General features: G+C 68.8%; 104 protein-coding genes and 10 pseudogenes (1 of these 114 cut by a window edge). 57 read left to right on the forward strand and 57 right to left on the reverse strand.

The annotated features are described in order from the left end of the window. The coding region (locus ACP99_RS10830; RefSeq protein WP_049986732.1) for a M48 family metalloprotease at positions 1–607 on the reverse strand (607 nt) is incomplete at its 3' end. 467 nt (positions 608–1,074) lie between these two features. Here ACP99_RS10830 and tgtA point away from each other — a divergent pair. Continuing rightward, positions 1,075–2,559: a tRNA guanosine(15) transglycosylase TgtA gene (tgtA, locus tag ACP99_RS10835; RefSeq protein WP_049986629.1), complete on the forward strand. Its 1,485-nt coding sequence runs from the start codon at positions 1,075–1,077 to the stop codon at positions 2,557–2,559. A gap of 36 nt (positions 2,560–2,595) precedes the next feature. Here the strand turns inward: tgtA and ACP99_RS10840 are convergent, their stop codons facing one another. Further along, positions 2,596–3,102, reverse strand: a complete 507-nt coding sequence (locus tag ACP99_RS10840; RefSeq protein ID WP_049986630.1) for a pyridoxamine 5'-phosphate oxidase — start codon at positions 3,100–3,102, stop codon at positions 2,596–2,598. A gap of 130 nt (positions 3,103–3,232) precedes the next feature. Here ACP99_RS10840 and arcS point away from each other — a divergent pair, with 130 nt between their 5' ends. Then, positions 3,233–5,059 carry an archaeosine synthase subunit alpha gene (gene arcS, locus ACP99_RS10845; protein ID WP_049986631.1) on the forward strand — a complete coding sequence of 609 codons (1,827 nt, stop codon included), beginning with the start codon at positions 3,233–3,235 and terminating at the stop codon, positions 5,057–5,059. Positions 5,060–5,080: 21 nt separating this feature from the next. On the opposite strand, the gene ACP99_RS10850 is transcribed toward arcS, so the two are convergent. After that, complete coding sequence (locus ACP99_RS10850) at positions 5,081–5,344, reverse strand: hypothetical protein (protein WP_049986632.1); 264 nt, start codon at positions 5,342–5,344, stop codon at positions 5,081–5,083. A gap of 157 nt (positions 5,345–5,501) precedes the next feature. Here ACP99_RS10850 and ACP99_RS10855 point away from each other — a divergent pair, with 157 nt between their 5' ends. The 5 genes and pseudogenes from ACP99_RS10855 to ACP99_RS10875 all read left to right on the forward strand — a co-directional run bounded on the left by ACP99_RS10855 (position 5,502) and on the right by ACP99_RS10875 (position 7,909). Further along, positions 5,502–6,266, forward strand: coding sequence for a carbon-nitrogen hydrolase family protein (locus ACP99_RS10855; protein ID WP_049986633.1), 765 nt, complete (start codon positions 5,502–5,504; stop codon positions 6,264–6,266). 86 nt (positions 6,267–6,352) lie between these two features. Then, a complete protein-coding gene (locus tag ACP99_RS10860; protein WP_049986634.1) occupies positions 6,353–6,763 on the forward strand; it encodes a hypothetical protein in 411 nt (136 codons plus the stop codon). A 93-nt stretch (positions 6,764–6,856) separates the two neighbouring features. After that, positions 6,857–7,129 (forward strand): annotated as a pseudogene (locus ACP99_RS10865) (ubiquitin-like small modifier protein 1); the annotation flags it as partial. An 80-nt stretch (positions 7,130–7,209) separates the two neighbouring features. Next, positions 7,210–7,479 (forward strand): hypothetical protein, encoded by a 270-nt coding sequence (locus ACP99_RS10870; protein WP_049986635.1) that lies wholly within the window; start codon positions 7,210–7,212, stop codon positions 7,477–7,479. A gap of 1 nt (position 7,480) precedes the next feature. After that, the gene (locus ACP99_RS10875; RefSeq protein WP_231554279.1) at positions 7,481–7,909 is read left to right on the forward strand and encodes a hypothetical protein; all 429 of its coding nucleotides are present in this window, start codon (positions 7,481–7,483) and stop codon (positions 7,907–7,909) included. A 164-nt stretch (positions 7,910–8,073) separates the two neighbouring features. On the opposite strand, the pseudogene ACP99_RS21420 reads toward ACP99_RS10875, so the two are convergent. Continuing rightward, positions 8,074–8,286, reverse strand: a pseudogene (locus ACP99_RS21420) (DUF7562 family protein); the annotation flags it as partial. Between the two features lie 101 nt (positions 8,287–8,387). Here ACP99_RS21420 and ACP99_RS10885 point away from each other — a divergent pair. The 5 genes from ACP99_RS10885 (at position 8,388) to ACP99_RS10905 (ending at position 14,586) form a co-directional block, all read left to right on the forward strand. Next, on the forward strand, positions 8,388–8,867 hold the full coding sequence (locus ACP99_RS10885; RefSeq protein WP_049986636.1) for an RNA-binding protein: 480 nt from the start codon (positions 8,388–8,390) through the stop codon (positions 8,865–8,867). 91 nt (positions 8,868–8,958) lie between these two features. Then, entirely contained in the window at positions 8,959–9,312 is a 354-nt protein-coding gene (locus ACP99_RS10890; protein ID WP_049986637.1) for a cell division protein SepF, read from the forward strand. 74 nt (positions 9,313–9,386) lie between these two features. Further along, positions 9,387–12,335: an excinuclease ABC subunit UvrA gene (gene uvrA, locus ACP99_RS10895; protein ID WP_049986638.1), complete on the forward strand. Its 2,949-nt coding sequence runs from the start codon at positions 9,387–9,389 to the stop codon at positions 12,333–12,335. A 67-nt stretch (positions 12,336–12,402) separates the two neighbouring features. Continuing rightward, on the forward strand, positions 12,403–13,440 hold the full coding sequence (locus tag ACP99_RS10900) for a WD40/YVTN/BNR-like repeat-containing protein (RefSeq protein ID WP_231554281.1): 1,038 nt from the start codon (positions 12,403–12,405) through the stop codon (positions 13,438–13,440). Positions 13,441–13,503: 63 nt separating this feature from the next. Then, positions 13,504–14,586, forward strand: coding sequence for a geranylgeranyl reductase family protein (locus ACP99_RS10905; protein ID WP_049986639.1), 1,083 nt, complete (start codon positions 13,504–13,506; stop codon positions 14,584–14,586). A 65-nt stretch (positions 14,587–14,651) separates the two neighbouring features. Here the strand turns inward: ACP99_RS10905 and ACP99_RS10910 are convergent, their stop codons facing one another. The 4 genes from ACP99_RS10910 to ACP99_RS10925 form a co-directional block, all read right to left on the reverse strand. Beyond that, the gene (locus ACP99_RS10910) at positions 14,652–16,457 is read right to left on the reverse strand and encodes a PAS domain S-box protein (RefSeq protein ID WP_049986640.1); all 1,806 of its coding nucleotides are present in this window, start codon (positions 16,455–16,457) and stop codon (positions 14,652–14,654) included. Next, positions 16,454–17,998 carry an ATPase domain-containing protein gene (locus tag ACP99_RS10915; RefSeq protein WP_081927428.1) on the reverse strand — a complete coding sequence of 515 codons (1,545 nt, stop codon included), beginning with the start codon at positions 17,996–17,998 and terminating at the stop codon, positions 16,454–16,456. The genes ACP99_RS10910 and ACP99_RS10915 overlap by 4 nt, the downstream gene beginning before the upstream one ends. 74 nt (positions 17,999–18,072) lie before the next feature. Further along, positions 18,073–19,251 (reverse strand): CAF17-like 4Fe-4S cluster assembly/insertion protein YgfZ, encoded by a 1,179-nt coding sequence (gene ygfZ / locus ACP99_RS10920; RefSeq protein WP_049986641.1) that lies wholly within the window; start codon positions 19,249–19,251, stop codon positions 18,073–18,075. Between the two features lie 317 nt (positions 19,252–19,568). Then, the gene (locus tag ACP99_RS10925) at positions 19,569–19,871 is read right to left on the reverse strand and encodes a DUF6432 family protein (RefSeq protein ID WP_049986642.1); all 303 of its coding nucleotides are present in this window, start codon (positions 19,869–19,871) and stop codon (positions 19,569–19,571) included. Between the two features lie 140 nt (positions 19,872–20,011). Here ACP99_RS10925 and ACP99_RS10930 point away from each other — a divergent pair, with 140 nt between their 5' ends. From ACP99_RS10930 to ACP99_RS10965, 8 genes are all read left to right on the forward strand, one after another. After that, complete coding sequence (locus ACP99_RS10930) at positions 20,012–21,175, forward strand: DUF7093 family protein (RefSeq protein ID WP_049986643.1); 1,164 nt, start codon at positions 20,012–20,014, stop codon at positions 21,173–21,175. Positions 21,176–21,274: 99 nt separating this feature from the next. Further along, the gene (locus ACP99_RS10935; protein ID WP_049986644.1) at positions 21,275–21,655 is read left to right on the forward strand and encodes a DUF5611 family protein; all 381 of its coding nucleotides are present in this window, start codon (positions 21,275–21,277) and stop codon (positions 21,653–21,655) included. Positions 21,656–21,789: 134 nt separating this feature from the next. Further along, positions 21,790–22,248: a universal stress protein gene (locus ACP99_RS10940; protein WP_049986645.1), complete on the forward strand. Its 459-nt coding sequence runs from the start codon at positions 21,790–21,792 to the stop codon at positions 22,246–22,248. Positions 22,249–22,299: 51 nt separating this feature from the next. Then, on the forward strand, positions 22,300–23,268 hold the full coding sequence (locus ACP99_RS10945) for an ROK family protein (RefSeq protein ID WP_049986646.1): 969 nt from the start codon (positions 22,300–22,302) through the stop codon (positions 23,266–23,268). Between the two features lie 17 nt (positions 23,269–23,285). After that, positions 23,286–24,884 (forward strand): LVIVD repeat-containing protein, encoded by a 1,599-nt coding sequence (locus ACP99_RS10950; RefSeq protein ID WP_049986647.1) that lies wholly within the window; start codon positions 23,286–23,288, stop codon positions 24,882–24,884. 95 nt (positions 24,885–24,979) lie between these two features. Continuing rightward, on the forward strand, positions 24,980–25,312 hold the full coding sequence (locus tag ACP99_RS10955; RefSeq protein WP_049986648.1) for a NifU family protein: 333 nt from the start codon (positions 24,980–24,982) through the stop codon (positions 25,310–25,312). A 110-nt stretch (positions 25,313–25,422) separates the two neighbouring features. Further along, positions 25,423–26,403, forward strand: coding sequence for a DUF5787 family protein (locus ACP99_RS10960; protein ID WP_049986649.1), 981 nt, complete (start codon positions 25,423–25,425; stop codon positions 26,401–26,403). A gap of 115 nt (positions 26,404–26,518) precedes the next feature. Then, on the forward strand, positions 26,519–27,049 hold the full coding sequence (locus ACP99_RS10965) for a TQO small subunit DoxD (protein WP_049986650.1): 531 nt from the start codon (positions 26,519–26,521) through the stop codon (positions 27,047–27,049). 112 nt (positions 27,050–27,161) lie between these two features. Here the strand turns inward: ACP99_RS10965 and ACP99_RS10970 are convergent, their stop codons facing one another. Next, positions 27,162–28,007, reverse strand: coding sequence for an MBL fold metallo-hydrolase (locus tag ACP99_RS10970; protein ID WP_197052436.1), 846 nt, complete (start codon positions 28,005–28,007; stop codon positions 27,162–27,164). A gap of 162 nt (positions 28,008–28,169) precedes the next feature. Between ACP99_RS10970 and ACP99_RS10975 the strand changes: the two genes are divergently transcribed. The 3 genes from ACP99_RS10975 (at position 28,170) to ACP99_RS10985 (ending at position 32,332) form a co-directional block, all read left to right on the forward strand. Further along, entirely contained in the window at positions 28,170–28,955 is a 786-nt protein-coding gene (locus ACP99_RS10975) for an IclR family transcriptional regulator (protein ID WP_049986651.1), read from the forward strand. Positions 28,956–29,212: 257 nt separating this feature from the next. Further along, positions 29,213–30,337 (forward strand): TAXI family TRAP transporter solute-binding subunit, encoded by a 1,125-nt coding sequence (locus ACP99_RS10980; protein WP_156105685.1) that lies wholly within the window; start codon positions 29,213–29,215, stop codon positions 30,335–30,337. Positions 30,338–30,358: 21 nt separating this feature from the next. After that, positions 30,359–32,332: a TRAP transporter permease gene (locus ACP99_RS10985; protein WP_081927431.1), complete on the forward strand. Its 1,974-nt coding sequence runs from the start codon at positions 30,359–30,361 to the stop codon at positions 32,330–32,332. Between the two features lie 71 nt (positions 32,333–32,403). Here ACP99_RS10985 and ACP99_RS10990 read toward each other — a convergent pair. Together ACP99_RS10990 and ACP99_RS10995 are read right to left on the reverse strand one after the other, a co-directional pair. Next, a pseudogene (locus ACP99_RS10990) lies at positions 32,404–33,227 on the reverse strand (MBL fold metallo-hydrolase). A 76-nt stretch (positions 33,228–33,303) separates the two neighbouring features. Further along, positions 33,304–34,683: an ATP-binding protein gene (locus ACP99_RS10995; RefSeq protein WP_049986654.1), complete on the reverse strand. Its 1,380-nt coding sequence runs from the start codon at positions 34,681–34,683 to the stop codon at positions 33,304–33,306. A 135-nt stretch (positions 34,684–34,818) separates the two neighbouring features. On the opposite strand from ACP99_RS10995, the gene ACP99_RS11000 reads away from it, so the two are divergent. Further along, a complete protein-coding gene (locus tag ACP99_RS11000; RefSeq protein WP_049986655.1) occupies positions 34,819–35,952 on the forward strand; it encodes a thiolase family protein in 1,134 nt (377 codons plus the stop codon). Between the two features lie 12 nt (positions 35,953–35,964). On the opposite strand, the pseudogene ACP99_RS11005 reads toward ACP99_RS11000, so the two are convergent. From ACP99_RS11005 to ACP99_RS11020, 4 genes and pseudogenes are all read right to left on the reverse strand, one after another. After that, a pseudogene (locus ACP99_RS11005) lies at positions 35,965–37,832 on the reverse strand (cation:proton antiporter domain-containing protein). A 122-nt stretch (positions 37,833–37,954) separates the two neighbouring features. Further along, positions 37,955–39,910, reverse strand: coding sequence for an AMP-dependent synthetase/ligase (locus tag ACP99_RS11010; RefSeq protein ID WP_049986656.1), 1,956 nt, complete (start codon positions 39,908–39,910; stop codon positions 37,955–37,957). A gap of 137 nt (positions 39,911–40,047) precedes the next feature. Then, a complete protein-coding gene (locus tag ACP99_RS11015; RefSeq protein WP_049986657.1) occupies positions 40,048–40,383 on the reverse strand; it encodes an AzlD domain-containing protein in 336 nt (111 codons plus the stop codon). Next, complete coding sequence (locus ACP99_RS11020) at positions 40,383–41,126, reverse strand: AzlC family ABC transporter permease (RefSeq protein ID WP_049986658.1); 744 nt, start codon at positions 41,124–41,126, stop codon at positions 40,383–40,385. The genes ACP99_RS11015 and ACP99_RS11020 overlap by 1 nt, the downstream gene beginning before the upstream one ends. Before the next feature lie 208 nt (positions 41,127–41,334). Between ACP99_RS11020 and ACP99_RS11025 the strand changes: the two are divergent. Next, positions 41,335–42,671, forward strand: a pseudogene (locus tag ACP99_RS11025) (RNB domain-containing ribonuclease). A 77-nt stretch (positions 42,672–42,748) separates the two neighbouring features. On the opposite strand, the gene ACP99_RS11030 reads toward ACP99_RS11025, so the two are convergent. After that, positions 42,749–42,982, reverse strand: coding sequence for a DUF7385 family protein (locus ACP99_RS11030; protein WP_049986659.1), 234 nt, complete (start codon positions 42,980–42,982; stop codon positions 42,749–42,751). Positions 42,983–43,014: 32 nt separating this feature from the next. Further along, positions 43,015–43,713 (reverse strand): rhomboid family intramembrane serine protease, encoded by a 699-nt coding sequence (locus ACP99_RS11035; protein ID WP_156105687.1) that lies wholly within the window; start codon positions 43,711–43,713, stop codon positions 43,015–43,017. Between the two features lie 271 nt (positions 43,714–43,984). On the opposite strand from ACP99_RS11035, the gene ACP99_RS11040 reads away from it, so the two are divergent. Both ACP99_RS11040 and ACP99_RS11045 read left to right on the forward strand, forming a co-directional pair. Further along, positions 43,985–45,304 (forward strand): TIGR00341 family protein, encoded by a 1,320-nt coding sequence (locus ACP99_RS11040; RefSeq protein ID WP_197052437.1) that lies wholly within the window; start codon positions 43,985–43,987, stop codon positions 45,302–45,304. A 104-nt stretch (positions 45,305–45,408) separates the two neighbouring features. Next, complete coding sequence (locus ACP99_RS11045) at positions 45,409–46,149, forward strand: SIMPL domain-containing protein (protein WP_049986662.1); 741 nt, start codon at positions 45,409–45,411, stop codon at positions 46,147–46,149. 33 nt (positions 46,150–46,182) lie between these two features. Here the strand turns inward: ACP99_RS11045 and ACP99_RS11050 are convergent, their stop codons facing one another. Next, on the reverse strand, positions 46,183–47,157 hold the full coding sequence (locus tag ACP99_RS11050; RefSeq protein WP_049986663.1) for an NOG1 family protein: 975 nt from the start codon (positions 47,155–47,157) through the stop codon (positions 46,183–46,185). A 113-nt stretch (positions 47,158–47,270) separates the two neighbouring features. Between ACP99_RS11050 and ACP99_RS11055 the strand changes: the two genes are divergently transcribed. Continuing rightward, positions 47,271–47,633 (forward strand): DUF5518 domain-containing protein, encoded by a 363-nt coding sequence (locus ACP99_RS11055; RefSeq protein ID WP_049986664.1) that lies wholly within the window; start codon positions 47,271–47,273, stop codon positions 47,631–47,633. A gap of 7 nt (positions 47,634–47,640) precedes the next feature. Here ACP99_RS11055 and ACP99_RS11060 read toward each other — a convergent pair whose 3' ends face one another. From ACP99_RS11060 to serS, 3 genes are all read right to left on the reverse strand, one after another. Beyond that, entirely contained in the window at positions 47,641–48,138 is a 498-nt protein-coding gene (locus ACP99_RS11060) for a DUF367 family protein (protein ID WP_049986736.1), read from the reverse strand. 128 nt (positions 48,139–48,266) lie between these two features. Next, positions 48,267–48,548, reverse strand: a complete 282-nt coding sequence (locus ACP99_RS11065) for a HalOD1 output domain-containing protein (RefSeq protein WP_156105689.1) — start codon at positions 48,546–48,548, stop codon at positions 48,267–48,269. A 233-nt stretch (positions 48,549–48,781) separates the two neighbouring features. Further along, positions 48,782–50,164, reverse strand: coding sequence for a serine--tRNA ligase (serS, locus tag ACP99_RS11070; protein ID WP_049986666.1), 1,383 nt, complete (start codon positions 50,162–50,164; stop codon positions 48,782–48,784). Between the two features lie 117 nt (positions 50,165–50,281). On the opposite strand from serS, the pseudogene uppS reads away from it, so the two are divergent. Then, a pseudogene (uppS, locus tag ACP99_RS11075) lies at positions 50,282–51,222 on the forward strand (polyprenyl diphosphate synthase). Positions 51,223–51,312: 90 nt separating this feature from the next. Here the strand turns inward: uppS and ACP99_RS11080 are convergent. Continuing rightward, positions 51,313–51,921, reverse strand: a complete 609-nt coding sequence (locus tag ACP99_RS11080; RefSeq protein WP_049986667.1) for an undecaprenyl diphosphate synthase family protein — start codon at positions 51,919–51,921, stop codon at positions 51,313–51,315. A 233-nt stretch (positions 51,922–52,154) separates the two neighbouring features. Between ACP99_RS11080 and ACP99_RS11085 the strand changes: the two genes are divergently transcribed. From ACP99_RS11085 to ACP99_RS11095, 3 genes are all read left to right on the forward strand, one after another. Continuing rightward, on the forward strand, positions 52,155–52,907 hold the full coding sequence (locus tag ACP99_RS11085) for a potassium channel family protein (RefSeq protein WP_049986737.1): 753 nt from the start codon (positions 52,155–52,157) through the stop codon (positions 52,905–52,907). Between the two features lie 66 nt (positions 52,908–52,973). Further along, positions 52,974–54,278 carry a DUF92 domain-containing protein gene (locus ACP99_RS11090; RefSeq protein WP_049986668.1) on the forward strand — a complete coding sequence of 435 codons (1,305 nt, stop codon included), beginning with the start codon at positions 52,974–52,976 and terminating at the stop codon, positions 54,276–54,278. Between the two features lie 34 nt (positions 54,279–54,312). Next, on the forward strand, positions 54,313–54,792 hold the full coding sequence (locus ACP99_RS11095; RefSeq protein ID WP_081927432.1) for a GNAT family N-acetyltransferase: 480 nt from the start codon (positions 54,313–54,315) through the stop codon (positions 54,790–54,792). A gap of 47 nt (positions 54,793–54,839) precedes the next feature. Here the strand turns inward: ACP99_RS11095 and dnaG are convergent, their stop codons facing one another. Next, the gene (gene dnaG / locus ACP99_RS11100; protein ID WP_049986669.1) at positions 54,840–56,486 is read right to left on the reverse strand and encodes a DNA primase DnaG; all 1,647 of its coding nucleotides are present in this window, start codon (positions 56,484–56,486) and stop codon (positions 54,840–54,842) included. 299 nt (positions 56,487–56,785) lie between these two features. Between dnaG and ACP99_RS11105 the strand changes: the two genes are divergently transcribed. The 5 genes from ACP99_RS11105 to ACP99_RS11125 all read left to right on the forward strand — a co-directional run bounded on the left by ACP99_RS11105 (position 56,786) and on the right by ACP99_RS11125 (position 60,967). After that, positions 56,786–57,019 carry a DUF3311 domain-containing protein gene (locus ACP99_RS11105; RefSeq protein ID WP_049986670.1) on the forward strand — a complete coding sequence of 78 codons (234 nt, stop codon included), beginning with the start codon at positions 56,786–56,788 and terminating at the stop codon, positions 57,017–57,019. Next, positions 57,012–58,514: a sodium:solute symporter family protein gene (locus ACP99_RS11110; protein WP_049986671.1), complete on the forward strand. Its 1,503-nt coding sequence runs from the start codon at positions 57,012–57,014 to the stop codon at positions 58,512–58,514. The genes ACP99_RS11105 and ACP99_RS11110 overlap by 8 nt, the downstream gene beginning before the upstream one ends. A 79-nt stretch (positions 58,515–58,593) precedes the next feature. Continuing rightward, entirely contained in the window at positions 58,594–59,409 is an 816-nt protein-coding gene (locus ACP99_RS11115; RefSeq protein ID WP_049986672.1) for a YqcI/YcgG family protein, read from the forward strand. A 2-nt stretch (positions 59,410–59,411) separates the two neighbouring features. Beyond that, positions 59,412–59,990 carry a cysteine hydrolase family protein gene (locus tag ACP99_RS11120; RefSeq protein ID WP_049986673.1) on the forward strand — a complete coding sequence of 193 codons (579 nt, stop codon included), beginning with the start codon at positions 59,412–59,414 and terminating at the stop codon, positions 59,988–59,990. Between the two features lie 65 nt (positions 59,991–60,055). Continuing rightward, complete coding sequence (locus ACP99_RS11125) at positions 60,056–60,967, forward strand: HFX_2341 family transcriptional regulator (RefSeq protein WP_049986674.1); 912 nt, start codon at positions 60,056–60,058, stop codon at positions 60,965–60,967. 57 nt (positions 60,968–61,024) lie between these two features. On the opposite strand, the gene lrp is transcribed toward ACP99_RS11125, so the two are convergent. Next, positions 61,025–61,483: an HTH-type transcriptional regulator Lrp gene (gene lrp / locus ACP99_RS11130; RefSeq protein WP_049986675.1), complete on the reverse strand. Its 459-nt coding sequence runs from the start codon at positions 61,481–61,483 to the stop codon at positions 61,025–61,027. A gap of 126 nt (positions 61,484–61,609) precedes the next feature. Between lrp and glnA the strand changes: the two genes are divergently transcribed. After that, a complete protein-coding gene (gene glnA / locus ACP99_RS11135) occupies positions 61,610–62,983 on the forward strand; it encodes a type I glutamate--ammonia ligase (protein WP_049986676.1) in 1,374 nt (457 codons plus the stop codon). Between the two features lie 45 nt (positions 62,984–63,028). Here glnA and ACP99_RS11140 read toward each other — a convergent pair whose 3' ends face one another. The 4 genes and pseudogenes from ACP99_RS11140 to ACP99_RS11150 all read right to left on the reverse strand — a co-directional run bounded on the left by ACP99_RS11140 (position 63,029) and on the right by ACP99_RS11150 (position 66,784). Further along, positions 63,029–63,928: a phosphatase PAP2 family protein gene (locus ACP99_RS11140; RefSeq protein WP_049986677.1), complete on the reverse strand. Its 900-nt coding sequence runs from the start codon at positions 63,926–63,928 to the stop codon at positions 63,029–63,031. A 67-nt stretch (positions 63,929–63,995) separates the two neighbouring features. Further along, on the reverse strand, positions 63,996–64,163 hold the full coding sequence (locus ACP99_RS20030; RefSeq protein ID WP_156105691.1) for a hypothetical protein: 168 nt from the start codon (positions 64,161–64,163) through the stop codon (positions 63,996–63,998). Positions 64,164–64,246: 83 nt separating this feature from the next. After that, a complete protein-coding gene (locus ACP99_RS11145) occupies positions 64,247–65,578 on the reverse strand; it encodes a YihY/virulence factor BrkB family protein (protein WP_049986738.1) in 1,332 nt (443 codons plus the stop codon). A 91-nt stretch (positions 65,579–65,669) separates the two neighbouring features. Continuing rightward, a pseudogene (locus tag ACP99_RS11150) lies at positions 65,670–66,784 on the reverse strand (tRNA (guanine(26)-N(2))-dimethyltransferase). 236 nt (positions 66,785–67,020) lie between these two features. On the opposite strand from ACP99_RS11150, the gene ACP99_RS11155 reads away from it, so the two are divergent. The 6 genes from ACP99_RS11155 to ACP99_RS11180 all read left to right on the forward strand — a co-directional run bounded on the left by ACP99_RS11155 (position 67,021) and on the right by ACP99_RS11180 (position 71,456). Next, positions 67,021–67,338 (forward strand): hypothetical protein, encoded by a 318-nt coding sequence (locus tag ACP99_RS11155; RefSeq protein WP_049986739.1) that lies wholly within the window; start codon positions 67,021–67,023, stop codon positions 67,336–67,338. A gap of 69 nt (positions 67,339–67,407) precedes the next feature. Next, a complete protein-coding gene (locus ACP99_RS11160; RefSeq protein ID WP_049986678.1) occupies positions 67,408–68,286 on the forward strand; it encodes an HVO_0234 family beta-propeller protein in 879 nt (292 codons plus the stop codon). A 90-nt stretch (positions 68,287–68,376) separates the two neighbouring features. After that, positions 68,377–69,243 carry a ribose-phosphate diphosphokinase gene (locus ACP99_RS11165; RefSeq protein WP_049986679.1) on the forward strand — a complete coding sequence of 289 codons (867 nt, stop codon included), beginning with the start codon at positions 68,377–68,379 and terminating at the stop codon, positions 69,241–69,243. 15 nt (positions 69,244–69,258) lie between these two features. Then, positions 69,259–69,897 (forward strand): uracil-DNA glycosylase, encoded by a 639-nt coding sequence (locus ACP99_RS11170; protein WP_049986680.1) that lies wholly within the window; start codon positions 69,259–69,261, stop codon positions 69,895–69,897. 269 nt (positions 69,898–70,166) lie between these two features. Next, positions 70,167–70,592 (forward strand): HIT family protein, encoded by a 426-nt coding sequence (locus ACP99_RS11175; protein ID WP_049986681.1) that lies wholly within the window; start codon positions 70,167–70,169, stop codon positions 70,590–70,592. Positions 70,593–70,697: 105 nt separating this feature from the next. Beyond that, the gene (locus tag ACP99_RS11180) at positions 70,698–71,456 is read left to right on the forward strand and encodes an AAA family ATPase (protein WP_049986682.1); all 759 of its coding nucleotides are present in this window, start codon (positions 70,698–70,700) and stop codon (positions 71,454–71,456) included. A gap of 27 nt (positions 71,457–71,483) precedes the next feature. Here ACP99_RS11180 and ACP99_RS11185 read toward each other — a convergent pair whose 3' ends face one another. Continuing rightward, positions 71,484–72,005, reverse strand: coding sequence for a DUF7858 family protein (locus tag ACP99_RS11185; RefSeq protein ID WP_049986683.1), 522 nt, complete (start codon positions 72,003–72,005; stop codon positions 71,484–71,486). 163 nt (positions 72,006–72,168) lie between these two features. Between ACP99_RS11185 and ACP99_RS11190 the strand changes: the two are divergent. Beyond that, positions 72,169–73,058: pseudogene (locus tag ACP99_RS11190) on the forward strand (transcription initiation factor IIB). A gap of 125 nt (positions 73,059–73,183) precedes the next feature. Here the strand turns inward: ACP99_RS11190 and ACP99_RS11195 are convergent. The 7 genes from ACP99_RS11195 to ACP99_RS11225 all read right to left on the reverse strand — a co-directional run bounded on the left by ACP99_RS11195 (position 73,184) and on the right by ACP99_RS11225 (position 80,975). Then, the gene (locus tag ACP99_RS11195; protein WP_049986684.1) at positions 73,184–73,852 is read right to left on the reverse strand and encodes a MinD/ParA family ATP-binding protein; all 669 of its coding nucleotides are present in this window, start codon (positions 73,850–73,852) and stop codon (positions 73,184–73,186) included. Beyond that, positions 73,849–74,760: a DUF7857 domain-containing protein gene (locus tag ACP99_RS11200; protein ID WP_049986685.1), complete on the reverse strand. Its 912-nt coding sequence runs from the start codon at positions 74,758–74,760 to the stop codon at positions 73,849–73,851. Before ACP99_RS11200 ends, ACP99_RS11195 begins: the two co-directional genes overlap by 4 nt. Positions 74,761–74,842: 82 nt before the next feature. Beyond that, entirely contained in the window at positions 74,843–75,799 is a 957-nt protein-coding gene (locus tag ACP99_RS11205; protein WP_049986686.1) for a DUF7856 family protein, read from the reverse strand. Next, the gene (locus ACP99_RS11210) at positions 75,796–76,134 is read right to left on the reverse strand and encodes a DUF7855 family protein (protein WP_049986687.1); all 339 of its coding nucleotides are present in this window, start codon (positions 76,132–76,134) and stop codon (positions 75,796–75,798) included. Before ACP99_RS11210 ends, ACP99_RS11205 begins: the two co-directional genes overlap by 4 nt. 57 nt (positions 76,135–76,191) lie before the next feature. After that, the gene (locus ACP99_RS11215) at positions 76,192–76,476 is read right to left on the reverse strand and encodes a DUF7854 family protein (protein WP_049986688.1); all 285 of its coding nucleotides are present in this window, start codon (positions 76,474–76,476) and stop codon (positions 76,192–76,194) included. After that, a complete protein-coding gene (locus ACP99_RS11220) occupies positions 76,476–80,159 on the reverse strand; it encodes an intein-containing Cdc46/Mcm family DNA replicative helicase (RefSeq protein ID WP_049986689.1) in 3,684 nt (1,227 codons plus the stop codon). The genes ACP99_RS11215 and ACP99_RS11220 overlap by 1 nt, the downstream gene beginning before the upstream one ends. A 93-nt stretch (positions 80,160–80,252) precedes the next feature. After that, complete coding sequence (locus tag ACP99_RS11225; protein WP_049986690.1) at positions 80,253–80,975, reverse strand: hypothetical protein; 723 nt, start codon at positions 80,973–80,975, stop codon at positions 80,253–80,255. Positions 80,976–81,059: 84 nt separating this feature from the next. On the opposite strand from ACP99_RS11225, the gene ACP99_RS11230 reads away from it, so the two are divergent. From ACP99_RS11230 to ACP99_RS11240, 3 genes are read left to right on the forward strand one after another with little or no spacing between them, the layout of a single operon-like run. Continuing rightward, complete coding sequence (locus tag ACP99_RS11230; protein WP_049986691.1) at positions 81,060–81,641, forward strand: biotin transporter BioY; 582 nt, start codon at positions 81,060–81,062, stop codon at positions 81,639–81,641. A gap of 33 nt (positions 81,642–81,674) precedes the next feature. Beyond that, positions 81,675–82,448 (forward strand): energy-coupling factor ABC transporter ATP-binding protein, encoded by a 774-nt coding sequence (locus tag ACP99_RS11235; protein WP_081927433.1) that lies wholly within the window; start codon positions 81,675–81,677, stop codon positions 82,446–82,448. Further along, positions 82,442–83,158 (forward strand): energy-coupling factor transporter transmembrane component T family protein, encoded by a 717-nt coding sequence (locus tag ACP99_RS11240; RefSeq protein WP_049986692.1) that lies wholly within the window; start codon positions 82,442–82,444, stop codon positions 83,156–83,158. The genes ACP99_RS11235 and ACP99_RS11240 overlap by 7 nt, the downstream gene beginning before the upstream one ends. A gap of 39 nt (positions 83,159–83,197) precedes the next feature. Here the strand turns inward: ACP99_RS11240 and ACP99_RS11245 are convergent, their stop codons facing one another. Together ACP99_RS11245 and ACP99_RS11250 are read right to left on the reverse strand one after the other, a co-directional pair. Continuing rightward, complete coding sequence (locus tag ACP99_RS11245; RefSeq protein ID WP_049986693.1) at positions 83,198–83,650, reverse strand: DUF892 family protein; 453 nt, start codon at positions 83,648–83,650, stop codon at positions 83,198–83,200. Between the two features lie 152 nt (positions 83,651–83,802). Further along, the gene (locus ACP99_RS11250; RefSeq protein ID WP_049986694.1) at positions 83,803–84,123 is read right to left on the reverse strand and encodes a 4Fe-4S dicluster domain-containing protein; all 321 of its coding nucleotides are present in this window, start codon (positions 84,121–84,123) and stop codon (positions 83,803–83,805) included. Positions 84,124–84,258: 135 nt separating this feature from the next. Between ACP99_RS11250 and ACP99_RS11255 the strand changes: the two genes are divergently transcribed. Then, entirely contained in the window at positions 84,259–84,744 is a 486-nt protein-coding gene (locus ACP99_RS11255) for a cupin domain-containing protein (protein WP_049986695.1), read from the forward strand. A gap of 58 nt (positions 84,745–84,802) precedes the next feature. On the opposite strand, the gene ACP99_RS11260 is transcribed toward ACP99_RS11255, so the two are convergent. The 5 genes and pseudogenes from ACP99_RS11260 to ACP99_RS11280 form a co-directional block, all read right to left on the reverse strand. Then, positions 84,803–85,531: a type 1 glutamine amidotransferase gene (locus ACP99_RS11260; RefSeq protein WP_049986696.1), complete on the reverse strand. Its 729-nt coding sequence runs from the start codon at positions 85,529–85,531 to the stop codon at positions 84,803–84,805. An 89-nt stretch (positions 85,532–85,620) separates the two neighbouring features. Then, a complete protein-coding gene (locus ACP99_RS11265) occupies positions 85,621–86,400 on the reverse strand; it encodes an alpha/beta fold hydrolase (RefSeq protein WP_049986697.1) in 780 nt (259 codons plus the stop codon). Between the two features lie 99 nt (positions 86,401–86,499). Further along, positions 86,500–87,102, reverse strand: coding sequence for a DUF7504 family protein (locus ACP99_RS11270; protein WP_049986698.1), 603 nt, complete (start codon positions 87,100–87,102; stop codon positions 86,500–86,502). A 108-nt stretch (positions 87,103–87,210) separates the two neighbouring features. Next, a pseudogene (gene alaS / locus ACP99_RS11275) lies at positions 87,211–89,978 on the reverse strand (alanine--tRNA ligase). A gap of 122 nt (positions 89,979–90,100) precedes the next feature. Next, a complete protein-coding gene (locus ACP99_RS11280; protein WP_049986699.1) occupies positions 90,101–91,081 on the reverse strand; it encodes a replication factor C small subunit in 981 nt (326 codons plus the stop codon). Positions 91,082–91,217: 136 nt separating this feature from the next. On the opposite strand from ACP99_RS11280, the gene samp2 reads away from it, so the two are divergent. Both samp2 and ACP99_RS11290 read left to right on the forward strand, forming a co-directional pair. Next, positions 91,218–91,430: a ubiquitin-like small modifier protein SAMP2 gene (samp2, locus tag ACP99_RS11285; protein WP_049986700.1), complete on the forward strand. Its 213-nt coding sequence runs from the start codon at positions 91,218–91,220 to the stop codon at positions 91,428–91,430. Between the two features lie 10 nt (positions 91,431–91,440). Next, complete coding sequence (locus ACP99_RS11290; protein WP_331280771.1) at positions 91,441–91,905, forward strand: GNAT family N-acetyltransferase; 465 nt, start codon at positions 91,441–91,443, stop codon at positions 91,903–91,905. Here ACP99_RS11290 and ACP99_RS11295 read toward each other — a convergent pair. Next, positions 91,898–93,271 (reverse strand): phosphoglucomutase/phosphomannomutase family protein, encoded by a 1,374-nt coding sequence (locus ACP99_RS11295; protein WP_049986702.1) that lies wholly within the window; start codon positions 93,269–93,271, stop codon positions 91,898–91,900. The two genes, ACP99_RS11290 and ACP99_RS11295, sit on opposite strands and share 8 nt — an antisense overlap. A gap of 325 nt (positions 93,272–93,596) precedes the next feature. Here ACP99_RS11295 and ACP99_RS11300 point away from each other — a divergent pair, with 325 nt between their 5' ends. After that, complete coding sequence (locus ACP99_RS11300; protein ID WP_049986703.1) at positions 93,597–94,133, forward strand: NADPH-dependent FMN reductase; 537 nt, start codon at positions 93,597–93,599, stop codon at positions 94,131–94,133. A gap of 30 nt (positions 94,134–94,163) precedes the next feature. On the opposite strand, the gene ACP99_RS20035 is transcribed toward ACP99_RS11300, so the two are convergent. The 3 genes from ACP99_RS20035 to ACP99_RS11315 are packed head-to-tail and all read right to left on the reverse strand — an operon-like array spanning position 94,164 to position 97,342. After that, complete coding sequence (locus ACP99_RS20035) at positions 94,164–94,997, reverse strand: ABC transporter ATP-binding protein (RefSeq protein WP_197052438.1); 834 nt, start codon at positions 94,995–94,997, stop codon at positions 94,164–94,166. Next, positions 94,994–96,160 carry a FecCD family ABC transporter permease gene (locus ACP99_RS11310; protein ID WP_081927434.1) on the reverse strand — a complete coding sequence of 389 codons (1,167 nt, stop codon included), beginning with the start codon at positions 96,158–96,160 and terminating at the stop codon, positions 94,994–94,996. Before ACP99_RS11310 ends, ACP99_RS20035 begins: the two co-directional genes overlap by 4 nt. 9 nt (positions 96,161–96,169) lie before the next feature. After that, complete coding sequence (locus ACP99_RS11315; protein WP_049986705.1) at positions 96,170–97,342, reverse strand: ABC transporter substrate-binding protein; 1,173 nt, start codon at positions 97,340–97,342, stop codon at positions 96,170–96,172. Between the two features lie 50 nt (positions 97,343–97,392). On the opposite strand from ACP99_RS11315, the gene ACP99_RS11320 reads away from it, so the two are divergent. After that, entirely contained in the window at positions 97,393–98,139 is a 747-nt protein-coding gene (locus tag ACP99_RS11320; RefSeq protein WP_049986706.1) for a hypothetical protein, read from the forward strand. A gap of 67 nt (positions 98,140–98,206) precedes the next feature. On the opposite strand, the pseudogene ACP99_RS19265 reads toward ACP99_RS11320, so the two are convergent. The 4 genes and pseudogenes from ACP99_RS19265 to larB form a co-directional block, all read right to left on the reverse strand. Continuing rightward, positions 98,207–98,472, reverse strand: a pseudogene (locus tag ACP99_RS19265) (GIY-YIG nuclease family protein). Positions 98,473–98,480: 8 nt separating this feature from the next. Beyond that, the gene (gene surE / locus ACP99_RS11325) at positions 98,481–99,362 is read right to left on the reverse strand and encodes a 5'/3'-nucleotidase SurE (RefSeq protein ID WP_049986707.1); all 882 of its coding nucleotides are present in this window, start codon (positions 99,360–99,362) and stop codon (positions 98,481–98,483) included. A 129-nt stretch (positions 99,363–99,491) separates the two neighbouring features. Beyond that, a complete protein-coding gene (locus ACP99_RS21620) occupies positions 99,492–99,641 on the reverse strand; it encodes a DUF7563 family protein (RefSeq protein WP_449271591.1) in 150 nt (49 codons plus the stop codon). 85 nt (positions 99,642–99,726) lie between these two features. Beyond that, positions 99,727–100,536 carry a nickel pincer cofactor biosynthesis protein LarB gene (gene larB, locus ACP99_RS11330; protein WP_049986708.1) on the reverse strand — a complete coding sequence of 270 codons (810 nt, stop codon included), beginning with the start codon at positions 100,534–100,536 and terminating at the stop codon, positions 99,727–99,729. Positions 100,537–100,829: 293 nt separating this feature from the next. Between larB and ACP99_RS11335 the strand changes: the two genes are divergently transcribed. Next, positions 100,830–100,997 carry a DUF1931 family protein gene (locus ACP99_RS11335; protein ID WP_049986709.1) on the forward strand — a complete coding sequence of 56 codons (168 nt, stop codon included), beginning with the start codon at positions 100,830–100,832 and terminating at the stop codon, positions 100,995–100,997. 96 nt (positions 100,998–101,093) lie between these two features. Here the strand turns inward: ACP99_RS11335 and rpiA are convergent, their stop codons facing one another. The 5 genes from rpiA to ACP99_RS11360 all read right to left on the reverse strand — a co-directional run bounded on the left by rpiA (position 101,094) and on the right by ACP99_RS11360 (position 106,085). Beyond that, positions 101,094–101,786 (reverse strand): ribose-5-phosphate isomerase RpiA, encoded by a 693-nt coding sequence (gene rpiA / locus ACP99_RS11340; protein WP_049986741.1) that lies wholly within the window; start codon positions 101,784–101,786, stop codon positions 101,094–101,096. A 67-nt stretch (positions 101,787–101,853) separates the two neighbouring features. Next, positions 101,854–102,978 (reverse strand): ORC1-type DNA replication protein, encoded by a 1,125-nt coding sequence (locus tag ACP99_RS11345; RefSeq protein ID WP_049986710.1) that lies wholly within the window; start codon positions 102,976–102,978, stop codon positions 101,854–101,856. 68 nt (positions 102,979–103,046) lie between these two features. Further along, the gene (locus ACP99_RS11350) at positions 103,047–103,442 is read right to left on the reverse strand and encodes a hypothetical protein (protein WP_049986711.1); all 396 of its coding nucleotides are present in this window, start codon (positions 103,440–103,442) and stop codon (positions 103,047–103,049) included. Between the two features lie 42 nt (positions 103,443–103,484). After that, positions 103,485–104,003 (reverse strand): cytochrome b N-terminal domain-containing protein, encoded by a 519-nt coding sequence (locus ACP99_RS11355; protein ID WP_049986712.1) that lies wholly within the window; start codon positions 104,001–104,003, stop codon positions 103,485–103,487. Between the two features lie 63 nt (positions 104,004–104,066). Further along, positions 104,067–106,085, reverse strand: a complete 2,019-nt coding sequence (locus ACP99_RS11360; protein WP_049986713.1) for a MutS-related protein — start codon at positions 106,083–106,085, stop codon at positions 104,067–104,069. A gap of 156 nt (positions 106,086–106,241) precedes the next feature. Here ACP99_RS11360 and larE point away from each other — a divergent pair, with 156 nt between their 5' ends. Next, positions 106,242–107,138, forward strand: coding sequence for an ATP-dependent sacrificial sulfur transferase LarE (larE, locus tag ACP99_RS11365; protein WP_049986714.1), 897 nt, complete (start codon positions 106,242–106,244; stop codon positions 107,136–107,138). 160 nt (positions 107,139–107,298) lie between these two features. On the opposite strand, the gene ACP99_RS11370 is transcribed toward larE, so the two are convergent. Continuing rightward, positions 107,299–109,182, reverse strand: coding sequence for a twin-arginine translocase subunit TatC (locus ACP99_RS11370; protein WP_081927435.1), 1,884 nt, complete (start codon positions 109,180–109,182; stop codon positions 107,299–107,301). 111 nt (positions 109,183–109,293) lie between these two features. Here ACP99_RS11370 and tatC point away from each other — a divergent pair, with 111 nt between their 5' ends. Both tatC and ACP99_RS11380 read left to right on the forward strand, forming a co-directional pair. Next, entirely contained in the window at positions 109,294–111,513 is a 2,220-nt protein-coding gene (gene tatC, locus ACP99_RS11375; RefSeq protein ID WP_049986715.1) for a twin-arginine translocase subunit TatC, read from the forward strand. Positions 111,514–111,616: 103 nt separating this feature from the next. Then, on the forward strand, positions 111,617–112,693 hold the 5' portion of the coding sequence (locus ACP99_RS11380; RefSeq protein WP_049986716.1) for a GNAT family N-acetyltransferase. The gene runs 24 nt beyond the window's last position; 1,077 of the gene's 1,101 nt are visible here — the first part of the coding sequence; it begins with the start codon at positions 111,617–111,619; the stop codon falls past the right edge of the window.

The following is a 112,693-nucleotide window of genomic DNA, read 5'->3' on the forward strand; positions in this document are numbered from 1 at the left end:
CGCGGTACCGAGAGATGGCGAAGACGAACAGCATCACCAGCATCTGGGTGATCTGGCCGACGACGATCGCGAGGAAGAAATCGGCGATGTCGTTGTCGCCGGTCAGGAGCACGACCCACTGGGCGACGATGGCGACGATGGAGGCGACGCCCTGCCCGAGCACCATCATCACCACGTCGCGGTTGCGGATGTGCGCGAGTTCGTGCGCGAGCACGCCCTCGACCTCGTCGGCGTCGAGCCGCGAGATGAGTTCCTCGCTGACGACGACGGTTCCCGCGCCCTTCCGACCGACGGCGAAGGCGTTCGGCACGCCCATCCGCGCGATCATCAGCCGGGGCTTGTCGATCCCCATCGACTCCGAGAGCGACTCGACGCGGCGGTGGATCTCCGCGTACCGATCCTTCGGTATGTCCTCCGCGCCGACGCTCCGTAACGCCATCCACTTGCCGACCTTGTACTGGACGCCGACGAAGGCGACGCTCCCAACGAGCACGAGCGGGAGCGGCCAGCCGAAGACGCCCATCACGACCACGGCCGCGACGGCGTAGAACGCGAACAGGATCGATCCGACGATCGCCATCCGCGCTTTCAGTCCGAGGTGTCGCATACGGCGATTTCGTTGTCCGTCCGGACACAAATACTCGGTGGTTCCCTCCGCGGCGATTGTTTATATACGATGACGGGGCCACTCCCGCCGTGACCTGAGTACAGCCCCGCGTCGTGCAGCGGTTGCTCGGCACAGCGGCGCGGGGGTGCGGACGACAGCGACGGTGTTTGTGGGGCCACCGTCGCGAGTCACAAGCGGGTGCCGACTGTTCGCCCAAATCGACCGGCCACTGGTTTACGGCGGATTGGTCAACCGCCTTGGGACGGCCCGCGCAGTCGGGAGGAGCGCAGTCGGGAGGAGGCGGCTGACGCGTCTGTCGGCGAGCGATAGCTATCAAAACAGTCTCCGGTGGGACTGGAAGGAGCGCGGGGGCCTCCAAAGTCGGCTGCGACAGTGATGGTTAGGTCACTGTCACACCCGTGCAGTAAAAGCGACGGTACTTACCGAGTCGCCGCCGACACCCGTGTATGCGCGATCACTTCGAACTCCGCGACGGGGACGCCGCCGGGCGGATCGGCGAACTCACGGTTCCCCGCGCGGGGGTGACAGTCGAGACCCCGGCGCTGATGCCGGTGATCAATCCGAACATCCGAACGGTGGCCCCCGCTCGCCTCCGGTCGGAGTTCGGCGCGGAGATCCTGATCACCAACTCCTACATCATCAACTCGAACGAGGACCTCCGCGAGCGGGCGCTCGACGTCGGCCTCCACGAGCTGCTGGACTTCGACGGCGCTATCGTCACCGACTCGGGGTCGTTCCAGCTCGCGGAGTACGGCGATATCGACGTGACGACCCGCGAGATCCTGCAGTTCCAGCACGACATCGGCTCCGACGTCGGCACGCCGGTCGACATCCCGACGCCGCCGGACGTCCCCAGAGAACAGGCCGAGCGGGAGCTGGCGACGACGGAGGAGGCGCTCGCGGACGCCGAGGACGTCGATACCGGCGAGATGCTCGTGAACGCGCCCGTGCAGGGGTCGACCTATCCGGACCTCCGCGAGGAGGCCGGACGACACGCCGACGGGACGGAGCTCGACGTGTTCCCCGTCGGCGCGGTCGTGCCGCTGATGAACAGCTACCGCTACGCGGATATGATCGACGTCGTCGCGGGCGCGAAGCGCGGACTCGGCCGCGACGCCCCCGTCCACCTGTTCGGCGCGGGCCACCCGATGATGTTCGCGCTGGCGGTCGCCGCCGGCTGCGACCTGTTCGATTCGGCGGCCTACGCCATCTACGCGCGCGACGACCGCTACATGACGGTCCGCGGCACCGAGCACCTCGAAGACATCGAGTACTTCCCCTGCTCGTGTGCTGTCTGTTCGGCGCACGGCCCCGACGAACTCCGCGAGTTCGACGACGAGGAGCGCGAGCGCCTGCTGGCCGAGCACAACCTCCACGTCTCCTTCGCGGAGATCCGCCGGATCAAGCAGGCGATCCGCTCGGGCAACCTCCTCGAACTGGTGGAGTCGCGGGCGCGCTCGCACCCCGCGATGCTCGACGGCTACCGGGCGCTCTTGGACCACGCCGACCAACTGGAGCGCGAGGACCCCGTCTCGAAGGGGTCGTTCTTCTACCTCTCGAACGAGTCGGCGCGGCGTCCCGAGGTCCGGCGACACCACGAGCGCGTCGGTCGCATCGACGCCGACTCGCGGGTGTTGCTCACGCAGGGCGGGAAACCCTCCGGCGACGCGTTCGACGCCGTCTGGCGCGTGGTGCCGCCCTTCGGCCCGTTCCCGCGGGCGCTCTCGGAGACGTACCCGCTCACCGCGGAGGTTCCCGAGCGCACCGACCGCGAGGCCTGCGAGGCGGCCGCCGAGGGCGTCGCGCGGGTGGCCGCGGCGAACCCCGACTCGTCGTTCGTGCTCGCCCACGACGGCTGGCCGGACTCGGCGCTGGAGCGAGTTCCAGAGGGCGTCGAGATCGAGACGGTCGGCAGCGACGAGCGCGAGTAGCGCGACGAGTCGCTAGGATCCGTCACTCTCCGTGGATCATTCGTCGCTCGCCAGCGAGAGATCGGACATCCGCTCGGAGAAGTCCCACGAGTGCAGCCGCTCGGGCTCGATGCGGATTCTGACTTCCTCGCGGTCCGGATCGAGCAGGAAGTCCGCGAGGCCGTTGTCGGTGTCGCCGAGGTAGCGCTCGAAGAGCGTCCGCAGGAGAATCTTGTCGGCGTCGGGTTCGATCGTCGCCGTGCCGCGCCCGCGGACGCCCCGGTACGGCGGCTCGTTGGTCGAAACCTCGAAAGCGACTTCGGGATCGTTCCGGAGATATCTGACGACGTCGGCGCTCGCGCTCGTTGCACAGCGAAGCTCCGGCGTCGCCTCGGAAGGGGCGTCGACACCGGAGGCCGCGGCGTCGCCGTCGGTCCACAGGTACCACAGCGAGAGCATCCAGAGGTGTCCGCTGGGCGTGTGGCACGCCAGCCGAACCGGGACCCGCGCCGCGTCGAGAAACCCCGTGAGTTCGGGTCGGGACCACGCGCCGGTAATCTCCATAGGCGCTCTTCGCGCGCAACTCGCAAAAGCGCGCGGGCCGATTGCCGCGGTCGGGTCGCGTAGCGGCGTACGCCCGAGACCCGGAGCGTGAACAGACAGATAATTCACGGATGACGGCACATACCGGTGTATGACCGATTACTTCGAGATCCACGGGCGCGACGGGGCCGCCCGTCTCGGGGAACTCCGCCTCTCGGATCCGCTGACGACGCCCGCGCTCGTCGACGACAGCATCGACGACGCCGGGAGCCGCTGGACCGACGAGCGCGACGTTCCGAAGGGGTACAGAGAGATTCTGACGGTGCTCCCGCACCGGGCGTTCCCCGCGGGCACCGACGAGCGCGTTCAAGACGCGTTCGCCGTCGACTACCCCGACGTCGACTACCCGAGCGCCGCCGTCGTCACCGCCGAGACCGCCGCCGACTACGGTGCCGACGCCTACATCCTCTCGGACGCGCCGGGGTTCGTCGGCCACGCCTCGGCGTTCCGCGAGCAACTCATCGCCGCGCGCGAGGCGCTGCCCGCCGACACCGCGCTGTATCTCTCCGGCGTCGCGACCCCGCGGAACGCCGCGACGCTCGTCTACGCCGGCGTCGACCTCCTCGACGCGAAGAAGGCCCGCGTCCGCGGACTGGAGGGATTCTACCTCACCAGCGAGGGCGAGTACTTCCTCGAAGACCTCGACGAACTGCCGTGTAACTGCCCGGCGTGTCAGGGTAAGCGCCTCGACATCGACCCCGAGGAGGCCGAGACCAACGCCGCCCGCGCCGCCGCCTTCGACCGGCAGGACTGCGCCGACCACAACGAGTACGCCCTGAAATCCGAACTCGCGACGGTCCGCCGGCGCATCCGCGACGGCCGCCTGCGCGACTACATCGAGGGACAGGCTCGTCACGACCAGTGGCTCACCGCGGCGTTCCGCGAGTTCGACCAGCAGTACGGATACGTCGAGGAGCGAGCGCCGGTCATCCGCGACACCGAACTCGCCGCGGCGACGGAGGACACCCTCCGCCGGGTCGAGATTCAACGCTTCGCAGAGCGCGTCACCGAGCGGTATCGCAACCGCTTCGAGAACCCGCTGGTCCTCGTGCCCTGCTCGGCGACGAAACCCTACAGCGAGTCGCAGAGCCACGCGCAGTTCCACGACGCGATCCAGTACCGCGCCCACCAGGCATCGATGACCTCGCCGATCGGCGTCGTCCCGATGGAGTTAGAGCTCACCTACCCCGCACAGCACTACGACTCGGTCGTGACGGGCCGGTGGTCCGAAGACGAGAAGTCGTTCGTCGCGCGCGTCCTCCGGCGCTACCTCGAACGCAACGAGTACCCGCGGGTGATCGCGCACGTCCCCGACGGCGGCTACCGCGACATCGTCGAACGAGTCGAGGCAGACGTCGACGTCGAGTTCGAGTACACCGTCGAGGAGCACCCGACGACGACGGAGTCGATCGCGAACCTGATGTCGGCGCTCGACGGGGAGTTGAAGTACGGCAAGCGGAAGCGACAGCACAACACGGTCAAGGCGATCGCCGACTACCAGTTCGGCCCCGGAGCGGGAGACGAACTGTTCGCGGACGTGGACCTGCGAACGACGAGCCGGTACCCCAAACTGCAGGTCCGCGACGGGAACGGCGAGGGTGACGACGGCGGTGACGGCGCGCAACTCGCGACGATGGTCCCCCAGTACGGCGTGCTCTCGTTCACCCTCGACGGCGCGCGCGTCTGGGACGACTCCGACGCCCCGACGAAGCGCGTCGAGATCGACGGATTCGTCCCGCACGGAAGCGTGCTCGCGCCGGGCGTCGTCGACGCCGACGAGGACATCCGCGTGGGCGACGAGGTCGTCGTCGAGGGGCCGAAGGCCTTCGCCGTCGGCCGCGCGCAGATGTTCGGCACCGAAATGACCGAGTCGACGCGCGGCGAGGCGGTGCAGGTGCGACACGTCGAGGAGAAGTAGCCCTAGCGGCTCTAGCCTCGGTCACGACTCGCGTTCACGGAGGAGGTCGTCGAGGACGTAGAGGCCGAACGGGACCGTTCCGCAGACGATCGCGAAGAGCGCGACTTCGAGGCCGGCCTCGCCGAACCTGTCGATGTAGATGGACAGGTTGCCGTCGAAGACGTAGGCGATCAGGACGACGCTGCCCAAGAGCAGCGTCGAGAACCCGCCGAGGATGACCGTGTACCACGCGACGAACCGGCGGAATCGATCGTGGGTCGAAATGGGAGGGGAATCGGGGAGCATCGCGGAGACCTGACACCGTCACGGGACGGCGTCGGCGTATTTCGTTAGGCGGCGGCACACCGGGATCGACGCCGGGTAGCGTCCCACAAACGCCTGGCGGTGCGTGCGCCGCGACCCGCTCCCGGGGAATTTTAGCCCCGGTGTCGATAGAGGCGGTATGGCGACCGTCGCTGCCTGCCAACTCGCGATCGACGATCTCGACGTCGAGGCCAACCTCGCCGCGGTGACGACGCGCGTTCACGGACTCCCCGCGGACGTCGACGTCGCGGTCTTCCCCGAGCACGCCCTCACGGGCTTTGTCGCCGACGGCCGGATGGCCGAGGCCGCGCTCCGGCGGGGCGGAGCAGTCCTCGAACGGATCGAACGACTCGCCGACGAGGCGGAAACGGCGCTGCTCGTCGGGTTCGTCGAGCGGGCCGAGGGGGCGCTGTACAACGCGACCGCGTACGTGCCGCCGGACAGTCAGCCAGCATTCTACCGGAAGCGACACCTCTGGGCGGGCGAGCGCGAGGTCCTCGAACCCGGAAGCGAGCGGGTCGTCGTCGACACGCCCGCCGGGCGGACGGGACTGCTCACCTGCTACGACCTCAACTTCGTCGAGGAGAGCGCGGCGTTCGCCCGCGAGCGGGTCGACGCGCTGTTCGTCCCCGGCGCGTGGCCCGCGACCTACAGCGAGAACTGGACGCTGCTGCTCCGCGCTCGGGCGCTCGACGGCGTCCGCTGGGTCGTCGGTTCGGGGCGAACGGGCCGCCGCGACCTCCCGGACGCCGAGACGGTCGAATACGCCGGCCGATCGCTCGTCGCCCGGCCCGACGGGGGCGTTCGCGCGGCGCTGGACCGACGCGAGACCGACCTCGTCGCCGACCTGAACCCCGAGACGCTCGCCGCACAGCGGGACCTCGTCGGGATCTACGGGGAGTGACTCTCGGAGCCGTCACCCGATGCCGTCCCGCCCCGGCGCGCCTCGCCGACGGCGACTTTTTCACCCCGTGGACCCTCGGTGTCGGTATGACAGACAAGGCGACCGAAACGGACCGCGAGTTCTCTCTCGGCGTCCCGAAAGGGGTTCTCGAATCGCTGCCCGCGGACGGCGACAACGCCGCTGCGGACATGAAGACGGCCGTCGCGGGGCTGGAGGGGAGCCTCGAAGACGCGTTCGAGTCGGCCGACTCCGACGCCGAGGCGGCGGGGTACGCCGTCGACGCCGTCGAGCACCTCGAAGACCGGATGGAGACGTACGACGCGTTCATCCCCGAACTCCGCGCGTGGGGGCAGTCGCCGATCTACGCCATCGCGTGGCGGAACCTCTACGCGGAGCTCATCGCGCAGATCTACGAGCACGAGTGGCTCGCCGCCCACATCGATCGGGAGCGCAACTACCGGCTCGTCGAGGACGGCATCCGGTTCGGCGATCGGTAGCCCCCTCGGTGGCGGTACCCCACCCACCGCAGCGGCGGTAGCGACGCCGCACAGGCGCGCACCTTTTTTGCCCGCTGCGTCCCAGCTACGAGTATGCCCTTTCAACTGCGGTTCTTCGCCACGTTTCGCGAGGCGGTGGGGACGAAGACGATCACCCGCGAGTACGACGCCGAGACCGTCGGCGACGTCCTCGTCGCGCTCGAAGACGAGTTCGAGGGACTGGCCGGTGAGATCCTCGAAGACGGCGGCGTCAGACCGCAAGTGAACGTCCTCCTGAACGGCCGCGACGTCGAGCACGAACAGGGCATCGACACGCCGATCGAGCCGGACGACACGCTGAGCGTCTTCCCGCCCGTCGCGGGCGGGTCGTCCGCGAGCCGTTCGACCGTGCTCGACTCCGGGAAGTCGACAGTGGCGGGCGAACCGGAGACGGGCGGGAGCGCGTCGTGACCGACGCGAGCGCGGTCAGAGAGAAGTCCTATCGCGGGATCTCTCTCAGGTTAGCCCGCCACTACCTCGAAAAGCTCGGCGGCGAGGTCGTCGACGACGAGCGCGTCGAGGGCGACGCGTGGACGGCCTCGCTGTCGGACGAGAAAGTGTCGATCGGCCCGACGCTGAAGCTCACGGAGGTGACAGTCGTCTTCGAGGGCGACCCGGAGGCCCTAGAGGAGCTGATCGACCGGTTCTCGCAGAAGGCGATGCGCGCCGGTGGGTGAGGTGGCGAGCGACCGCCCCGGCGCGCGCGGCGACGCCGCCGACGTCGAAATCCCGCTCGACGGGCCCGCCATTATGTACACGGGCGCGACCGCCAGCGTCGCCCCCGAGCGGCTCGCGCCGCTGCTCCGGGAGGTACAGGCGCACCTCGGTCCGCGACTCGACCGGTACCGCCGGTCCTACGAGCGGGCGTTCGCGGACGACGGCCGGGACGTGTTTCTCGTCCCGGCGGGTCACTGGGCCGACGTCGCCGCCGAACTCGGCCTTCCCGACCGCGAGGCCGACGCGCTCCGGCGGGCGCACGGCCAGCAGCTCCGCCGACTCGGCAGGAGCGCGGGGCGGCGCGAGGAGTTCGAGACCGCGTTAGAGATCCGCGAGGCGGTCGCGATCGGTCACTCGGAGTCCCGTTCGGACTCCTCGACCGACCCGTAGCGCGCCTCGACGGCCCGGACGTACGTCGAGAGGAACGCCGCCTGCGAGTCGGACCCGTCGGAACGAGCACCGGACGCGGAGCCGGTCTCCGCGTCCCTGCGCGCCTCGGCGTCGTCCTCGGAGACCGTCTGTCGGTCGGCGGAGCGCTCGGCGCGAAGTTCGTCCTCGACGTCGAGTAAGAGCGCTTCGAGCTCGCCGCGCGGCTGGTGACAGAGGTCGCGGTAGCACGCCTTACAGAGGTGCTCGAAGGACTTGCCGTGTCGCTCCCAGCGGTTTCCGTGCTTGTCGTACTCGCGCGCGTCGGCGCGCGGGAGCGACGTCCCGCAGGCGATACAGACCACCGTCGTCCCGTCCCGCTCGTTCCGGGAGCGCCACATACAGAGACCCAAGCGCCACCGTCACTTAGCGTTTGTCGGCGAGACGTGCCCGCGTGGTTCGTGTCGCGCCTTTTATCGGCTGCCGCGCCGTGCGGTCGGGTATGCAGGTCAAATCCCGTCACCACCTCCGCGCCGACGAGATCGACGAACTGGAGGCCGCCATCGAGTCGAAGACCGGCGTCGCCCTCGGCGGCGACACCTACGAGATGGTCGAACTCGCCGACGAGCCCTTCGACGTCGTCCTCGTCGACGGCGAGCCCGACGTCGTCCAGTTCGAGGAGGAGGCGTTCCTGACCGTGCAGGGCGCGAACCGACACGGCCCGAGCGAGGGCATCGTGACCGTCGACGCCGGGGCCATCTCCTTCGTCAGCGACGGCGCGGACGTGATGCGGCCGGGGATCGTCGAGGCCGACGCGGGAATCGGCGCGGGGGACCTCGTCACGATCGCCGAGGAGACCCACGGCAAAGTGCTCGCGATCGGCCGCGCGCTCGTCGACGGCGAGGAGATGACCGGCGACTCGGGGAAAGTCGTCGAGTCGGTCCACCACGTCGGCGACGAGCTGTTCGAGTTTTCAGTCTGAGTTCGGGTGCGCCGGTCGATCCCGACGGTCGCCGCGCGTCAGACGATCGTCTGACGTAAGAACTAACGTGGTACTGCCGTTTGAAGGAGGTATGGGGATTATGAGCAAACTCATCAGCGGGGACGGACAGCATTCGACCGACGAGTACCTCGACCTCGACGTCGAGGGCGTCGAGTCCGCCCGCGGTGAGGCCGGAATGAGCGTCAAGATCGCGACGATCGGGGGCCAGCAGGACGTCATCGCCATCAAGGACGCCGTGTACGACGGCGATCTCGTCATCGCAGACATCACGCGACACACGACGAGCGACAGCACGATGGAACACATCGTCGACGACCTCCGACAGGTGGCCCAAGAGGTCGACGGCGACATCGCCCAGAAGGGAGACGACCAGATCATCATCGCGCCCACGGGCGTCGGCGTCTCCCGAGAGAAACTGAACTGACTCCGTCGGCGGGAACGCGCGGTGACCGCCGGAACCGACGAACTTTCCTCTCCGCTCTCCGTACGCGGCCGTAGATGAGCAAGGACTTCATCGAGGTTCGCGGTGCCGAAGAGCACAATCTGAAGGACCTCGACGTCCGGATTCCGCGCGAGACGTTCACCGTCGTCACCGGTCTCTCGGGATCGGGGAAATCGTCGCTGGCGTTCGAGACGGTCTACGCCGAGGGGCAGCGGCGCTACATCGAGTCGCTGTCGGCGTACGCCCGCAACTTCCTCGGGCAGATGGACAAACCGCAGGTCGAGTCCGTCGAGGGGCTCTCGCCGGCGATCTCCATCGACCAGAAGAACGCCGCCAACAACCCCCGATCGACCGTCGGGACGGTGACCGAACTGCACGACTACCTCCGCCTCCTGTACGCCCGCGTCGGGACGCAGTACGACCCGATCACGGGCGAGGAGGTCGGAGAGCAGTCGGCTCAGGAGATGGTGAGCCAACTGCTCGAACTCCCCGAGGGGACGCGCGCGAAGATCGCCGCGCCCGTCGCCCGCGACCAGAAGGGCGCGTTCGAGGACCTGTTCGAGGACCTCGTCAGCGAGGGGTACGCCCGCGTCGAAGTCGACGGCGAGGAGTTCGACCTCACGCTCGATACTCCCGACCTCGACAAGAACTACGACCACACCATCGACGTGATCGTCGACCGCGTGAAGATCGACCCGGCGAGTCGCTCGCGGCTGGCCGACTCCGTCGAGACGGCGCTCGAAGAGGCCGACGGCGTCCTGAAGGTGATCGTCCCCGACCCGCCCGAAGACGTCCCGTTCGCCTCGAACACCCGATCGACGGGCGCGCTCGCGGGCGAGGGCGACGACCGGCTCGTCGTCGAGTTCTCCGAGGAACTCGGCAATCCCAACTCGGACTTCCAGTTCTCGGAGATCGAGACGCGCTCGTTCTCGTTCAACAGCCCGCACGGGGCCTGTCCGGCGTGTGAGGGGCTCGGCCAGACGAAGGAGGTCGACGAGGATCTCGTCGTCCGCGACCCCTCGAAGCCGATCAAGCACGTCTTCGAGGCGTGGTCGTACAACCGCTCGTACTACCGGACGCGGCTGGACTCCGTCGCGGAGCACTTCGGCGTCAGCGTCGACACGCCGTTCGAGGACCTCGACGAGGACGTCAGGCGGCAGTTCCTCTACGGCACCGACGAGGAGGTCGTCTTCGAGCGCCAGACGAGAAACGGCACCCGCCGGAAGACCAAGCGCTTCGAGGGCGTCATCCCGAACCTCGAACGGCGGCACGTCGAGACGGACTCGGAGTCGACCAGAGAGCACATCGAGGACTACATGGCCGTCACGACGTGCCCCGACTGCGAGGGCACGCGCCTGAAAGAGCAGTCCCGACACGTCCTCGTCGCGGGCACGTCGATCACCGAGGTCAACCGAATGAGCATCGGCGACGCCCTGGCGCACTTCGAGGGACTGGAAGCGGAACTCACCGAGCGGGAGCGGACGATCGCCACGGAGATCCTCAAGGAGATCCGCGCGCGCCTCGGCTTTATGGAGGAAGTCGGACTGGAGTACCTCACGCTCGACCGCGAGGCGTCGACGCTCTCCGGCGGCGAGAGCCAGCGGATCCGACTCGCCACGCAGGTCGGTTCCGGCCTCGTCGGCGTGCTCTACGTGCTGGACGAGCCGTCGATCGGGCTGCACCAGCGCGACAACGACCGCCTGCTCGACACGCTCGAAGGCCTGCGCGACCTCGGCAACACGCTGCTCGTCGTCGAGCACGACGAGGAGACGATGCGCCGCGCGGACAACGTCATCGACATGGGGCCCGGCCCGGGCAAGCGCGGCGGCGAGATCGTCGCCCACGGCGACTTCGACGAGATCGTCGAGAGCGAGGCGTCCGTCACCGGCGACTACCTCGCGGGCCGAAAGGAGATCCCCGTCCCCGAGGACCGCCGCGAGTCCGACTCGGCGCTCCGTATCCGCGGCGCGCGCCAGCACAACCTGAAGGACCTCGACGTCTCGATCCCGATCGGGCAGTTCACCGCGATCACCGGCGTCTCCGGCTCCGGCAAGTCGACGCTGATGCACGAGATCCTCTACAAGGGGCTGGCTCGTGAGATGAACGACAACACATCCGTCGACCCCGGCGACCACGACGCCATCGAGGGGATCGACGAGATCGAGACCGTCCGGCTGATCGACCAGTCGCCGATCGGGCGGACGCCCCGCTCGAACCCCGCGACGTACACGGGCGTCTTCGACCACGTCCGCGAGCTGTTCGCGGAGACGAAGCTCTCGAAGCAGCGCGGCTACGAGAAGGGCCGCTTCTCGTTCAACGTGAAGGGCGGCCGCTGTGAGGCCTGCGGCGGGCAGGGGACGGTCAAGATCGAGATGAACTTCCTCTCGGACGTCTACGTGCCCTGCGAGGAGTGCGACGGCGCGCGCTACAACGACGAGACGCTCGACGTGGAGTACAAAGGCGAGACGATCGCCGACGTCCTCGACATGGAGGTCTCGGAGGCGCTCGAGTTCTTCGAGGCCAACACGCAACTCCGCCGTCGCCTCCAGTTGCTGGAGGACGTCGGCCTCGGCTACATGACGCTCGGCCAGCCGTCGACGACCCTCTCGGGAGGGGAGGCCCAGCGCGTCAAGCTCGCCGAGGAACTGGGCAAGAAGCAGACCGGCGACACGCTCTACCTGCTGGACGAGCCGACGACCGGACTGCACAAGGAGGACGAGCGGAAGCTGATCGAGGTGCTCCAGCGGCTCACCGACAACGGCAACACCGTCGTCGTCGTCGAGCACGAACTCGACCTGGTGAAGAACGCGGACAACATCGTCGACCTCGGTCCCGAAGGCGGCGAGGGCGGCGGTCAGATCGTCGCGTCCGGAACGCCCGAGGAGGTCGCGCGCACGGAGGCGTCGCACACGGGCCGATACCTGCGCGACCTCCTGCCTGCGATCGAGGCCGAGGGGCCGCGCTCGGACCGGCGCAAGCCGGCCGCGCCGATGGACGACGACTGAACGCCCGCGTTCGATCCCGGTTTTCTCCCGCCGCGATGCCCAAGTCACTGCGTCGCATAGAAGCGGTATGGTCACCTGCTACGCCGCCTCCAGCGCGGGCGTGCTCGTCGTCCGAGAGACCGCCACGGCGAGCCCCGCAGCCGAGTACACGTTCGACCGCGACGACGTCGAGTGCCTCGACGCCTCTCGCGACGCCTCCGAGCGGGTCTTCTGCGGGACGTTCGAGTCGGGGCTGCACCGCTCGGTCGACGGCGGCGATCGGTGGGAGCGCGTCGGCGAGGCGACGCTCGAACCCGCCGTGACCAGCGTGAGCGTCTCACCGCACGACCCCGACGTCGTCTACGCCGGGACCGAACCGAGCGCCGTCTACCGGTCGACCGACGGCGGCGACACGTGGAGAGAGCTTCCGGGACTGACCGATCTGCCCTCCGCGTCGACGTGGGCGTTCCCGCCGCGGCCGCACACCCACCACGTGCGATGGATCGAGGTCGACCCCGCCGACCCCGAGCACCTGTTCGTCGCGGTCGAGGCCGGGGCGCTGATCCAGAGCCACGACGGCGGTGAGACGTGGGAGGAGCGCGCGCCGTCGACCCGGCGAGACACGCACTCGATGGCGATCCACCCCGACGCGCCCGACGTCGTCCGCGCGGCCGCGGGCGACGGCTACGCCGAGAGCCGAGACGGCGGCGCGTCGTGGTCGTTCCCGCAAGCGGGACTCGACCACCGCTACTGCTGGAGCGTCGCGGTCGACCCCGGCGACCCCGGGCGCGTGCTCCTCTCGGCGGCGGCGGGAGCGCGGCGGGCGCACAGTTCCGGTTCGGCGGCGTCGTATCTGTACCGGCGCGAGGGCGATTCGGGGGCTGACGGGGACGGAGAGTCCGCTTCGCCGACGTGGGAACGCCTCGACGACGCGGGCGTGCCGACCGGCGAGGGACTGCTGCGGCCGACGCTCGCCGCCGGCGTCGACGACGGCGAACTGTTCGCCCTGACGGATCGCGGCCTGTTCCGCACGGTAGACGCCGGCGGCAGCTTCGAGCGCCTCGGTGTCGAGTGGCCCGAGGCGTTCCGCGGGGTGACGACGAGCGGGCTCGCGGTCGTCGAGTAGCGAGCGGGGGCGGGACCGAAGAAGCGGGAAAGTATATGCCGCCGGATCGGATACGGGAGACAAATGTACGATTTCGCGGTCGTCGGCGTCGGTCCCGCTGGCGCGCGCTTCGCCCGGCGCGCCGCCGAGTCGGGCCACGACGTCGTCGCCTTCGAGCAGGGGACCGTCGGGACGCCGCTGGCGTGCTCGGGCCACGTCAGCACCGACATCTGGGAGTACGTTCCCGACGAGGCGAAGACCGAGCTCCTCCAGAACCGGGTCTACGGCGCGCGCTTCCACGTCGGCGGGCCCGACTCCGACGCCTACCCGTTCTACAAGCGCGAGGAGATCTCGAACGTGATCGACCGGGTCGAACTCGACCGCACGCTCGCCGAGTGCGCGCGGGAGGCGGGCGCTGACGTCCGCGAGGAGCACACCGTCGTCGACGTCGACGAGCGCCACGACGGCGTCGAACTCACGGTCTCGAACGCGGGCGAGACCGAGACCGTGAGCGCGAAGATGGTCGCCGGCTGCGACGGTCCGACCTCGCGGGTCCGCCGCCAGTGCGGCCTCCCCGAACCCGACGAGATCCTCCACGGCGTGCTCGCGTTCGATCCCGACCCCGACGACGGCGACTTCGTCGACGTCCACCTCACCGCCCCGCGGTTCTTCGCGTGGCGGATCCCCCGCGGCGACGCGGGCGTCGAGTACGGCCTCGCCGCGCCGCCGGGGCGCTCGGTCAACGAACTGTTCGAGCGGTTGACCGACGCCTACGACGTGGAGACCGAACACTTCTGCTCGGGCGCGATCCCGATCGGGCCGCCCGAGCGGGTGCACGGTCGGCGCGTCTTCCTCGTCGGCGACGCCGCCGCGCAGACGAAGCCGTTCACCGGCGGCGGGATCCTCTACGGGATGACCGCCGCCGACTGCGCCGCCGAGGCGATCGACCCCGGCGATCCGGCGACGCTCCGCGAGTACGATTCGGCGTGGCGCGCGGAGCTCTCGAACGAGATCGCGCTCGGCCACTGGCTGCGCCGGGCGTACTCGCTGCCGGAGCCGGTCCAGCACCTCGGCCTCCGGGCGCTGTCTGGGGAGATCGGCGTCCACATGGACCGGCCGACCTCGTTCTTTTCCCGCGAGCACCTGCGGAAGCTCGTGGGGCGATAGCGGCCGCGACGAGGTCAGGACAGCGTTCGATCACGACCGGATCGAACCGGTCTCGACCGCATCGCTCACAGCTCGTCGAATTCGACTGGGGTGGGGCCGTCCTCGGCCGTCGAGAAGTACACCGTGATGGTCGCGCCGTCCCGGTCGGAGTAGTCGACGCGGCCGCCGACCCGCTCGACTGTCCAGCGGACGAGCCAGAGTCCGAGCCCCGCGGCGTGCCGGGTCGGGTGCTCGTCGGTGTCGTCGAAGACGGTCCGTTCGGACTGGGGGATTCCCTCGCCCCCGTCCGACACCGAGAGCACCGTCTCGTCGGGGCCGGCTTCGACCTCGATGACGATCGGGGGCGCGCCGTGCTCGGCGGCGTTCTCGACGAGTTCGACGACGGCGAGGGAGATGCCCTCGTCGCCTTGGATCAGCGCTTCTTCGGGGAGGGACGTGACGATCTCGGTTTCCGGATAGCCCGCCGTGACCTCCTCGACCGCGTCGACGACGTCGGCGACGAGATCGCGGCTGCCGACCGTCGCGAGATCGTTGCTGACGGCGTGTCGGAACTGCCGGGCGGTCTCGCTTCGCTGGAGCAGGTCGTCGCCGGCGGCCAAGATTCGTTCGGCGGCCGATCGGACGGCCGCGTCCTCGTGTGTCAGTAACTGCTCGGCGTACCCGGTCACGACGTTCATCCGGTTGCGGACGTTGTGCCGCAGCACCCGATCCAGCACCGAGAGCCGGCGGCGGTTCCGCACCCACTCGGTGACGTCCCGCTGGAAGCCGAGAAAGTGCGTCAGCTCGCCGGATTCATCGCGCACGGGCATCACGTCCAAGGCGTTGTAGAACAGTTCGCCGTCCTTCCGGTAGTTCACGAGCACTTGGCTCACCGATCGACCCTCGTCGATCGCGCGGCGGATCTGTGCGACCGACTGTCGGTCGGTGCGCTCTCCCTGCAGGATCCGGCAGTTCCGACCGAGCGCCTCCTCGCGGTCGTAGCCCGTCATTCGGACGAACTGATCGTTGACGTAGATCATCGGGTTGTCCGGCAGCGTCGGGTCCGTGATCGTGATCCCGACGCTCGCCTCGTCCATCGCGCGGCGGTAGAGCTCCAGCTGCTGCTCGCGCTCGACGCGCTCGGTGATGTCCTGGACCAAGACGAGCCGCTCGTCGCCCTCGCCGGTCCGGACGGCGGCGACCTCGCAGATCGCGCGCCGCTCGTCGATCTCGAACGAGACCAAGCGGAAGCGCGGACCCGCGGGGTCGATGTCCATCGGCGCGGCGTCGAGCACCGCCGCGAGCGTCTCGCGGTCCTCCTCGGCGACGAACGCCTCGAGTGCACTCCCTTCGAGCGCGTCCGGACTACTCCCCAGAAAGCGCGCCGCGGCGCGGTTCGCCGCCCGGATCTCGGCATCGTCGAGGAGGAACTTCGCGTTCGGTGCCAGCTCGAACAGCCGCCGGTAGCGCTCCTCGGTGCTCTGGAGCTCCTGGGAGAGCCGGCGTCGACGCGCGAGCGTGTCGATTCGGAATCGGAGCAGTCCGGGGTCCAGCGGCGCGGCCGCGACGTCGTCGACGAGGTCGCGGAGCGACGGGTCGAGCGAGTCGAGTTCTGCGCCGCGCTCGTCGATCAGGACGCACGGGAGGAACGCCTGTTCGCGCGAGCGCGACTCCCGGAGGTCGGCGGCGAACTGTCCGAGCGCCCCCCGGTCGGCCAGACAGACGTCGAACTCCGGCAGCGAGCCGTCGGAGGCCGTGTCCCCGACCGTGGGGTCCGAGAACTCGTACCCGGACGTGTCGCGAATCCAGTCGACGAGGACCCGGCGGTTCCCGCGGTTCGAGACGAGCACGAGAACGCTTGTTTCGGGGTCCGTCGACTGCGCCCCGGTCATTCCGGCGGGTCCGAGTCGGTGGCGTGCCCGCTCGGGTCGCTGTCTGCGCCGTCGACTGCGGCGTCGGTGTTGGCGGTGTCCTGTGGCCCGAACACGGGGTCGTCACCCCACTCCGGCGTGCCCGTCAGGACTCCGCGGAGCCCCGTCAGCGGTTCGCCGACGTGGATGCCGTCGCCGCGGATCTCGAACTCCCGGAGCGTCCGCTCGAAGTCGCCGGTCCGCTTTTTCAACACGCCGATAGCCTTCCGGAGTTCGCCGTAGGCCTCGAGGTACCTGAGAAACAGGAGGTTGTCCGCGAGGTAGCTGAGGTTCGAACTCGTCGGTTCGAAGTCGCCGGTGACGTTCTTTTGATCGTCGATAAAGACGGCCGTGACGCCCATCCGCTTGAGGTAGCGACCGAGCGCGTGCAGCTCTCGGATCAACTCGTCGCCCTCGCCACGGATCGAGAGACGGTACCCGGAGATGCCGTCGATGACGACGAACCCCGCGTCCCGCTCTTCGACTTCGCGCCGGACACGGTTCGCGAACTGGTCCGGGGAGATGCGCAGCGGTTCGACTTCCTCGACCGTGAGCGCCCCCGACGCTTCGAGTTCCTCGACGGGGATGTCGACGCTCTCGGAGCGGTGGACGAAGGTGTCGCGGGTCTCCTCGAAGAGGTAGACCGCGGCGCGGGTGCCGCCGCCCGCGGCGTCGGCGGCGAACTGCGTCGCGGTCGTGGTCTTGCCGACGCCGCTGGGGCCGCTCACGACCGTCACCGTCGAGCTCTCGATCCCGCCGTGGAGCAGTCGGTCGAGCTCCTCGACGCCGGATGAGAGCGTCCCTCGCGGGCGGTCGCGACCGTGGGTGTCCGGAGAGAGCTTGGTGAAGACGTCGATTCCCTCCCCCGAGATCTGGAGGGTGTGCGCCCCCGACAGGAAGTCCGAGCCCCGGAACTTCCGCACTTCGATCGTCCGTCCCTTCCTCGCGTGGGCGAGTTCGACGTTCCCGTCGCAGAGGTACTCGAGCGTCCGGCGGTCGCCCTCGACGGCCGCCTGCGAACTGAACAGGACGGTCGCGTCCCGTTCGGTCAGGTACTGGACGAGGCCGGCGACCTCCTGGCGGTACTGGTACTCGTTGGGCGAGAGGTACTGGAGGTACGTCAGGGGGTCGATGAACACCCGGTCGGGATCGGTCCGCTCGACGGCCTCGACGAGTCGGTCGGCGACGTCGGAGCCCTCGACCACGTCGGGGTCGAAGACGTCGTACTGCTCGCCGGTGACGAACGACTCGGCGTCCGGCGAGAGGTCGAGGAAGTCGATCTCGTCGGTATCGAATCCGAGACCTTCGGCGTTCGATCTGAGGTCTTCGGGATCCTCCTCGAAGGCGACGAACAGCGCGTTCTCACCGTCTTCGATCCCGCGCGTGAGAAAGTGAAGGCCGACGATCGTCTTCCCCGTCCCGGCACCGCCGGTGATCATGTACGCTCGCTCGGGGACGAGCCCCCCGAACAGGATCTCGTCGAGCCCGGAGATCCCCGTCGCAAGTCGATCGCGGCCACTCATAAAACAGATCGAGAACTCCCGTATATTGATTGTTGGGATATCGTGTGTTTATCTTGAAAATTCGAACGTTCTGATTACGGCATCCGATAATCGGGCCGCCGCGCCGAGACCGCACTCCCCTCGACGAAGGGTAACCCGACGACGTCGGCGTCGACGTATTCGTCCGTCGTCTCCGACCCGGACGCGACGCGGAGCGTCGCGGCGTCGTCGTCGGACGCGAGCGTCCCGGCGAGTTCGTAGTCGACGAGCGCGAGCGCCACCGACGCGTCCGACGAGGGACTGTACTCGGCGCGCGTGACCTCGCCGACCCGTTCCCCGTCGGCGTCGACGACGGCAGCGCCCGAATCGGGGAGGCCAGTTCCCACGGAGCCGTCGCCGTCGTCGCCTGAACCGTCGACGGTGTTCGCGAACCGCAATCCGATCAGCCGCTGACTCGGCCGCCCGCGGTTCTCGACCTTCGAGACGACCTCCTGGCCGACGAAGCAGCCCTTCTCGAAGTCGAGGGCGTTGCGGAGGCCGAGCACGTTCGGGATCCGACCCTCCAGTTCGGTCTCGAAGAGCGGCGTTCCGGCCTCGATCGTCAGCGTCTCCCACGTCCGGTACCCGAACGGGACGGCGTTCATCCCGAACGTCAGGAGCGTCTCGAAGACCCGCTCGGCGGCGTCGGCGGCGCAGACGACCTCGTAGCCCTCCTCGCCGGTGAGCCCGTCGCCCGCGATCACGGTGACGCCCTCGTCGCCCATCGAGCCGCGGACGAACGAGAGTTCGGGCTCGGGCGACCCCGGTCCGGTGAGGACGCTCGCGACCTTCTCGGTCGACTTCGGGCCGTGGACGCCGAACACCGCGAAGTCCGTCGACGCCTCGCGGATCTCGACGTCCTGAATGAACACCTTCTCCGACCAGTCGTCGACGAGGGGCTCCGCGCGCGCCGGCGGCGTGAAACAGAGCAGGCGCTCGCCCGCGTTGTAGACGTACAGGTCCGTCTCGATTCGGCCGTTCGGGTCCAAGAGCAGGGCGTAGACCCCCTCGCCGTCGGCTCGCGGGACGCGGTTCGACACCGTGTCGTCGACGAACTCGATCCGGTCCTCGCCCTCGACGACGACGACGCCGTAGCCCATCTCGATCACGCCCGCGCCGTTTCTGACCGCGCGGTGGGTCCGCTCCGGACGGCCGTAGTCGGTGACGACTCGGCGGCCGCCCCGCTCTTCGAACGTCGCGCCGTGTTCCTCGTGCACTTCCGTGACGACCGTCATTGTCCCCCTCTCCGCGCCCGAGGGGGAAAACCGCAGCGTCATCGGACGGGCGGGGCGGTCGATGGCACAGGAATGAACGGACGGGGGGTCGGCGGCGAGCGTTTATGTACGAACGGGCGGCCACAGCCCCCGTGACGTAGACGCGACCCCGCGTCGGGCCGCGGTTGTCTGGCACGTCGACGCGGGTGAACACGGGCGGTTCCTCTCGCCGCCGCACGGAAGTGCTCTCGCGGGTGCCAGCTGTTCGCCACGGTTCGACGACGCGCTCGTCTGAGCAGCGCCCAGCGAGTCCACCCATCGTCCGGCGTGTCAGTCACTCACAGTCCCAACCGGTCTCGGATCGCGTCGACGAGCCCCGGCTCGTCGGTCTCGCCGGCCGTCGGGTCCGGGACGACGCGGTCGTCGACGAGGATGACGACGCGGTCGTCGTCGCCGTTCTCGACGGAGAGCAGGTCGTCCTCCTTGAGCGACGCCAATGCCTCCTCGATCTCGTCGATGTCGGCGTCGACCGCCGCGCGCACTTCGAACACGGTCATTCCCTCCTCGGAGCGATCGACGAGCGCGTCGAGCACCGCTACCTCGACGTCGCGTCGGTCTCTGAACTCCCGCCGCGCTCTCATACCTCCTCGTTCGCTCCCGTCCGGTTTACGCTTACCGCCGAAGGGAGCCACGCGCGGGATCGGACGTCGGGAGCGACGCGTCAGCCGCTCGTCTGACGCAGGAGGTACACTTTTTGCCCTGACTGTCCGAACGTCGGTTAATGGGACTCAAGTGCCGTCTTCTCGGGCATACGTACGGGGAAACCGAGGTCCAACGGACCCGGGAAGAACAGGGGGACGAGGTCGTCGTTACGATTCGCGAGCTGAAGGTGTGTGAGCGGTGCGGCGCCGAACAGACAGTCAGCCAGAACAAGGAGGTGACGGCGATCAGAACGCCCGGCGAGGTCGGGCTCGGGGGACCCGACGCCGACGGAGCCGCGCAGTCGGCCGAACCCGACGCACGGTCGTCGGCACCGGCGAGTTCGGACTCCGAACAGTCGGCCGTCGAGAGCACGTCGTCTGGCGATTCCGAGGCCGCAACCGAACCCGTCGACGCCGACGTGATCGAGGACGGCGACGCGAGCGACTCCCCGCCCGCCGCGAGCGCGGAGGGCGCTCCGACCGCCGCTGACGAAGGCGTCGCGGGCGAGGCCGACGCGGACGAGGCCCCGATCGAGGAGGCCGAATCGACGTCCGACGGGTGGGAGACCGGCAGCGACGACTTCGAGGACGTCGAGGCCGACCCCGACGGCGACGACGCGGTGATTCTCGAGGGGACCGAGAGCGAGCGGGACGAGACGCAGTGGCCCGAGGAGACCGAAACGGATCCCGCGAGCGCCGCCGAGCAGTCGCAGGCCGCCGAGAACGGTGAACTCCCCGACGACGAACCGGACGCCGAGGTGACCAACGACGCCGAGATCATCGACGGCGACGAGGAGGAACCGCCGCGAGAGCGCGGCCACGGCGAGTGGCCCGAGCGCGAGGACGGCCCCGAACCGGACGGGTGGCCCGATCACGAGGGCGAAGACGAGGGGTTCGACGCGGCGACGAACGTCGACGACGAGGACGTGGAACTCGGCGGCAGCGGCCTCACCCCGGAGGTGAACGGCCGCGCCGACCTCGACGCCGACGACTCGGTGCAGGGCGTGGCCGCCGAGGGCGATGCGGGCGCGTCGAGCGCGACGCAGTCGGGACAGTCCGCCGGGGACGAGGGGTTCGCCCGAGCGCGGTCGTCGACGACGCTGGAGTCCGACGTCCCCGACGACCGCGTGGAGTTCTACTGCCCCAACTGCGGCTACGTCCGGGAGGCCGGCGTGTCGTCGATGCGTGCCGGCGACATCTGTCCGGAGTGCCGAAAGGGGTACATCGCAGAGCGTGAGCGGTGAGCGGTCGGGGTCCCGGCAGCGGTCTGCGGTGGCCTGCGGCGGCCGCCCGGCCCGGTCGGTGACGAAACAGGTAAACCACCACCTATCGAATCGGGGGCTATGAAGGAGTACAAAATGCGTCGCGGGGAGACGCTCGAGGATCGAATCCCGGATATGGAGTCGACCGTCGAGGAGTACTTCGGCCCGATCACGGGGACGACGGAGTACAAGGGCAGCGACCTCTACGTCGTCGAGGAGCCGGACAATCCGGTCTTCCAGCGCGTCGTCGCCGGTGCGGTGTCCTACAGCGGCAAGAAGGACAGACTCGGCGTCGAATTCGAAGAGCGCGACCCGACCGAACTGTCACCGGACGAGCTGGAGGCCGCCGGCGAGGCGGTCGACGCCAAAAACGAGTTCCTGCTGGAGGCGACCGGCCGGGACGCGAAGTCGCGCCGCGACTCGATGAAGCGGGACGTCGAAGACGACGCGCCCGACTACTGAACGGTCAGACGTAGCTGAACGGCCGGACCCAGCCGTCAGGGACGCTACCGCGGCGAATCGACCGACGTCGGGGACGGGTGCCGCACAGGGAGACGTAATTTTAAATTGTGAGGGACTGTAGTCCGGGCCGACAGATGACAATCGACACGATGGTGTTGGCGGTCGGCCCGAAGGACAGAGACCAACTCGATCGGCTCACCGAGGAGACGCTCGACGTGGCGGGCCCGACCGGAGCGACGGTCGTGGTCGGACACGTATTCACCGACGAGGAGTACGGGGAGGCCCTCGAGAAGCTCGAGTTCGACCGCGACGCCGACGAGGTCTCTCCCGACGACGTCGCCCGGCGGCACGCGAGCGTTCGAGAGATCAGAGAGGAACTCGACGCGGCCGACGTCGACACCGAGGTCCGGGGCGGCGTCGGCGAGCACGCGGGGGCGATCGTCACGCTGGCCGAGTCGGCCGACGCCGACCGCGTCGTCATCGGCGGGCGACGGCGGTCGCCGACGGGCAAAGCGGTCTTCGGAAGCACCGCACAGGAGGTACTGCTGGACTCGCCGTGCCCGGTCACGTTCGTCCGCGCCGGGACGAAGTAACAGTGAGTCGAACCCGCTGAGTTAAGTGCGGCGACCCCCCGTAACGACACGATGGCCTACTACGTGGGCGTCGACCTCGGGGCGACGAACGTCCGAGCCGTCGTCGCCGACGACGACGGCACGATCGTGGGGCGAAGCGACGCCAACACGCCGCGCGCGCCGACGGGGATCGCCGTCACCGAGTCGGTTCTCCGCGTCGCCCGCGACGCGTGCGACGACGCCGGGATCGACGCCGAACGGGTGAACGCGGCGGGCATCGGCGCGATCGGTCCCCTGGACCTCGCCGACGGCTCCGTCGAGAACCCGGCGAACCTCCCGGACACGATCGACCGGATCCCGCTCACGGGACCGCTCTCGAAGCTCTTCGAAACCGATCGCGTGTACCTCCACAACGACACGAACGCGGGCGTCATCGGCGAGCGGTTCTACTCCGAGCGGAACCCCGACGATATGGTGTATCTCACCATCTCCTCGGGCATCGGCGCGGGCGTCTGCGTCGACGGCAACGTCCTCTCGGGGTGGGACGGCAACGCCGGCGAGGTCGGACACATGACGTTGGACCCGCAGGGACACCTCACCTGCGGGTGCGGCCACGACGGCCACTGGGAGGCGTACTGCTCGGGGAACAACATCCCGCGGTACGCGCGGTTCCTCTACGAAGAGGACGCCGTCGAGACCGCGCTGCCGATCGAGGACCCCGAGTTCTCCGCCGTCGACGTCTTCGAACACGCCGGCAGCGACGCGTTCGCGACGCACGTGGTCGACCAACTCGGTCACTGGAACGCGATGGGCGTCGCGAACATCGTCCACGCGTACGCGCCGCTCGTCATCTACGTCGGCGGCGCGGTCGCGCTCAACAACCCGGAACAGACCCTCGATCCGATCCGCGAGCGGATGGACGAGATGGTGATGTCGAACGTCCCGCAGATCCAACTGACGACGCTCGGCGACGACGTCGTCGTGATGGGCGCGCTCGCCAGCGCGATGACCGGCGGGACGGGCGACCGCTCGCGACTGTGACGCCCGGAGCGCCGTCGATGCGCCGACGCGAACTCCTCCGCCGGGGCGGCGCGCTCGTCGGGGCGAGCGTCGCGTTCGGCGTCGGGGGCGGTGCGACGGCCACCCAGTCGGTCCGGGCGCACCCGGGACCCTACGAGCCGTACGGCTCGATCGACGTCGAGGGCGCGAAGGAGGCGGTCGTCGACTCCGACTCGGACGTCACGTACCTCGCGACCACGAGCGGCTACGCCGCCGTCGACGTCGCCGCGCCCGATCGGCCCCAACTCCTCGCGGACGTTCGCGAACCGCTGGCGGATCGGGACGGGGGACCGCTCCGAGGCATCTTCGACGTGAAACTCGACGCGGCGGACCCGACGACGCTCCTCGTCGTCGGCCCGGCGAACCCGATACGCGGCGCGATTTCGGGCGCGTTGGTCGTCGACGTGAGCGACCCGGGAGAACCCGAGGAACAGGCGTTCCACGAGACGGCGTACCCGGTTCACAACTGCTTCGTCCGCGACGGCGTCGCCTTCCTGACCGGCAACGACGGCGACCGGAACCCGCTCGTCGCCGTCGACGTGGAGACGGGCGAGGAACTCGGCCGCTGGGCGCTCGCCGACGTCGACGAGGCGTGGAACGACGTCCCGAGCGCCTCGCGCAGCGTCCACGACGTCTACGTCTCCGGGGACCGCGCGTTCGTCGCGCTGTGGGACGCGGGGACGTGGGTACTGGACGTGTCGGATCCGACCGCGCCCGCGGCCGTCGGGAGCATCGACGCGCCCGATCCCTCGACGCTGGCGGATCGCTCCCCGACGGCGGCCCGCCGCGAGGCGACGCTCCCGCCGGGGAACCACCACTACGCCGCGACCGACGAGTCGGGCACGCTCTTGGGAGTCGGCCGGGAGTCGTGGGCGCTTCAGGCCGAGGCGGACGACTCGGCCGACGGTGGGACCAGCGGGACCGACACGCCGAACCGGACCGACGCTGAGAGCGACCGCGAGACGGCGTACGTCGGCGGTCCCTCGGGTATCGACCTCTGGGACGTCTCGGACCCGGAGACGCCGGAACTGCTGTCGACGGTCCCCGCGCCGGCCTCGCCGGACCCGACCTACGGCGGCGTCTGGACGACCGCGCACAACTTCGAGTTGGCGGGCGAGGTCCTCTACTCGTCGTGGTACCGCGGCGGCGTCAAGCGTCACGACGTCTCCGATCCGGCCTCGCCGCGGGAGGAGTCGTGGTGGCGCGACCCCGATGCGGCGAGTTTCTGGACCGCGCGGCTCGCACACGCCGGCGAGCGGGAGGGCTTCTTCGTCGCGAGCAGTTGGGGCGTCGACGACGTCCCCGGTCGGCTGTACACCTTCCCCGATCACGCCGGCGGGCAGGCGGATCCGCCCGACACGCTGCCTGCGGGCACGTCGACGCCGCAGATCCGGACGCCGACTGCGCGCAGTGCGTCCGCGTCGAACGGGACGACCCCCGGGGGCGGGACGTCCACGACGTCAGGGGCGACCGCGACGAGGCCCGCAGAGACGTCCGACGAAGACGGGATCAGCGCACCGGGGTTCGGCGTCGGAGCCGCGGTCGGCGCACTCGGGGCGGCGGCGTGGCGGCTCGCACGTCGCACGCGCGAGGAGTGAAACCCGTCGCAACGAACGTGACACACTTTCCTCGGGCGGCCGACGCCGTGAGTACAACCGCAAAGTTCCAAAGCGTCGGGTTCCAAAGGGGGTCAATGAGTGAATCCGAGGACTCTCTCCGCCGTCGCGTCGAGACGTGGATGACCGGGCAGATGCCGATCATCCAGATGCACGGCGGCGAGAGCGTCGTCCGGAAGGCCGACCCAGAGAGCGGGGAGGTCGTCGTCGAACTCGGCGGCGCCTGCGCCGGCTGCGGCATCTCGAACATCACGGCGGACAACATCAAGGCCGATCTCCTGATGGAGTTCGAGGAGATCACCGACGTCCGCGTGAAGGTCCCGAGCGCCGGCGACCACGGCAGCAGCACCGTCGAAGGCGGCCGCGGCGGCGAGCTCCAGTACGGCACCGAGGACCCCGGACACTTCTGAGCGGGCGGGTTCTCGGTGGGCGGTCAGCGCTTCGGCAGTCGACGCTTCGGCGATCGGCGACCGGCGCTGGCGACGAGGCGTTTTTGGTTCCGTAGCCCCCTCACTACGCCGTGGCCGACGTCGACACCCCACGGGAGTTCGCCTTCGAGTTGGCGCTCTGCGCACACCTCGAAGAGACGACCGACTGGGTGCTGAGCCGCCAGCTCGGCGCGGCGGTCGACCGGTCGGGCCGGCGCATCGTCGACGTCGTCGGCGTCGTTACCGGCCCGTCGTTCGACGAGCGCGCCCGCATCACCGACCGGGCGATCCCGGTTCGCGCCGTCGAGAGCGACGTCGGCGTCGGCGAGGCGGTGTCGCGGTATCGCGCGCTCCGCGGGGAGCGGGGCCTCCGCGAACCGGAGATCGAGCGGGCGGTCGACGTCGGGTTCTTCGAGACCGAGCGGCGGAACAGTCGGGAGTACCTGCGTCAAACGGCGCGGTATCCCGACGAGTGGTTCGCGGGGCTGGTCGGGATCGAGAACAAGCCCGACCTCGGCGATCCCGGTGCGCTCTCCCGACAGCTTCGCACCGACGTCTCGCTCGGTCTGTTCGAGGAGGTGATCTTGGCGACCGAGAGCCACGTCACCCGCGCGCATCTGAATCGGATCCCCCGCGAGGTCGGCGTCTGGCGGTTCGACCCCGAGCGGGGCGAGCGGGACGTGATTCGAGAGCCGACCGCGCTCGCCACCGACGAGCCCGGCGTCGAACTCGTCGACGAGCGGTCGCTCAGGACCGACGTCGCGGTCGTCGACGCCGACGCGAAGGCGCGGGCCCGGCGACGGATCGCCGAACGCGCCTACGGGAAGGGCTGGCGGACCTACGCGTTCCCTTCGTGCGCGCACGCGAGCGCGACCGCCGACGGGCGGCCGTACTGCGAGGCGTTCGACCGCGTGATCGAGCCGAGTCGCCGGTGCGGATCTGCCTGTCCGGCACACGAGGAGGGGTCGTGCCCCGACGTCGACGCGGACCGACTGCGAGACGATCGGACGCCGTGGGAGCGGGATCCTCCCGGCGTCGCGCGCCGACAGTCCGGGCTGGATCGGTTTCGCTGAGCCGTCCGGTCGACGGATTGACTCGGCCAGTAGTTCATCGGTTCTAACGAGCTGAAAATCGGCCGGGGTTTATACCGGGGTTCCGTGCCACTGTCCAGATGTGAGGTGACGGACGATGGCCACATCCACTCGAACGACGGTCGCGAACCCGCTCGATTTCGACCTACAGGGGACGCTCGCGGGGTACTGGGTCGCCGTGCTCCGCGTCGTCACGGGGTATTGGTTCCTGCACGCGGGGATCACCAAGTTCGCCTTCATCTCGGGCGAACCGTTCAGCGCGCAGGGATACCTCGCCAACGCGCCGGCCGCCAGCCCGATTCAGGGCTTCCTCGTCTGGGCCGGTCAGACGCCGTGGCTGCTGGAGTTCACGAACTTCATGGTTCCCGTGGGGGAGACGCTCATCGGGCTCGGTCTCGTCGTCGGGGCGCTCGTCAGGCTGGCGAGCCTCTTCGGCGGGATCCTGATGACGTTCTTCTACCTCGGGAACGCCAGCTGGGGACACGGCCTCGTCAACGGGGACCTGATGGGACTGATGCTGTTCGTCACCATCGGCGTCCTCGGCGCGGGACGCGTCCTCGGACTGGACGCGATCATCGAACGGACGAAGTTGGGGCAGCGCCGGATCGCGAAGTACCTGCTCGGGTAACGCGGGCGTGAGCAGGCAGCGAAGCGCGCTGGGGGCTTCCCCGGCACGTTCGGTTTTCTGCGGTCGTGCGCGAGAACGGTGAACTGCAATACGAGACGGTCCGTCGCAGTTCTCAGACCGTGATCGAGAAGCCGTCCTCGGCGGCGACGACGTCACCGTCGAACACCGCGCCGGCCTCCGCCTCGATGGCGCCGCGGTCGGGATACGGCGTGAAGTGCGTCAGGACGAGCGTGTCGACGCCGGCGTCGGCCGCGATCTCGCCCGCCTGCGTCGGAGTGACGTGGTAGTTCATCAGGACGTTTCGACGCTCCTCCTCGTACGGCTCGGTGTAGCGCTCCCAGACGAAGCCGTCTTCGGGGACCGCACCGACAGGGACGATCCCGCAGGTCATCACGAGGGCGTCGGCGTCGGCCGCGAAATCCGCGAGGCCGTCGAACTTCGCCGTGTCCGAGGAGAGGACGGTCGTGTTCCCGGTCTCCTTCTCGGTGAATTTGTACCCGTAGGTCTCGATCGAGTGCTCGACCGGGAGAGCCTCGATGCGCACGTCGTCGGTCTCCAACTCGAAGCCCTCCGCGACGCGCGTCGTGGAGATGCTCTCGATTCCCTCGGCGGAGTATCCCGCCTCTTTCCGGTACGCGATGTCCTCCTCCCAGAGGGTGTACAGCCCTTCGAGGAGGTCGTCGGTCCCGGCCGGGCCGTAGATCTCCAGCGACTCGCGGCCCGCCGTCCAGCCGACGATGGCGAGGTGGAAAAACGAGAGGTTGTGATCCATGTGGTGGTGCGTGAACAGCAGGTTCTCGACGTCGCCCGGGTCGATCTCGTTCCGGAGGAGTTCGTACACCGTTCGGGGGCCGCAGTCGACGAGGTACGGTTCGCCGGCGACTTCGACGAGGATCGCGTTCCCCGCGCGATCGAGCGTCGGGATCGGGTTCGCCGTCCCGAGAAGCGTCGTCTTCACCGCGGTTGCACCTCGCTGCGAATCGGGTCGAGGATCATAGTTAGCCATTCGCCATTTTTAATATATACATTCTGGATGCTGCAGAATCCGGCCGTTTTTGTCGATATCTGCCCCGTTGTTCGCGAGAGTGAAACTTTTGTGCGTCCGCGGACACCGGGTCGTATGGATAGTGGTACTGGGGCAGGGGCCGACGGGCCGAACTACGTCGAGGCGACGCAGAAGTCCCTCACCGTCCTTCGATACCTGAAGGAACACGGTCCCGCGACGCTGTCGGAGATCGCCAGTGGGACCGACAGCGCGAAGAGCACCGTCTACCGCCACCTGCAGACACTGGAGGAGGCGGGATACCTCGTCGAAACCGACGACGGCTATCGGATCGGTCAGCTCTATCTCGACTACGGCATCGAGGCCCAGCGATCGCATCCGCTCTACGAAGTCGGGAAGCCGAAGGTCGACGCCCTGGCGGAGAAAGTCGGGGAGAAGGTGTGGCTGGTCGTCGAGGAGAACGGGTACGCGGTCTACCTGTATCTACACTCCGGCGAGGAGCTGTACCGGTCGTTCACGCGGGTCGGCTACCGCGGGCACCTTCACGCGTTCTCGGCGGGGAAGGCGATCCTCGCTCAGATGAGCAAAAGCGAGGTGAACGCGATCATCGACCGGCGGGGGCTCCCGGCGTACACCGATCAAACCATCACAGACCCGAAAACCCTGTTCGCGGAACTCGACCGGATCCGACAGCAGGGATACGCGCTTCACTTGAACGAGGCCGTCGACGGCGGCAACGCGATCGGCGTCCCGATCCAACACGAGGACGGGTCGCCGGCCGGATCGATCTGCGTGGCCGGTCCGGCGCACAGGCTGAACGAGTCGTATCTCCGAGACGAACTGTCGGACCTGCTTCTCGGGACGAAAAACGAGATCGAACTGAGTATGCGATACGAGGCGTAGCGTCGTTTCGCTCCCGCGAACGAGGGCGTTCGCTGCGAACGTGTTTCCGACGATCTGTGACGGTGAGGCCGAGTGTACTTCTGAGGCCGCATCCTGGCGTCTAACAGCCGATCCGAGCTAGCGAGAGAGTATGATAAAATTTCAGTCACATTTGTATTGCCTTTTCAAGCGTTCTGCGACCCGAATTCGTCGTTCCGTTCAATAGAACATAATTAATCGTAACAATTATAATCGATACTTGGTACCACACAGGTAGGATGACAATGCGAACGTCTCTCACACGACGCGAATCGCTCAAGACGATCGGCGGTGTCGGCGCGCTGGCCGGGCTTGCCGGATGTTCCGGCGGCAGCGGCGACGGCGGTGGAGGCGGTGGTGACGGGGGAGGCGGCGACTCCTCGTCAGATGGCGAACAGACCGACGGCGGCTCTCAGTCGGACCCCGAGTCGACGTCGACGTTCGGCATCATCTCGGGACCGCAGAACGGCGTGACGTTCCTGGTGCACAACGCCGCGGCGGGCGTGCTCGACAGGGAGAGCGACGTCGGCCTCGACGTCGTCTCCGGAACCAGCGGGGAGTCGATGGTGCGGTTGGTGAGCGGCGACGAGGAACTCGCGTTCGGGACGGCGTTCGCGGGCCTGAACGCGATGAACCGCGAAGCGGAGTTCTCCCAGGTCGAGTTCGAGCACGAGATCTATCAGATGATGACGCAGACGACGCTGATCGAACCGATCCTGGTCCCGACCGACAGCGACTACGAGTACTGGTCCGATCTCGAGGGAGCCTCGATCGCGACAGGGACGCAGGGATCGACCTACCAGCAGTACTATCGAACCGCGCTCGACATCGCGGTCGGCGAGGGGAACTACGAACTCGTCCATCAGGGCGCCACGGAGATACCCCAGGAGTTCAGCGCCGGTCGAGTCGACGCGATGGGCGGCCCGGGGATCGTGAGCGGACTCACGCCCGGATTCATGCAACAGGCGTACTCCGACAACGACGTCCGACTGCTCGGTCTCACCGACGAGACCGAACAGGCGATCGAAGACCACGAGTGGCTCTCGCTGGAGACGCTCCCGAACGGGGACTTCGGAGACAGCATCGAGGAGTACACAGACAGCAGCGAGACGACGACTGTCCGGGTCGATTATCCCCACTTCACGACGGACAAGGTCGACGCCGACAGCGTCTACAACCTCATGGACGCGCTCTGGAGCAACCGCGAGGCGCTCATCGAGGCTCACGAGGCCTGGCGGCTGTTCGAGGACGACGAGGTGTGGACGAGCACGCTGCACCCGGACGTCCCGGTCCATCCGGGTGCCGTCGAGTTCTTCGAGGAGAAGGGCCTGTGGAACGACAACCTCACCGCGGGGAGCTTCTGAGCCCATCGAGCGAGCGACACGATGGCTACGCTTCGTTCATCCGTCGACGGACGCACGTGGATCCGAAGGCTGGCGTTGGGCGTTCCGCCAGCCTTGCTCTCGGTCGCGGTCATCGGCTACGCGATGACGTCGTATCTCCCGAAGCAGTTGTTCACCAACCTCGTGCTCGGGCTCTCGCTCGTGACGTACTTCGTCAACCGCGCGCTGGTCGCAGAGAGCGACAGCGACGGCGACGTCCCACGAGCCGTGACGATCGGGAGCGCCCTGCTTTTGATCGCCGCCGTCGGCTCCGTCGCGTACGTGCACGTCGTCTTCGACCGCTGGCTCGAGACCGGCGCGTTCGTGATCTACAACAACGTCGACCTGCTCGTCGGCGGCTCGCTGATCGTCCTCGTCACGGTCGTCACCTCCGATAAGTTCGGGCACTTCCTCGGGGCGCTAGTCGTCGCGACCGTACTGTACGGCGTCGGCGGACCCTACCTCCCGGGCATCCTCAGCCACGGCGGAGTGTCCCTGGAGACGATCGTGTTCAAGAACACGATCTCGCTGCAGGGCGTCTACGGGTTCCTCACCCAGATCGCGGCGACGTGGGTGGCGATCTTCGTGATCTTCGCCGGGATCGTCCGGCGGTTCGGCGGGTTCGACCTCATCCTCGAACTCACGGAGCGCCTAGAGGGTTCCTTCAGAGGCGCGGTCCCGCAGACCGCCGTCGTCTCCAGTATGTTCATGGGCACGATGATGGGCGGGGCGGGGGTCAACGTGGCCGCGACGGGGTCGTTCACGATCCCGCTGATGCAAGAGCGCGGGATCCTCGGCAAGCACGCCGGAGCGATCGAGTCGGTCGCGAGCACGGCCGGCCAGGTGCTCCCGCCGATCATGGGCTCTGCGGCGTTCATTATGGCGGACATCCTCGGGATCCCGTTCGCCGACGTCGCGATCGCCGCCGCGATCCCGGCGTTCCTGTACTATGGCGTCACGAGCTACGGCGTCTACCAGTGGTCGATGTGGTACGATTGGGAGCGAGACGGTGTCGAGGAGGAGGCGTCTGCGGGCGACGAAAAGTCGAGGAAAACGTTTCTGCTGCAGAGCGCGCAGTTCCTCGTCCCGCTCGTCGTCCTGATCTACCTGCTCATCGTGATGCGATACGGGCCGCTCTACAGCGGTCTGTACACCGTGTTGACGCTGTTCGCCACGCGGTTCCTCTACCTGTTCGCGAGCGAGGGGGTCGGCTGGGAACAGCTCCGTCAGTACGCCCGCGAGTTCCTCCTCGGGCTCAAGAGCGGCGGCGAGTCCGCCGCGCCGTTCGTGGCGTTGCTCGCGGCGCTCGCGGTGGTCATCAACATCTTCGGCGCGACCGGGCTGACGAACCGTATCACGTTCGCCCTGTCGACGCTCACCGGCGCGTCCTTCGTCGGCATCCTCGTCATCAGCATGATTCTCGCGCTCCTGTTCGGGCTCGGGATGCCAACGCCCGCGGCGTATCTACTGGTCGCGACGATCATCGCGCCGGTGATCGTCGAACTCGCCGGCGTGAACAACTTCGTCGTCGAGCCGATCGTCGCGCATATGTTCGTCTTCTACTTCGCGCTACTCTCGGCGCTCACGCCACCAGTGGCGCTGGCCGTGGCGATGGCGATCAACATCTCCGGGTCGGACTTCCTAGAGACCGCGATCGAGTCTGTCCGCCTCGGCGGCCCGACGTTCCTGATCCCGTTCGTCTTCGTGTACAACCCCGCGTTGATCTTCTGGTCGTTCCCGGAGACGCTGATCGCGGTGGTCGTGCAGTCGATCGGGCTGATGGTCGCGCTGTCCGTCTCGATGGGCGTCGAGTTCGGGCGGCGACTCCCCCGGTACGAACGCGTCCTCCGGGCGCTGCTGTTCCTCGTTATCGCGTTCGGGCCGAGTCTGGCGGTTCAGCTCACCGGCGTCGCGGTCGTCGGGCTCGGCGTCCTGCTCCGCGGTGGCGTCCCGCGGCTCCGATCGGCCAGTCAGTGAGCGCCGGTCGCGACCCGTTTTCGACGCTCACACCCGTCAAGCCGCAGGCTCGTCTCGCGCGATAGCAGCTCTCACAACTCGTAGACCTCGCCGTCGACCGCGAGCGGCTCCTCGAACGCCTCCTCGGCGGGGTAGAAGTGCGCCGTGTGGACGACCCGCGTCTCCGTCGCCGACAGGTCCTCCGCCAGCGCGAGCGCCCCCTCGCGGGTCATGTGCTTCTGGCCGAACGTCCGCGGAACGCCCTTCTCGTCGACGTGCTTCCCGCCGCGGGGGTGGTGCTCGCTCAGCGACGCGGGGACGATGCCGTCGGCGAGGAGCAGATCGGGGTCGTCGAGGACCGCCCGCGACCGGTCGGGGATCCCGTAGCTCGTGTCGCCCGACAGCGACAGCTTCGCGCCGGTCTCGGGGTCCTCGATCGCCAGCCCGTGCAGACGAGCGGCGGGTGGTCGACGGGCACCAGCGTCACCTCCAGGCCGCAGACCTCGAACGGCTCGAACGGCGTCCGCGGGCGAACGGTCACGCGGTCGAGGTAGTCGTACTTCCGCGAGACCGTCTCGGCGACGCTCTCCCCGGTCTTCGGGTCGGTCTCGTCGGCCGCATAGACCGGGAGGTCGTCGAAGAGCCGGTAGGCGTTCCCGAGGCCGTCGAGGTGGTCGAAGTGGATGTGCGTGACGATGCCCGCGTCCGGGAGCGGGACCTCCTGGGTCAGAAACTGGTGTCGGAAGTCGGGGCTGAAGTCGACGAGCAGCGACCCCCCGGTGCGTTCGTTCTCGACGTGAACCGAGAAGCGCGTTCGCTCGACGCCGATGCGACGCGCCTCAGCGCAGGTGTCGCAGTCGCAGCCGACCGTCGGCGTCCCGGTCGTGTCGCCCGTCCCGAGCAGCGTGACCCGCATCGGAGAAACGTGAGAGTGGACGGGTGATAAGCGTGGCCGAAGCGGAGCGCAGAGAGACGGCGCGCCGGCGCGGCGCTCAGTGGTCGTGGGAGTGATCGTGCGCGTGGTCGTGCGAGCCGTCGCCGTCGCCCGCGACGAGCTGTTCGCCGTCGGACATCATATCCATATTCTTGAGGTTGTCGCGCTCCTCGAAGTCCTCGACAGCATCGACGATGTCCTCCTGCGTGAGCGTCATCCGGTCTTCGGTCAGCGCTTCCAACACGGCCTCGCGAAGCACCATTCGGAGGTCCGAGCCCGTGAGCCCCTCGGTTCGTTCGGCGACGGCGTCGGGGTCGAAGTCCTCGATGTCCATCCGGCGGGTGATGATCCGGAGGATGTCCGCGCGCATCTGCCCGTCGGGCTTCGGGAAGTTGACGATCTCGTCGAAGCGCCGCCACGCCGCCGCGTCGAGTTGGTCCGGGTGGTTGGTCGCGCCGATCAGGATCACCTCGTCGCGGATCAGCGAGATGTCGTCGATGCTCTTGAGCAGCGTGTTGACCGCGCGCTTCAGCGCCGCGTGCTCGTCGGAGCGGCGCGTCTTCGCGACGGAGTCGAACTCGTCGATGAAGAGGATACACGGCGAGAGCCGCTTTGCGACCTCGAAGGTCTTCTCGACGTTCTTGGCCGTCTCCCCGAGGTACTGGCTCGTGATCATCGAGAGCTTCACCTCGACGAAGGGCAGGCCGAGTTCGTGGGCCAGCGCGCGAGAGACGGTCGTCTTCCCGGTTCCCGGCGGGCCGACGAAGAGGATCTTCCCGATCTCCCGCAGGCCGATCTCCGCGAGGTACTCGCGGTGTTCGATCGCCTGCATCAGCTTGTGGATCTCGCCCTCCTGATCGCCGGTGAGCACGAGGTCCTCTAAGGTCATCTCGATCTCCTCGGGCGCGCGCACCTGCACGAGATCGAGCATCTCGGCGTCCTCCTCCTCGTCGAAGTACTCCTCCAGCAGGCTGTCGATCCAGACGCGGTCGGCCTGAATCGGCCGGGTCTGCTCTCGCGCCTCGGCGTGGGTGACGTCGACGCCGTCGCGGTCCTCGACGGCGGCCGCGATCGTCGGGTTCGTCTCCAGCCGTTCGCGGTCGGCGCGGTCGAGGAACCACTCGATCGCCATCTCGGGCTGCGTCAGCGAGATGCGGCCCGAGAACTCCTCGCGCTGGGTGAACAGCAGATCGGAGATCGCCTCCCACGGGTGCTCGACGCCGGTCGCCTTCCGCGCGACGCTGTCGGTGACGACGAGCGGTCGCTCGATGCCGACGACGTTCGGCTCGCCGTCGTCCGTCTCGTCGTCGTCGGACGGCTCCGTCCAGAAGACGCGCCGGTACCGCGGCGGCAGATCGTTCTCGTCGAGACTGCGGTTGTCGCTGTATAGATGCGCCGTGAGGAGAAATTCGACGACTTCGAGAGCCCGGTTACTCATCCCAAAGACGTTGCCGTCTCACTCGCATAAGCGCGTCGGAACGTCGCTGCGCCGACGCGAGCGACGGGCGAAAACTCTCGGCGCGCTCTCTCGCGTTCTGCCCCTTTTATGACGACGGCGACGGGAACGAGTAGTATGCCAACACCAGTCATCGCCGCCGCGCACCGCACGCCGTTCGGGAAGGCGGGGGGCGTCTTCGCGGACGTCCGGAGCGAGGACCTCTCCGTCGCGCTGATCGATCACATCCTCGCCGAGACCGAGGTCGATAGCGACGACGTCGAGGACCTGATGTGGGGCGTCGCCCAGCAGCGCGGCGAGCAGGACAACAACGTCGCTCGCGTGATCGCGCTGCTCTCGGAGCTCGGCGAGGGCGTGCCGGCGACGAGCATCAACCGCTGGTGCGCCTCCTCGATGCAGGCGATCATCTCCGCGGCCGACGCCGTCGCCGCGGGGAACCGCGAGTGCGTCATCGCCGGCGGCGTCGAGAGTATGAGTCGCGTCCCGATGGACGGTGACTCCTATCAGCACCTCCACCCGGAGCTCTCCGAGCGGTACAACGTCTTTCAGCTACAGATGGGGATGACCGCCGAGAAAGTCGCCGAGGAGTATGGCGTCTCCCGGGAGGCCCAAGACGAGTACGCGCTGCAGTCCCACCAGCGGGCCGCCGAGGCAACAGAGACGGGGCGCTTCGACGACGAGATCGTCCCCGTCGAGACCGATTCGGGGACCGTCACCGAGGACGAGGGGATCAGACCGGACACGTCGCTGGAAGCGCTCTCGGGGCTCTCCCCGGCGTTCACCGGCGACGGGACGGTCACCGCGGGCAACTCCTCGCAGGTGACCGACGGCGCGGCCGCGACGCTCGTCACCTCGCGGGCGTTCGCCGAGGAACACGGGCTCGACGTCCTCGCAGAGGTGGGCACCAACGCCGTCGCGGGCGTCGATCCGACGGTGATGGGGATCGGACCGGTGCCGGCGACGCGGAACCTCCTCGACCGCGCCGGGCGCGACATCGACGACTACGACCTGGTCGAACTCAACGAGGCGTTCGCGAGCCAGTGCGTCTACGCGCGCCGAGAGCTGGGCGTCGACCCCGAGAAGTACAACGTCAACGGCGGTGCCATCGCGCTCGGGCACCCGCTCGGCGCGTCCGGCGCACGCCTGCCCGTGACGCTGGTCCACGAGATGCGGAAGCGCGACGTCGACCGCGGGCTCGCGACGCTCTGCGTCGGCTTCGGGCAGGGCGCGGCCATCGAGTTCAGTCGGTAGGCAGCGCCGTCGCTATCGATCCGGATTGACTAACTCGATCGCCTCGCGGACTTCCTGTTGCCCGCCGATGATCGTGACGCGGTCGCCGCGCTGGAGCGTGAACTCCCCGTGCGGAACGCGCGTCTCCCCGTCGCGCTGAACGAGCGCGATCAGGCAGTCCTCCGGCAGTTCGGGGCCCAGTTCCCGTATCGGGCGGTCGAGCACTGCCTCGGCGGTCACCTCGACCTCCTGGATGTCGCCGGAGTGGCCGATCTCGGCCATCCACTCCATCATCGAGGGGCGCTCGATGTAGTTGTCCATCGCCTCGGCCGTCGCCCGCGTCGCCGAGATGGTTCGGACGCCGAGTTCCTCGAACGCCTTGGCGTTGTCGGGGTTGTTCACCCGCGCGAGGACGGTTTCGGGCTCGAACTTCGAGCTACTCAGCTGTGCGACGAGCAGGTTCACGTCGTCGTCGCCGGTCGCGCCGACGACGATGCGGGCGTTCTCGGCGCCCGCCGAGCGGAGCACCTCCGTGTCGGTGCCGTCGCCGTGATGGACGGTGAACCCGTCGTTTCGAGCGGTTTCGACGACCGTCTTGTTCTCTTCGACGAGCACTACGTTCTCTCCGCGACCTTCGAGGCGTTCGGCGAGCGACCGGCCCACCTTGCCGCCTCCGATGATGAGTACGCGCATTGGTATGATGTCGAGTTTCTCCGCGATCTGGCGGGCGAACCCGCCCTCGAAGACGACCGTGACGAAGATGACGAGAAAGACGGTCCCGACGAGGAGGTCGGCCGACGCGGTTCGTCCGGCGTCCCGGAGGCCGATCGCGAAGAGCGTCGCGACCGACGCGGGGATGATCCCTCGCGGGCCGACGAGGCTCATGAACCACTTCTCGCCGGTGGTGAATCGGTCTCCCGACGCCGAGACGAACACGAGCAGCGGCCGCAGGACGAGCGCGACGATACCGGCGACCAGCAGCCCGCGGAGTCCGATCGTCACGAGCACGTCGAAGCGCAGCAGCGCCGCGAGCGCGATGAAGACGAACGAGAGGACGACGAGCGTCACGTCGCCTTTGAACGCCGAGATCTCGTCTTCGTACGGAATGTCGGCGTTGCCGAGGATGATCCCCGCGGTCGCGACGGCCGCGACCCCCGCCTCCGTCGCGATGGTGTCGGCCGCGCCGTAGGCGACGAGCGCGCCCGCGAGGACGAGCAATCGAGCGTTCCGGGGCGCGTTCCCCGGCGAGAGGTCGACGTATCGGAGGCTGTAGATCAAAAGCCCCGCGACGATACCGCCGACGACGACGCCGACGCGAGCCGCTCGGCGAACAGCGTCAGGAGCGAGAGCGGATCGTCGATCCCCACGTTGATCGCGGTGAAGATGACGACCGCGAGGATGGCCGCTGTCACGTCGTTGACGATGCCCTCGGTCTCTAAGGCGGCCGCCACGCGGTCGCGAGTGGGAACCACGTCGAGGATCGGCGTGACGACCGTCGGCCCGGTCGCGACGAGGAGCGACCCCACCAGAAAGGAGATGTCCCACGGGGCGCTCAGCAGGAAGTGGACGGCAACAGTGGTCCCCACGAGCGCGATCGCCGCGCCGAACGTGATGAGCTTCAGCGTCGCTGCCGGGGCCTCCCGGAGCTTCTCGGCGCGGAGGTGGAACGCGCCCTCGAAGACGATGATCGCCACCGAGAGGCCGACGATCGCCCCCAGCGCGTTCCCGAACGAGTCGGGGCCGACGACGCCGAGCACTTCCGGCCCGAGCAGGACGCCGGCAGCGATCAGGAAGACGACGCTCGGGATCTGAAACCGGTCCGCGAGGATCTGCGCGATCACGCCGATGCCGATGATCGCCGCCACGATCGGGAGCAGGTACCCGCCACCAGCCGCGGCCACTATCGATCCTCCATACCTCTGTTTCGGGGAGGCGACGCAGTATAAAACTACGCTTCACGGGGAAGCGAACGTCGGTGGCGTCTGGCGATACACCGGCGTCTGACCGGTCCCGTCGTCGGCACCTACGAGTCGTACAGCATCTCGATCTGATCGGCGTAGCGGTCCAGGATGTTTCGCCGCTTCTTCTTCATCGTCGGCGTGAGCGTGCCGTCGTCCTCGGAGAACTCCTCGGAGAGGACGCGGAACTGCTTGATCTGCTCGTAGGACTCGAACTCCTCGTTGACGGCGTCGACCTCCTGTTGGATGCGGTCGCGGGCGCGCTCGTCTCTGACGACGTCCGCGGGGTCCTCCGGCAGGTCGATCCCCTCGCGTTCCGCCCACGCACGGAGGCCCTCGAAGTTGGGAACGAGGAGCGCGGAGACGAACTTCCGGCCGTCGCCGAGGACGAGACACTGCTCGACGACAGAACTCGACGCAAAGGCGTCCTCTATCGGTCCCGGGGCGACGTTCTTGCCCGTCGAGAGCACAAGTAGCTGCTTGGCCCGCTCGCGGAACCGGAGGTAGCCGTCGGCGTCGCGCTCGACGATGTCGCCGGTGCGGAACCAGCCGTCCTCGGTGAACGCCCGCGCCGTTTCCTCCGGGCGGTTCCAGTACCCCGCGGTGACGTTCGGACCGCGGACGAGCAGTTCACCGACCTCTCCGGCGGCGCCGACGTCCTCGGCGACGATCGAGGCGTCGAGTCTGACGTCGACGTCGACGACCGGCGGCCCGATCGTGCCGATCCGCGGGGCCTCAGGCGGGTTCGCGGCGACGACGGGCGACGTCTCGGTGAGGCCGTAGCCCTCGAGGATCGGCAGGCCCATCGCGTGGTACAGGCGGCAGAGTTCCGGCGAGAGGCTGCCGCCGCCGCTGATGAGGAAGTCGACCCGCCCGCCGAGCGCCTCCCGGACCTGTCGGAAGACGAGGCGGTCCGCGAGCCGGTGTTTCGCCGACAGCAGCGGTCCGGGGTCCGCAGCCGACTGGTGCGCGCGGCCGACGCCGACGGCCCACTCGAAGATCCGACGCTTCACCCCCGACTCCGAGGCCTGCGCTCGGATCGCGTCGTAGAGCTTCTCGTAGACGCGCGGGACCGACGTCCCCACCGTCGGCCGGACCAACCCGAAGTCCTCCCGGAGCGTGTCGGGGCTCTCCGCGTAGGCGACGGTCGCCCCGGCGGCGAACATCAGATAGTGGCCCGCGAGCCGCTCGAAGACGTGCGCGAGCGGGAGGAACGACAGCGTCGTGGCGTCCGGAGAGATGGCACCGACGTCCCGATCGGGACGTGGCCCGAACCGCCGGTAGCACTGGTCGACGTTCGACCGGAAGTTCCGGTGAGTCAGTTCGACGCCCTTCGGCTGGCCGGTCGTCCCCGAGGTGTAGATGAGCGACGCGAGGTCGTCGACGTCGCGCGCGGCGAGCCACGACTCGACGTCGGCCTCGTCGAAGGCGGCCGCGCCGCGAGCGTAGACGTCGCCGAGCGAGTGAATGTCCTCGCGGTCCCGGACCGCGCCGGCCATCCCGCTCCCGTCGGGGATCTCGTCGATCACAACGACGAACTCAAGATCGAGGTCGTCCTCGACGGCGAGGACGCGCGAGAGCAGTTCGGCGTTCTCGACGACGACCCCGCTCGCGCCGGGGTCCGAGAGGAGATACCGGACCTGCGACTCCGAGGAGGAGGTGTAGACGGTCGTGACCACGCCGCCGAGCGTGAGCAGCGAGAAGTCGGTCTGGGCCCACTCCATCCGTGTGTCCGAGAGGATGCCGATCCGGTCGCCGGGGCCGACGCCGAGGTCGTCGAACCCGGCCGCGAGGCGTCTGACGAGGTCGCGCATCTCGGCGTACGTGAGGTCCGCGTACGCGCCGTCGGGGGCGGCCTCGACGGCCCCCTGCGCGGCGAGCGATCGGTCGTAGACGCCGCCTTTGTACCGCTGGGCGACGTTCGCGGCGTTTCTCGCCGCGCTCTCCTCGAACATCCGAGCGAGCGTCGTCTCGCCGAGGACGTCGTCGTCGAACGCCGCTTCCGCGTCCCGCCAGTTCATAACCCACCCAGACGCCGGCGCGAATTAAATCTACAGTCCTTCGGGAGTTTTCAGTTTTCCCGCGTTGAACTCGGAGACACCGCCGGAGAGTTTGCTCCCGCGGCGGGGCGGGCGAACGCGGCGCGGCCGCCGGTCGGTCACAGCCCGAACCGAAGCAGCCACAGCGTCGCCATCCCGGCGACGATCGTCGCGAAGACGTCGTCGAGGTACCACGTGACCGCCGCGGCGACGAGGCCGGCGAGGAGTCGCTCGTTGCCGACGACCGCGATCGACCCCGTGGGCGCGACGAACGCGGGAGCCACGAGCGCGGCGAACACCGCCGGCGGGACGAACTGGAGCGCGTGCATCGCCCGGTCGGGAACCTCGTCGATGCGGCCGAACAGGTGGATGAACGACGCGCGGATTCCGAACGTGAGCACGCCGAGCGCGACGATCGCGCCCCACACGCCGAGCGGACCGTACTCGGCGGCCATCAGTGCCCACCTCCCGGCTCTCGCTCCCGCGTCGACGTCGCGAGCACGGTGTCGGCTACGACGCCCGCGAGAACGCCCGCCAAGCCCCCGAGGATGAGCCCGAGATCCAGGGGCACCGCGAAGACGTCGCCGGCGACCGCGACCCCGCCGCCCACGAGCGCGGCGATCGCCTTCGGTTTCGTGGTGATCGCGGGGATGAGCAGGCTGAGGAACACCAGCGGCACGGCGAAGGCGAGGCCCCACGAGTCGGGGACGCGCGCACCGACGACGATCCCGAGGACCGTACAGCACTGCCAGACGATCCACAGCGACACCCCCACGGCGAGGTAGTAGCGGCGTCGCTCGCGCGGGTCCAGTTCCGCCTCCGCGTCCGTGTAGCGCGCGATCGAGAGCGCGTAGGCCTGATCGGTCAGCACGTACGCGCAGATGGACTTCCACGCCGAGCGCAACGCGCGGAAGTGCGGCGCGATCGACGCCGAGTACATCAGCATCCGGAGGTTGATGACGACCCCCGTCAGGACGACCACGAGCAGTTCGGCATTGCTGCCGAGGAGGTCGATGGCGGCCAACTGCGACGCCCCCGCGAAGACCACGACTGACAGCCCGACGGCCTGCAGCGGCGTCAGCCCCGCGTCGATCGCGGCCGCGCCCGCCACGAGGCCGAAGGGGGCGACCCCGATCAAGAGCGGGGCCACGTCGCGGACGCCCCGACGAACCTCGGGAGGGAGACGAACGAGAGACACGGAGACGCGTTCACCCCGCGACGAGTAAACCGATGCGGTTTGCAGTCGGGCGGTCGACCGGCACGCGAGCAGGATAGCCCGGGTGGGACTGGAAGGGGCCGCCTTCGTCGAGAACGCGGGGGCTTCCGACGTCCGCTCGGGAATCGCTCCGGTTCAATCTCGATATGGGTGCGACACGACTAACTACCTCACACAAGAAGACCAGGGTATGTCGAACGACGCGCAGTCACAGGCCGGGACGGCCGAGGGGCAGGGCCCCGTCGAGATCTCTATCGACGTCGCCCGGCAGATGCAGGAGAAGCGCGAGGAGCTCTTCGCGGAGTTCGAGATCCGCGACGAGTTCCCGCCGGCGGTCCGCTCGGAGGCGAAGTCCCGGACCGAGGACATCCAATCGGAGATCGAGGACGAGCTCGAGCACCGTCAGGACCTTCGCGACCTCACGACGTGGACGACCGACCCGATCGACGCCCAGGACTTCGACGACGCGCTCAGCATCCGCGAGAACGAGGAGACGTACACCCTGTGGGTCCACATCGCCGACGTCACCCACTACGTCCACCCCGATTCGGAGATGTGGGCAGAGGCCGTCGAGCGCGGCAACACCGTCTACCTCCCGGGCTATACGGTTCACATGCTCCCGCCGGTGCTCGCCGAGACCGTCTGTTCGCTCGTCCCCGAGGAGGACCGACTGGCCCACACCGTCGAGATGGAGATCAAGAAGGACACGCTCTCGTTCGAGACCGTCGACATCTACAAGTCGGTCATCCACTCGAACGAGCGGCTGACCTACACGCAGTGTGAGAACCGTCTCGACGACCCCGACGCGCCGCTGCACGAGGAGAACGCGCTCGTGTACGAACTCGCCGACCAGCTCCACGAGCAGCGCAAGGAGGACGGCTCGCTGGTGTTGAACCCGAGTCGCGACCGCGCGCACACGATCATCGAGGAGTGTATGCTGAAGGCCAACAAGGCCGTCACGCACGAGTTGATGTGGAACCGCGGCGTCGAGGCGATGTACCGCGTCCACCCGCAGCCGACGCCCGATCAGTGGGACGAGGCCCTCCGGGAGATCACCGAACTCGACGGCGTGAACATCTCCGGGGCGTCGTGGGACGACCCCCGGAAGGCCGTCAACGACGCCCTCGAGAACTCCGACTCGCGGGCGCTCAACAAGATCCAGCGCGCCGTGCTGAAGGTGATGCCCCGCGCGAAGTACATGAACGACCCTTCGGGGGCCACTACGCGCTGAACTTCGACATCTACGGGCACTTTACGTCACCCATCCGGCGGCTCTCCGATCTGATCAACCACTGGATCGTCCACGAGAACGACGTCCCCGAGGACCTCGTCGAACTGTGCGACCGCGCCTCCGAGCGCCAGAAGGACGGCGAGACCGCCGAACGGCTCTACAAGCAGTTCCTAGAGGAGGTCCACCTCGACCCCCACGCGGTCAACAACCGCGGCGTCGTCACCGTCGACGAGGACGGGAACGTAGTCAACGAGAAGGGGCTGCCGCCGGAGCAGATCGACCTGCGCGAAGACTGACGCTGCCGCAGGGAACCGGCGGTAGAATGCCGTACCGACGCATGCTCTCCTCGACTCGCGAGGGAGACTCGTTGTTCTCAGTGCTTGTGCGTGAAGAGGAGCACCTCGTCCTCGTGGGTCGTCACGCACAGATCGAGCAGCATACTGAGTTCGAGGCTGTTGTACTCGTCCTCGCAGATGACCAGGTCGTCGAACGGGTCACCGCACGCGGGACAGGCGATGCTCACGGTGTTCCGGTACGTCGTCACCCCGCCGGCCGACTCGTGCGGCGTCAGCGACGAGGTGAGTTCGTCGTACTCGCTGTCCTCCATCGTCCCCACGAAGGAGGCGATCCGTCATAATTCTACTCCTCGGACGGGTCCGTTCGCGGCGGACAGACGCCCTCCCGCGGCGGCGAGACCGTCGCAGTGGCGACGCCGACGAGGAAGCCCGCCGCGTGGCCGACGTTGATAGTCGCGGGGGCGGAGAGCGCGACCGCGAGGAGCGTCTCGACGCCGACGAGCGCGACCGCACAGACGCCGAACAGCACCGCGAGCAGTTCGAGATCGGTCACCCGTCCGTGCCGCGGCAGGTGGGCGACCGCGAACCCGCCGGCGGCGAAGACGACGCCGCTGATGCCGTAGACGGCGACGTAAGACCCCGCCGAGAAGAGGGCGTTCCAGCCGACGAGCGCGAGGATCGAACCGACCGCCGCGAGCGCGACCATCGCGACGAACCGACCGCGGGGGAGGTGGACCTCGGCGACCCGGCCGAACACGAACAGCGTGAGCACGTTGGGGACGACGTGCGTCAACCCGCCGTGCAGGAGCGGTGCCAGCGACCACGCGAGCCACGGCGCGCGGACGTAGACGTAGTTCGTCGTCTCGAACACCGACGAGACGTCCCACAGAGCGGCTTGGGCCGCCTGCACGGCGTAGACGCCGCAGACGACGATCGCGAGGAGGTCCGTGAGCGGCGCGGCGAGCGCTCGGTGCTGGGAGACCAACGGCCGCACGCCCCGCGCGAACGGCGTCAACACGTTCGCAGCCGTGACTCGCCGCATCGTCGGGTACTCCGCCGTCGATCGATATGAGTGCTTGGGCGAGTCCGGCGAGAGTTTATCACCGAAGGGGAGGCCAGCGTCGCCGTGACGTGAGTTCGATCCCGCGTCGGGACGCAGTTGACCGACACGTCGACGCGGGGAACCGACGGCCACGGGGACGTCGTCGACACGGGTGTCGGCTGTTCGCTACTTCGGGATTCTGCCGAGTCGCGGCGGTCCAGTGATCGCACGACCCGCCGGATTCATACTCCGTCACCGAGAGTGAGGGGACGTGCGACTCGTACAGGTGATGGTGCCGACCGGGAAGCGGGAGGCGGTCCTCGACGTGCTCAACGACGAGGACGTCGATTACGCGGTCTCCGACGAGACCAGCGGCCGCGACTACGCCGCCGTCGTCACGTTCCCGCTGCCGACGGCCGCGGTCGAGCCGACGCTCGAGAAGCTCCGCGGCGTCGGGATCGAACGCGACGCCTACACCGTGGTTGTCCAGGCCGAGACCGTCGTCTCCGAGCGCTTCGAGGCCTTGGAGGAGCGCTACGAGAGCGAGGAGGAGGAGAACGGCAACGGCGACCGAATCGCCCGTGAGGAACTCGTCGCCCGCGCGGACGAGATGGCTCCCACGGTGCGGCCGTACGTGTTGATGACCGCGGTGAGCGCCGTCGTCGCCACCGCCGGGCTCCTCCTCGATTCCCCCGCGGTGGTCGTCGGGTCGATGGTGATCGCGCCGCTGATCGGCCCCGCGATGGCGGCGAGTGTCGGGACCGTCGTCGACGACAGCGAGCTGGCGCTCCGCGGGGTCAAGCTCCAGGCCCTCGGAGCCGTACTGGCGGTCGGAGCGGCCGCGCTGTTCGCGGTCTTGGTCCGGGTGACGAACGTCGTCCCGCTCACCGCAGAGGAGGTGTTCGCGATCGGTGAAGTGAGAGAGCGGCTCGCGCCCGACGTGCTCTCGCTGGTCATCGCACTCGGTGCGGGAGCAGCGGGAGCCGTCTCGCTCGCCTCGGGCGTCTCCTCGGCGCTCGTCGGCGTGATGATTGCCGCGGCGCTCGTCCCGCCGACGGCCGTCGTCGGCATCGGAATCGCCTGGGGCGAACCGCAGTCGGTGATCGGTTCGGCCGTCCTCGTGCTCGTGAACATCCTCGCGATCAACCTCGTCGCGCTGGTCGTCCTCTGGCGGATGGGCTACCGACCGAAGCTCTGGTTCCGCGAGGACGAGGCACGCTCGGCGACGATCAAGCGCGTCGCCGCACTCGCAGCGGTCCTGCTCCTCCTCACCAGCTTGCTCGGGGCCTTCACCTACAGCTCCTACCGCACGGCCGACTTCGAGAGCGACGCGACCGCCGCGATCGAGTCGGAGCTGCCCCCCGAGGCGACGCTCCTGAACCTCGACGTGACCTACGAGGGGTTCCCGCTACAGACGCCGCAGACGGTCGTCGTGACCGTGGGGTATCCCCCTTCGTCGTCGCCGCCGCCCGTGGCCGAACGCATACGCGACCGAGTGAGCGCACTCGCCCCGGAGCCGCTGGGACTGTTCGGCGAGGCTGACGTCCGCGTGGAGGTCAGATACGTCGGCGTCGAACGTGCCAACGGGTGAACCACGCGCTCCGGGCGGCGGGGCGGATCCACCGATCCGCGGAAACGCAAAGAGTCGCTTGTGTCAAGCGTGCGTTGAATACCGATGCCGACGAACGGTAAGGTATGAACCGCCGAATTGGTCTCGCGACGATCGCAATCGCAACGCTCGTTCTCCTCGCCGGCTGTAGCGCACCGCTACAGACGACCGCCGGAGGCGCGGAGCCGACAGAGAACGTTCGAACGATCTCCACGAGCGGCAGCGGCGAAGTGTCCGCCGACGCCGACCTGGCCGTCGTGACCGTCGCGGTCACAGCCCGGGAAGACACCGCCAACGCCGCCCGCGAGGAGGTCGCAGCGAGCGCGTCGACGATGCGTGAGGCACTCCGCGAAACGGGCGTCGACGACGACGCGGTGACGACAGAGAGCTACCGGATCCGGCCGGTCACGGAGCCGAGCCCGGAGCGCGACGAGCGCGAGATAACCGGCTACGAAGCCGTCCACACCTACCGGATCGAAACCACGCCCGACGAGGCCGGCACCGTCGTCGACACCGCGATCGGAAACGGGGCCAGCGAAGTGTACGGCGTGAGCTTCACGCTCAGCGACGACCAGCGCGCAGAGCTTCGCGAGCAGGCGCTCGAACGGGCGATGGACGCCGCACGAACCGACGCCGACGCCATCGCCGGGGCCGCCGATCTGACAGTCACGGGCGTCCAGTCCGCCTCCACCGGTGGCGGCTACTCGCCGGTCTACGAGATGCGCGCGACCGCCGCCGACAGCGGCGGCGTCCCGACCGAGTTCGACGCCGGGTCGGTGACCGTCTCGGCGACGGTCGACGTGACGTTCACGGCAGCCGAAGCGTAACGCGGGAACCGAACGAAACGCGTAGAATCGCCGCTATTCCTGCCGCGACGGCGGGATATCTGGCTCCCAGCCGACGGCTTCGACCGCCGCGTCGAGCACGTCGTCGACGCCGTCGCCGGTCTCGACGCTCATGTGCAGGTCGGCCTCGACGTCGCGGGAGCGGTCGCTCTTGTTGTTGACGGTGAGCACCGGGACGTCGCGTTCGCGGAACCGCGCCTCGACGGCGTCGCGCAGTTCCAGTTGCGCCTCCAGGGGATAACCACAGGCTTCGCTGGCGTCGAGGACGAACACGACGGCGTCCGCGAGGTGTTCGATCGCGCTGACGGCCTGCCGCTCGATGTCGTTGCGTTCGTCTTCGGGACGGTCGAGCAGCCCCGGTGTGTCGATGATCTGATAGCGCACCCGGTCTCGGTCGAAGTGACCGACGTGGACGCCCTTCGTCGTGAAGGGGTACCGCGCGATCTCGTTTTTCGCGCGGGTGACGCCGTTGACGAACGAGGACTTCCCGACGTTCGGGTAGCCTGCGACGACGATGGCCGGTTCGTCCGTGCGGATGTCCGGCAGCGTCTTCAGCGCGTCGCGGGTCTCGCCGATGCGTTCGAGGTCGTCGGCGACGTCCTCGACGAGGTCGGCCATCCGGGCGAACGCCTGCTTGCGGTGTTTGCGAGCGGTTTCGGGCTCGGTCTTCCGAAGCTTCGGTTGGTACTCCCGCTTGATCTCGTCGATCTGTCGACTCGTCCACGTGACCCGAGAGAGGCTCTGTCTGAGTTCGTCGACGTCGACGATCGCGTCGGCGAGTTCGTAGTAGAACGGGTCGACCGTCTCGAAGTCGGGCCACTGCGTCACGACGTTCTCGAGGTTGTCCGAGAGGATCGAGGAGGACGTCTGGAGCATCGACTGTTGGGCCTCCAACCCGGACTTCGCGCGCCCCGCGCGCGCGGCCCGCGAGAACGCCTTGTCGATAAGTTCCTCCGACCGGGGTGTCGTCGGAAGAGACTCGAAAATCATATTGGCATCTCTACTCGGCCGAACCGTAAAAACGCGTCCGTTCGGTCGCCGTGTGCGGGCGGTTCTCTCGGCCGTCCGCGGGGGTTTTGTCCGTCCGACGCCACAGACACGGTATGGACACGAACTGGCGAGCCGTCGGAATCGGCTTCCTCGTGATGGTGATCGTCGGCGCGATCGGGCTCACGCTGCCGATCGTCGGACAGGTCGGCGCGGGGCTTGTCGGGGGCGTCGTCGCCGGCTATGTCGCCGGCGGCGTCGGCAACGGTGCGTGGAACGGGCTGGTCGCCGGGTCGGTCTCGGGGATCGTCGTCTCGGTCCTCGCGGCGCTGCTCGGTGGCCTCCTCGGACTCGCTGGCGGTCCGTTGGGCGGCCTGCTCGGCGGCGCGGGGGTGTTCCTCGTCGGCGTCGTCATCACGTTCCTGTTCGCGATCGACAGCGCGATCGGCGGAGCGATCGGCGGCTTCTTCAACCGGTAATTCCGCCTTACCGTTCCTCGCCGCGATCGAGGTACTCCTGCTGGACGGCGACGACCTCCGCGGAGTTCTCGCAGTCGGCGTACCGCCGCAGCGGCTCGTCGTTCAGTTCGAGGAACGTGTGTCCCCACGTAAACTTCGAGAGGAGTTCTTCGGCCCGCTCGCGCCGGCCGAAGATCGACAGCGCCGCAGCCAGCGCCTCGACGGTCGTCAACTGCATCGGCCGTCCGAAGTTCACCGGATTGGCCGCGACGAGATACGGGAGCGCGCGGTGCTCGCCGGGAAGCGAGAAGCGGGCTTCACCCGCCGATTCCCACGAGCAATCGAGCGCGACGAGTCGGTCGTGGGTCGAGTCCGCCGGCGAGAGCGCCCGCTCTGCGTGCGGGTTGAGCACGACGCCGTAGGGGGTTGCGCGGTCCGAGCGGTGCAGTTCGACGAGGTCGAAGCGGGCCAGCTTTCGCGCCGTGCACTTGTCGGGGTCGTCGTCGCCCTCGTACCGCACGTGCAGCGAGGGGCCGGCGGCGACTCGCGAGGCGTCGGCGGTCTCGGAAGCGGCGTCGGGGCCTGAAGCGTCGTCGTCCACAGTCGCGGACACGCGACCGGGAGAGAAAAGCGGTTCGTCGCGGCGACGAGAGTTCACTCCGAGATGCGGGACCCCTCGGAGGATACGGGATCGTCTCTGATCGCGATGGTCCCGTCGGCGGCGACGCGGACCGTCGTTCCCGACACCGCGAACACGACGCTGGCGTCGTCGCCGTCGACGGAGCGGAGAAACCGCTCCGCGGGCTCCGTGTCGACGGCGCTGTAGAGCGGCTCCTCGGTGCAGCAGTCCTCCCCGCCGAGTGCGGTCACGATCGTCGCATCGAGTTCCGTCTGCCCCTGGAAGTCGTGACGCGCGATCACTTCCCACTCGTCCATCCCCGTCGGTTCTCCGTCTGACGTTCGCTCGATCACGACACGGGCTACTGGCCGATACCTCAAGAAACGGCTCGACGGTGCGCCCTGATTTAGCCCGATTAAGTCGAATCTCGGGTTTAAGCAGTCATTACGCCCGGACGAGTCGACCACACCGGGGTGAGAAACGGCCTGCGGCTAGCCGCCGATCGACGGGCTCGACGGCGCGCGAGAATCGGACGCGAGCCCGAGCGGAGTCAGTCCCGCTTGCCAGCGCCGACGGCGGACTCGCCGACGGGGTCGTGGCCCTCGATGACTTCGAGTCCGCCCATGTACGGCCGGAGCGCCTCGGGGACGGTGACGGTCCCGTCGTCGTTCTGGTAGTACTCGAGGATCGCGACCATCACGCGCGGGATCGCGAGCCCCGAGCCGTTGAGCGTGTGGAGGTAGTCGGCGGACTCGTGGCGTTCGGGGCGGTAGCGGAGTCCGGCGCGTCGGGCCTGGAAGTCACCGAAGTTCGAGACCGAGGAGACTTCGAGCCAGCGGCCGCCCTCCTCGGGGCCGTCCTCCATCTCGTCGCCCGGTGCCCACACCTCGAGGTCGTACTTCTTTCGCTGCGTGAAGCCGAGATCGCCCGTGCACATCTCGAGGATCCGGTAGGGGAGTTCGAGCCGGCGCAGCACCTCCTCGGCCTCGTCGACTAGGCCCTCGAAGCGCTCTTCGCTCTCGTCCGGACGGACGAAGTTCACCATCTCGACCTTGTTGAACTGGTGGACGCGGACGATCCCGCGGGTCTCGGTCCCGTGCTCGCCCGCCTCCCGCCGGAAGTTCGGCGTGTACGCCTGCAGCTTCAGCGGCAGGTCCTCGTCCAGCAGGATCTCGTCGCGGTACATGTTCGTCACCGGCACCTCCGCGGTCGGGCAGAGCCACAGGTCGTCGTCGTCCCACGGCTCCTCGTTCGCGCCGCCGATGCGGTAGGCGTCCTCGGTGAACTTCGGGAACTGCCCGGTTCCGGTCATCGAGCGGGAGTTGACCGGGATCGGGGGGAAGACGTCAGTGTAGCCCTGCTCGCGGTGGACGTCCAGCATGAACTGGATGAGCGCGTGTTCGAGGCGCGCGCCGTCGCCCTTCGTGAAGTAGAAGCCGCCGCCGGTCACCTTCGCGCCGCGCTGGAAGTCGAGGATTTCGAGGTCCTCGCCCAGATCGTAGTGCGGCGTGACCTCCTCGGGGAGCGTCCGCAGGTCGTCGAACCCCTCGCGGCGGCGCTCGACGTTCTCGTCTTCGTCCGCGCCGATCGGCACGTCGTCGTCGGGGATCTGTGGAATCTCCAGGAGCGCGGCCTCCAGTTCGGCCTCCAGTTCCTCGGCGCGCGCCTCGACGTCGTCGAGTTCGGCTTTGAGTTCCTGGGAGCGCGCGATGGCCTCCTCGGCGGCCTCGTCGTCGCCGGCGGCCTTCAGGTCGCCGATCTTCGAGGAGATCTCGTTGCGCTCGTGCCGCAGGTCGTCGCCGCGCTGTTTGAGCTCGCGCCACTCCTCGTCGACGGCGAGGACGCGGTCGAGATCGACGTCCTCGACGCCTTTGTGCTCCAGGGCCGCTCGAACCACGTCGGGGTTCTCGCGGAGGAACTGTCTCCCGATCATACCAGTCGGTTCCTCGGGATGCGGCAAAACCGTGTCGCATCCGCGCGTCCGGGGGCGTAAAAAGCGAGCACGGTCACAACGAAAAGACACATACCCGCGGACGGAGTCCCCGTAGGTATGATCGGGTGGCTCCGCCGACGCGTCTCCGACGCCTACGAGCGGATGCTCCGCAGCCAGCTCGACGCCGCACCGACGCACGTGGCCATCATTCAGGACGGCAACCGACGCTACGCCCGCGAGCAGGGCGAAGACGCCCCGGACGGTCACCGCGAGGGCGCGAAGACGACCGAACAGGTGTTGGAGTGGTGCGACGACCTCGGCGTCGAGGAACTCACCCTCTATGCGTTCTCCACGGAGAACTTCGACCGCCCCGACGAGGAGTTGGAGCCGCTCTTCGATCTGTTGGAATCGAAGCTCTACGAGTTCGCCGACGCGACCGCGTCCACGAGAACGGCGTCCGGATCGGCGCGATCGGCGACGTCGAGCGACTGCCCGAGCGGGTCCGCGACGCCGTCGACTACGCCGAGTCGCGGACGGCCGAGTACGACTCGCTCCGGTTGAACATCGCGCTCGCCTACGGCGGTCGATCGGAACTGCTGGGCGCGGCCAGGGCCGTGGCCCGAGAAGTCGCCGACGGCGACGTCGCAGCCGAGGACGTCGACGTCGACGCCGTGGAGGAGCACCTCGCCGAGCACACGACCCGCGACGTCGATCTCATCATCCGCACCGGCGGCGACGAGCGGACCTCGAACTTCCTGCCGTGGCACGCCAACGGCAACGAGGCCGCGGTCTACTTCTGTGCGCCGTACTGGCCGGAGTTCTCGAAGCCAGACTTCCTCCGCGGCCTCCGGACGTACGAGTCCCGCGAGCAGTCCTGGCAGCACTCCCGGACCGAGCGCGCCGTCGCGCTCCTCCGCGCGGTGGCCGAGACCGAACTCGCCGACGCCCGGACGGTCGCCGGGCGGCTCCGAGCGCAACTGCCCTCCGCGGGCGCTCGCGAGGTCGCCGCCGAACTGGAGCGCCAGCGCGGCGGGGAGTCGGGCGAGCGCGCGGACTGATACCTGAGTACGCTCACGTCGTCCCGCCGAGCGCCGTCAACAGGGGTTGCGCTCGTCGGTAAGAGACGAGCCTACTCAGTACGAGCGGCCCTATCGGCCGAACCGCCGCTGTCGGTTCTGGTAGTCGAGGACGGCGCGGAGGTAATCGCGCTTGCGGAAGTCCCGCCAGTTGACGTCGGTGAAGTACAGCTCCGAGTAGACCGACTGCCAGATGAGGAAGTCCGAGAGCCGCTCAGCGCCGGTCTTGATCAACAGGTCGGGTTCGTCGTCGAACACCAGCCGCTCCTCGATCTCGTCGGCGTCGACCTCGTCGGGCGCGAGTTCGCCCGACTCGACGGACTCGGCGATCCGTCGGACCGCAGCGGCAAACTCCCGCTTGCCGCCGAGGCCGATGTTGATCCGGACGGGCGCGTCGGCGCGCTCGGTGTCGCCGGGTTCGCGGACCGCGACGGGCCGGGGCGCGTCGATCGCCCGCAGTTCCCGCGAGAGCGTCGGGATCACGGCCTCGTCGAGGACGCTCACCGAGACCGTCACGCGCGTCGCACCGTACTCGAAGGCCCACCCGAGGAAGGCCGAGAGCGTGTCGTAGGCACCCTGTTCGAGGAGGTCGCGCTCGGTGATGACGACGGCGACGTGCGTCGGTGGCTCGGCGTCGTGGAGCCGGTGGCGGAGGGCGAGATAGCGGTCGTACAGTCCCACGCGAGGGCCTGCGTCCCGCTGGGCTATATGCCTCCGGGTTCGCGCCGATCCAGCGATCCGCCCACCACGATCACTCTTTCATATTCGTTCGTGTCATAGAAAGCACTATTATATGCCCATATGGACAGAATAATAGAAAATAACAACATAATGGAGCGTGAATTTAGGGAGATACCGCGCGTTACGGACACGAGCCCGCGTGTGAGCCCTACGGTCCGGAGAGGCGGGTGAGCGTGCCGCCGTCACACTCGGTCCGGGCGATCCTCGGGCGACCGCTCGTGCGCCGGCTGTTGCGGCCGGTCGCAGCGTTTCTCGTCGTGGTCGCACTCGGCGTCGTCGGGTTCAGTTCGCTGGGCGGCGTCGGCGTGATCGACGCGCTGTTCTGGCTTCTGGATCCGACGAGCCTCGAGTTGCACTTCCAGGCGCACAGCGGACCGGAAACGCTGACGAAGGGCTACGCCGTCGTGGTGCTTTCGGGACTCGTCGTGACGGGGCTCTGGATCGGCGAGACCGTGTTCTCGGCGGCGTTCGGCGGACGGATCCAATCGGAGTTACGAGAGATGCAGATCGAACGCGACGTCGACCAGTTGCACGGGCATATCATCATCTGCGGGTACGGGACGTTCGGGAAGACGGTCGGGAGCGCGCTGCAGGCCGGTGATCGCGACGTGGTCGTGATCGAGCGGGCGGACGCAGAGTTCCAGCGCGCGCTCGACGACGAGCTGTTGGCGGTTCAGGGTGACGCCCGCCGCGAGGAGGTGCTGCGAGAGGCGGGCGTCAAGCGCGCCGCGACGGTCGTCGGCGCGATCGACGACTCGAACGCGAACATCCAGATCGCGATGGGGGCGAGTCAGATCGCCCCGACCGTCCGACTGGTCGTCCGCGTCGGCGACGAGATGTACGAGGCGCTCGCTCGGCGCGCCGGGGCCGACGAGGTGATCATCCCCGAAGTCGCGAGCGCAGAGCAGGTCACCGAGACCCTGTGATACCGTGGCGAAATCGGGGGACGCGATGTCGGGAGCGTTAAGTGCGCGTCGGCGGTATCCGGGGGTGTGCAACCGACGCTCCGGCGGGCGAGCGGATTCGCCCTGGTGGGGACGCTCGCGCTCGCGGCCCCGGTGCTCGGGCGGGCGGCGTTCGCTCCGTTCGCCGTCATCGCCGCCGTCGCGGCGTTCGGCGTGACCGACGGCCCGCTGTTCGAGCTGTTCGCCCGCCCGGCCGACCGCCGCGAGGGCCGGCTCAACGGGCTCACCGGATTCGCGCTGGCGGCCGCCGGGCTCTCGCTGCTGGCGACCGAGATGGGCCTCCCGGTGTCGCTGTTCGCCGCCGCCGTGATGGTACTCGCGTACGGGAACCTCGGCAAGCGACTCGTCGCCGAGTCGACGGACAACCCGTTCTTCGGCGCGGCGGGGTTCGTCTTCCTCGGGACCGTCGCCGGCGTCGCGGGACAGGCGGCAGTCGCTTCGCTCTCGTCGACCCCGATCCTCGCCCCCCGGTTCGTCTTCCTCGCGGTCGCGGGGACGCTCGTCGCCGCGCTCTTCCGGGAGATGCTCTTCGAGCGCGACGACCCGCTGGTGATGCTCTCGACGGGGCTCCTCCTGTGGCTGTTCGACGCCCTCGCGCTCTCCGTGGGAACGGTCGACGTGGCGGCAGCGCTCGCCGTCACCGCCGGCCTCGGCTACGTGTCCTACGCGCTCGGGGCGGCCTCCGTCGCGGGGATGCTCTCGGGCGTCCTCCTCGGACTCTTGGTGGTCGTCTTCGGGGGCATCGGCTGGTTCGCCGTCCTCATCAGCTTCTTCGGGATCGGCTCGCTGTCGACGAAGTTCAAGTACGACGAGAAGAAGCGCCGGGGCATCGCCGAGGAGAACGAGGGCGCGAGAGGGACCGGGAACGTCCTCGGCAACGCCGCAGTCGCCGTACTCTGCGTGATCGCCTTCGCCGCGAGCCACTCGCTCCCGATCGACGGGACGATCTTTCAGTACGCGTTCGCCGGGTCGATGGCGGCCGCGCTGAGCGATACGCTGTCCTCGGAACTGGGCGGTCTGTACGACGATCCCCGGCTCATCACCACGTTCGAACCCGTCCCACCCGGCACCGACGGCGGGATCACCTGGCAGGGCGAGGTGTTCGGGTTCCTCGGGGCGGCCGTCGTCGGCGGCGTCGCGCTCGCGCTACTCCCGGAGGTCTCGGCGGTCGGCGCGCTCGTCGTCGCCGTCGGCGGCTTCCTCGGGATGACCGCCGACAGCGTCCTCGGGGCGACCGTCGAGGGACCGGCCTTCGGCAACGAGGCGGTCAACTTCGCGGCGACGCTCGTCGGCGCAGTCGTCAGCGCGGTCGCCGCCTTCGCGCTGCTGTGAGGCCCTCCGACCGAGAAAATCGCATTCCTCCCCGATGATCCGTCCCGCACAGTCCTCCGATCTCGATGCGCTCTCGTCGCTCCAGTCGTACCTCGACGCCCCCGCGCCAGAGTTGCTCGCGTCGGTACCGACGCTCGGGACGTGTTTCGTCTCCGTCGATCTCGGTGTGTCGACGGGCCGCGCCGACCCCGATACCTCGACGGGCCGACCGGTCGGCTACGCGCTCGTCGTCGGCGACGCCCACCTCGCGGAGTTGGTCGTCCACCCGGCGTACCGCCGCGAGGGCCGCGGCCGCGCGCTCCTCCGAGCGCTGATCGCGGACCGAGCGCCCGGGACGCGGCTGACGCTGACGGTCGCCGCGGACAACGACGCCGCACGGTCGCTGTACGAGTCGGTGGGGTTCGAGGCCATCGGCCGACAGCCCGACTTCTTCGAGATCGAAGCGGACGACCAGTCGGCGGAGAGCGCACGGTCGGTCGACGCGGTGGTCTACGCGTACGAGGTGCCCGAGTAGTCCGACGTCGACGCCGTCGTACGGAGGGCTGCGAACGGCTGCTGCGGTCAGCTCGCGACGGACGTCGCCAGTTGATCCGCCGTCAGGAGTCGGACGCCGACCGGCTTCTTGACGAACTCGCCGGTCGATTTCGCCACCGCGTGCTCGACGCCGCGTTGGGACGCGACGTCGAGGAGCCGCTGTGTGAACTCCCCGTCGACGACGAGCGCGTACGGGGCGGGGTCGGCGTCGACGAGCGTCTCGAAGGCGTCTTCGATCGGGGCTTCCGCGACCGTCGAGAGCTCCTCGTCGAGCAACCGGACGGTCCCGGCGCTCCCGTCGATGACCTCGCGGACGTGATCGCGGAGCGAGTTCGTCGGGGTCTCGTCGGCGCGCTCATCGCCGCCCTCGTCGTCCTCGTCTGCCGCGCTGTCGACCCCGGAACCCTCGTCCGCGGCGGCTTCGACCCCGGAATCGCCGTCTGCGGTTTCGTCCGCCTCGCCTGCTGAACCGTCTTCGACCTCGGCAGCGTCGCCGTCGGAGTCAGCCCCAGAAGCGTCGTCGGAGTCGGTCGAGGCGTCGGCCTCGCCGTCGACGAGGCTCGTCTCGACGTCGTCGGCGTCCCCGGCGCGCGATTCACCGACAGCGCCGTCGGCCGTCGCCGACTCCGCCGGATCGACCGCGTCGGCGTCGGCGGCAGTCAGGTCGGTCTCGTCGTCGAACGCGGTCTGTGTGTCGTCGGTTCGCTCGTCGTCAGCGCGCTCGTCGTCGGCGCGCTCGTTCCGGAACGTCGTCGGGTCCGCGCTCGCGGATGGGGTCGCCGAATCAGTCGTCGGCGACCCCCGCAGAGGGTCCGGTTGGTCACTCTCTGCGGTCGGTTCCGCGTCGTCTCCGTCCGGGACGGTTCCCTCGACCTCGAACGACTCGATCGGTTCCTTATCCCGGAGCGCGGCGAAGACCTCGTGGCGCTTGAGGTCCTCGACGGATCGACCCTTCGGCGCGAACGCGACGTAGTCGACGTCGCCCACCTGGGTGAGCTCGCGGAGGATGAGCTCGCCGCCGCGGTCGCCGTCGAAGAAGGCGGTGGTCGTCCGCTCTTGGGTGAGGTCCGCGACCGCGTCGGGGACGTTCGTCCCCTCGACGGCGATAGCGTTCTTGATGCCGTAGCTCAGGAGCGTCAGCACGTCCGCGCGCCCCTCGACGACGACGACCGCGTCGGAGTCGGCGACGTGGGGGCCGGCGGGGAGGCCCTCGTACTCGCCGATGTCCTCGATGCGGACGCTCTCTTTGACCTCTTCGAGGATCTCCGTCGAGGAGATCACGCTCTCGTCGAAGGACTCAGAGAGGAGTTCCTTCGCGCGCTCGATCACCTCGCGGCGCTTGGCCTCGCGGACGTCCTCGATGTCGGTTACCTCGACGGTGGACCGACAGGGCCCGACGCGTGTGATCGTTTCGAGCGAGGCCGCGAGGATCGCGGTCTTGACCCGATCGAGGCTGCTGGCGATGGTGACCGTCCCGAAGGACTGGCCGTTCTGGGAGTCGATTTCGACGTCGATGCGACCGACTTTCGACGACTGTTGGAGGTCGCGCAGGTCCAGGTCGTCGCCGAGGAGCCCTTCGGTCTGCCCGAAGATGGCCCCGACGACGTCGGACCGCTCGACGATGCCGTCGGCGGTGATAGCCGCGTGAATGAGGTATTTTTCGGTGTCTTCCATTGGTGAATACCCCCGAAGGGGCGGAATGATGGTGAGATGTGCGTCATGGGAAACCCGATGACGTCCTTATATATGGGTCGCTCGCGGCAAATAGCTATCGTACCCGAGACGGTCTGAGGCCCCGAGGCGGCGAATCGCTCCCGGCCGGACCGCCGAGAGGAGACGCGGTGTGCACCCACAGCGATCCGATAATCAGGAGTGCCACCCACGCCCCGCTATTGTAGAAATATTTTCTTCGTCTATGCTTATCGAATTAGTTTGAGCAATATTTACATAGATCGAGTGATGAGAGCAGTTCGATGAAGGGACGGAAGACGGATTATCTCTGGATCGGCGTCTTCGCAGTACTCGTCGCGTTCGCGATCCCGTGGTTCCTCTGGGGGGACGCGACGACGTGGCTCGGGCTGCCGGTCTGGCTGTGGTGGCACGTCGGGTGGATGGGAGCCGCGTCGCTCGCGTTCGCGCTGTTCAGCCGCGGTGCCTGGGATCGGTTGATGAACGTCGACCCCGAGGAGGTGCGCTTCGATGGCTGAGTCGACCCTCCTCGTCCAACTCGGCGTCGTCGGGGCGTATCTCGTCGTCGCGCTGGCGGTCGGGATCGTCGCCTACCGGGTGACCGGCCGCGACGCCGAGGACTACTACCTCGCGAGCCGGTCGATCGGGACCGGCGTGCTCCTGTTCACGACGTTCGCGACGCTGCTGTCGGCGTTCACGTTCTTCGGCGGACCGAACCTCGCGTACGCGTCCGGGCCCGAGTGGATCCTCGTGATGGGGCTGATGGACGGGATCCTCTTCGCGATCCTCTGGTACGCGATCGGCTACCGGCAGTGGCTCATCGGCAAGGCGCGGGGGTACGTCACGCTCGGAGAGATGCTCGGCGACCGGTTCGGCTCGAAGCGACTCCGCGCGCTCGTCGCTGGCGTCTCGATCTTCTGGCTGTTCCCGTACGTGATGCTCCAGCAGATGGGCGCGGGCGAGGCGATCGTCGGCCTGAGCGGCGGCGCGGTCCCCTACTGGATCGGCGCGGCGGTCATCACGCTGTTCATAATCGTCTACGTCGTCCTCGCTGGACTCCGCGGCGTCGCGTGGACGGACACGATTCAGGGCGTCTTTATGCTCGGGATCGTCTGGATCGCCGTCGGCTGGGTGCTCTCGGCGGCGGGCGGTCTCGACGCGGTGTCGGCGTCGCTCGCGGAGACGAACCCCGAGTTCCTCAGCCTCGGCGGCGGCGTCTACTCGCCGCAGTGGATGATCGCGCAGGCGGTGACGATCGCCTTCGGCGTCGCGATGTTCCCGCAGATCAACCAGCGCTTCTTCGTCGCGAAGGACGTCCGCGTGCTGAAGCGCTCGTTCGCGCTGTGGCCGGTTCTCGTCGTGCTGCTGTTCGTGCCCGCGTTCCTGCTCGGATCGTGGGCGGCGGGCCTCGGGGTGTCGGTCCCGGAGGGCGCGAACGTCGTCCCCGTGCTGTTGAACGCGTACACGCCCGCGTGGTTCGCCGCGCTGGTCGTCGCCGGCGCGATGGCGGCGATGATGTCCTCTTCCGATTCGATGTTGCTCTCGGGGTCGTCGTACCTGACACGGGACCTCTACCGCCCGTTCGTGAACCCCACCGCCAGCGACGAACGGGAGGCGTGGATCGCCCGACTCGGCGTCGCCGCCTTCGCGATCGGAACGTTCCTCGCCAGCCTGCTGCGCCCCGGGACGCTCATCGAGATCGGCGACACGGCGTTCGGCGGCTACGCCCAACTTGCCTTCCCCGTGATCGTCGCGCTCTACTGGTCGCGGACGACCCGGCAGGGGATGCTCGCCGGGATCCTCGGCTCTCAGCTCTTCTACGTCGCGCACGTCTTCCTCCCGAGCGTGACCGTCGGCGGCGTGACGGTCCTCGGGCCGACGTACTTCACGTGGGACTTCGCGCTCTACGGGATGGCCCTCTCGCTCGTGCTCACCGTCGGCGTCTCGCTCCTCACCGCCGCCGCGCCCGACGAGCGCAGCGAGACGTTCGCGATCGGGACGCGGGCGGACTGAGGGCTCCGAGGACCGCTGCTCGTTCTCGCCTCGTCGTACCGAGCGAAGCGCTCTTACTCGCGGAATCCAACGGGACGGTATGAACGAACCGGGCGTTCAGTCGCTCGTGGACCAGGAGACGCTGGCGGCCCGCGTCGACGCCGGCGAGACGCCGGAGTGGGTCGAGCGCCACTTCGAGACGTTCACCGACGCCCTGCTCGGCGAGCGCAACGGGACGTCGTTCCCGTGTCACTTCGGGGCGCAGTCCGTCCGCGACGGCGAACCGCTCTACACCGCCGTCCCGTCGACGACCGATCCCGACGCGCTGCTCCGCTTTCGCGACACGCTCCTCGAGTACCTCGACACCTACCCCGACGCGCCGGGGCGGGCGTCGCTGGTGACCTTCTTCAAGCCGCCCGAGCGGGAGTACGCCGAGGCCGACTACCACGAGACGCTCTGGCACCTGCTGCAGTTCCTCCACGTCCACGACCCCGAGCCGTGGCCCGCTGACATCCCGACGGACCCCGACGACCCCCGCTGGGAGTTCTCCTTCGGCGGCGAGCCGATATTCCCGACGTGCCGCGCGCCCTTCTACGGCGAGCGCAAGAGCCGCTACTGCCCGGTCGGGCTGGAGATCACCTTCCAGCCCCGCGCGCTCTTCGACGGGATCACCCACGACACGGAGGCGGGCCGACGCGCCCGCGAACAGATCCAGGGTCGGCTGGAGTCGTACGACGGCGTCTGCCCCCACGCGGACCTCGGCGACTGGGGCGTCGAGGGCGACCGCGAGTGGCCGCAGTACCTCTTCCGCGAAGACCCCGAGCAGTCGCCCGACGAGTGCCCGATCGAGGTGAGTCGCGAGCACCCGAAAGCCGCGTCGCCGCGCTCGGAGCCCCCGATGGCGGGGGACGACTGAGGATGTCGCCGCCGCTCGATTCGCTTCTGGAGGGTCACCCGGCGCTGCTGTTGATCGACCTCCAGACCGGCTTCGACGACCCGGCGTGGGGCGAGCGCAACAACCCCGCGGCGGAGGCGAACGCCGCCCGCCTCCTCGACGCGTGGCGCGCCGCGGACCTGCCTCGCTTTCACGTCCGTCACGACTCGACCGAACCGGACTCGCCGCTCCGCCGCGACGCCCCGGGGTTCGCGTGGAAGCCCGAGACCGCGCCCGAGGACGACGAACCGGTGATCACGAAGCGCGTCAACGCGGCCTTCGTCGGCACCGACCTGGAGGACCGGCTCCGCGAGCGCGGCTGTGAGACCGTCGTCGTGGTGGGGCTCACCACCGACCACTGCGTGTCGACGACGACGCGCCTCGCGGAGAACCTCGGGTTCGACGCCGTCGTCGTCGACGACGCGACCGCGACGTTCGAGCGCGACGCTCCCGACGGGACCCACTACGCTGCGGGGGAGGTCCACCGCACCGCGCTGACGCACCTGTACGGCGAGTTCGCAGACGTGGCGTCGACCGACGAGATCCTGAATGCGGTTCGCTGATCGCGGCCGACCACAGCCGGTCCGGTGACGGTCGGTTTAACATCCACTCGCGCCTACGACGGCGTATGCAGACCCACATCGTCCCGGTCGGGTTCGACTACGACCGGCTGATCGCGCCGCTCATCCGCGACCAGCGGGACGTTGATCAGGTGATTCTCCTGGAGGGCGCGGTCGGCAGCGAGTCGAACGTCGAGTACTCCCGGCACCTCTCGCAGAAGCTCGAGAAGGACTTTCAGAACCTCCTCGGCGCGGAGACCGAGCGCGTCGTCGTCGACGACGTCTACGACTACGACGCCGCCTTCGAGCAGGCGTACGACCTCATCAACGAGGAACTGGACGCGAGCGAGGACTCGGAGGTGTGGGTGAACGTCTCGGCTATGCCCCGGCCGGTCTCCTTCGCCTTCGCGACCGCGGCGCACTCGATTATGGTCGAGCGCCAGGCCGACCGCGACCGGATCCACACCTACTACACCGCCCCCGAGAAGTACCTCGAAACCGAACTCGCCGAGGAGGTCCGCGAGGCGAAGGCGCTCCTCGGCGAACTGCTGTCGGGCGAGGACGTCGACGACGAGCGCATCCGCGAGCGTCACGAGTCGGCGACGGACATCCTCGCGGAGTTCGACGAGCGCGGGACGACCATCGGCGCGAAGCGAATCGGCGGCAGCCACGTCGTCGAACTGCCGGTGGCCTCGTTCCAGAACGTCAAGCCGTTCGAGGAGATCATCCTCTACGAACTCGGCGAGTACGGCGAGTTCGACTCGGTCTCCGAACTGGCGGAGACGCTCGCGCGCGACATGAACGAGGAGTACACCGACTCGTTCAGGTCGAAGGTCATCTACAACGTCGACCGGCTCGGGCCGGGCGGGAAGGGCTACATCGAGCAGGAGGAGCGCGGGAAGTCCTACCGGACGCGGCTCTCCCGAATCGGTCAGCTCTGGGTGCGCGCCCACGCCGAGGACGACGACCTCGGCGAGTGAACGGGCGGGGTGCAGTGTGAGCGAGCGGTCGAGAACCGATTCGCGACGCCGTCGAACCTACTCGTCGACGTCGAGGTCGAACTGCTGGTTCTCGACGACGGCGTTGAGGACGACGCTGGTGTTCGACTCGCGGATGTCCGCGTCGGTGAGAAGCTCCTTGATCTGGGCGTTCATCCCGTCGGTGTCCTCGAACTTCCCGACCGCGATGACGTCGTAGTCGCCGGTGACCTCGTAGACGGTGACCATCTGCTTGTGGTCCTTGAGGCGGTCTGTGATCTCGGGGAGCGCGCTCCCCTCGACTTTCAACTGGATGATCGCGGTCACGTCGTAGCCGAGCGCGTCGTAGTTCACGCGCGGGGTGTACCCCTCGATCACGCCCGCGTCCTCGAGGTCGCGGAGGTGGTTCGAGACCGTCGTGACCGACACGTCGAGTTCCTCCGCGAGGCTCCGGAGACTCGCGCGCCCGTCGCCGAGTAGTGCGTTAATGAGTTTTGCGTCGAGGTTTTCGTACGTCATTACAATCAGGATGTGTCTGTGGGCATTAGAATTTTACGAATATCCAATTCAAAATGCGAGCAGGGGCATTTGCACTAAGCGATAACGTCTTTATACTGGGAGTGTTCGGATTCGATTGTCTAGGACATGACGGACGAAAACGAATCCGCCGCCGTTGCGGACGGTGGTCTCTCCGCGGAAGCACAGCGCGTAATCGACGAAATCGAGGAGAAGGAGGTCGACTTCCTCCGCCTCCAGTTCACCGACATCCTCGGCACCGTGAAGAACGTCGCCGTCCCCGCGACGCAGGCCGAGAAGGCCTTCAGCGACGGCATCTACTTCGACGGTTCCAGTATCGAGGGGTTCGTCCGGATTCAGGAGTCGGACATGCGACTCAAGCCCGACCCCGAGACGTTCGCGATCCTCCCGTGGCGCGACGGCCGCTCGGCGCGTCTCATCTGCGACGTCATCAACACCTCGACCGGCGAGCCGTTCGAGGGCGACCCGCGAACCGTCCTGAAGAAGACCCTCGAGCGCGCCGAGGAGATGGGCTACACCGTCAACGTCGCCCCCGAACCGGAGTTCTTCCTCTTCGAGGAGGACGAGGAGGGCCGCGCGACGACGAAGACCAACGACGCCGGGGGCTACTTCGACCTCGCGCCGAAGGACCTCGCCAGCGACGTCCGTCGCGACATCATCTACGGCCTCGAACAGATGGGCTTCGAGATCGAGGCCAGCCACCACGAGGTCGCCGAGGGCCAACACGAGATCAACTTCGAGTACGACGACGCGCTCACCACCGCCGACAACGTCGGGACGTTCCGGACGGTCGTCCGCGCCATCGCGGCCCAGCACGACCTGCACGCGACGTTCATGCCCAAGCCGATCCCGAAGATCAACGGCTCGGGGATGCACACCCACGTCTCGCTGTTCGACGAGGACGGCAACAACGCCTTCCACGACGACGACGACGAGTTCAACCTCTCGGACACGGCGCACTCCTTCCTCGCGGGCGTCCTCGAACACGCTCCCGCGATCACGGCCGTCGCCAACCCGACGGTGAACTCCTACAAGCGCCTCGTCCCCGGCTACGAAGCGCCGGTGTACGTCGCGTGGTCCGACCGCAACCGCTCGGCGCTCATCCGCAAGCCGGCCGCCCGCGTTCCGGCCGCCTCCCGCATCGAACTCCGTTCGCCCGACCCGGCGTGTAACCCTTACCTCGCCATCGCGGCGATCGTTTCCGCCGGTCTCAACGGCATCGAGGAAGGCCTCGAAGCGCCCGAGCCCGTTCGAGAGAACATCTACGAGTTCGACGAGGAGAAGCGCGAGGAGTACGGCATCGACACGCTGCCGGCGAACCTCGGCGAGGCCGTCGCCGCCCTCGAAGAGGACGAGGCGATTCAGGACGCGCTCGGCGAGCACGTCTACGAGAAGTTCGTCGAGGCGAAGACGCAGGAGTACGACGAGTTCCGCATCGACGTCTCCCAGTGGGAACTCGACCGCTACCTCGAAACGTACTGAACCGCGTCTCCCGCGTCCCGACCGTTCGCTTCACCGACCGTTCTCTTATTTCGTCGTCGCGTCAGGAGCCGCTACGACCGGCAGCGCGAGCAGACAGACCGCGCCGACAGCACCGACGGCGACGATCAGCAGGCCGTTCTCGGCGAACTCCGCGACCCCGCTCATCGCCGCGAGCGCGACGAGCGTCCCTCCGCCGCCGACAGCGAGCGTGCGCCCCGAGAGTTCCAGCGAGACGGCCGTCACCCGTTCACCGAATCGCCGCCACGCGAGCACGCCGCCCACGGCGGTCCCGATGCCGAGGAACAGTTCGCTCTCCCCGGGCGCGACGAGGAGCGCCGCGACGCCGAGGGCGAGCGCGAGGCCGAAGAGCGCCGTGACGTGTCGCCCCGTCGGCGTCGCCAGCGCGCCCGTGCGGTCGTCGAGGTCGAATCCGGGGCCGAGCTCGAAGACCGCCGCGAGGAACGCGGTCCCGATCGCGACGCCGGCGACGACGTCCGCGAGGTAGTGAACGCCGATGAGGACCCGAGAGAGCGCGACCGTCGCGACGACGGCGGCCGCGACGGCGAGCCGTCGCCGCCACGCGCCCCGGTGGGCGAGTACGGCGACGCCGCCCCAGAACGTCGTCGATCCGAGCGCGTGACCGCTGGGAAAGCCGAGCCCGTCGCGGTACGAGATCGGCGGCCGCGGGAGGCCGAAGAGGTGTTTCAGCCCGATCGTCAGACCGATCGCACACAGCCCGAGTCCGAGCGCGAACGCCGCGCTGCGTCGGGAGATCCCGACGCGATCGCCGAGGAGGTACGCGAGCGCGACGCAGGCCAAGAGCAGGTACGGGTTCCCGAGGTGGGTGAGCGCCCAGAAGACGGCCGTGACCGCCTCCGGGAGGGAGTCGGCGAAGGCGACCTCGCCGATCCCGCGAGTCGCCAGCGGCGTGACTGGTGCGGTCATCGCTCGTTCGGTCACCGGTCCAGCGTCAAATAGCTGCGGGAAAGCGGATCCGACCGGAGAACCGCGGTCACGACCGCGACCGGTACTGGTTGACGAGCGTCGGCACGACGACGCCGACGCCGATGAGAACCGCCAAGCGGACGGCCGAACTGTCGGTGACCGACCGCGACGCGTACCAGAGCCCGACCCCGAGGACGGCGAAGGCGGTCACGATCTGCCTGTCTGTGAGAGCCATACGGTCGAGAACGAAACACGGCGGTAACAGCGTTACGCCACAGCGAGCCGGGATCGGGGTGTCCCAGGTCGGTCGCCGCCGCTTCAGGACCGCCGGTCCCGGATCCAGTCGACGAGCCGACCCGGAACGCCGAGGGCGTTCAGGCCGACGCCGAAGACCACGAACAGGGCGTAGAGCCCGAGCGTCGAGAGGTAGATGACGACCATCGCCGCGACGGCGAGGAGGTCGTCGTCGAGCAGATAAAAGGCCGCGATGGTCGCGGCCGTCCCGTAGAGCAGCACGAGGTACGGTCCCCAGCCGCGGGCTTTGCCGCGTCGGAGTCGCCCGCGGACGTAGCGTCGCATCTCCGATTCGACGTCCGGGCGCTCGACCGTCCGGGACTGCACGTCGGACTCGAAGGCGTCGAGGTCCGCGCGCAGCTCCTCGATCCGGCGGTCGAGCTGTTCGATGTCGGGCGCGCCGCGGGGTTCTACGTCGGTTTCGGAGGGGCTGGAGTCGCCCTCGTCGGCCGTCCGGTCCCCGGGGGCGGACTCGTCGGCGGCGTCGTCGGTCGTCGCGTCGTCCGCGCTCATCGTCTGCTCGGCACGTCGCCCCGGCGGGTGTTGTAGCTGCCGGTCTACGTCGCCGACCTGCCCGGCGAGGACCGCGTTGACGGCGGCTCCGGTGAGCACGAGGATCCCCGAGAGGTAGAACCACGTGACGAGCAGCAACACCGCGCCGAGCGCGCCGGCGACGCCGCTCGACACCCGCGCGTAGATGCCGAACCCGGTGCTCAGGACGGTCCACCCGACGGCGGCGAACACCGCTCCGGGGAGCGCGCGCCGGAGTCCGACCTCGACGTCCGGGATGACGGTGTAGAGCGGGAGGAACGAGGCGACGAGGAATCCCAAGAGGACGAGCGCGCTGAGGACCTCGACGAAGGGGACGTCGGCGATGGCCATCACTGTGGTCGTCACGATGACGCCGAGCGTCGCCGCGCCGAGCGACGCGAGCGTGACGAGCCCGTCGGTGAGCTGTTCGAGGATCGGACTGGTCGGGTAGCCGTACACCTTCGCGAACGCGACGTCGACGCCGCGGAACAGTTTCAGCGTCCCCCACACCGTCAGGAGGAGGCTGAAGATCGAGATCGTCCCGCGGCCGGTCGGGTCCGCGAGCGCGCTCGAAACGAGATCGGAGCCGGTCGGAAGGAGGTACTCCGCGGCGACCGACTGGACCGCCGCGGCGAGATCGGACCCGCCGACGACCGTCGCGACGACGACGGCCAGCGTGAGAAGCGGGATCAGCGAGACGAGGATGTAGTAGGAGATGCCCGCCGCGAGGAACGTCACCTCACGCTCGCGGACGGTCGCGACGATGAGCGCGGTACGGCGAGTCGGTCGGGTGTCGAGGCGCTCACGGTGTACGGTTCGGCGGATCGACACAAGAATCACCCGGCGCGTCGGGGGTCCGGGGCCGGTGGTCCGCGCCCTGACGGTCCGGGTCCGGACCCGAGCCCGAGTCAGACGCTCACTCGGCGGTCGCGTCGCGGATCTCCGGAACGGTGGCGTCGGTCTTGAACGCCGTCCCCGAGTAGTGCGCCCGCGTCGCCTCGAACCCGGCGTCCCGGAGGTCCTCGAGGAAGTCGTCCATCGCGGGCGCGGAGCGCGTCCACTGCTTGCACAGCCGGTGTTGGTCGTAGTGCGTCGGGCGGTCCAGTTCCCCTTCGAGGGTGTCGAGCATCCGCCGCGCGCGGGCCGCCTCGCCCATCTCGTCGGTGACGTGCTCGCGGACGGAGCGGACGAAGTCGGCGTCGCGGATCGGGCCGAGGTACAGCGGCCCGGCCGAGAGCAGGCGGTCGCTCCCGCAGGCGTCGCAGTCGTCCGGCGGGTGCGCGACGAGCCCGAACTCGTGTGTGCGGTGGAGGCAGTCCTCGCAGTGGTGGACGTAGCCCAGCCGATCGATCAGTTCGTCCGCCTGCGTGGCCCGGGCGTCGAGTTCGAGGTACGTTCGCGCGTAGTGACGCGTGACGTGCGAGAGGATGGGCACCGCGGCCTTGTCGTAGCGCGCCGCCGTCCGGACGAGCGCCGAGAGCAGGACGCGAAGGCCCATCTCGGGGTGGTAGTCGGTGTTCTGCGGGAGCGCCGAGTACTTCCGGATGCCCGAGCGCTGGTGGGCCCCGCACAGCGGCGCGGTGTCGGTGGCGGTGACGCAGACGATGTTCCGAGTGTTCGCGACCGCGCTGTCGACGAACGGGATCGGCGTGCCGAAGGGATCGAGGTCGACGACGTCGAAGACGGACTCGTGCAGCAGGGCGTTGACGTCGCGCTCGACGGCCTCGCCCGGGAGGTCGTTGCGCGCGAGATTCTCGCGGGCCAGTTCGACCGCGTCGCCGTCGACGTCGACGCAGGTGACGTCGAAGCCCTCGACGGCGGCGCGGACCCCGCGGATGCCGCTGGCGGCCATCGCGTCGAGATACGAACTGGCGCGCGGCTCGCGCTCGCGGTACGCGCGCAGCGTCGCCACCGTCACGTCCCGGTTGAGCTCCTGGGTCGGGTTGTAGAACACGCCGTCGCCCGCGCCCTCGGAGGCCCCGTCGCGGCGTCCGGCACCGAAACCTCGACGTCGCCCTCACGAACGTCCATAGGGTGAATCGGACGGCCCGGCGCGAAAAGGGATGCGATGCGTCGCGGCCGCACCGCGGGGCTGAACCGCCGCCACGGTGACCGGTGGCGTTTTGTCGGGGCCGGGGGAAGACTCGGGCGTGAGTGACGGCGACGACGCCGGAGGTCGGGGCGAACGCTCGGACGCCGAGCCGAGCGACGCCTACGTCGTCCCCACCGAGACCGACGACGAGAGCGAGACAGCCTGGCGGCGGGCGCTGGCCGAGGACGGCGAGTTGACCCCCGAGGCGGTCGACACGCTGATCTCGCGGCACGACGGCCGCGGGGCGCGCGCCATCGAGGCGGTTTCGGAGGGGCGGGTGAAGCAGTACCGCGATTTCACCGTCGTCGTCGGCCACGCCGACGAGTACGTCGTCGAGAACGGCGGCTGCACCTGCAAGGACAGCGAGTACAACCTCGATCCCGACGACCCCACGGAGCGCTGCTGGCACGTCCTCGCGGTCGCCGTCGCCGAGCGGATCGGCGAGGTCGACCACCACGAGATGTGGTACTCGGAAGTGCGCGACTTCCTGTAGCGCTCGGCCGCCCGCCACGCAGGACTCCCGTCCGCACCGTTTTTACCGCGGCTCGTCGAACCCACGACAATGCCCACGATCGACGAAAAGCGGGTGTACACCGACAACTCGGGGGTCGAAACGGTCTTTCTCGCGACGGAGTTGGGCGTCGTCGCCGTCTCCGTCTCCGACGACCTGATCGGCGAGTTCGGCGTCGTCCACCGGTGCCGCGCGCGGGACGTCGCGACCGCCGGGGCGCTCGTGGCGGTCGCGACCGACGAGGACGTGTTGCTCGCGGATCGAAGCGCGACGGGCGCTGCCGAGGGCGGTGCGGACGGGACCGATCGCGACCTCGACTTCGCGGCGACCGGGTTCGGACCGGCGACGGCCGTCGGGTTCGACGGGGACGCGCTGCTCGCGGGCGACGACGAGGGGCGAGTCGGCCGCATCGACGCCGACAGCGACGAACCGACCTGGGAAGCGGTCGGAACCGCAGCGCCGGTCCGCGGGATCGACGGACGGCTCGTCGCGGCCGCCGACGGCGTCTACCGGGTCGGAGACGCGGAGCTCGCGCACGCCGGCCTCGACGACGCGCGCGACGTCGACGCCGAACCCCTCGTCGCGACCGGTTCCGGCCTCTACAAGCTCGGAAACGGCTGGATGGACGTCATCGACGGGCCGGTCGACGCCGTCGATGCCGCCGGGGAACGCGGGCTCGCAGTTCGTAACGGGGTACTCTACAGCCGTGCCGAGACTGGCGGCGGCGAAAGCGGAAGTAACGAAGTCGGCGACGCCGATGCCTGGATCGAATCGCCGCTCCCGATCGAGGGCGACGTCGTCGCCGTGACACACGGCGTCGACGCGTCGTACGCGGTCACCGCCGAGGGAACGCTGGCGGTCCGGCTCCCCGGCGAGGACTGGCGACACCGCGAACTGGGCCTCAGAGACGTGGCCGCCGCGGCGGTCTGAGTGGAACGGCGTGCGGCGTGGACTGCACGCGTGCCGCGGACCGGCGACCAGACGGAAAGGGGTTTTAGCGCGCGTCGAGACGGTTCGGATATGATCGTACCCGGCGCATCCTCGCAGGCTCTGGCGGCCGCGCTCGCGGACGAACTGGATGAACCGCTGGCGGCCGTCGAGTACGACCGCTTCCCCGACGGCGAGACGCTCGCGGCCGTCCCGGAGTTCGACGCCGACCGCGCGGTCGTCGTCGCGACGACCGACTCGAACGACGCGTGGGTCGAACTGCTCCAGTTGCAGGACGCCGTCCGCGAGGCCGGGGCCGCGGAGGTCGTCACCGTCATCCCGTATATGGGCTACGCGCGGCAGGACCGAGCGTTCGAGCCGGGGCATCCCGTCTCCGCGCGTGCGATGGCGCGAGCCGCCTCCACCGGGGCCGACCGCGTCGTGCTCGTGAACCCCCACGAGGAGGCCATCGCCGACTTCTTCGACGCCCACGTCACCGTCTGCGACGCCGCGGGCGTCCTCGCCGACCCGCTCCCGGCGGACCTCGTCGACCCGCTCTTTCTCTCGCCGGACTCGGGTGCGGTCGAACTCGCGGAGGCGACCAGAGACGCCTACGGGACCGGCGAGACCGACTACTTCGAGAAGGTTCGGCACTCCGGGACCGACGTGGAGATCACCCCGAGCGACGCCGAACCCGAGGGACGCGACGTCGTCATCGTCGACGACATCGTCGCGACCGGGTCGACGATGAGCGAGGCCGTGTCCCACCTCGACGCCGGCGGAGCCGCCCGGGTGTTCGCGACGTGCGTCCACCCGCTGCTCGCGCGAAACGCCCGGACGAAGCTCGAACGGGCCGGTATCGAGCAGATCGTCGGCACCGACACCATCGAGCGCGACGTCAGCGCCGTCTCGGTCGCGCCGATCGTCGCGGCCGCCGTCGACGCGGTGGAGTCGGTGTAACAGCGGCGAAAGACGATGGACGGCCCGAGATACCCCGACGAACGGCACGTTCTCGAAGCCGACTGTGCGCGCTGTCCCGCGCTCGTCGACTGCCGAACGGAGATCTCGTGGGGGACCGGCGACCTCGATTCCGACGTGATGGTCGTCGGCGAAGCGCCCGGGGCCGGGAACCCCGACGCCGAGACGTGGCGCGGCGGCAACTGGACGGGCAAAGCGTACACCGCCCGGCACTCGGGGCGTCGCGTCCGGCGGCTCCTCGCCGAGATCGAACGGCCAGACGCCTACGTCACGAACGCGGTGAAGTGCTTCCCCTGCGACGGCGAGGGGTCGAACCGCGAACCCACCGAGACGGAGCGCGCGAACTGCCGGAGCCACCTCCAGACTGAGATCGAGTCCGTCGAGCCGGCGGTTATCGTCGCGACCGGCAAGCACGCCACGACGACGATACTCGCCATCGAGAACCGGGAAATCGACGGGTTCGTCGACCGGATTCTGGATCCGATCGAACTCGCCGAACTCGAGACGACGCTGCTTCCGATCCTCCACCCCTCGTATCAAGACATCTGGCGCGCGCGATTGGGCTACAGCGCCGAGGAGTACCGGACCGCCGTTCACGACGCGATCGAAACGGCGCTCGACGACGGTTCGGCCTGACATCGAGACCGAAAAGCGGAATCCGCCACGCGATGGCGGAACGAGACTCCACAGGGCGGGAATGGAAGGGGCCGCGCGCTCGGCGACGGCGGCTGACGCAAGCACCGCAGGAGCGAGCGAAGCGAGCGACGAGGAGCACAGCGAAGCCCCCGAGTCGAGCGCGCGGGGGCTTCCGAGGTGTTCACTGCGGGCTCGCGTGATCATCACCTCACCGAAGAAAACGCGTATCGACCCGAACCTACTTCGGCGATCCGCCCGACACGTCGCGTATGAGCGAGCCGACCATCTTCGAGCAGATCGTCGCCGGCGACATCCCGGCGCGGATCGTCCACGAGACCGACACCGTCGCGGCGTTCCTCGACGCGAACCCGCTGGCGGCCGGGCACACCCTCGTCGTTCCCAAGGAGCCCTACGAGCGCCTCGACGAGATGCCCGCCGACGTCGCCGCCGACGTCTGGGCGGCCGTCCAGGAACTGACGCCGAAGATCGAGGCCGCCGTCGACGCCGACGCGACGACGATCGGCGTGAACAACGGCGAAGCGGCCGGGCAGGAAGTCCCCCACGTGCACGTGCACATCGTTCCGCGGTTCGAGGGCGACGGCGGCGGCCCGATCCACGCGGTCGCCGGTCAGCGACCGTCGCTGTCGGAGGACGAACTCGACGACATCGCCGCCGCGATCGGATCGAGCGAGTGAGTCGGGAGCGAACGAGCGAACGGCCCGCGAGCGGCCGACTCTTCGGTACTGGGAAGCGCGCCACCGATCGGACGGTTTAAATCCGAGTACGCGGCCAACTGGGGTATGTCACAGTCGGAATCGACGGACGCCGTCGCGTTCGTCGGCGCAGCGGGCGGAGCGGGGACGACGCGGACGGTCGTCGAGGTGGCGGCCGCACTCGCGGCCGACGGTCGATCGGTCGCGGTGCTGGACGCGGCGTTCGCGACGCAGGGACTCGCACAGTACGTTCCGGGAGCCATCGATCCGGATCTGACGGCGCTGCTCGTCGACGACGGGCGCGCGCTGTCGGCCGGGGTGCGGCCGCTCGAACTCGACAGTCAGGTCGACGGCGAGGTCGCGGTCTGCCCCGCCTACGCGCCGTTCGAGCGACTCGCGCGGGCGAAGAGCGTCGACGCCGCACAGCGCTTCGAGTCGCTGATCGCGAGCGCGGCCAGCCAGTTCGATCACGTCATATGCGACGTCCCGCCGATCGCGTCGAATCAGGCGGTGGCCGCGGTGAACGCCGCCGAGCGCGTCGCCGTCGTCGCACCCGCGACGGAGCGCGGCACCGAGACCGTCCAGCAGACCCACGAGCGACTCGCGGACGTCGGAACCGACGCCGACCTGGTGGTCTCGACCCGCGGCGAGTCGGAGACGGCCGACGTGTCGATTCCGGAGACGGACGCGACGTCGGTCGCGTCGGCTCCGACGTGTCTCGACGGCGGCGACGCCTTCACCGAGGGAATCGCACGCGTCGCCGCCGCGGTGACGGGGCGAAGTATCGAGCCGAGCGGCGAACGTGGTGGACTGCTCGACTCCGTGGGCGGCCTGATCGGGCGATAGCGCCGAACGGAACCGCCGCGAGACCGACTACCGGAGGTCAGAACCGCCGCTCATCGTCTCCGCGAGGGCGTCGCGCTTCGACACGAGCGCGTCGCCCGCAATCGGTGCGGACGCGTCGCGTCGGACGGCCTCTGCGAGTTCCGTGATCGGCTCGTGGGTCTCGACGTAGGCGGCGAGGGCGAACTCCGCCTCGTCCGCGCCGGTCAGTTCCAGTGCGTCCGCGCGCGAGAGTCGGCCGTCGATCCAGTCGCGGAGTACGCGCCGAGCCGTCGGTGATAGCGGCGTCACCCCCTCGAAGCCGCAGCGGTGCAAGAGCTTCGCGGCGGTGACCGGCGCGAGCGCCGCGGCCTCCCCGGCGTCGCCGACGCTCGCGCCCGCGTCGTAGCGTTCGAGGACCGTCGCCGCCCCCGCGGCCGTGCACGGTAACTCCGATTCGTACTCGCGAAGCCGCGCGTCGAGGTCGACGTCCGTGCCGTCGACGGTCGCGACCCCGCGCTGCACTTGCTTCGTCGTCAGTTCCAACCCCGCTGCGATCTCCGACAAACCCATCGTGTGCGTGTGTCCACCCGATCTGATAAGAACATTCGGCTCTGTTATCGTATTTGATTTTATAACCTACCGTTCACCGGTAGGTTAGATAGGGCGTTTCGTGGTCTTCTACCCCGTTTTCTCACGTCTTTAAATATGGCTTCGCGACCGAGTTTCAATTGTGATGAGTGGAGCACCCACCGCCGACGCCGCCACGACGACGAACGCCTGCCCCGAGTGCGGGGGCCGCCCCGAGACCGCCCGCGGCGAGACGCTCTGCGGCGAGTGCGGGCTCGTCCTCTCGGAGTACCGCATCGACCACGGCCCCGACTGGCGCTCCTTCGCCGACTCCGACACCGATCCCAAGCGGACCGGCGCGCCGCTGACGCGCTCGCGACACGACAGGGGACTCTCGACGAAGATCGGTCGGTCCACGCGGGTGAAAGGTCGCAAGCGTCGACGGCTCGCTCGGATGCGCCGTCAACACAACCGCGCGCGCATCTCGACGAAGCGCGAGCGCAACCAGGTGTACGCGTTCACCGAGATTCGGCGACTCACGAGCGTTCTCTCGCTCCCCGACCGGATCCGCGATCACGCCTGCTCGCTGTTCCGCTCCGCGCAGTCGGAGGACCTCCTCCCGGGCCGGTCGCTGGAGGGCTTCGCCGCGGCGTCCGTCTACGCCGCCTGCCGCGTCGCCCGCGTCTCGCGGACGGTGAGCGAGGTCGCCGACGTCGCGAAGGCGACGAAGGCCGAACAGACCGCCGCCTACGACGCGATCAACCGCGAACTCGGGCTGCCGGTCGGGCCGATCGACCCCGCGGAGTACCTCGCGCGGTTCGCGTCCCAACTCGACCTCGGCGGCGAAGTCGAACGGCTCGCCCGCGAGTACGTCGAGGAGGCCGCCGATCGGGGGATCTCCGTCGGCCGGAACCCCGGCGGCGTCGCGGCCGCCTGCCTGTACACCGCCGGTCGCGACCTCGGTGCGGGCCTCACACAGCGGGACGCCGCCGACGTCGCGACGTGACCCCGGTGACGCTCCGCTCGACGTACCAGCGGCTCCGCGACGACGAGTAACGGCGGCGAGTTCGACGGCGGTGAGTTACGACAGTAACAGTCCTCGATTCCAGTTCTCGGTTCGCCGACGCACCGTGTGTCAACGCGACAGCGACGCGTCGAAAGAGACAGCGACGGTCAGCGGATCAAACTCGCTTTGCCCGACGCACAGCGTCGGCGACGGACGTCAGCGCGCGTGCCGCTCGCGTCGACGGCGCGGATCGGACGACCGGCCGGAACGACGCCACCGTTCGACCGACCCGCGGATCGGCGGGGACGACGACCGCGGGCGCGCCCAAGACCTCCTCGAACGTCTCCGTCGGCGGGTCGTCGACAGCGCGGTTGATTACGGTCCCGACCAGCCCCGCGTCGAGTTCGCGGGCGAGTTCCCGCGAGCGGACGGCGTCCGCCAGCGCGTACGACTGCGGCGACGCCACGATCACGCAGGCGTCGGCGACGGCGAGGGGGACGCCCGCGTCGGCTTTCATTCCGGCCGGGCAGTCGACGACGACGTCGCCGTAAGCGGCCTCGACCGCCCGAAGCGTTACATCGAGCGCGGCGACGTCGGCCGCGCGAGCGCCAGCGAGCGACCGCCCGCACGGGAGCAGACGGACGGGACCACAGCCCTCTCGGACGGCCTCGACGGGGTCGGCACGGCCGGCGAGCACGTCGTGGAGGTCCGGGCCGGGACCGGTCGGTAGATCGGCCATTCCGAGGTCGGCGTCGACGACGGTGGCGTCGAGCGCGGCACCGAGTTCGACTGAAACGGTCGACTTTCCGACGCCGCCCTTCCCGCCGGTGACGGCGACGATCACCGCTCACCACCGCGCGTCGGGTCCGCGGGTTCGCCGGACTGCGACTCGGCCGCCGCAGACAGCGACGACACGACGGGTTCTGGATCCGTCGCGGCGGCCCGGTCGGCGAGCGCGATCACCCGATCGGCGACGGCTCGCAGGGTAACCTCGTCGGCGTCGACGGTCGCCGGAAGCCCGACGAGTGCGTCGGCCCCGCCGCAGTCGGCGAGCACAGCGGTCGCGTCCGCGGCCGTGGCGTCGGTCAGGCGCTCGGCGTGGTCGATGCGGGACTCGACCGCATCGAGCCACGTCTCGACCGCGGTCGGGACGGCGGCACCGGCGGTGCCCTCGCGCGCGTTCGACGCTCCGGAGGCCGAGTCGGAGGAGCCCTCCGATCCGACCGCGTCCGCGGGCGGACGCGCCCGGCCGAGCGACCGGATCGCCGTCGTCACCGTATCAGAATCCGAATCGGCGGATCCCGTACCCGTCGAAGCCACCGAACGCCTCTCGGTTTCAATGACGGGACCGAGCACCTCGATCGAAGCGGCGTCCGAAGACACGTCCGGCGGGGCCACCGGACAGGCGTAGCCGATCCCCAGACGACCGGAGGCCGGAACGACGCCGCGAAAGCCGTCCGCGTCCCATCCGGACGCCGGCACGCCCTCCTCCCGCGGCGGGAGGAGCGGGCCGTCGAGTTCGTTTCGAACCCGGACGCGGAGGTCGGCAGCGACGGTGCTGCGGAGTTCGATCCGAACGAGCGTGACGCCCGCGAGAGACCGCGTCGAAACCGTCGATTCGATCGGATCCGACCCCGGTGGACGGGTCCCGTCGGTCAGGTCGGCTTCGATGGGAAGGTCAGGCTCGTCGGTCAGGCCGTTCTCGTCGGCCAGACCGAGCCCGCCGGAGCCGACGTCGAGAGAGGATCGCACGGCCGCTCTGGCCGCCCGTTCGTATATAAAACGTCGCGCCGAGCACCTCGGTCGGGCGGACTTCCGAACGCCGAACCGAACGCTATCGGATCAAAAGCGGTGCACCGAGCCGTTCGAACGCCGCGTCGGGCCCGCCGAGTGCGTCGGCGACGCCGGCGGCGAGGACCAGCGGAGCACGGATCGGCGCGATTCGCGCCACTGCGAGGGCATCGAGCAATTCCGGTGCGTCCGGCCCATCAGCGTCGGCGGCCGGAAGCAGCGGACGCAACGCGTCGCGCGCGGCGCGAAACTCGTCGGAGACGGCGGCAACGCGAGCGGCGCGAACCCGTCGTCGACAGTTCCCGATGCGGTCTTCGAGCCGAATCCGCGCGTTGCGCTCGTCGCGGCCGGTTCTGGCCCGGCGTTCGAGCAGGTCGAGCCGCTGTGCGGCCGCGACGCGTTCGGTGGCCGCCTCCGAAAGTTGCCGCGTCACGTCAGACAGCGCCGCTTCCGCCTCGCCCAACGCCTCGGCGGGAGCTGAAGCGTTCCCGCTATCGTCGCCTGCGGCCTCCCGCAGCGCCGTCACCCGTCCGCGGACGGTCGCGACCCGCTCGCGAAGCCGGTCGGTCTCAGCGCCCGCGGCGGCGGCCCGGCGGCGCGCTTCCCGCAGTTCGGCGTCGTCGATCGGTGCCGGCGAGAGCGACCGAAGAGAGCAGAGCGCGTCCGCGAGGTCGGCGTCGTGCGGCGTTCCGACACCGAGATCCGCCGCGGCGGCCGCCAGTGCGGAACGCGTTCGGACGGTGGTGTCTCGACCGAGTTGCGCGACGTGCGCGTGAGCGCGGCCGGGCGGACTGGCGTGAACGGCCAGCGCGTCTGGTCGCACCGGGCACCCGCTCTGAACCGCCCGTCGGAGTTCTGCGGCAGTGACGTCGCTGGAATCGCGCGGTTCGGTGAGATCGACGACCGGTCCGGCTTCGACGCGGCCGCTCGGAAGTCGCAGTGTGAACTCGTGTGCGTCGGCGGCGACCGCTACACCGGAATCGAGCTCGCCGCCGCTCACAGCTCTCGCTCTCGCATCGCGTCGGCGGTCGGGTGGTCGGTCCCGGCGGCGAACCGGTCGTAGGGCGTGCTCGGCGACTCGCGCCGCTCGTATGCGGCCGCGGCCTCGCGGACGGCGTCGGGCGCGTCGGCGAACTCGTTGAACGGCTCGGTCCGCTCGACCTGCACGTCCGCGGCGTGTCGCTCCCGGAGGCGACACGCCAAGAACGCGCCGTACTCGGTCTCTCGCAACAGCGCGGCGCGGCCGAACCGCCTGACGACGGTCTCCTCGTGCGCCCGACAGGCATTCCGCAGCGTCTCGCGCGCCCGGCGCGAGTACGTCACCACCAACAACACGACTAGGAGCCTATTTCACGGGGGTCGTAAAAATCCACCCACACCGGCGAAACCGACTCACACCGGAGAGATGTCGACGTCGAGCGCGGCCGGATCCTCGTCGAGCAACTCGGCGATCCGATCGCGCGCCTCGGCGGTGCTCTCGGCGACGACGACGAGGCCGTGCGCCCGCCCCTCGCCCGCCGCCTGATAGGCCCTGAGTCCCTCCTCCCCCTCGAAATCGGTCGCGTACGTGCGGAGGATCGTCACGACGCGCTGCTCGGTCGCCGCGAGGTCCGAGTCACCGGACTCGAAGTCGCCGAGCGCCTCCTCGACGTTCCGGAGTGCGGATATTCGGTCCATTACGTCGTCCTCAGGTAGTTCTGCCGCGGTTCGTAGAGCTCGCCCTTCCTCTTGAGGTTCTCGATCTCGTCTTCGGCCTTCGACTCCTCCAAGCCGAGGTCGCTGCCGGCCCGTTCGATGACCTCGTCGACCGGCGCGCCCTCCTCGTACTCGGCCTCGAGCTCCTCGATGAGGTGCTTGATGTCCTTGATCCGATCGCGCTGGTTCTTCGAGGTCCCGGTCTCGACGATGTCGGCGTCGAACTCGCCGGTCTCGGGGTCCATCCCGATGTCGCGGAGGCAGGATTCGACGATCTCGGTGACGCGGACGGCGTCCTCGCGTTCGACGGTATCAGAGAGTCTGAGGCGCGCCGACGCCTCCGAGAGCCGGACGAGCGCTTCGAGCTTCCGCGCGGTCACCGGTACCGGCGCGTCGTCGTCGGCTCCCTTCGCCCGGAAGTCGACGTAGAAGTCCCGAATGACTTCTTTCGCTTCGTCGGTCATCGTCGGATAGCAGTTCCGCTTCGCGTAGGCGATGTACTTGCGCAGGAGTTCCGCATCGATCGCGGGCGTGACCTCCTCGGTCGCATCGGCGACCTGTTCGTCGGTGAACTCCGAACTCGGGACTTTCGTCTTCTGAGTGTGCAGTTCGCCCGCGTAGTTCGTGTTGATGATGTGCTCTGCGAGCTTGGCGTCGGACTCCGGGTCGGGGTTGTCGGTGACCGTGAAAATCAGGTCGAACCGGGAGATCAGCGCGGGTTCGAGGTCGATCTGCTCGCCGATCGGCTCGTACTGATCGAAGCGGCCGTACTTCGGATTCGCCGCGCCGAGCAGCGAACACCGGGATTTCAGGGTCGCGTTGATGCCGGCCTTCGAGACGGAGATCGAATTGTGCAGGACGACGCCCTGACTGACGAAGGTGTTCGTCGGCTCGACCGTCACGTCGTAGACCCACTCGCAGGCGTGCTCGCCCTCGTTGGGGACGGTCTCGACGTCGGTGACGCGGTAGTAGCGCAGGTCGCATCGTGCCTCAAGGCTGTCGAGCCGACGCTCGGCCTCGTCGACTGCGGCCTCGACCGCCTCGACAGCCTCGGCGCACATCGACTCACGTTTCGGGGCCGTATAGCCTCCGCCCTCGGCGTAATGGATAGCGCTAGTCGTCGTCTCGGAGAGTCGCTCCGCGAGTTGTCGTCCGGACCAGCCGACGTGCTCTCTGACTTCCGCGAGCGTCGAGACGGAATCGACGCCGTCCCGAACCGTGTCGAGCCGATCGCGCAGCTCGTCGATCTCCGAGCGGACCGTACTGATTCGGATCCCGTATCCCTCGTCGAGGGCTTTTCGGAACCGACCGTCGAGCGGGACACCGAGTAGTCGCTTGAGCGAGCGGATCTCCCTTGCGGCGCTCGTCGGCAGAACGTCGTGGTGCCGCTCGGTAGCGTTGCTCCGCTCGACGAACCGCCGCGCCTTCTCGTATCGGTCGTCCGCGGGGTCGACGACAGCTTCGACGAACTGCTCGGTTGAATCGCCCATCACGTACGTCTTCCACGCGTCCTCGCAACCGTCGTGGTGGATCCGCGACGCGACCCCGATCTTCGAGAGAGCATCGGCGTAGTCCTCCGCCAGCCCGTGGCACGCCGTCGAAAAGGACATCGCCTCGCTCTCGACGCCACCATCGCCCGCGAACGCCCCCACGAGGAACCGTCGGATCTCCTCTTCGGAGGCTCCCAGAACCGCGCTCGGCATCCGTTTCTCCGGCGATTTCCGCATCACCTCGGGGAAGTTGGACTCGAACCATCGGTACAGTTTCGTCGACACCCACCGTTTCGTCGTGGTGCCGGCCCCGTTGACCGCATCCGTGCTTTCGAGTCCGAAGACGTCTCGCATCAACCGTGCTGCCCGATCGAGCAGTCTACCGTCTTGGTTCGAGAAGCCGATCTCGTGCGTTCGCCCGCCCGAGTAGGAGTTCCCCTCGGCGGTCAGCAGTCCGAGAATCTCCGCGAGGTCCGGCGACATCTCCGTGGGGAGGTCGACGTCGCGCTCTTTCCCGCGGTGTGCCTCCTCGGCCAGCGGCATCGGTGCCGCGGAGTTCGGGAGTTTCCGCGGCGCGGGAACGAAATCGCCCACGGAAATTTCGCTGGCGTCGACAGTCCCGACTTCACCGCTCGCGTCGACGAACATCGGATGTTCCGGCGTGACCGTCACCGAGCGGCCGTTCGAGAAGGAGACGCGGACGAACTCGTCGGGCGCCTCGTGTCGACTCACGCGGTCGACGTCGGTTTTTTCGACGTCGTTGGTGTCGAGGTCGACGGTGTGGACGCCGACGTCGTCGACAGAGAGGATCTCGCAGTCGATGCCGTCGACGACGTCTTCGGTCCGTTCCTCCATCATCGAGTCCACGAACGGACCGATCTCGACGCGGCGACCGTCGGAAAGTAGAATCTCCGAATTCGGGTGGTAGGACTGCTGTTCCAGCGCTTCGTGCATAGCGCTTCGATCCTCCGATCGCATCTTATCTAGCTCGTCGACCGCCGCGATCCCTTTGTCGGCCAGGACGAGCGCGCCGGCTTCGAGCGTCCACTGCTGGCCGTCGCCGAAGTCGTCACGTACGGCCGCCGCGGTGAGACCGGCTGAGGAGCTACCTTTCCCGGAGGTGTACACCGATCGCGGGGCGATGTTCCGGATGTACTGCAGCATCGCGGACTTACCCGTCCCGGGGTCCCCGATCAGAAGCATATGCAGGTCCCCGCGGGTCCGCGAGCCGTCGGGGAGGTGTTTCGTCACGCCCGAGAACAGTTGCAGGATCATCGCGAGTTTCTCCTGCTCGTAGCCGTAGATCGAGGGCGCGACGGAGGCGACCATCTTCTCGTAGATGTCGGGCTCGTTCGAGAGGTCGACGATCTCGGCGACGTCCTCGTCGGTGATGTCCATATCCTCGAACTCCTCGTCCTCGATCTCGACTGCGACCCCGTCCATGTAGAGATCGAAGATGGGCGTCTTCTCGTTGCCCGACGTCTGCTGCTCGATGTGGAGGACGCCCGTGACAGTAACGTGGTCGCCCGCGGTCACCCGCCCGGTGACGTCGTCTTCGAGGTCGACGTCGATGCTCTGCGGCGTCTCGCCGCCCCGCAGGCCCTCGGGGCTTTCCTGAACGCGCACCTTCTGCGCGTCGACGAACTCGGATTGATCGAAGTCGACGTGGAACGGCCCCTGACGCTCACACCCCTGACACTCGTGCGGTTCCTGGAAGCCGCTGTCGGCCTGCGGGATGTACGTCATCGTCCCGCAGCGCTGGCACTCGAAGGCGGCCTCGGTGATCTTCGGCCGAACGTCCGTCGCCTTCCGGACGATCCCCTGGACGGCGATCATCCGCCCGATGTGGTCGTCGTGGACGCGGATTCCGCGGATGTCGACCGTCTCGGGGAGGTTCGTCAGGCGGACGTGCGCGCGGCCGAGTTTGACGTCCGCGGGGAGGTCGTAGAGCCGCAGCGCCTCCTCGGCGTACTCGCGTATCTGGTCGGGCTTCTTCCGGTAGTCCTCGGCCAACTCGGTGTCGAACGCGTAGAGGTCGTCGTAGTCGACGTAGAGCGATCGCTGTTCGTTCGGGTACTTCTGGGCGAGCGTGCCGATCTCGTCGCGGTAGTACTTGCGGTAGAACTGGATGAACCGCTCGGTGAGGTCGCGTGAGTCCTGGGGGGCCTGCGCCATCGCACCGGAGTAGGGACCTCATCGGGTAAGAGTCTTCGCCACGGACGGTGAAAGTGATCGGACGGCGAAATATCGGCGCGGGAGGCCGGTCACTCAGAGGGAGACGTCGGTCTCGATGTCCTCGGTCGCCTCCCGGAGGCCGTCGCGGCGGGCGTCCTCGGCGAGTCGCGTCGACAGGTCCGCGTCAGTCAGGAGGTCGGCGAAGGCGTCGCGGAAGCGGTGGTTGACGCGCCGGGAGGCGAGGTCGCTCTCGGCGACGCGGCGGTACCGGCCGACAGATTCGAGAGCGACGTCGGCGTCGACCTCAGCAGCCTCCGACAGTTCGGCGGCGAGTGCCTCGTCGCCGGCGTCGGAGGGAGATTCCGAGACGAGCGTTCGGAGTCGCTCGTAGGGGAGCGGGGCGTCGCGGTCGGCGTCGCTGACGAGGTGCAAGTCCATCCGCGCGCGGAAGACGTCCTCGGCGTCCACGGATTCGCTTCCGTCGTCCACAGAACCACCCGCCGCCTCGCCCTCCGCCGAGAGCGACGCCGCCACCGCGGCGTCGGCCGCGTCCGACCACGTCCCCGAATCGGCACCCGCCGCGTCGGGATCGAAGAACGCGCGGACGACGCGGCGGAGTTCGGGGGTAGAGAGCGGCGACGAGAACGCCTCGCGCTCGCGCATCGCCTCGATGAGTTCGTCGAGGCGCTCGTCGACGGACTCCTCGTCGCGGTCGCTCGCCAGCGAGCCGCGCGGCGTCGACTGCGACTCGGTCACGGTCTCCTCGCCCGTCGTCTCCACGAAGAGGTCCCGGAGTTCGGCGGTCTTCTCGTCCATCAGGGTACCAAAGGCGGTCGCGACGTACAAACGTTTCCGTCGTAAACCAAAGTATTCATTTGGGTTTACGAGACAGGGAGTCGTATGTCAACGGAATCGCAGTCGGTCGAACTCGTCGGCGAGGACGTCGTCGGCAACGTCGCCCGCGCGGCGCTGTTCGCGGCGCTCGTCGGCGCGTTCGCGTACGTGTCGTTTCCGAATCCCATCTCCCCGGTCCCGGTCAGCCTGCAGGTGCTCGGCGTCTTCCTCGCCGGGATCTTCCTCGGGCCCGTCTGGGGCGGCGCGTCGCTGGCGTTCTACCTCGTCGCGGGCGCGGCCGGCGCGCCGATATTCTCCGGCGGGCAAGCCGGACTCGGCCCGCTCGTCGGGTACACGGGCGGGTACCTCTGGTCGTACCCGGTCGCCGCCGCGCTGATCGGCGCGGTCGTCCACGGCGTCGACGGCATCGAAGAGCCCGAAACCGTGGGCACCGCCCGGCTGGTCGCCGGGATGCTCGCCGGGACGGTCGTCATCTACGCGCTCGGAACGGTCGGCTTCGCGCTCGTGCAGAACGTCGGCCTCACGCAGGCGTTCGCCGTGAGCGCGCTGGCGTTCGTCCCGTTCGAGGCCGTCAAGATCGCCGCCGCGGTCGGGATCGTCCGGAGCGACGCCGCGGCGGCCGCGTAGGGAACCGATGGACCCACTCGCGAGGTCGTCTCGATGATCCGAACGGAGGGGCTCGTCCACCGCTACGGCGACGTCGTCGCGGTCGACGGCGTCTCGATCGCGATTCCTGACGGCCAGTGCGTCGTCGTCGCGGGCGCGAACGGCTCCGGCAAGACGACGCTCGTTCGGCACTTCAACGGCCTGCTGGAGCCCGACTCGGGGACCGTCACGGTCAACGGCCGCGAGGTCGGGACGGATTTGGTCGCCGCGCGGACGGCCGTCGGGATGGTGTTTCAGGAGCCGCGCGACCAACTCGTCGCGGCGACGATCGGCGCTGACGTCGCCTTCGGCCCGGAGAACCTCGGGCTCGCGCGCGAGGAGATCGACCGCCGGGTCGACGCCGCGCTCTCGGCCGTCAACCTCGCCGGGCGTGCGGACGAGCGGGTCGACGAACTCTCCGGGGGCGAGCGCGAGCGCGTCGCCATCGCCGGCGCGCTCGCGATGGAGCCCGATCACCTCGTGCTCGACGAGCCGTTCACCGGACTCGATGACCCCGCGCGTCGAGCGGTGCTGAACCGACTGCGGACGCTCAAATCCGACGGCACGAGCGTCGTCGTCGTCACGCACGACCTCCGCGACGTTGTCGACCTCGCCGATCGGGTGATCGCGATGGCCGACGGTCGCATCGTCGTCGACGCCGACCCGGAGACGGCCGTCGAATCGCTGCCCGAATACGACGTCCGCGTCCCGGAGCGGGTCGGTAGTTCCGAACCGGTCCAGTCCGAGAGGCCGGAGAGACGCGACGGCGACGCGAGCGCGCGATGCTGACGTATCACCCCGGCGACTCGATCGCTCACCGGCTCGACCCGCGGACGAAGCTGTTCGTCCAAGCCGCCTTCGCCGCGGCCGCCTTCGCGCACACGACGCTCTCCGGGCTCGCGTGGCTCTCGCTCGTCGCGCTCGCGTTCCTCGCCGCCGGGCGGCTCTCCCCGCTCCGAGCGGTTCGAGGCTACCTCCCGGCGCTGCCGTTTCTCGCTGCCGGGCCGCTCGTTTCGGTCTTCGCCGTGGACCCCGCGACGGTGAGCGTCGGCATCGATCCCGCGAGCGCCTTCGACCCGTTGCTGGCGAGCTACCGCGTGCTCCTCGTCCTGCTCGTGTCTGCGGTCTACCTGCACGCGACGCCCGTCCGCGACTCCCGGGCGGCGATCCAGCGGCTCGTGCCGGGGCGCACCGGACGCCTGCTCGGCGTCGGAGTCGCGCTCGTGTTCCGCTTCCTCCCCCTGTTGCGGGCGGATCTCCGCCGCGCGCGCGAGGCGTCGGCCGCGCGGCTCGGGTCCGAGCGGTCGCTCCGGGACCGGATTCGACTCGTCGGTGCCGCGGGGATCAGGCGGGCGTTCGGCCGCGCGGACCGGCTGGCGCTGGCGCTCCGCGCGCGGTGTTTCGCGTGGAATCCGACGCTTCCCGCGCTCCGGTTCGGAAAAATCGACGCCGTCGGGCTGCTCGTCGCTGCCGCGCTGGGCGTCGCCGCGGTGGTCTAGACGGCGCGTTCGTCGCGTGGTGACGGGGCGCTCCGACCGCTAGTCGGCCTGGTATTCCTTCTTGAAGCCGCGAAACTCGGTCCGGTGGGCTTCCTCGTCCGCCAGAAGCGTCACCGCGAGGTCCTCGGTGACTGGGTCGCCTGCCTCCTCGGCGGCGTCGATCAGGGCCCGGTATGTCTCGATCGCACCCTCCTCGGCGTCGAGCACGCCGTTGATGACCGAGAGGACGTCCGTGGTGTCCTCGGGGGGCTGCAGACTCGTCTGCGTCGCCTCGAACGCCGCCGAGCCCGGCGGATGCTCGTCGAGTTGCTTGAGCCGGTTCCCGAGCTGCTCGGCGTGGCCGAGCTCCTCCTGAATGTCCTGCTGGAGGGACTCTTTGATCTCCTCGGCGCGGACGCCGTCGAGGACGATCGAGTTCGTCATGTAGTTCATCACCGTCTCGATCTCGTCTTGGTACGCCTTCTGCAGCAGCCGGATTACCTCGTCAGACATTGCGGTTAGGATTCGGACGCCGGCGACAAGATACTGTCGGCGAACCGACGGCCGCGGTGGAAGTCGACAGACCGAAACGGGTGTCCGAGGCCGTCGACGCGGGGTTCTCGATCGGTCCGAACTCGCTCCGAGCCGTTCGGAGCTGACTCGCCTCAGACCCGCGAGCCGTCGACGTCGATTGCGTCGACCGGGCAGATGTCGACGCAGAGCATGCAGTCGATACACTGGTCCTCGCGGGTCGGCTCGACCTTGCGGTCCGACTCGGGGTGTCCCGGCGTGTCGACCCACGTGAACACGTCGACGGGGCAGTTCTCCAGGCACGCGCCGTCGGCGACGCAGAGGTCGTAGTCGACGGCGACGTGCGTCCCGTGGATACCGAGCGTCTCCGGCGGGTCGACGGGCCCCCAGACGTCGACTCCGTTCTCCTCGCCGACCTTCTCGCGGTTGTTCTCGAAGTTCGGATCGATTCCCATTTGCATCCGATACACCGGAGAGACCCAAAACACCGTCGGTGCGGCCGTTCGAATCGGCGACGCAGGTCGGACTCCGCCGGGGCCTCTGCCGGTGTCGCCCCCGCGCTTAAGCCGCGCGGCGCTGGAGAGAGGGGTATGAATCGTGTCAACGAACGCGACGTCGACTGGGACGAGACCGAACGCGAGCGGACGCACTTCGAGCGGAAGCGACTCGCGAGCGCCGCCGACTTCGACGGGCTCGGCGCGAGCCTCTACGAGCTGCCGCCGGGCGGCGCGTCGTGGCCGTATCACTTCCACACGGGGAACGCCGAGGCGGTGTACGTGCTCTCGGGGACCGGCGTGCTCCGGACGCCCGACGGCGAAGCGCGAATCGAGCCGGGGGACTTCTGCGGCTTTCCGGCCGACGCCGAGGGCGCACACCGCCTGCGAAACGACGGCGACGAGCCGCTGCGCTACCTAGCAGTGTCGACGATGCGGGACCCGGACGTGACGGTCTACCCGGACTCCGAGAAGATCGGCGTCTACGCGGGGTCGCCGCCCGGCGGCGACGCCGACGAGCGCGTCGTCTCGGGGTACTACCGCGAAGGCGACGACGTCGACTACTGGGAAGACGAATCCTGACGCGATCGGGCGGACGTTCGACGCGGTGAGCGCCGAACACCGAGCGCCGAGCGAGCCGCTACGCCGGAGACGCCTCGTGGTCCGCGGACGTCCGCTCGCGTCGGATCCGGCCGACGGCGTCGGTGAAGTTCTCGAACAGCCGCTTGGTGCGGCACGCCGCGTCGTAGTTCTCGTCGTTGATCCCGTCGAGGACCGCCTCGCGGCGCTCCGGTGAGAGGTCCTTCTCGTGCGTGATCGAGCGCGCGGTCTCGCGGTCGTACTCCGGGTGGAACTGCACGCCCCACGCCGTCCCGCGGCGGAAGGCGTGGACGCCGTAGTCGTTCTCGGCCAGCAGCGTCGCCCCCGGCGGAAGCTCGGTGACAGCGTCCGAGTGCGTCGTAAACGCGGTGAACGTCTCGGGGATGCCCGCCAGCAGTTCGCCGTCGGCGACCTTCGTGATCTCCCGGTAGCCGATCTCGTAGGCGCCCATATCCTCGACGCGGCCGCCGAGCGCCGTCGCGACGACCTGGTGGCCGTAACAGACGCCGAGCAGCGGCAGCCCGCGCTCGTCGGCCTCGGCGACGTACGCGACCAGCGGTCGGATCCAATCGCGGTCCCAGTACACCGACGAGCGCGACCCGGTGACGACGACGGCGTCGAAGTCGAAGCCCGCGGGCCGCTCGTTCGCCGTCACGTCGAACTCGACGAGGTCCGCGTCGAGTTCCCGCCGGAAGTTCCGGGGCGTGTGCTCGTCGCCGTGGGAGGCGTCGAGGAGCGCGATCCGCAACCGGTCGCTGGTCCGACTCATCGGAGTAACGGACGGGACGGGTCGAAAAATGCCTTGCGCCCGCGGGCACCCCTGCCGAGGCCTGTGACGCGCCGTCGAGATCGTCGAACCTACTCGTCGTCGAGGGTCGAGAGGAACCCGAGTACGTCGTCGTTGACGCGTCTCGACGCCTCGACGTGGACGAGGTGGCCCGCCGCGTCGACCGCGCTGAACTCCCCGCGGGGCAGCCCCGACGCCAGCGCCTCGCCCCGTTCGAGCGGCCAGACCGCGTCGTCGGTCCCGTGGACGACGAGCGCCGGAGCGGTGATCTCGTAGAGCCGGTCGGAGACGTCGAAGTCGGCGACGGCCGCCGCCTGCGCCTCCCACGCGGCCCGCTTGGCGTCCTCGGCGGCGCGCCACTCGACCATCTGGGCGACGGCGTCCGGATGGGATTCGACGAACTCGGCCGAGAGGCCGGCGCGCAGCGAGCGTTCGAGGGCGTCGGGGTCGTCGAGGCCGCCTCGGAGCGGAGCGAGATCGAGCCCGCCTCCGCTGGCGGCGGTGCCGAGGAGGACGAGGCTATCGACGCGAGCCGTCGTCCGCGCCGCCTCCAGAGCGACCATCCCGCCGAGCCCCGCGCCGACGACGTGCGCCGACCGGACGCCCGCGTCCGAGAGGACCGCGGTGAGGTCGTCGACGAGCGTCGGGACGTCGTACGGCCCCGATGGCGCGTCCGAGCGACCGCACCCCCGGAGGTCGGCCACGATGCTCCGGTACGGCCCCGCGACCGCGGCGTGCTGCCATCCCCACTGCCACGCGCCGTAGCCGACGTCGCCGACGAACGCGACGGGCTCGCCCGAGCCGTCCGTCTCGTAGTAGAGTCCGACTCCGCCGTTCTCGGTGTAGGTCACAGGTGTGCGTCGGGCAGGAGCGACTTAGCGATCCCGACTCGGAGAAACGTCCGGCGAGCCCGACCCGCGGGGTCGCACTCGGCAGTCGTCGGTCACCGGTCAGACGGCGCGGATTCTGGCCGTCCACTCCACGGACTCGCCGTCGCCCGCGACGTCGCACTCGACGACCGCGTCGAACAGCGTCTTGAGTAGTTCGACGGTACGGTCGTCGACGACGGACGGATCGAGGTAGAAGTAGCCCGTCGCGTCGGCCGCGCGAAGCCGCGTCGTGAGCACGTGGAGGAAGCGGTAGACGCTCTGGGTGTCGGCGTACTGAAGCAGGACCGTGAGCGACTCCACGGTGACGGTCGCGTCGTCCCACTCGGAGAGGTACGGGGTCGACTTGACGCCGACGCCCGTGAGGTTCGACGGGCTGGCGACCGTCTCCACGTCGAGGTCTCGGTCCCCGAGGTCGCCGCTGGCGAGTTCCGGCGTCGTGATGAGCGCGGCCGCCGCGGGTTCGCCGCCGAGGATCTCACACCACGAGTCGAACCACGCTGCCGGCGGCTGTGAGAACGAGATGCCGAGCAGCGTCGTGTCGCTTCCCCCGTCGACGAACTGCCGTTTGCACTCGGCGTCGTCGACGGCGGCAGCTTGGGGACGGAGGAACAACACGGTCGCTGCGTCGTCGACCTGTGCGGCGACCTGCGCTATCGAGGACACAGTGTTAGATTCTCAATATGTGTCGATAAGTCTTGTGTCGAACGACGCAGCTCCGTACCCCGATTCGGACGGCTGACGGCGGAAACCGACGCGTGTCTCAGGCGTCGCTCACGCGCTCTGGACGGCTCGGAGCACGTCCGGCGCGTCCTCCAGTGCCTCGTCGAGCGCGTCGACGTCCGGGCCGCCGCCCTGTGCGAAGTCCGGCGGGCCGCCGCCGCCGCCACCGACGGCGGCCGCGAGTCGACCGACCACCTCGCCGGCGTTGATGCCGACGCCGTCGGGAACGCCGACGACGAACTGGGCGCTGCCGCCGGCACCGGAGCCGAGGACGGCGACTTTGCCCTCCTCGACCAGCGCGTTCGCCGTCGCGCGAAGCTCGTCCGCGTCGCCGTCGAGCCGGCGGATCACCGCGGGGGTCCCGTCGACGTCGACCTCGTCCTCGCCGGCCGCGGCGCGGGCCTCCGCGAGTTCGGTCTTCAGCCGGTCGATCGTCTTGCCGCGCTCCTTCCACTCGGTGAAGAACCGCTCGGCGGTCTCCGGGACGTCCTCGGGCGTGACGTCGAGCACGTCCGCGGCGTCGTAGAGCGCGTCCTCGGTGCGCTGGGTCGCCTCGATGGCGGCGTCGCCGGCGGCGAAGACGATCCGCTCAACGCCGTCTTGGACCGGCTCGGTCGTGAGGATCTTGATCGCGCCGATGTCGCCGGTCCGGCCGACGTGCGTCCCGCCGCAGGCCTGCACGTCGTCGTCGATGGTGATCGTCCGGATGTTCTGTCCCGGCGGGATCCCGCCTGGTAGAGGTCGAACCCGTGTTCGGCCTCCGCCTCGTGGCGGTCGGGCCAGTTCTGCTTGACCGCGCGGTTCTGCATCACGAGGTCGTTCGCGACGAGTTCGATCTGCTTGACCTCCTCGCGGGTGATCCGCGAGTAGTGTCGGACGTCGAGCCGGGAGCGCTCCGTGCCCTTCTGGGCACCGGCCTGCCGGACGTGCTCGCCGAGGACCTGCCGGGCGGCGTAGCCGATGATGTGGGTGGCAGTGTGGTGACGCATCAGCCGACGGCGGCGCTCGACGTCGAGCTGTCCGCGGACGAACTCGCCCTTTCCGGGGTTGCCGTCGGTGCGGTGGAGCACGACGCCGTCGCGGATCTGGACGTCGGTGACCTGCACGGTCGTGTCGTCCGTCGAGAGCGTCCCGTGGTCGGCTGGCTGGCCCCCGCCCTCCGGGTAGAACATCGTCTGATCGAGGACGACGTCGTAGCCCTCCTCGCGCTCGATGACGTCGAGGACGACCGCCTCGAACTCGGTGCGCTCCTGATCGTCGTAGTAGAGCTTCTCCGTCTCGGGGAGGTCCGCGAGGCGCTCCTCGCGCGCGGTCGACGCCGTCGAGGCGTCCCCGCCGCCGTGTCGCTCCGCGACCAGCGAGTAGAAGTTGTCCGGGACATCGACGTCCGCGCCCGCGTCGGCGGCGATCTCCTCGACCATCTCCGGCTGGATGCCGTGGGAGTCGTACAGTTCGATGAGTTCCTCGACCGGGATCGCCTCCTCCTTTTCGGCGTACTCGGCCGCGAGGGCCTCGACCTTCCGCCGCCCGCGTTCGAGCGTCTCCCGGTACTTCCGCTCCTCGGTGCGGACGATGTCGCGGATCGTGTCGCGGTTCTCGTAGCCGAGGCGCTTCGCCTGCATATCGACGAGTTCGTCGAGCGGGGCGTCGACGCCGACGTCGTCGACGAGGCGCTTCGTCCGGCGCAGCACCATCCGCGCGAGGTAGCCGGTTCCCACGTTCGAGGGGACGATCTCGTCGCCGAACATATAGGCTAGCGTCCGGCAGTGGTCGGCGATCGCGTAGATCGTTTCGAGGGGGTGGAGCAGTTCGGTGAGTTCGTCGCTGTCGACGTCCAGTTCGCTCGCGACCTCGGCGCGCGCCGCCGTCAGGTCGTCGATCTCGTCGATGTCGAGATATCCCGAGAGCTTCGCCGCGCGGTGGACGAGTTCCTCCTCTTCCTCGCTCAGGGAGATCCCCGCGTTCTCCTTGAGGAACTCGATCATGTCGGGGTAGACCGCCTCGTAGACCGTCGGCGTCCCCTGCGACACCCACGTCCAGCGTTCGAGGCCGTAGCCGGTGTCGACGATGTAGGTGTCCATCGGCGAGTACCGGTTGCCGTCCTTCATCTCGTACTCGCCCTCGTCGTCCTGTTCCATCGACATGAAGACGAGCGTCGCGAGTTCGGCTCCCCGGTAGAGGACCTCGAACGCCGGCCCGGCGTTGCCGCCGCCGACCCACGGGTCCTCGATGTAGGTGATCTCTTCGAGGTCCGCGCCCATGTGCTCGAAGAACTGATCGCAGAGCTCGACGGTCTCGTCCTTCCAGTAGACCTCTCCCGAGTAGGCGTACTGGTCGCCGGCCTCCTCGCGGGCGTTGAACGCGTGGTGGGCCATCATCTCGAAGGCCATCGTGTGCCGACCCGTCTTGCCGACGTTGTCGATGTCCTGCATCCGGATGCAGGGCTGAGAGATGCAGAGCGGGTTCGCCGGCGGCGGCGTCTGCCCGCTCGTGACCAGCGGCTGGAAGTCGTAGACAGACGCCTGCGTCAGGAGGACGTCGTCGCGCCAGCGGTTCGCCGCGACCGGGTACGGCTCGATGCGCTCGTGGCCGTGCTCCTCGAAGAAGGAGAGGAACTCCTCGCGCATCTCCTCGAGGGTGTACTCCTCGTCGAACCCGGGGTTGTCGATGAAGGAGTAGTCGTCCGCGGGCGGCTCGCCGCACGTCTCGCGGTCGGGATCGCGCGTCCAGAAGTAGACGTCGGTCACCGGGCACTGTTTCCGGTGGAATCCCTCCTCCTCGAAGTATTCGAGACGATACTCCGCTTCGAGTTCACTCATTACCCGTCAGTTGACCCACGGCCGGGTAAAACAGTTCCGGGTGCGGGAGAGGCGGACGGGCGTTCGAGGGCCTTTAACGACTGATTAGCGGGCGACGGCGACCCACTTCCCTCGGTCGACGCCTACTCCTCGGCGGCGAGAGAGGCCAAGAGCGCCTCCAACTGGACCCGCTCGTTCGCCCCCGCGGTGATCCGGTAGTCGGCCTCGCCGATCCGCTCCATCAGCCGGATCGTCGTCCGCTCGTCGAGGTCGAAGTCCCACGCCGAGCGGTGCAACTGGTCGATGATGTCGCCGCCGGCCATCCCGGTGTCGACGAGCAGGTGTTCGAGTTGCGAGCGCGCGGACGCGAAGTCGCCGTCGATGGCCGCCCGCACCATCTCCTCGATCTCCTCGGGCCGCGCCGTCGACGTGATCAGATACACCGCCTCCTCGTCGACGACGTCGCCGGTGGTGGCCGCCGCCTGCAGGGAGTTGATCGCGCGGCGCATATCGCCGCCCGCGGCGTAGACGAGCGCGTCGAGACCGTCCTCGGTGATCTCGATCCCTTCCGCCTCGGCGATGTCTTCGACCTGCTGGCGGATCGCGTCGTCCGAGAGCGGCGAGAAGCGGAAGACGGCGCATCGAGACTGGATCGGGTCGATGATCTTCGAGGAGTAGTTACACGAGAGGATGAATCGCGTGTTGTCGGAGAACTGCTCCATCGTCCGGCGGAGCGCCGACTGGGCGTCGTCGGTGAGCGAGTCGGCCTCGTCGAGGAAGATGATCCGGTGGTCGTAGCCGCCGAACGACGACCGCGCGAAGTTCTTGATTCGGTCTCTGACGACGTCGATCCCGCGCTCGTCGGAGGCGTTCAGTTCGAGGAAGTTGTTCCGCCAGTCGTCGCCGTAGATCGCGCGGGCGATGGCGGTGGCCGAGGTGGTCTTTCCCGTTCCTGCCGGTCCCGCAAAGAGCAGGTGCGGCAGGTCGTCGCGCTCGACGTAGGACCGAAGGCGCCCAACGATCTCCTCTTGGCCGTAGATGTCGTCGAACGTCTCCGGTCGGTACTTCTCGATCCAGATCTCGCGTCCCGCCGGGGCCCCCTCCGAGGCGTCGGCCTCACTCATACGCGAGACAGGGGGCCCGTGGCTCATAAACCACCCGCGTTTCGGTCACCGACTCGCGGTCGCCGCCGAAGCTGAACGCGAAACCCGTCCGAGATGGAAGCGAAACCGGAAAGCCCGCCGCGACCGAACCGAGCGTATGCGCGTGACCGTGGACGTCGTCGGCGAGGGAGAGGAGACGGTCGAGGCCGACGAGGGCGACACCTACGCCGACGTCGTCCGCGCGGTCGGCTACTCGCCGCACGAGGTGTCCGTGATGATCGACGGCAGTCCCGTGCCGGAGGACCAGCCCGTCGAGGTCGAGCGCGTGCGAGTGCTCCGACTCATCAAGGGCGGCTCGTCGCCGCGGTGACTCTCAGATCGTGACCGTCGAAATCCGCGAGTCGACGCCCGACGACGCCGACGACGTCGTGAACCTGCTCGACGCGGCGATGCTGGAGTTCGATCGCCAGCGGGTGCGCCGACTCGTCGCCGACGGCGAGGCGCTCGTGGCAGTCGACGAGGAGGGGGCGGTCGTCGGAGCGTGCGTACTCGGCGTGGTCGACGGCGACTCCGTCGTCGCGGTCGTCGACAGCGAGGCGGACGCCGACGCCGACAGCGACCCGAGCGAGATCGAGTCGATCGCCGTGCGCCGCTCGCGTCGCGGGCGCGGGATCGGGCGGGCGCTCGTCGACGCGGCAGCGACGCGCGCGGCGGGGCCGCTCGTCGCGCGCTTCCGCGAGCAGGTGCGGCCGTTCTACGCGGCGCTCGGCTTCGAGATCCGTCGAGTCGACGGAGAGGAACAGGAAGACGATGGCGACGACCGCCTGTGCGGAATCCTCAGATGAGCGGCTCCACCAGTTCTCGGCCCGCTGTCAGCAACGCGTCGGCGCGTTCCTGACTCGACGCCTCGGTGTAGATCCGCATCTTCGGCTCGGTGCCGGAGGGCCGGACGAGCAGCCACGAACCGTCTTCCAAGAGGAGCTTGAACCCGTCGAGCGTCACCACCTCGGCGATGTCGCGGTCGGCGACTCGCTCGGGGAGCGCGTCGTCGAGGTCGTCGATGACGCGCGCCTTCTCCGAATCCGGACAGTCGAGGCTGACCTTGTCGGAGACGATGTCGCCGTGAGCGTCGAGCAGGCGGTCGACGCGGTCGTCCATCGGTTCCTCGGCCGCGGCGGCCGCGCCGAGCAGCCCCATCAGGACGCCGTCCTTCTCGCGGACGTGCCCGCGGATCGAGAAGCCGCCGGACTCCTCGCCGCCGATGAGCGCGTCGTGCTCGGCCATCGCGTTCGCGACCCACTTGAACCCGACCGCGGTCTCGAAGACCTCCTCGCCGTGCGCCTCCGCGATGCGGTCGATCAGGAACGTCGTCGAGACCGTCCGGATCGCGGGCCCAGAGTCGGATTCGAGGAGGTACTCGTAGGCGGCGGCGTAGAAGAGGTTCTCGTCCAGATGACCGCGCTCGGGCGTCACGAACGCCACGCGGTCGGCGTCGCCGTCGTTCGCGACCCCGAGGTCGGCGTCGTGCTCGGCGACCGCGTCGACGAGCGGTCCGAGGTTCTCCGCGCTCGGCTCGGGCGGCGTGCCGCCGAAGTCGGGATCGCGCTCGTCGCGGACGCTGACGACCTCCGCGCCCGCCGAGCGGAGGAGTTCGTCGGTGACGCCGCGGCCGGAGCCGTGCATCGCGTCGTGGACGACCGTCAGTCCCGAGAGGTCGGCGTCGACGAGGTCGCGGGCGTGCGCGAAGTGCGGCGTCACGACGTCAACCGTCTCGATCGTTCCGCGCTCGGCTTCGGGCAGGAAGTCCGGTTCGGCCAGATGCGCGGCGACCGCGTCGGTCACCTCGGGGAGCGCGGGCGCGCCGTCGGACGGGATGAACTTCACGCCGTTGTACTCCGGCGGGTTGTGCGACGCCGTGATCATCAGCGCCCCCGAGAGTCCGCGGTCGACGATGGCGTACGCGACGAGCGGCGTCGGGCAGTCTCGCTCCGGCAGGAGGACGTCGAACCCGTTGCCCGCGAGCACCTCCGCCAGCGAGTCGGCGAAGCCCTCCGAGGTATCGCGGGCGTCGTAGCCGACGAAGACAGGGTCGTCGTACCCCTCCTCCGCGAGGTAGTCGGCGACGCCCTGACCGACGATCCGCACTCGCTCGTCGGTGAAGGTGTCGAGCGTCGCCCGCCAGCCGTCCGTCCCGAACGAAATCGCGTCCATACGGAACCCTCGCCGTCGTCGGATAAAAATCCCCGTCGACACCACGCGGGAGAGAGGATCCGTCTCAGCGACGCCGGGTAGCGGCGTCGACCGTCGACGAACGTTTATCCCGGATGACGGGGCCAACCCGGCCGTGAGCTGAGTTTCGACCCGCGCCGGGTAGCGGTTGTTCGGCACGTCGGCGCGGGTGCGGGAGCGCGAGAGCGGGGCGACGGGGCGCAGTCGTCTCGCGAGCGCTCGGGGCAGGTGCCGACTGTTCGCCAATCAACGTCGCGTCGGTACCGTACCCGTGGTCCTTTTCGCCGCTCGGCCCCCAGACGGGGGTATGATCACCGTCGTCGCCGTCTCCGGCAGCCGCCGCGAGCGGAGCTACACCCGCAAGTCCCTCCAGATCGTCCTCGACGCCGTCGGGGGAGACGGCGTCGAGACGGACCTGATCGACCTCGGCGCGGTCGATCTCCCCCTGTATCACCCCGATCGCGACGAGCAGGGAGCGTCCGCGGAACTCACACGACGGGTTCGGGACGCCGAGGCGGTGCTCCTCGGCTCGCCCGTCTACCACGACTCCTACTCCTCGACCTTCCGCAACTTCCACGATTACTGCTCGAAGGACGAGTTCGCGGACACGGCGGTCGGCCTCGTCGCGACCGCCGGCGGCGGATCCTACGGCGCGACTCTCGAGCATATGCGGAGCACGGTCAGAGGCGTCCACGGCCACACGGTGCCCGAACAGGTCGGGATCCGCCGGGCGTCGCGGAAGTTCGACGGCAACGACCTCGCGGACGAGGACATTCGAAGCCGACTCGAAGAGCTGGGCGTCGCCGTCGTCGAGGAGGCGCGACGGCTGCATCCGAACGCGTAGCCGAGCCGAACGAGGGGCTCGTCGCTGCGGTCACAACGACGTCGGTTCGGGCGATCCGGTCGGGACGATGATCCGCTCGCCGTCGACTTCGTGTACGGAGACGTCGATCCCGTACACCTCGGAGATGGCGTCGGCCGGGATCTCCGCGGGCGGTCCCTGCGTCCGGACGCCGTCCTCGCCGAGCAGCACGAGCCAATCGCTGTAGCGGAACGCGAGCGTCAGGTCGTGCATCGCGTGGAGGATCGCGAGCCCGTTCGGCGCCTCCCGCCGCAGCAGCGAGAGCACCTCGACCTCGTGACGGATGTCCAGATCGCTGGTCGGTTCGTCCAGAACCAGCGCTCGCGGCTCCTGTGCGAGCGCCCGCGCGAGGACGACCTTTTGGAGTTGACCGCCACTGAGGGCGTTGACGTCCCGCATCGCGAGGTCGTCGAGCGACAACCGGTTCAGGAGCGTCGCGACGACCCGTCGGTCGCGAGCGCCCGGGCGCGCCCCGAAGTGCGGCTTCCGGCCCATCAGCACCGTCTGAAAGACGGTCCGCGGGAAGTTCGTGGGTTCGTTCTGCGGGACGTACCCGACGGTCCGGGCCAGTTCGTCGCGGTCGAAGGTCCGGACCGGCCGCCGGTCGACGGTCACCTCGCCCGCGAGCGGGTCGAGGAGCCCGACCGCGCATTTGAGCAGCGTGCTCTTTCCCACGCCGTTTGGGCCCAGTAACCCGACGATGTCGCCCGGGTGCACCTCTAGGGAGACGTCGGCTACGACTGCGTCTCCGTCGTAGCCGCCGCTGACGCCGTCGAAGGAGATCACTGGGTCGACGGACGCCCCGTCGGACCCCCCGGCACTCCCCGCGGTGCGTCCGTCGCTCACCAGTACTCCCTCCCGCGGAGGATGAGATAGAGAAAGAGCGGGACGCCGACGAACGAGGTGACGATCCCGACCGGGAGGACGATCGGCGAGATGATCGTCCGGGCGACCGTGTCCGCCGAGAGCAGCAGCGCCGCGCCGGCGACGGTCGAGGCGGGGATGAGGATCCGCTCCTCGCCGCCGATGAGCCGTCTGACGATGTGCGGGACGACGAGACCGACGAACCCGATGATGCCGAAGAGGGCGACGACGACCGCAGTCACGAACGACGCGAACACCATCCCGAACAGCCGCGTCCGTTCGACCGGGACGCCGAGGCTCCGCGCGGTCTCGTCGCCGGCGTTCAGCACGGTGTACGCCCACGCCCGCCGGGTGAAGTAGACCGTCACCGCGGCGACGACGAACCACAGCAGCGCGTTGAACCGCCAGGTGGTGCCGCTGACGTCCCCGAACTTCCAGTACACGAGCGCCGCGAGTTCGGTGTTCGTGGCGAAGTACTCCAGGCTCGTCGTGCCCGCGGTGTAGAGCGCCGCCAACGCGATCCCGGTGAGGATGAGCGTCTCCGGCGTCGCGCGCTTGTACTTCGCGACTAAGTAGATGGCCGTAGTCGACGTGAGCGCCCCGGTGAAGGCCGACACGGAGGTGAGGTACGGATCGATAACCGAGAGGATCGGGCCGCTGCCGCTCGTCGTTCCCGTCCCGAGGACGACGATCGAAAAGGCGGCACCGAAGGCCGCACCCTGCGAGATCCCCAGCGTGTACGGCGAGGCAAGTGGGTTCCTGAGAACGCTCTGCAGGACCGCACCGGCGACGGCAAGCCCCGCGCCCGCACCCACGGCGGCGACGATCCGCGGGAGGCGGATGTTCCAGATCACCTGGTAGGCGGTTCCGGTGTCCGTTCCGCTCAGAACCGAGACGGTTTCCGAGAGCGAGACGGGGATCGGCCCGGTGACGACGGCGTAGCCCCAGACGGCCACGAGGAGCGCCGCGATGACGACGATGACGGCGGACTTCTTCCGGGAGCGCCGTCGGTACTGCTCGAGTAGCCGGTCGTTCGACGTCCGAACGTCCGACCCGCCGTCACCGGCCGCTGTCTCCGGGACGTCGACGGACCACTCCGTCGGCGGCGTATCGCGGTCTGCGCTCGCGGTCGGGTTCTCGCGCATCGCGGTGAGTTAGACGTCGAGGCTGCCGAACCCGCGTCTGTACGTTTCCGCGAGGTCCTCGTAGACGGGGGCCCCGACGAACGACTCCCAGATCTCGTCGGCCTTCGCCGCCGGATCGACGTCGTTGAACCGGTCGGGGTACAGGACCGAGCCGGCGTAGTAGGCGTTAGCCAACGCGGTGCCGAAGTTGATGGAGTACTCGCGGACCGGAAAGAGCGTGTAGACGTCGCCGTTTTCGATCGCGGTGACCGACTCGTACTGCGGCTCCGAGAGCGCCTCGTACTCGACGGTCCCCATATCGACGAAGAGGTAGCTCGGGTCCTGATCGATGATCTCCTCGGGGTCGATGTCGATGCGCGCTGCGCCCTTCGTCTCCGTGAGCGTCCCGGTGAGGTCGCTCGCGACGTTGTCCGCGTTGACGAACTCGAGCGGCGTGTACAGCGGCTGTGTCCGGGTGAGTCCGTGGTTCCCGCGCCCGAGGTACCCGACGTACGTCGACGGACGGTCGCCGCCGACGTCGCTCGTCCGCTCGTCGAGGTCGGCGATCGTCTCGTCGGTGAGCGCCTGCACCTCCTCGGCACGCTCGGTTCTGTCGGTGATCTCGCCGATGACGTCGAGCGACTCGAAGAAGAGGTGCCGGTGTTCCGCGTTGATGTCGCCCGGCTGGACGACGACGACCGGGATGTCGGTCTGGCTCTGTAAGTTGTCAGCGTCGGCGCCGTCGCCCCAGGCCCAGATGATCACGTCGGGGTCCTGTTGCAGCAGCAGTTCCGCGTCCGGTTTGTTCCGACGGCCGATCGACGGGAGCTCCGACAGCGACGGGTTCGCGTGGACGTACGGCCGGAACGGCCGCTTCTCGTTCGTCGTCTCGAGGTCCTCGACCGCGATGACGTGGTCTTCGGCGTCCAGGTACGTGATGAGTCGGAGCGCGCCGGACCCGACGCCGATGACGCTCTCGACGGACGCCGGGACCTCGACCGTCCGACCGGCCAGATCCTCGATCGTCCGCGTGGACGCCGATTCCGCGGTGGTCCCGGCCGCCGTCGTCGCGTCCGTGCTCGTCGATCCCGACGTCGGCGTGCCCGAGGGCTCGTCCGTGCCGCTACAGCCGGCGATCGTCGCCGCGCCCGCCGTCGCGACGAGCGTCTGCAGGAACCGCCTCCGCGACCGTTGTTTTGACATAGATACAACGGTTTTTACTCGTAGAGATGAAAGGTTCTGCGATTTCAGCTATGCAGTCCGAATCGGAGTCGCTGCTCGGAGACTCGACGGTGTTGGTCGGAATCGACGACACGGACACGAAAGACAGCGAGCACGGGACGGGGAAGATCAGCCGGCTGTTGGGTGCGCACCTCTCCGAGCGGCTGCCGGACCTCGAATGGACGGGCTGCGTCCGCCAGCAGTTGCTCATCGATCCACGGGTCCCGTACACCACGCACAACAGCTCCGCGACGCTGCTCTGTGAGGCACCTCCGACGATGGACCGCCGGGAGGTCGTCGAGCCCGCCATCGACTTCCTCGAAGCGAACGCCGCGGACGGCTCCGATCCCGGGCTCTGCGTCGGTCGTCGAGCGGACGTCGCGGACGCGGTGCGCGAGTTCGGCGTCGTCGCCGACGAGAGGCTCCTCGAAACCAGAGAGGCCTACGAGCTGGCGCGGGCCTCGGATCTGTTCCTCGCGGCGTGCGGCGGGACGGGCGAGGGCGTCATCGGCGCGCTCGCCGGCGTCGGTCGAACCGCGAGCGGGGAGTGCGGGCGGTTCATCGAGTACGGAAAGATTCGATCCTACGCCGGCACCGAACCGGTCGAACGGCTCCGCTCGGACGGGATCGACGTCGTGACGTCCGAGGGAACGGAGGTCGAATCGGGGACGCTGGCGACCGCCGGCTGGGTGCGTCCGCTCCTCCGCGACGGGTCTCCGGTCCTCGAAGTCGAAGCGCGAGGGAACGGTCGCTACCGCGCGACGAACGCGGACGGGTGACGCTGTCGGAGAGGACTCTGGCCGCCTGCATCGCGGTGGCGACGTCGAGGGGGGCAGCCCCGCTCGACTACGACGAATCGAGCCCGACCAGTCGCGCCTTCTTCCGGCGGGAGAGCTGTTTGATCTCGTACTCTCTGGCATCGCCGCGGACTTCGAGTCGAACGATTCGACGTGGACCAACTCGACGGGGGTCCGCCCGCGGGTGTACTTCGCGCCCTCGCCGGCGTCGTGCTCGGCGACGCGGCGCTCGACGTCAGTCGTGTAACCCGTGTACAGCGACCCGTCGGCGCATTCGAGAACGTACACGTAGTGGTCGTACTCGGTCTCCGACATCGCGCTGCTCAGTCCACGTCGACCGTCTCGACGACCTCCGCGAGCGCGGCGCTGTCGGGAGAGGCGTGGGTCACGGAGAGCGGCGAGACGCTGACCTCGGCGTCGACCATCGCGCGGCGGTCGGTGCCGACGGGGTAGCGCTCGCGGTGCTCCTCGGTCGCGGGGAAGGGGTTCTCCCAGCCGACCACGCCGGGCCACGTCCGGTCGTGGAGGTGGACGATCCGCTCGTCGTCGGCCAACTCGCCGTCGGCCGATTCGCCCCCGTCGGTGCCGAGCGCGCCATCGTCGAGTTCAGCGGGATCGGCGGGTTCGACGTGCTGCTCGTAGTCGTGGTACGGTTCGGTGAGAATGACCGGCGGCGACGGCGCGTCGACCGGGGCGTTGACGTTCAGCAGGTCGACATCGTCGTAGACGCCGGCGTCCAGCGCCCGGGAGACGAGTCGGGTGGCGATCCGGGCGGGGCGGGCGAAGTCGTACTCCTCGGGCGGCGAGAGGAAGAAGTCCGTCGAGTGGTACGCCGAGATCGCGAGCGCCGGCGTCCCGAGGAACGCCGCCTCGATTCCAGCGCCGACGGTGCCGGAGCGCCCGACGACGTAGTTGCCCGCGTTCGGACCGTTGTTGACGCCGGAGACGACGACGTCGAAGTCGGCGTCGAGTCCGCGGAGGCCGTACGCGACGCAGTCGGCGGGCGTGCCGGAGAGGCGGTACCCCCACGGGTGATCGCGGACCCGGGCCGTGTGGGTTCGCGTCCGTCCGACGCCGCTCTGGTTCGCGTCGGGCGCGACGACGGTGACGTCGCCGAGCGCGGTGAGTTCGGTCCTGAGGGTCGCGATACCCGGCGCGTCGATGCCGTCGTCGTTCGTGAGGAGAATTCTCGGCTCCGTACTCATTGCTGGATAGTTCGCGGAGAGACAGGTAGCCCTTCCGGTCGTCGGCGTCGAGGCGACCGGGCGGTGGTTCGACCGCCCGGCGAGTACAGAAGTACGGCTTCGCGTGGTGGTCTATCGCCGTTTCAGTGGTCACGCGGTGCGGGTGCGACGCCGTGCGACCTCCGCGATCCCCGCGTTCGCCGAGCAGTTTGGACAGGCGAGCAGTCGCCCCTCTTTGTCGGCGAACACGCGCGCGAAGTTGTCGGAGACGTGTGACCCGCAATGGTCACAGCTTGGCATGCGTGTTTCCGGCAGCCACCATTTGCCGGTGTCTGTCGTACGTGCGCGACGCATATATGGCTTCCCGCGCACGCGAGAGGAGCTATTAATCCGTTTTGGCAGATTCGTCGCGAGCGTCGGTGTCTCCGCGGGAGTCAGCCCCCTCGCGGGCGTCGCTCACCGCACGCGCGACGAGCCCCGCCTGGGTCCCCGCGACGAACCCGGCGTCGACGTTGACCACCGACAGCACCGTGCAGGACTGGAGCATCCCCGCCAGCGCCGCCGCGCCGTCGCCGCCGTGGCCGTAGCCGGCCGAGACCGGAACGCCGATCACGGGCGTGTCGACGAGGCCGGCGACGACCGTCGGGAGCGCGCCCTCCCGACCCGCGGCGACGACGAGGACGTCCGCCGCGCGGAGCGCGTCGAGGTGGTCGAGGATCCGGCCGAGGTGGGCGACGCCGACGTCTTCGATTCGTTCGACGGTCGCGCCCATCGCTTCGAGAACGGTCGCGGCCTCGCCCGCGACCGCGCGGTCGGCCGTCCCGCCGGTCACGACCGCGGCCGTCGCCGAAAGCGTCGGCTCCTCGTAGTCCGCTCGGCGGGCGACGAGCGTCCGAGCGCGGGGGTCGTACTCGACGTCTACCGTCCCGTCGACGGCGTCGGCTACGGCCTCGGCGTCCGCCTCGGAGACGCGCGTGACGAGCGCCCGCCCCGTCGAGTCGAGCGCGGTCGTCGCCAAGTCAGCAACCTCCGCGGGGGTCTTGCCCTCCGCGAGGATCCCCTCGGGAGCGCCGCGTCGCTGCTCGCGGGCGGCGTCGAACCGGCCGGCCTCGGTCGTGACGTATCCGGCCAGCCGCGCCTCCGCCTCGGTCGGTGAGAGCTCGCCCGCTGCGACCGCTTCGAGCACTTCGCGCATACGCGGTAATCGAGACCGGGCGACACGTACCTGTCGCTTCGGGTCCCCTGCGGCGGCACCGAGCGACGTCGCTCTCGTCCACGCGCGGCCCGGTCGACCGGAGCCGCACCCGCGCGTTCCGGACGACAGGTCGCTCGAAACGGACTGAATCGGCGAAATCGGCGTGACTTTTCTACTGCTACTCCCGAGTATATAAATCATTCCCATAGAAACTGCTACAGACGACGCGCAGGAGCGGAGAGGCCCGCGTTTTGGAAAATCTTTTTATATAGTGCCGATATAGAGGGTGGTGTATGGCAGACCTTATTGTCAAAGCAGCCGTCAAGGAAGCGCTCCAGGACAAGAACGTGGCCTCTGACTTCTACGATGCGCTCGACGAAGAAGTGAACGAACTGCTCGAAGACGCTGCCCGTCGCGCGGAGGAGAACGACCGCAAGACGGTCCAGCCCCGCGACCTGTAAGTCGGTTCACCGACCCAGGCTTTTTATTGGTGCTACGCCGGTCAGCGGCGGCTGTACCGTTCGACAGCGGCGTCTCGGAGACAGCGGCAGCCTCGCTCACTCGCGCCGACGGATGTCGACGCCGTCGTCGGTGCCCACGTAGACCGCGTCGACGAGGTCGACGAACAGTCCGTGTTCGACGACGCCCGGCGTCTCAGACAGCGACGTCGCCAGCGACCGCGGCTCGCCGATCGCGCCGAACTCGCAGTCGAGAACGAGGTTGCCGTTGTCGGTGACGACGGGGCCGTCCTTTCGCTCGGCGCGCCGCAGCGTCGGGTCGCCGCCGAGCGCGACGAGGTCGCGTTCGACCGCGGCGCGGGCTTCCGGCAGGACTTCGATGGGTACCGCCCGCGAGAGCGTCTCGACGGTCTTCGAGGGATCGGCGACGACGACGAAGCGGTCCGCCGCCGCGTCGACGACCTTCTCGCGGGCGTGCGCCGCGCCGCCGCCCTTGATCGCCTGGAAGTCATCGTCCAGTTGGTCCGCGCCGTCGATCGCGAGGTCGACGCCGTCGACCTCGTCGAGCGAGCGGAGCGGGATCTCCGCCTCCCGAGCGAGGGCGCGCGAGTCGAACGACGTCGGGACTCCGCGGACGTCGAGCCCCTCCGCGACCGCGCGGCCGATCGCGCGGATCGCGTGCGCGGCGGTGCTACCGGTCCCGAGGCCGACCACGTCGCCGTCCTCGACGAGGTCGGCGGCGCGTTCGCCCGCGCGTCGCTTCTGGTCGTCGCTCCCGCCGGTCGTCTTCATACGCGTCGTCTCGGCGACGCGGAGCACAAAACTTCCGCTCTGGGTCGACGACCGTCCGACCGCCGCCTCACAGTCGCTCTAACACGGCCTCGGAGTCGTACGAAAGCGTGAGCGAACGCGACCGGCCTCGTCCCTCGATCTCGGCGTAGTCGGCGTCGACGAGGCCCAACCGGTCCAGTTTGTTGACGATCTCGGAGTAGCGCGTGTAGCCGAGGTCCGTCTCCTCGTGGAACGCCTCGTACACCTCGCCGGCCTGCGAGCCGTCGTGCTCTGCGATCACGCGGACGAGTTCGCGCTCTCGATCGGAGAGGCCGCGGAGGCTCCGCGAGAGGTGGACGTACTTGGATTTCTCGTAGGCGGCCTCGACGTCCTCGATGTTGACGGTCCTGCTCGCGCGCATCTCCGCGTGCAGCCCCGCGCGTCGCAGGAGGTCGATGCCGACCCGCAGGTCGCCGCTCTCGGCGGTCAGTTCGGCGACGCGGTCGAGTTCGGGCGCGCCGACGACGCCCTCGTGGAAGCCCCGTCGGACGCGCTCGCGGAGGATGTCTACGATCTCGTCGACGCCGTAGACGGGGAAGAACACCTCCTCGGGCCGGAAGACGCTCTGGACGCGATCGTCGAGTTCGTCGATCACGTCGAGCGAGAGGTCCGAGGAGACGACGACGACCCCGATCTTCGCGCCGGAGTGCGCCTCGTGCGCCCGGAGCAGCGAGTACAGCGTGTCCGACACCTCGTTCTCGTAGAAGAGGTAGTTCACGTCGTCGAGCGCGACCGCGAGCACCTGCTCCTCCTCGACGAGGCGGTCGGTGATCTGCCCGAAGAGCTTCTTGAACGAGATCCCCGACGACGGCGGCTCGTACTCGAAGATGTGCTCGAAGATCCGCGAGAAGACGGCGTAGCGCGTCGAGTCCACCTGGCAGTTCACGCGGACGGTCTGGACGCCGCCTTGGGCACCGAGTTCGCCGAAGAGCTTCTGGACGGCGGTCGTCTTGCCCGTCCCCGGCGGTCCGCGGACCATCGTGTTGAGCGGGCGCGACCCCCGCACCGCGGGCCGGAGCGCGTACTTCAGGCTCTCCAGTTGCGTCTCGCGGTGCTCGAACGTCTCGGGGACGTAGTCGATCTCGAAGACGTGTTCGTCGCGGAAGACCGTCTCGTCCCACGACAGCATCCCCTCGTCGGGGTCGTCCCTCATCGCTTCAATCACGACGAGGAGTCTACTTAACCGTTCCCCAGATCGCGCGTCCGAGCGGGGGAATCCGCTCACTCGGTCACGAGCCGGTAGACGCGGAGAGCGGCGAAGACGCCGACCGCGAGCGCGACGACGCCGACGCCCAGCGCCGCGTACGACGCCGACCCGCGGAGGAACGGGCCGATGCCGCCGACGGCGATCGAGAGAGCGATCGCGGCCAGCGCGAGGTGAAAGAGGACCAGCGTGGCCGTTCCGAGCACGTCCCAGATCGCCTCGCGAGCGGCGCGGTACATCAGGTCGTACGTCGCGTCGTCGACGGCGTTGCCGTCGCGACGGCCACCGTCGGCGGTTAGGTGGTTGACGCCGTCGGCGGGTCCGGTGGTCGATTCGTCGGCGTCGCCGCGGTCTGCGATCGGTTCGTCGGCGTCGGAACTCGCGGAGTAGCGAGACGCGTCGTCGGGGACCATACCGGGCGCTCTGTCGCCCACTGGCAAAAACCCACGAGGTGGTCAGTCGCGGGGCGCGTCCCCCGGATCAGCGGCAGTCAGGCGGTACCACCCTGCCCGTCCGACCGCGGCGGCGACGCCGACGAGCGAGAGCGCGACGAACGCGTAGTGGTATCTGAAGCTGATCCGCAGCGTCGCTTGCGTGAGCGTCGTCCCGCCGAACAAGACGGCCGCCAGCGAGTCGCCGACGCCCGGGACAGACAGCGCTCCCTCGATCCCGACCTGTCCGAGCGTAAAGGAAAGCTGCGTCCACGGCAGGAGGAGGCCGGTGTACGCGTACAGCGCGACGAACGGAACCGAGATGACGGCCCCGACGGCATACCTCGCCTCGTCGACGATGCCGACCAGGAGCGCGATGAACACCGCGCCGAACGCGCCGGCCGCCAACAGGAGCCGGAGCAGTTCCGCCTGCGACGTCGTCGTCGGGACAGCGAGCAGCGCGAGGTCGACGAGCGCGACCGCGGCGACGAGGCCGATCAGGACTAACTTCAGCGTCGAACGTGGTGGGGAAGACTGGCTCATCTGCGGGGATCGTTGACGTCCTGTGCGTTCGTCGGACTATAATTTTCGGACGGGAGAGAGCGGTCAGAACTTCGTCAACAGCCGGTCGTAGAACCCCGATTCGTCTCCGTCGGCCAGCTTTTCGACGATGAGTTCTGGCGTCGAGCGCGCGAGGTGGTCTTTCACCGGCGAGCGGTTCACCACGAGTTCGCCGTCTTCGAGCCCCAGCGCCTCGATGCCGTCGACGGCGACCTCGAAGTCCGCCGCCGCCTCGATCTCCCGCGCCAGGTGCGAGACGAAGACCGCAGTCGCGGCCTGCTCGTCGAGCGCCTCCAGGATCCCCGCGACGATCTTCGCCGACGCGCCGGGTTCGGTGATGCTCTCCAGTTCGTCGACGAGGACGAGCCGGTTGGTCTCGCCGTCCGCCAGCGTTCGGAAGTCCCGCAGCGTGCTCTCGAACGCGCCCGCGTCCAGCGTCCCCTGCGTCTTCGCGTAGTAGTGGAGTTCCGAGAAGCGTTCGAGTTCGACGCGCTCGGCGGGGACGGGCAGCCCCATCTGCGCGAGGACGACGACCAGCGCGACGAGGTCCAGCGTCGACGTCTTCCCGCCGGAGTTGACGCCCGAGAGCAGCGTGACGCCGGAGACTTCGTAGTCGACGGGGTCGACGTCGCCGAACGCGACGTCCAAGAGCGGCGAGCGGCCGCCCTCGATGGCGAATCCGTGCGTCTCTCGGTTGGCACCTTCGTTCTCTGCAGGTCCGTCCCCATCGAGGTCGACGAACGTCGGCAGCGCGCAGTCGAAGTCGTCGGCGAAGCGCGCGACCGCCAGTTCGACGTCGAGTTCGAGGGCGTCGCGGACGAGTCGCTCGACAGGTTCTCGGAGCGCCGAGAGGTCCGACGCGAGTTCGCGCTTCAGCCGGGCCGCGCGGCGGTCCCGACCCGCTTTCAGCTCCGTCCGGAGCCGCGAGATCACCGACTCGTGGTGCTCGATCGGGAACGTGGGATCTTCCGGGAACGCCCGCTCGGCGAAGTCCGCCTCCTCCGGGCGGAGGTCGAGGGCGTCGACGAGGTGCTCGCGGGCGGCGGCGACGGCGTCGGCGTAGTCGTCGTCGAGTTCGCGGTCCAAGAGCGAGTCGACCCGCGCGCCCTGCTCGACGAGCGAGAGGAAGTCCGTGCCCTCGATCGTCACGTCGCGCTCGCGGATGGCGTCGCGCAGCCGGTCGTTGGCGACGGACTCGGCCGTCGAGACGGCGGCGTCGAGGTCGTCGACGGCCGTGACCAGCCGGTCGAGTTCCGCGTCGCCGACGATCGTGCCGTCGTCGTCGAGCCGATCGAGCGCGTCCCGCAGCCCGTCGAGGTCGCAGGACGGGCTCAGTCCCGCTGTCTCGTGGACTTGGGCGGCGGCGAGGATCCGCGACCGGTTCTCCGCGAAGAGGGCGAGGACGCGTTCGGGCACGATCTCGTCGGGGCGTTCCATCGCGTCGGGCCGCACGCGGACGTCGCCCTCGACGTCGACGCCCGCGAACTGCTCGTCGAGCGCGACGACCGTCGAGTACGAGCGGGCGAGTTCGGCCAGCCCGCGGGCGTCCTCGACGACCTCGACGGAGAGTTCGGGGAACGCCTCCTCCGCGGCGGCGAACCGCTCGGCGTCCGCGGTCGCGAGGCAGCGATCGCGGACCCGGCGCGAGGCGGGTGGCGAGAGCGGTTCGACGCCGGAGAGCGCATCGAGCACCGCGGGATCAGGGTCGTGCTCGGTCGCGCGGTCGACGAACTCGCGGACCTCCCGGATCCGCGAGGCCGACCGCGTCGGGTAGAACGTGGCGATTCGCTTCGCGGCGTAGTCGGTGACGGTCCGCTCGCGGAGCAGCCCCAGCGCGTCCTCGTACACCTCTCGCGCGCGGTCGGTCGCCAGAAAGTCCCCGTCGTCGCCGTGTCGGCGGCGGATCGCCCCGCGGGCGACGACCGCCGCGCGGCCCTCCGAGAGCCCGGGCGCGCGCGCCAGCGTGGCGACGTCGCCCTCGTCGAGCGCCCGCTCTGCGTCGTCGAGTTCCGACAGGGCCGCCGCCGTCTTCTCGCCGACCCCCGGGATGGCCTCGAACTGCATTCGGAGTGCTTTCGCTCCCGATCCGACAAAACGTTACGGGTGCGACGGGATCGCGGTGCACCGCGCGGACGTTCCCCCGTGCCGACCCTGAGAGGCGTGTCGGACCTCCCGGCCCGGTGACAACGCGCTTTTGCCGTTGCGCGGGATAGACCGGGTATGGCAACCCAGACGGATCCGGACGCGCTCCCGTCCGACGCCGCGGCGAAGGCCGAGACCGTCCGAGACTCGCTGGCCGACTGCGACGGCGTCCTCGTCGCCTTCTCCGGCGGCGTCGACAGCGCGGTCGTCGCCGCGCTCGCTCGCGACGCCCTCGGCGACGACGCCGTCGCCTGCACGGCCAAGTCCGAGACGCTGCCGGCCGCCGAACTCGACGACGCTCGCCGGGTCGCAGAGGAGATCGGGATCCGCCACGAGATCGTCGAGTTCTCCGAGCTCGACGACCCGAACTTCGTGCAGAACGACGGTGATCGGTGCTATCACTGCCGGACGATGCGCCTCGGCCGGATGTACGAGGCGGCCCACGAACTGGGGATCGAGACGGTCTGCGACGGCACCAACGCCTCCGATCCGGGGGAGGGGCACCGACCGGGACTCCGCGCGGTCGAGGAACTGGAGGTCCGCTCGCCGCTCTTGGCGGCCGGCATCGAGAAGGACGAGGTGCGCACGATCGCCGACGACTACGGGCTGTCGGTCGCCGACAAGCCATCGATGGCGTGTCTCTCCTCGCGCATCCCGACCGGGCTCGAAGTGACCGACGAGCGGCTCACGCGCATCGAGAAGGCCGAGCGCGTGCTCAGAGAGTGGGGCTTCTCGCAGTTCCGCGTCCGGGATCACGACGGCCTCGCGCGGATCGAGATCGCCCCCGACGAACTGGAGGCGGCGCTGAATCACGACTTCGTCGCCGCCGCGCGCGAGCACCTCGCCGACCTCGGCTTCGAGCACGTGACGCTGGATCTCCACGGCTATCAGACCGGGAGCGTCAGTCCGGGCGGAGACGACGAACCGCTCGTCGAAGACGTGTTCGCGGCCGAGTACCCGACGCCCAGCGAGTGATTCCGACTGCTGTAGTCTCTTACTGATCACCGTACCGGGCGTGGTGAACTTCGGCAAACAGTTACAGCCGTCAGTACGAAGCCGCGTCGGCAGCCGGGGGTCGGCGCGGTGTGGTCCCAGTTCCGGCTGTCCGGAGGGGTACGAAGCTGTATCCGACAGTTCAGGCCGCGCGGTCTTCGCGGGACGCGAGCAGGAGGCGGAGCGCCTCGTACGCGAGCACCAGCCCGACCGCGATGCCGCCGGCCAATGCCGGGGAGAGATTCAGTTCAGTGACCCATCGGAGGGCGGCCGGGTCGGGGCTGCCGAGATAGCCCACGACGACGGCGAGTAGCCAAACCGGGCGACGAGCGGCGTCGACGGCGAGGTTGGCCCGAAGCATCCGCCGCGAGCGGCCGTAGCGGCGCAGGAGGAGCGACAGGAGTTCGAACGCTCCCACGATGCCGCCCGCGATGATCAGCGGCGTGTACACCGCGAGGCCGTTGGCCGCGAGCGTCTCGGTGACTACCGCGGGAAGGAGGTCGTAATACCCCGTCGGGGCCGGCAGGGGGCTGAGGAGGTAGCCGACGAGCGCCGCGAGCACCACGGCCTGAGGACGGCGGGCCGCCAGCCCATCGGCGGTGGGTGCCAGCGACCCTCTCCCGGTCCACCGCAGCACGAACAGCGTCCCCTCGAACAGCGCGATCATCGTCGCGCCGATGATGATCGGGGCCATCCCGGTCGGGTCGGGGCTGACGAGGAACGCCAGCCCGAGGAACGTCCCCCAGAAGAGCAGGCGGCGGTCTTCGAGCCAGCGCCGCGTGACGAGGTTCATCATAATCGCCAGCATCACGAAGAGGGGGATCTGGAAGATGATCGCGTTGTAGCCCATCAGGATGAGAATGAGGTTGAACGTCTCCTTGAGGCCGAACGCGACGATCGCCGTCCCGGTCGTGTAGGAGGTGAAGTACGCGAAGATCGCCGGCAGGACGATGAAGTGCGCGAAGGAGATCCCGACGAACGCGAGGACGAGACTCGTCGGCACCGCCGCGAGGTAGTAGCGGCGCTCTTTGGAGTACAGCCCGGGGCGCATGAACAGGTACGTCTCGTAGACGAACGCTGGGAGGCCGACGATGAGTCCACCGAGGGCGGCGACTTTCAACTCCGTCAGGAGGAGTTCGAGCGGGCCGTAGACCCGCGGACGGCGGTCGACCATCTCGGGCGCGCCCGGGATGTGCTTGTTCCAGAGGAAGTCGATGACCTCCGTGGAACTGACGAGATCGAGCCCGAACGCCGAGTTGACGAGGTCGGCACCGGGATACAGGAGGAGCGTGACGATGCCCCCGATCCCGAGCACGACCGCCAGCCGGCGGATCATCTCCTCGATGTGGTCCGCCAGCGGCATCTCCTCGTCGCTCTCGGGGCCGTCCGAGAGGATTCCGGTGTCGTCCTCGTCGGCGACCAGCGGATCCGAACCGGGGCTCTCCGTCGCCGAGGCGTCGACCGCGTCGCCCACGGTCCCCGGCGCACCGCCGTCGGTACCGGCTACAGTCGCCGCGTCGCCCCCTGCGGAGTCGTCGGTCGCGGCCGGTTCACCGGCCTCCGTCGATACGGAATCCGTCGCGTCGTCGTCGGCGTCTGATTCTTCGTCGGCGTCCGATTCCTCGTCGGCGTCCGATTCCTCGTCGGCGTCCGATTCCTCGTCTGCATCCGAGTCGGCTCCTGCGTCTGCCTCCTCGGCTTCGTCGTCACCGTCTGCGATCCCGTCGGCTTCGGCGCTATCTTCGGCTGACGACGGGTCCCCGTCCGCATCCGGCGACGCCGCTGCGTCCGGTTCCGCAGAGTCGTCGTCGGTCTCGGCAGCGGACGCCTCGTCGGTATCCGCCGGCGGGGCGTCCCCGCTGGTGTCCGATGGCGACGCGTCTCCGTCGGTATCGGCGGACGGCGCGTCCGCAGAACCCGCGTCGGACGCGTCAGTCCCGGCGTCGGCGGCTGACTCGTCACTCCCGGACGCCTCGACGTCGTCCCCGTCGGGCGTCGGGTCGGCGTCCTCCGAATCGTCGGCCATTCACCAGAGATTCGCCGCCCGGTTCTTATAGGCCTTTCCGCATCGTCTCGCGCAGGGATCCGCGCGCGCCGGTCGAAAAGATTGATAACTGCGAGTCGGTTCTCTTCGGATATGTCTAGCGCGCTCGACGAGGACACGAGGGCGACACTCGACGCCGGTCGCGAGACCGCCGGAGCGATGCTTCGAGCCGCGCAGAAGGACCTCCAGAAGGTCTTCATCTTCTTTCTGATCGGCTTCCTCGGGACGTTCTACGCGCTCCGACTCTACATCTGGGACTTCCTGAAGCGCGTCACGAGAGCGCAGATGTCCGCGCAGATCAGCGGCGACGTCTCGATCATCGCGCAGACGCCGTTCGACGTGATCCTCCTGCAGGCGAAGATCGGCCTCGTCGTCGGCGTCGTCCTCGCGATCCCGCCGTTCCTGTACTTCTCCCGCGACGCGCTCGTCGAGCGGGGGCTGTGGCCCTCCTCGCCGGTCCCCGTCTGGCAGCTCGCGATCATCCTCCTCGGGATGGCGACGCTCTTCGTCCTCGGCGTCGCCTACGGCTACTTCGTCTTCTTCCCGTTCACGTTCGCGTTCCTCGCGCAGAACGCCATCTCGGCCGGATTCTCGCCGACCTACTCCATCGTCAAGTGGGCGCAGTTCATCTTCCTGCTCACCGCCTCGTTCGGCCTCGCGAGCCAGTTGCCGCTCGTGATGACCGGGCTGTCCTACACCGAGATCGTCCCCTACGAGACGTTCCGCGACAAGTGGCGGCACGCCGCTGTCGGCGTCTTCGCCGTCGGGGCGCTGTTCACGCCGCCGGACCCGTTCACCCAGATTATGTGGGCGATCCCGGTGCTCGCACTCTACGGTGTCAGCCTCTATCTGGCGAAGATCGTCACGACCGCGCGCCGCGGCAGTGAGCGGATGGACGTCGGCGCGAGCGTCCGGGCGCACTGGAACGTCATCGCGGGCGTCGGCGTCGTGGGCGGCCTGTTCGTCTACGCGTTCTTCGAGCGCGGCGGCATCGGATATCTCAACGAAGGGCTGGCCGCCATCGGCAGCGACTACGTCGTGTACGCACCGTCGTCGACGGCGTTACTCGGTGCCTACGTGCTCCTCGCGGGCGTCGCCGCCGCCGTCGTCGCCGTCGGTTACTTCGTCTATCAGGACCTCGACGACCTCGCGATCGTCGAGGCGGGCGTCGGCGACCCGACCGAGATCGACCTCGGTGAACTCGACGCGGCGGGCGTCCGCGCGGCCCCGCCAGAGGTGTTCGAGGCGCTCTCCGAGGACGAGGCGATGGCCGCCGCGGGAGACGCCGTCGACGCCGGCGACAAAGAGAAGGCCCGGGTCATCATCGATCGCTTCGACGCGACCGACGCGAGCGAGAGCGACGCCGAAGACGCGGACGCGGCCGTCGATCCCGAGCCGACCGAGGACGCGGGGAGAGGCGGGTCGATCGGTGACCGCTTCTCGCGCGCCAGCGACACGTTCCTCGGCGAGTTCCGCGACGACGAGGACGGAGACGAGAGCGACGAGAGCGAAGGGGAGGCCGACGAGGGCGGCGACTTCGAGGGGTACTACACCGACGTCGCGTTCATCCTCGACTCGATCACCTCGCGGGCGTTCCGCATCGTCGGGCTGTTCATGCTCGTGCTCGCGGGCACGTTCGGCTGGCTCTACACCGGCGGGATCAAGCGCGTCTACGAGGACTTCCTCAGTCGGCTGCCCGCCCAGGTGACGCCCGACGAGGTGCTCAACGTCGTCGCGCTGCACCCGATGGAAGCGCTCGTCTTCGAGGTGAAGTTCTCGACGATCATCGCCGCCATCGTCACGCTTCCGGTCGTTGCGTACTACGCGTGGCCCGCGCTCCGCGAGCGGAACATCATCAGACAGCGACAGAGCGCGGTCTTCCTGTGGACCGGCGCGCTGGCCGCGGGGCTGATCGGCGGCTTCGTCCTCGGCTACACGACGATCGCGCCGGCCGTCATCTCCTGGCTCGTCAACGACGCCGTGATGGCGAACATGGTGATCGCCTACCGCATCACGAACTTCTTCTGGCTCATCTTCTTCACCACCGCCGGCATCGGCCTCCTCGCCGACGTCCCGATCCTGATGATCCTGCTCAACAGCGCGGGCATCGGCTACCGCACGATGCGCGGTCGCTGGCGCGAGGTGACCGTCGGCATCCTCGCGGTCGCGGCGGTTTTCACCCCCGCGGACGTACTCACGATGTTCCTTGTGACCATCCCCCTGATGGTCGCCTACGGCATCGGCCTCGGCGTCCTCTTCGTGATCACCGCCGGCGGCCGACGCGACCTCGCGCCCGCCCGCGCCGACGTCTGAGGCGGGCGACCCTCGGCGGAAGCCGGTCGGGAAGAGCGAGCCGCGCGCCGCGTGAGGGCGTAACCGGTACATAACTATCCGCCGACGCGGGGCGGTTCCGCCTATGAGCTCCGACGAGTCGTACGCGATCCGGCTGTACGAACCCGGCGACCGGGCGGCGTTTCTGGAACTGTTCGAGGAGGTCTTCGGCGGCGGCAGCGACGCGTGGTTCCGATGGAAGTACTTGGAGAACCCGTACGTCTCACACGTCCCGATGTTCGTGGCCGAGCACGACGGCGACCTCGTCGGCGCGCGACCGTATATGGCGTTCCGACTGCGGGTGGGCGACGAGACGCCGCTCGGGCTACAGACCGGGGACACGATGGTTCACCCCGACCACCAGCGGCGGGGGCTGTTCACGCGGATGACCGAGCGCTCGTTCGAGTACTACGGCGGCCTCGCGGAGGACGTCCTGACGTTCAGCGTGCCGAACGCGCTATCGCGGCCCGGCTATCTGAAGCTGGGCTGTCGCGAGGTGGGACAGCTCACGGCGGCCTACCGCGTGCAAAATCCGGCGGCGCTCGCCGACGGGATCGCGTCCGGAGCGGCCGCCGCGCTGTCGCCGCTCGTCGCCGCCGGGTTGGGAGTCCAGCGGCTCCGACGGTCGGTTCCGGGCGACGTGCGCGTCACCCGCCACGACGACGTCCCGTCGGCGACGCTGGCGTCGCTGTACGAACAGGCGGTTCCGGACGTCGCTCACGCCCGTCGCGACGAGCGGTTCTACGACTGGCGGTTCGACCGGCCCGATTGGGCGTACGAGACGTATCTCGCCCGGGATCGCGGATCGGACGAGCCGGTCGCGGGCGTCGTCCTCGGACGACAGCGACAGGGCGGAACCGACGTCGTGGCGCTGGCGGACGTGGTCCCGCTCGTCGGCGGCGACAGACGGCAGCGCGGCCTGTCGGCGCTTCTCGATCGAATCGTCGACGACGAGCGGGACGCGGACCTGTTGGTCGCCCCGGCGAGCGTGATCCCGAAATCGCTCCTGTACGCCTACGGGTTCCTGCTCGACGATCGGTTGCCGCTGTCGAAGGTGACGACGCCGACGATTCTCATCTCGCGGCGCTTCGACGGCCGCGAGGAGCCGTCGTGGCGACTGAACGGCGTCCGGATCGACGACCCCGAGAGCTGGCGGCTCACG

The organism is Halobellus rufus (assembly GCF_000739575.1).
Lineage (GTDB): Archaea > Halobacteriota > Halobacteria > Halobacteriales > Haloferacaceae > Haloquadratum > Haloquadratum rufum.

Bases quoted from the DNA above. Each gene is read 5' to 3' on its own strand.
- ACP99_RS10855 (WP_049986633.1), top strand. From the start codon at position 5,502: ATGGCGACCGTCGCTGCCTGCCAACTCGCGATCGACGATCTCGACGTC.
- ACP99_RS11095 (WP_081927432.1), top strand. From the start codon at position 54,313: ATGATCCGTCCCGCACAGTCCTCCGATCTCGATGCGCTCTCGTCGCTC.
- ACP99_RS11240 (WP_049986692.1), top strand. From the start codon at position 82,442: ATGCTGACGTATCACCCCGGCGACTCGATCGCTCACCGGCTCGACCCG.
- ACP99_RS10980 (WP_156105685.1), top strand. From the start codon at position 29,213: ATGACAATGCGAACGTCTCTCACACGACGCGAATCGCTCAAGACGATC.
- ACP99_RS10995 (WP_049986654.1), bottom strand. From the start codon at position 34,683: ATGAGTAACCGGGCTCTCGAAGTCGTCGAATTTCTCCTCACGGCGCAT.
- ACP99_RS11310 (WP_081927434.1), bottom strand. From the start codon at position 96,160: ATGCGCGAGAACCCGACCGCGAGCGCAGACCGCGATACGCCGCCGACG.
- serS (WP_049986666.1), bottom strand. From the start codon at position 50,164: ATGATCGGGAGACAGTTCCTCCGCGAGAACCCCGACGTGGTTCGAGCG.
- ACP99_RS10850 (WP_049986632.1), bottom strand. From the start codon at position 5,344: ATGCTCCCCGATTCCCCTCCCATTTCGACCCACGATCGATTCCGCCGG.
- surE (WP_049986707.1), bottom strand. From the start codon at position 99,362: ATGAGTACGGAGCCGAGAATTCTCCTCACGAACGACGACGGCATCGAC.
- ACP99_RS10985 (WP_081927431.1), top strand. From the start codon at position 30,359: ATGGCTACGCTTCGTTCATCCGTCGACGGACGCACGTGGATCCGAAGG.
- ACP99_RS11370 (WP_081927435.1), bottom strand. From the start codon at position 109,182: ATGGCCGACGATTCGGAGGACGCCGACCCGACGCCCGACGGGGACGAC.
- rpiA (WP_049986741.1), bottom strand. From the start codon at position 101,786: ATGAAGACGACCGGCGGGAGCGACGACCAGAAGCGACGCGCGGGCGAA.
- ACP99_RS11255 (WP_049986695.1), top strand. From the start codon at position 84,259: ATGAATCGTGTCAACGAACGCGACGTCGACTGGGACGAGACCGAACGC.
- ACP99_RS11315 (WP_049986705.1), bottom strand. From the start codon at position 97,342: ATGTCAAAACAACGGTCGCGGAGGCGGTTCCTGCAGACGCTCGTCGCG.
- ACP99_RS10905 (WP_049986639.1), top strand. From the start codon at position 13,504: ATGTACGATTTCGCGGTCGTCGGCGTCGGTCCCGCTGGCGCGCGCTTC.
- ACP99_RS11115 (WP_049986672.1), top strand. From the start codon at position 58,594: ATGAACGAACCGGGCGTTCAGTCGCTCGTGGACCAGGAGACGCTGGCG.
- ACP99_RS11030 (WP_049986659.1), bottom strand. From the start codon at position 42,982: ATGGAGGACAGCGAGTACGACGAACTCACCTCGTCGCTGACGCCGCAC.
- ACP99_RS11295 (WP_049986702.1), bottom strand. From the start codon at position 93,271: ATGGACGCGATTTCGTTCGGGACGGACGGCTGGCGGGCGACGCTCGAC.
- ACP99_RS11235 (WP_081927433.1), top strand. From the start codon at position 81,675: ATGATCCGAACGGAGGGGCTCGTCCACCGCTACGGCGACGTCGTCGCG.
- ACP99_RS10910 (WP_049986640.1), bottom strand. From the start codon at position 16,457: ATGACCGGGGCGCAGTCGACGGACCCCGAAACAAGCGTTCTCGTGCTC.
- ACP99_RS11125 (WP_049986674.1), top strand. From the start codon at position 60,056: ATGCAGACCCACATCGTCCCGGTCGGGTTCGACTACGACCGGCTGATC.
- ACP99_RS11140 (WP_049986677.1), bottom strand. From the start codon at position 63,928: ATGACCGCACCAGTCACGCCGCTGGCGACTCGCGGGATCGGCGAGGTC.
- lrp (WP_049986675.1), bottom strand. From the start codon at position 61,483: ATGACGTACGAAAACCTCGACGCAAAACTCATTAACGCACTACTCGGC.
- ACP99_RS10940 (WP_049986645.1), top strand. From the start codon at position 21,790: ATGACAATCGACACGATGGTGTTGGCGGTCGGCCCGAAGGACAGAGAC.
- ACP99_RS11215 (WP_049986688.1), bottom strand. From the start codon at position 76,476: ATGGACCGAATATCCGCACTCCGGAACGTCGAGGAGGCGCTCGGCGAC.
- ACP99_RS11280 (WP_049986699.1), bottom strand. From the start codon at position 91,081: ATGAGTGAGGCCGACGCCTCGGAGGGGGCCCCGGCGGGACGCGAGATC.
- ACP99_RS11300 (WP_049986703.1), top strand. From the start codon at position 93,597: ATGATCACCGTCGTCGCCGTCTCCGGCAGCCGCCGCGAGCGGAGCTAC.
- ACP99_RS11360 (WP_049986713.1), bottom strand. From the start codon at position 106,085: ATGCAGTTCGAGGCCATCCCGGGGGTCGGCGAGAAGACGGCGGCGGCC.
- ACP99_RS10955 (WP_049986648.1), top strand. From the start codon at position 24,980: ATGAGTGAATCCGAGGACTCTCTCCGCCGTCGCGTCGAGACGTGGATG.
- ACP99_RS11245 (WP_049986693.1), bottom strand. From the start codon at position 83,650: ATGTCTGACGAGGTAATCCGGCTGCTGCAGAAGGCGTACCAAGACGAG.
- ACP99_RS10935 (WP_049986644.1), top strand. From the start codon at position 21,275: ATGAAGGAGTACAAAATGCGTCGCGGGGAGACGCTCGAGGATCGAATC.
- uvrA (WP_049986638.1), top strand. From the start codon at position 9,387: ATGAGCAAGGACTTCATCGAGGTTCGCGGTGCCGAAGAGCACAATCTG.
- ACP99_RS11120 (WP_049986673.1), top strand. From the start codon at position 59,412: ATGTCGCCGCCGCTCGATTCGCTTCTGGAGGGTCACCCGGCGCTGCTG.
- tatC (WP_049986715.1), top strand. From the start codon at position 109,294: ATGTCTAGCGCGCTCGACGAGGACACGAGGGCGACACTCGACGCCGGT.
- tgtA (WP_049986629.1), top strand. From the start codon at position 1,075: ATGCGCGATCACTTCGAACTCCGCGACGGGGACGCCGCCGGGCGGATC.
- ACP99_RS11105 (WP_049986670.1), top strand. From the start codon at position 56,786: ATGAAGGGACGGAAGACGGATTATCTCTGGATCGGCGTCTTCGCAGTA.
- ACP99_RS11035 (WP_156105687.1), bottom strand. From the start codon at position 43,713: ATGCGGCGAGTCACGGCTGCGAACGTGTTGACGCCGTTCGCGCGGGGC.
- ACP99_RS11160 (WP_049986678.1), top strand. From the start codon at position 67,408: ATGCCCACGATCGACGAAAAGCGGGTGTACACCGACAACTCGGGGGTC.
- ACP99_RS10930 (WP_049986643.1), top strand. From the start codon at position 20,012: ATGGGACTCAAGTGCCGTCTTCTCGGGCATACGTACGGGGAAACCGAG.
- ACP99_RS11345 (WP_049986710.1), bottom strand. From the start codon at position 102,978: ATGAGGGACGACCCCGACGAGGGGATGCTGTCGTGGGACGAGACGGTC.
- ACP99_RS11335 (WP_049986709.1), top strand. From the start codon at position 100,830: ATGGCAGACCTTATTGTCAAAGCAGCCGTCAAGGAAGCGCTCCAGGAC.
- ygfZ (WP_049986641.1), bottom strand. From the start codon at position 19,251: ATGACGGTCGTCACGGAAGTGCACGAGGAACACGGCGCGACGTTCGAA.
- ACP99_RS10860 (WP_049986634.1), top strand. From the start codon at position 6,353: ATGACAGACAAGGCGACCGAAACGGACCGCGAGTTCTCTCTCGGCGTC.
- ACP99_RS10965 (WP_049986650.1), top strand. From the start codon at position 26,519: ATGGCCACATCCACTCGAACGACGGTCGCGAACCCGCTCGATTTCGAC.
- dnaG (WP_049986669.1), bottom strand. From the start codon at position 56,486: ATGGAAGACACCGAAAAATACCTCATTCACGCGGCTATCACCGCCGAC.
- ACP99_RS21620 (WP_449271591.1), bottom strand. From the start codon at position 99,641: ATGCCAAGCTGTGACCATTGCGGGTCACACGTCTCCGACAACTTCGCG.
- arcS (WP_049986631.1), top strand. From the start codon at position 3,233: ATGACCGATTACTTCGAGATCCACGGGCGCGACGGGGCCGCCCGTCTC.
- larE (WP_049986714.1), top strand. From the start codon at position 106,242: ATGGCAACCCAGACGGATCCGGACGCGCTCCCGTCCGACGCCGCGGCG.
- ACP99_RS10890 (WP_049986637.1), top strand. From the start codon at position 8,959: ATGGGGATTATGAGCAAACTCATCAGCGGGGACGGACAGCATTCGACC.
- ACP99_RS11250 (WP_049986694.1), bottom strand. From the start codon at position 84,123: ATGGGAATCGATCCGAACTTCGAGAACAACCGCGAGAAGGTCGGCGAG.
- samp2 (WP_049986700.1), top strand. From the start codon at position 91,218: ATGCGCGTGACCGTGGACGTCGTCGGCGAGGGAGAGGAGACGGTCGAG.
- ACP99_RS11045 (WP_049986662.1), top strand. From the start codon at position 45,409: ATGAACCGCCGAATTGGTCTCGCGACGATCGCAATCGCAACGCTCGTT.
- ACP99_RS11355 (WP_049986712.1), bottom strand. From the start codon at position 104,003: ATGAGCCAGTCTTCCCCACCACGTTCGACGCTGAAGTTAGTCCTGATC.
- ACP99_RS10925 (WP_049986642.1), bottom strand. From the start codon at position 19,871: ATGAGAGCGCGGCGGGAGTTCAGAGACCGACGCGACGTCGAGGTAGCG.
- ACP99_RS11050 (WP_049986663.1), bottom strand. From the start codon at position 47,157: ATGATTTTCGAGTCTCTTCCGACGACACCCCGGTCGGAGGAACTTATC.
- ACP99_RS10840 (WP_049986630.1), bottom strand. From the start codon at position 3,102: ATGGAGATTACCGGCGCGTGGTCCCGACCCGAACTCACGGGGTTTCTC.
- ACP99_RS10900 (WP_231554281.1), top strand. From the start codon at position 12,403: ATGGTCACCTGCTACGCCGCCTCCAGCGCGGGCGTGCTCGTCGTCCGA.
- ACP99_RS11230 (WP_049986691.1), top strand. From the start codon at position 81,060: ATGTCAACGGAATCGCAGTCGGTCGAACTCGTCGGCGAGGACGTCGTC.
- larB (WP_049986708.1), bottom strand. From the start codon at position 100,536: ATGCGCGAAGTGCTCGAAGCGGTCGCAGCGGGCGAGCTCTCACCGACC.
- ACP99_RS11000 (WP_049986655.1), top strand. From the start codon at position 34,819: ATGCCAACACCAGTCATCGCCGCCGCGCACCGCACGCCGTTCGGGAAG.
- ACP99_RS11260 (WP_049986696.1), bottom strand. From the start codon at position 85,531: ATGAGTCGGACCAGCGACCGGTTGCGGATCGCGCTCCTCGACGCCTCC.
- ACP99_RS11065 (WP_156105689.1), bottom strand. From the start codon at position 48,548: ATGGACGAGTGGGAAGTGATCGCGCGTCACGACTTCCAGGGGCAGACG.
- ACP99_RS10950 (WP_049986647.1), top strand. From the start codon at position 23,286: ATGCGCCGACGCGAACTCCTCCGCCGGGGCGGCGCGCTCGTCGGGGCG.
- ACP99_RS11175 (WP_049986681.1), top strand. From the start codon at position 70,167: ATGAGCGAGCCGACCATCTTCGAGCAGATCGTCGCCGGCGACATCCCG.
- ACP99_RS10885 (WP_049986636.1), top strand. From the start codon at position 8,388: ATGCAGGTCAAATCCCGTCACCACCTCCGCGCCGACGAGATCGACGAA.
- ACP99_RS11350 (WP_049986711.1), bottom strand. From the start codon at position 103,442: ATGGTCCCCGACGACGCGTCTCGCTACTCCGCGAGTTCCGACGCCGAC.
- ACP99_RS20030 (WP_156105691.1), bottom strand. From the start codon at position 64,163: ATGGCTCTCACAGACAGGCAGATCGTGACCGCCTTCGCCGTCCTCGGG.
- ACP99_RS11225 (WP_049986690.1), bottom strand. From the start codon at position 80,975: ATGGACGAGAAGACCGCCGAACTCCGGGACCTCTTCGTGGAGACGACG.
- ACP99_RS11165 (WP_049986679.1), top strand. From the start codon at position 68,377: ATGATCGTACCCGGCGCATCCTCGCAGGCTCTGGCGGCCGCGCTCGCG.
- ACP99_RS11110 (WP_049986671.1), top strand. From the start codon at position 57,012: ATGGCTGAGTCGACCCTCCTCGTCCAACTCGGCGTCGTCGGGGCGTAT.
- ACP99_RS11010 (WP_049986656.1), bottom strand. From the start codon at position 39,910: ATGAACTGGCGGGACGCGGAAGCGGCGTTCGACGACGACGTCCTCGGC.
- ACP99_RS11015 (WP_049986657.1), bottom strand. From the start codon at position 40,383: ATGGCCGCCGAGTACGGTCCGCTCGGCGTGTGGGGCGCGATCGTCGCG.
- ACP99_RS10945 (WP_049986646.1), top strand. From the start codon at position 22,300: ATGGCCTACTACGTGGGCGTCGACCTCGGGGCGACGAACGTCCGAGCC.
- ACP99_RS11170 (WP_049986680.1), top strand. From the start codon at position 69,259: ATGGACGGCCCGAGATACCCCGACGAACGGCACGTTCTCGAAGCCGAC.
- ACP99_RS11180 (WP_049986682.1), top strand. From the start codon at position 70,698: ATGTCACAGTCGGAATCGACGGACGCCGTCGCGTTCGTCGGCGCAGCG.
- glnA (WP_049986676.1), top strand. From the start codon at position 61,610: ATGACGGACGAAAACGAATCCGCCGCCGTTGCGGACGGTGGTCTCTCC.
- ACP99_RS11220 (WP_049986689.1), bottom strand. From the start codon at position 80,159: ATGGCGCAGGCCCCCCAGGACTCACGCGACCTCACCGAGCGGTTCATC.
- ACP99_RS11055 (WP_049986664.1), top strand. From the start codon at position 47,271: ATGGACACGAACTGGCGAGCCGTCGGAATCGGCTTCCTCGTGATGGTG.
- ACP99_RS11320 (WP_049986706.1), top strand. From the start codon at position 97,393: ATGCAGTCCGAATCGGAGTCGCTGCTCGGAGACTCGACGGTGTTGGTC.
- ACP99_RS10975 (WP_049986651.1), top strand. From the start codon at position 28,170: ATGGATAGTGGTACTGGGGCAGGGGCCGACGGGCCGAACTACGTCGAG.
- ACP99_RS10915 (WP_081927428.1), bottom strand. From the start codon at position 17,998: ATGAGTGGCCGCGATCGACTTGCGACGGGGATCTCCGGGCTCGACGAG.
- ACP99_RS11185 (WP_049986683.1), bottom strand. From the start codon at position 72,005: ATGGGTTTGTCGGAGATCGCAGCGGGGTTGGAACTGACGACGAAGCAA.